General features: G+C 35.1%; 106 protein-coding genes (2 of these 106 only partly in view). 54 read left to right on the plus strand and 52 right to left on the minus strand.

All coding sequences use genetic code 11. The annotated features are described in order from the left end of the window. The 9 genes from ABEG63_RS01830 to ABEG63_RS01870 form a co-directional block, all read right to left on the minus strand. Positions 1-1192: the 5' portion of a DUF4403 family protein gene (locus ABEG63_RS01830; RefSeq protein WP_346582533.1), read on the minus strand. 173 nt of this gene lie to the left of the window's left edge; only the first 1192 of its 1365 coding nucleotides appear in the window; its start codon is at positions 1190-1192; its stop codon lies off the left edge, out of view. A gap of 36 nt (positions 1193-1228) precedes the next feature. After that, a complete protein-coding gene (gene folB / locus ABEG63_RS01835; RefSeq protein WP_346582535.1) occupies positions 1229-1597 on the minus strand; it encodes a dihydroneopterin aldolase in 369 nt (122 codons plus the stop codon). A gap of 7 nt (positions 1598-1604) precedes the next feature. After that, positions 1605-2909, minus strand: coding sequence for a threonine synthase (gene thrC, locus ABEG63_RS01840; protein WP_346582536.1), 1305 nt, complete (start codon positions 2907-2909; stop codon positions 1605-1607). A gap of 188 nt (positions 2910-3097) precedes the next feature. Next, positions 3098-4021: a homoserine kinase gene (locus tag ABEG63_RS01845; protein ID WP_346582538.1), complete on the minus strand. Its 924-nt coding sequence runs from the start codon at positions 4019-4021 to the stop codon at positions 3098-3100. A 10-nt stretch (positions 4022-4031) separates the two neighbouring features. Next, the gene (gene thrA, locus ABEG63_RS01850; protein ID WP_346582541.1) at positions 4032-6482 is read right to left on the minus strand and encodes a bifunctional aspartate kinase/homoserine dehydrogenase I; all 2451 of its coding nucleotides are present in this window, start codon (positions 6480-6482) and stop codon (positions 4032-4034) included. 484 nt (positions 6483-6966) lie between these two features. Further along, positions 6967-7128: a hypothetical protein gene (locus ABEG63_RS01855; protein WP_312388939.1), complete on the minus strand. Its 162-nt coding sequence runs from the start codon at positions 7126-7128 to the stop codon at positions 6967-6969. Positions 7129-7184: 56 nt separating this feature from the next. Beyond that, positions 7185-8204: a quinolinate synthase NadA gene (gene nadA / locus ABEG63_RS01860; protein ID WP_346582543.1), complete on the minus strand. Its 1020-nt coding sequence runs from the start codon at positions 8202-8204 to the stop codon at positions 7185-7187. 111 nt (positions 8205-8315) lie between these two features. Further along, positions 8316-8885: a guanylate kinase gene (gmk, locus tag ABEG63_RS01865; RefSeq protein WP_346582544.1), complete on the minus strand. Its 570-nt coding sequence runs from the start codon at positions 8883-8885 to the stop codon at positions 8316-8318. 96 nt (positions 8886-8981) lie between these two features. Beyond that, entirely contained in the window at positions 8982-9839 is an 858-nt protein-coding gene (locus ABEG63_RS01870) for a DUF1732 domain-containing protein (protein ID WP_312388934.1), read from the minus strand. Positions 9840-10118: 279 nt separating this feature from the next. On the opposite strand from ABEG63_RS01870, the gene miaA reads away from it, so the two are divergent. Continuing rightward, the gene (miaA, locus tag ABEG63_RS01875) at positions 10119-11039 is read left to right on the plus strand and encodes a tRNA (adenosine(37)-N6)-dimethylallyltransferase MiaA (protein WP_346582546.1); all 921 of its coding nucleotides are present in this window, start codon (positions 10119-10121) and stop codon (positions 11037-11039) included. Positions 11040-11358: 319 nt separating this feature from the next. Here miaA and ABEG63_RS01880 read toward each other — a convergent pair whose 3' ends face one another. The 4 genes from ABEG63_RS01880 to ABEG63_RS01895 form a co-directional block, all read right to left on the minus strand. Next, positions 11359-12771, minus strand: coding sequence for an efflux transporter outer membrane subunit (locus tag ABEG63_RS01880; RefSeq protein ID WP_346582548.1), 1413 nt, complete (start codon positions 12769-12771; stop codon positions 11359-11361). Between the two features lie 289 nt (positions 12772-13060). Continuing rightward, positions 13061-16243 (minus strand): efflux RND transporter permease subunit, encoded by a 3183-nt coding sequence (locus ABEG63_RS01885; RefSeq protein WP_312388930.1) that lies wholly within the window; start codon positions 16241-16243, stop codon positions 13061-13063. Between the two features lie 130 nt (positions 16244-16373). Next, positions 16374-17534 carry an efflux RND transporter periplasmic adaptor subunit gene (locus ABEG63_RS01890; RefSeq protein WP_346582550.1) on the minus strand — a complete coding sequence of 387 codons (1161 nt, stop codon included), beginning with the start codon at positions 17532-17534 and terminating at the stop codon, positions 16374-16376. Positions 17535-17887: 353 nt separating this feature from the next. Continuing rightward, positions 17888-18484, minus strand: a complete 597-nt coding sequence (locus tag ABEG63_RS01895) for a TetR/AcrR family transcriptional regulator (RefSeq protein WP_312388928.1) — start codon at positions 18482-18484, stop codon at positions 17888-17890. A 300-nt stretch (positions 18485-18784) separates the two neighbouring features. Here ABEG63_RS01895 and ABEG63_RS01900 point away from each other — a divergent pair, with 300 nt between their 5' ends. Then, positions 18785-19339 carry a thioredoxin family protein gene (locus ABEG63_RS01900; protein ID WP_346582552.1) on the plus strand — a complete coding sequence of 185 codons (555 nt, stop codon included), beginning with the start codon at positions 18785-18787 and terminating at the stop codon, positions 19337-19339. Positions 19340-19570: 231 nt separating this feature from the next. Here ABEG63_RS01900 and ABEG63_RS01905 read toward each other — a convergent pair whose 3' ends face one another. Next, the gene (locus ABEG63_RS01905; RefSeq protein ID WP_346582553.1) at positions 19571-20476 is read right to left on the minus strand and encodes an AraC family transcriptional regulator; all 906 of its coding nucleotides are present in this window, start codon (positions 20474-20476) and stop codon (positions 19571-19573) included. Between the two features lie 123 nt (positions 20477-20599). Here ABEG63_RS01905 and ABEG63_RS01910 point away from each other — a divergent pair, with 123 nt between their 5' ends. Genes ABEG63_RS01910 through ABEG63_RS01920 form a run of 3 tightly spaced genes read left to right on the plus strand, consistent with a single transcriptional unit; the run spans position 20600 to position 25802 of the window. Beyond that, entirely contained in the window at positions 20600-21829 is a 1230-nt protein-coding gene (locus tag ABEG63_RS01910; protein WP_346582554.1) for an MFS transporter, read from the plus strand. Between the two features lie 2 nt (positions 21830-21831). Then, positions 21832-23310: a trehalase family glycosidase gene (locus ABEG63_RS01915; protein ID WP_346582555.1), complete on the plus strand. Its 1479-nt coding sequence runs from the start codon at positions 21832-21834 to the stop codon at positions 23308-23310. Between the two features lie 47 nt (positions 23311-23357). Further along, positions 23358-25802: a TonB-dependent receptor gene (locus tag ABEG63_RS01920; RefSeq protein ID WP_346582557.1), complete on the plus strand. Its 2445-nt coding sequence runs from the start codon at positions 23358-23360 to the stop codon at positions 25800-25802. A 212-nt stretch (positions 25803-26014) separates the two neighbouring features. On the opposite strand, the gene ABEG63_RS01925 is transcribed toward ABEG63_RS01920, so the two are convergent. Beyond that, positions 26015-26653, minus strand: a complete 639-nt coding sequence (locus ABEG63_RS01925; RefSeq protein WP_346582559.1) for an MBL fold metallo-hydrolase — start codon at positions 26651-26653, stop codon at positions 26015-26017. A 290-nt stretch (positions 26654-26943) separates the two neighbouring features. Here ABEG63_RS01925 and ABEG63_RS01930 point away from each other — a divergent pair, with 290 nt between their 5' ends. Next, a complete protein-coding gene (locus ABEG63_RS01930; protein WP_346582561.1) occupies positions 26944-28155 on the plus strand; it encodes a type IX secretion system plug protein domain-containing protein in 1212 nt (403 codons plus the stop codon). Positions 28156-28267: 112 nt separating this feature from the next. Here the strand turns inward: ABEG63_RS01930 and ABEG63_RS01935 are convergent, their stop codons facing one another. The 5 genes from ABEG63_RS01935 to ABEG63_RS01955 form a co-directional block, all read right to left on the minus strand. Then, positions 28268-28522 (minus strand): hypothetical protein, encoded by a 255-nt coding sequence (locus ABEG63_RS01935; protein WP_267401952.1) that lies wholly within the window; start codon positions 28520-28522, stop codon positions 28268-28270. 3 nt (positions 28523-28525) lie between these two features. Further along, positions 28526-28753, minus strand: coding sequence for a hypothetical protein (locus ABEG63_RS01940; RefSeq protein WP_312388914.1), 228 nt, complete (start codon positions 28751-28753; stop codon positions 28526-28528). 1178 nt (positions 28754-29931) lie between these two features. Further along, positions 29932-30960, minus strand: a complete 1029-nt coding sequence (gene hemH, locus ABEG63_RS01945) for a ferrochelatase (protein WP_267401950.1) — start codon at positions 30958-30960, stop codon at positions 29932-29934. 11 nt (positions 30961-30971) lie between these two features. Continuing rightward, on the minus strand, positions 30972-31499 hold the full coding sequence (locus ABEG63_RS01950) for an NAD(P)H-dependent oxidoreductase (RefSeq protein WP_346582563.1): 528 nt from the start codon (positions 31497-31499) through the stop codon (positions 30972-30974). An 11-nt stretch (positions 31500-31510) separates the two neighbouring features. Further along, positions 31511-32389 (minus strand): NifU family protein, encoded by an 879-nt coding sequence (locus ABEG63_RS01955; protein WP_346582565.1) that lies wholly within the window; start codon positions 32387-32389, stop codon positions 31511-31513. Between the two features lie 153 nt (positions 32390-32542). Here ABEG63_RS01955 and ABEG63_RS01960 point away from each other — a divergent pair, with 153 nt between their 5' ends. Next, the gene (locus tag ABEG63_RS01960; protein WP_267401947.1) at positions 32543-33079 is read left to right on the plus strand and encodes a gamma carbonic anhydrase family protein; all 537 of its coding nucleotides are present in this window, start codon (positions 32543-32545) and stop codon (positions 33077-33079) included. Between the two features lie 161 nt (positions 33080-33240). Here the strand turns inward: ABEG63_RS01960 and ABEG63_RS01965 are convergent, their stop codons facing one another. Next, the gene (locus tag ABEG63_RS01965; protein WP_346582567.1) at positions 33241-33696 is read right to left on the minus strand and encodes a hypothetical protein; all 456 of its coding nucleotides are present in this window, start codon (positions 33694-33696) and stop codon (positions 33241-33243) included. Between the two features lie 83 nt (positions 33697-33779). Between ABEG63_RS01965 and ABEG63_RS01970 the strand changes: the two genes are divergently transcribed. Next, the gene (locus ABEG63_RS01970) at positions 33780-35906 is read left to right on the plus strand and encodes a helix-turn-helix domain-containing protein (protein WP_346582569.1); all 2127 of its coding nucleotides are present in this window, start codon (positions 33780-33782) and stop codon (positions 35904-35906) included. 40 nt (positions 35907-35946) lie between these two features. Here the strand turns inward: ABEG63_RS01970 and ABEG63_RS01975 are convergent, their stop codons facing one another. Then, entirely contained in the window at positions 35947-36393 is a 447-nt protein-coding gene (locus tag ABEG63_RS01975) for a mannose-1-phosphate guanylyltransferase (RefSeq protein ID WP_346582571.1), read from the minus strand. Positions 36394-36533: 140 nt separating this feature from the next. After that, positions 36534-36938, minus strand: a complete 405-nt coding sequence (locus ABEG63_RS01980) for a hypothetical protein (RefSeq protein WP_346582572.1) — start codon at positions 36936-36938, stop codon at positions 36534-36536. Between the two features lie 252 nt (positions 36939-37190). Here ABEG63_RS01980 and ABEG63_RS01985 point away from each other — a divergent pair, with 252 nt between their 5' ends. The 3 genes from ABEG63_RS01985 (at position 37191) to ABEG63_RS01995 (ending at position 40107) form a co-directional block, all read left to right on the plus strand. Further along, the gene (locus ABEG63_RS01985) at positions 37191-38195 is read left to right on the plus strand and encodes an LLM class flavin-dependent oxidoreductase (RefSeq protein WP_346582574.1); all 1005 of its coding nucleotides are present in this window, start codon (positions 37191-37193) and stop codon (positions 38193-38195) included. A 58-nt stretch (positions 38196-38253) separates the two neighbouring features. Beyond that, positions 38254-39375, plus strand: coding sequence for a 3,4-dihydroxy-2-butanone-4-phosphate synthase (ribB, locus tag ABEG63_RS01990; RefSeq protein WP_267401941.1), 1122 nt, complete (start codon positions 38254-38256; stop codon positions 39373-39375). 282 nt (positions 39376-39657) lie between these two features. Then, positions 39658-40107, plus strand: a complete 450-nt coding sequence (locus ABEG63_RS01995) for a hypothetical protein (protein ID WP_346582575.1) — start codon at positions 39658-39660, stop codon at positions 40105-40107. Positions 40108-40124: 17 nt separating this feature from the next. Here the strand turns inward: ABEG63_RS01995 and fmt are convergent, their stop codons facing one another. The 5 genes from fmt to folK form a co-directional block, all read right to left on the minus strand. Next, positions 40125-41072, minus strand: coding sequence for a methionyl-tRNA formyltransferase (fmt, locus tag ABEG63_RS02000; protein ID WP_346582576.1), 948 nt, complete (start codon positions 41070-41072; stop codon positions 40125-40127). Positions 41073-41151: 79 nt separating this feature from the next. After that, on the minus strand, positions 41152-43053 hold the full coding sequence (locus tag ABEG63_RS02005; protein WP_346582578.1) for a RecQ family ATP-dependent DNA helicase: 1902 nt from the start codon (positions 43051-43053) through the stop codon (positions 41152-41154). Positions 43054-43131: 78 nt separating this feature from the next. Continuing rightward, positions 43132-44589, minus strand: coding sequence for an OmpA family protein (locus ABEG63_RS02010; protein WP_346582580.1), 1458 nt, complete (start codon positions 44587-44589; stop codon positions 43132-43134). Between the two features lie 45 nt (positions 44590-44634). After that, positions 44635-45747 carry an OmpA family protein gene (locus ABEG63_RS02015; RefSeq protein WP_267401937.1) on the minus strand — a complete coding sequence of 371 codons (1113 nt, stop codon included), beginning with the start codon at positions 45745-45747 and terminating at the stop codon, positions 44635-44637. A gap of 17 nt (positions 45748-45764) precedes the next feature. Continuing rightward, positions 45765-46184: a 2-amino-4-hydroxy-6-hydroxymethyldihydropteridine diphosphokinase gene (folK, locus tag ABEG63_RS02020; protein WP_267401936.1), complete on the minus strand. Its 420-nt coding sequence runs from the start codon at positions 46182-46184 to the stop codon at positions 45765-45767. A 20-nt stretch (positions 46185-46204) separates the two neighbouring features. Here folK and sppA point away from each other — a divergent pair, with 20 nt between their 5' ends. Beyond that, a complete protein-coding gene (sppA, locus tag ABEG63_RS02025) occupies positions 46205-47959 on the plus strand; it encodes a signal peptide peptidase SppA (RefSeq protein ID WP_346582582.1) in 1755 nt (584 codons plus the stop codon). A gap of 75 nt (positions 47960-48034) precedes the next feature. On the opposite strand, the gene ABEG63_RS02030 is transcribed toward sppA, so the two are convergent. From ABEG63_RS02030 to rpmB, 5 genes are all read right to left on the minus strand, one after another. Further along, entirely contained in the window at positions 48035-48295 is a 261-nt protein-coding gene (locus ABEG63_RS02030; protein ID WP_346582584.1) for a GlsB/YeaQ/YmgE family stress response membrane protein, read from the minus strand. Positions 48296-48368: 73 nt separating this feature from the next. Continuing rightward, positions 48369-49322 (minus strand): signal recognition particle-docking protein FtsY, encoded by a 954-nt coding sequence (gene ftsY, locus ABEG63_RS02035; RefSeq protein ID WP_346582586.1) that lies wholly within the window; start codon positions 49320-49322, stop codon positions 48369-48371. Between the two features lie 194 nt (positions 49323-49516). Further along, positions 49517-49669, minus strand: coding sequence for a DUF4295 domain-containing protein (locus ABEG63_RS02040; RefSeq protein ID WP_065399141.1), 153 nt, complete (start codon positions 49667-49669; stop codon positions 49517-49519). 21 nt (positions 49670-49690) lie between these two features. Further along, positions 49691-49873: a 50S ribosomal protein L33 gene (rpmG, locus tag ABEG63_RS02045; RefSeq protein ID WP_027373683.1), complete on the minus strand. Its 183-nt coding sequence runs from the start codon at positions 49871-49873 to the stop codon at positions 49691-49693. 3 nt (positions 49874-49876) lie between these two features. Then, a complete protein-coding gene (gene rpmB / locus ABEG63_RS02050) occupies positions 49877-50119 on the minus strand; it encodes a 50S ribosomal protein L28 (protein WP_002976757.1) in 243 nt (80 codons plus the stop codon). A 241-nt stretch (positions 50120-50360) separates the two neighbouring features. Here rpmB and ABEG63_RS02055 point away from each other — a divergent pair, with 241 nt between their 5' ends. Next, positions 50361-52076: a T9SS type A sorting domain-containing protein gene (locus tag ABEG63_RS02055; RefSeq protein WP_346582589.1), complete on the plus strand. Its 1716-nt coding sequence runs from the start codon at positions 50361-50363 to the stop codon at positions 52074-52076. 274 nt (positions 52077-52350) lie between these two features. Here the strand turns inward: ABEG63_RS02055 and lnt are convergent, their stop codons facing one another. Next, positions 52351-53985 (minus strand): apolipoprotein N-acyltransferase, encoded by a 1635-nt coding sequence (gene lnt / locus ABEG63_RS02060; protein ID WP_346582592.1) that lies wholly within the window; start codon positions 53983-53985, stop codon positions 52351-52353. A 55-nt stretch (positions 53986-54040) separates the two neighbouring features. Here lnt and ABEG63_RS02065 point away from each other — a divergent pair, with 55 nt between their 5' ends. After that, the gene (locus ABEG63_RS02065; RefSeq protein ID WP_346582593.1) at positions 54041-54463 is read left to right on the plus strand and encodes a VanZ family protein; all 423 of its coding nucleotides are present in this window, start codon (positions 54041-54043) and stop codon (positions 54461-54463) included. A gap of 93 nt (positions 54464-54556) precedes the next feature. On the opposite strand, the gene ABEG63_RS02070 is transcribed toward ABEG63_RS02065, so the two are convergent. Next, positions 54557-55993 carry an alpha-amylase gene (locus ABEG63_RS02070; RefSeq protein WP_312388875.1) on the minus strand — a complete coding sequence of 479 codons (1437 nt, stop codon included), beginning with the start codon at positions 55991-55993 and terminating at the stop codon, positions 54557-54559. 189 nt (positions 55994-56182) lie between these two features. On the opposite strand from ABEG63_RS02070, the gene ABEG63_RS02075 reads away from it, so the two are divergent. Then, positions 56183-56857, plus strand: coding sequence for a DUF4290 domain-containing protein (locus ABEG63_RS02075; protein ID WP_267401913.1), 675 nt, complete (start codon positions 56183-56185; stop codon positions 56855-56857). After that, positions 56858-58165 carry a UDP-N-acetylglucosamine 1-carboxyvinyltransferase gene (gene murA, locus ABEG63_RS02080; protein WP_346582596.1) on the plus strand — a complete coding sequence of 436 codons (1308 nt, stop codon included), beginning with the start codon at positions 56858-56860 and terminating at the stop codon, positions 58163-58165. It abuts the gene before it with no gap. A 234-nt stretch (positions 58166-58399) separates the two neighbouring features. On the opposite strand, the gene ABEG63_RS02085 is transcribed toward murA, so the two are convergent. From ABEG63_RS02085 to ABEG63_RS02110, 6 genes are all read right to left on the minus strand, one after another. Further along, a complete protein-coding gene (locus ABEG63_RS02085) occupies positions 58400-60349 on the minus strand; it encodes a DUF2207 domain-containing protein (RefSeq protein ID WP_346582598.1) in 1950 nt (649 codons plus the stop codon). Positions 60350-60352: 3 nt separating this feature from the next. Then, positions 60353-60907 (minus strand): LemA family protein, encoded by a 555-nt coding sequence (locus ABEG63_RS02090; RefSeq protein ID WP_267401910.1) that lies wholly within the window; start codon positions 60905-60907, stop codon positions 60353-60355. A 110-nt stretch (positions 60908-61017) separates the two neighbouring features. After that, positions 61018-61329: an NIL domain-containing protein gene (locus tag ABEG63_RS02095; RefSeq protein WP_267401909.1), complete on the minus strand. Its 312-nt coding sequence runs from the start codon at positions 61327-61329 to the stop codon at positions 61018-61020. A 162-nt stretch (positions 61330-61491) separates the two neighbouring features. Next, a complete protein-coding gene (locus ABEG63_RS02100) occupies positions 61492-62139 on the minus strand; it encodes a YiiX/YebB-like N1pC/P60 family cysteine hydrolase (RefSeq protein WP_346582600.1) in 648 nt (215 codons plus the stop codon). Beyond that, positions 62117-62572, minus strand: a complete 456-nt coding sequence (locus tag ABEG63_RS02105) for a DUF1801 domain-containing protein (protein WP_346582601.1) — start codon at positions 62570-62572, stop codon at positions 62117-62119. Before ABEG63_RS02105 ends, ABEG63_RS02100 begins: the two co-directional genes overlap by 23 nt. Before the next feature lie 135 nt (positions 62573-62707). Next, positions 62708-64438 carry a T9SS type A sorting domain-containing protein gene (locus ABEG63_RS02110; protein ID WP_346582603.1) on the minus strand — a complete coding sequence of 577 codons (1731 nt, stop codon included), beginning with the start codon at positions 64436-64438 and terminating at the stop codon, positions 62708-62710. 271 nt (positions 64439-64709) lie between these two features. Between ABEG63_RS02110 and ABEG63_RS02115 the strand changes: the two genes are divergently transcribed. From ABEG63_RS02115 to proC, 9 genes are all read left to right on the plus strand, one after another. Beyond that, positions 64710-65915, plus strand: coding sequence for a pyridoxal phosphate-dependent aminotransferase (locus tag ABEG63_RS02115; protein WP_346582604.1), 1206 nt, complete (start codon positions 64710-64712; stop codon positions 65913-65915). A 12-nt stretch (positions 65916-65927) separates the two neighbouring features. Next, positions 65928-66410: a hypothetical protein gene (locus ABEG63_RS02120; RefSeq protein WP_346582606.1), complete on the plus strand. Its 483-nt coding sequence runs from the start codon at positions 65928-65930 to the stop codon at positions 66408-66410. Between the two features lie 5 nt (positions 66411-66415). Then, complete coding sequence (gene murB / locus ABEG63_RS02125) at positions 66416-67429, plus strand: UDP-N-acetylmuramate dehydrogenase (protein WP_346582608.1); 1014 nt, start codon at positions 66416-66418, stop codon at positions 67427-67429. Between the two features lie 117 nt (positions 67430-67546). Further along, positions 67547-70300 (plus strand): TonB-dependent receptor, encoded by a 2754-nt coding sequence (locus tag ABEG63_RS02130; protein ID WP_346582609.1) that lies wholly within the window; start codon positions 67547-67549, stop codon positions 70298-70300. 25 nt (positions 70301-70325) lie between these two features. Further along, positions 70326-71558, plus strand: coding sequence for a DUF4876 domain-containing protein (locus ABEG63_RS02135; protein ID WP_267401901.1), 1233 nt, complete (start codon positions 70326-70328; stop codon positions 71556-71558). A 30-nt stretch (positions 71559-71588) separates the two neighbouring features. Next, positions 71589-73115 (plus strand): DUF6850 family outer membrane beta-barrel protein, encoded by a 1527-nt coding sequence (locus ABEG63_RS02140; RefSeq protein ID WP_346582611.1) that lies wholly within the window; start codon positions 71589-71591, stop codon positions 73113-73115. 3 nt (positions 73116-73118) lie between these two features. Further along, the gene (locus ABEG63_RS02145; RefSeq protein WP_346582613.1) at positions 73119-74267 is read left to right on the plus strand and encodes a cytochrome c peroxidase; all 1149 of its coding nucleotides are present in this window, start codon (positions 73119-73121) and stop codon (positions 74265-74267) included. Between the two features lie 309 nt (positions 74268-74576). Then, the gene (locus tag ABEG63_RS02150; RefSeq protein WP_346582615.1) at positions 74577-74849 is read left to right on the plus strand and encodes a hypothetical protein; all 273 of its coding nucleotides are present in this window, start codon (positions 74577-74579) and stop codon (positions 74847-74849) included. Positions 74850-74970: 121 nt separating this feature from the next. Continuing rightward, positions 74971-75774 (plus strand): pyrroline-5-carboxylate reductase, encoded by an 804-nt coding sequence (gene proC / locus ABEG63_RS02155; RefSeq protein ID WP_346582618.1) that lies wholly within the window; start codon positions 74971-74973, stop codon positions 75772-75774. A 3-nt stretch (positions 75775-75777) separates the two neighbouring features. On the opposite strand, the gene ABEG63_RS02160 is transcribed toward proC, so the two are convergent. Both ABEG63_RS02160 and ABEG63_RS02165 read right to left on the minus strand, forming a co-directional pair. After that, on the minus strand, positions 75778-76191 hold the full coding sequence (locus ABEG63_RS02160) for a DUF393 domain-containing protein (RefSeq protein WP_346582620.1): 414 nt from the start codon (positions 76189-76191) through the stop codon (positions 75778-75780). A 12-nt stretch (positions 76192-76203) separates the two neighbouring features. Further along, positions 76204-76665, minus strand: a complete 462-nt coding sequence (locus tag ABEG63_RS02165) for a heme-binding domain-containing protein (RefSeq protein WP_346582621.1) — start codon at positions 76663-76665, stop codon at positions 76204-76206. Positions 76666-77006: 341 nt separating this feature from the next. On the opposite strand from ABEG63_RS02165, the gene katG reads away from it, so the two are divergent. Both katG and ABEG63_RS02175 read left to right on the plus strand, forming a co-directional pair. Further along, a complete protein-coding gene (gene katG / locus ABEG63_RS02170; protein ID WP_346582622.1) occupies positions 77007-79283 on the plus strand; it encodes a catalase/peroxidase HPI in 2277 nt (758 codons plus the stop codon). A 156-nt stretch (positions 79284-79439) separates the two neighbouring features. Next, positions 79440-80045: a hypothetical protein gene (locus ABEG63_RS02175; protein ID WP_346582624.1), complete on the plus strand. Its 606-nt coding sequence runs from the start codon at positions 79440-79442 to the stop codon at positions 80043-80045. Between the two features lie 619 nt (positions 80046-80664). Here ABEG63_RS02175 and ABEG63_RS02180 read toward each other — a convergent pair. Then, positions 80665-80949 (minus strand): integrase core domain-containing protein, encoded by a 285-nt coding sequence (locus ABEG63_RS02180; RefSeq protein ID WP_346582625.1) that lies wholly within the window; start codon positions 80947-80949, stop codon positions 80665-80667. Positions 80950-81105: 156 nt separating this feature from the next. On the opposite strand from ABEG63_RS02180, the gene ABEG63_RS02185 reads away from it, so the two are divergent. The 22 genes from ABEG63_RS02185 to ABEG63_RS02290 all read left to right on the plus strand — a co-directional run bounded on the left by ABEG63_RS02185 (position 81106) and on the right by ABEG63_RS02290 (position 101186). After that, positions 81106-81915 carry an SDR family oxidoreductase gene (locus ABEG63_RS02185; protein WP_346582627.1) on the plus strand — a complete coding sequence of 270 codons (810 nt, stop codon included), beginning with the start codon at positions 81106-81108 and terminating at the stop codon, positions 81913-81915. Beyond that, complete coding sequence (locus tag ABEG63_RS02190; protein WP_346582628.1) at positions 81915-82718, plus strand: SDR family oxidoreductase; 804 nt, start codon at positions 81915-81917, stop codon at positions 82716-82718. The genes ABEG63_RS02185 and ABEG63_RS02190 overlap by 1 nt, the downstream gene beginning before the upstream one ends. A 78-nt stretch (positions 82719-82796) precedes the next feature. Beyond that, positions 82797-83708, plus strand: a complete 912-nt coding sequence (locus tag ABEG63_RS02195) for a helix-turn-helix domain-containing protein (RefSeq protein WP_346582630.1) — start codon at positions 82797-82799, stop codon at positions 83706-83708. Positions 83709-83912: 204 nt separating this feature from the next. Next, on the plus strand, positions 83913-84554 hold the full coding sequence (locus tag ABEG63_RS02200; protein WP_346582632.1) for a DUF2652 domain-containing protein: 642 nt from the start codon (positions 83913-83915) through the stop codon (positions 84552-84554). A gap of 38 nt (positions 84555-84592) precedes the next feature. Continuing rightward, entirely contained in the window at positions 84593-85450 is an 858-nt protein-coding gene (locus ABEG63_RS02205; protein ID WP_346582634.1) for an alpha/beta hydrolase, read from the plus strand. A gap of 4 nt (positions 85451-85454) precedes the next feature. Further along, positions 85455-85916 (plus strand): peroxiredoxin, encoded by a 462-nt coding sequence (locus tag ABEG63_RS02210; protein WP_346582635.1) that lies wholly within the window; start codon positions 85455-85457, stop codon positions 85914-85916. 1 nt (position 85917) lies between these two features. Next, positions 85918-86520, plus strand: coding sequence for a Crp/Fnr family transcriptional regulator (locus ABEG63_RS02215; RefSeq protein WP_346582637.1), 603 nt, complete (start codon positions 85918-85920; stop codon positions 86518-86520). Between the two features lie 52 nt (positions 86521-86572). Beyond that, positions 86573-87151, plus strand: coding sequence for a TetR/AcrR family transcriptional regulator (locus tag ABEG63_RS02220; RefSeq protein ID WP_346582639.1), 579 nt, complete (start codon positions 86573-86575; stop codon positions 87149-87151). Between the two features lie 36 nt (positions 87152-87187). After that, on the plus strand, positions 87188-87805 hold the full coding sequence (locus ABEG63_RS02225) for a hypothetical protein (protein WP_346582641.1): 618 nt from the start codon (positions 87188-87190) through the stop codon (positions 87803-87805). Positions 87806-87864: 59 nt separating this feature from the next. Beyond that, complete coding sequence (locus ABEG63_RS02230) at positions 87865-88650, plus strand: SDR family oxidoreductase (protein ID WP_346582642.1); 786 nt, start codon at positions 87865-87867, stop codon at positions 88648-88650. A gap of 194 nt (positions 88651-88844) precedes the next feature. Next, on the plus strand, positions 88845-89651 hold the full coding sequence (locus ABEG63_RS02235; RefSeq protein ID WP_346582644.1) for a helix-turn-helix domain-containing protein: 807 nt from the start codon (positions 88845-88847) through the stop codon (positions 89649-89651). A gap of 107 nt (positions 89652-89758) precedes the next feature. Beyond that, positions 89759-90361: a TetR/AcrR family transcriptional regulator gene (locus tag ABEG63_RS02240; RefSeq protein WP_346582646.1), complete on the plus strand. Its 603-nt coding sequence runs from the start codon at positions 89759-89761 to the stop codon at positions 90359-90361. Between the two features lie 106 nt (positions 90362-90467). Next, positions 90468-91610, plus strand: a complete 1143-nt coding sequence (locus ABEG63_RS02245; protein WP_346582648.1) for an efflux RND transporter periplasmic adaptor subunit — start codon at positions 90468-90470, stop codon at positions 91608-91610. Positions 91611-91614: 4 nt separating this feature from the next. Next, positions 91615-94776, plus strand: coding sequence for an efflux RND transporter permease subunit (locus ABEG63_RS02250; RefSeq protein WP_346582650.1), 3162 nt, complete (start codon positions 91615-91617; stop codon positions 94774-94776). Between the two features lie 10 nt (positions 94777-94786). Next, the gene (locus ABEG63_RS02255) at positions 94787-96211 is read left to right on the plus strand and encodes a TolC family protein (protein ID WP_346582652.1); all 1425 of its coding nucleotides are present in this window, start codon (positions 94787-94789) and stop codon (positions 96209-96211) included. A 22-nt stretch (positions 96212-96233) separates the two neighbouring features. Further along, positions 96234-97025, plus strand: coding sequence for an SDR family oxidoreductase (locus tag ABEG63_RS02260; RefSeq protein WP_346582653.1), 792 nt, complete (start codon positions 96234-96236; stop codon positions 97023-97025). Positions 97026-97171: 146 nt separating this feature from the next. Next, the gene (locus ABEG63_RS02265) at positions 97172-97957 is read left to right on the plus strand and encodes an SDR family oxidoreductase (protein ID WP_346582655.1); all 786 of its coding nucleotides are present in this window, start codon (positions 97172-97174) and stop codon (positions 97955-97957) included. A gap of 130 nt (positions 97958-98087) precedes the next feature. Then, a complete protein-coding gene (locus ABEG63_RS02270; protein WP_346582656.1) occupies positions 98088-99089 on the plus strand; it encodes a saccharopine dehydrogenase NADP-binding domain-containing protein in 1002 nt (333 codons plus the stop codon). A gap of 28 nt (positions 99090-99117) precedes the next feature. Continuing rightward, positions 99118-99588, plus strand: coding sequence for a nuclear transport factor 2 family protein (locus tag ABEG63_RS02275; RefSeq protein ID WP_346582658.1), 471 nt, complete (start codon positions 99118-99120; stop codon positions 99586-99588). After that, complete coding sequence (locus ABEG63_RS02280) at positions 99578-100306, plus strand: SDR family NAD(P)-dependent oxidoreductase (RefSeq protein ID WP_346582660.1); 729 nt, start codon at positions 99578-99580, stop codon at positions 100304-100306. The genes ABEG63_RS02275 and ABEG63_RS02280 overlap by 11 nt, the downstream gene beginning before the upstream one ends. Before the next feature lie 212 nt (positions 100307-100518). After that, a complete protein-coding gene (locus ABEG63_RS02285; protein ID WP_346582662.1) occupies positions 100519-100854 on the plus strand; it encodes a nuclear transport factor 2 family protein in 336 nt (111 codons plus the stop codon). 11 nt (positions 100855-100865) lie between these two features. Beyond that, positions 100866-101186 carry a MazG-like protein gene (locus tag ABEG63_RS02290; RefSeq protein ID WP_346582663.1) on the plus strand — a complete coding sequence of 107 codons (321 nt, stop codon included), beginning with the start codon at positions 100866-100868 and terminating at the stop codon, positions 101184-101186. A 610-nt stretch (positions 101187-101796) separates the two neighbouring features. Here ABEG63_RS02290 and ABEG63_RS02295 read toward each other — a convergent pair. The 4 genes from ABEG63_RS02295 to ABEG63_RS02310 form a co-directional block, all read right to left on the minus strand. Further along, entirely contained in the window at positions 101797-101868 is a 72-nt protein-coding gene (locus tag ABEG63_RS02295; RefSeq protein WP_346582833.1) for a hypothetical protein, read from the minus strand. A gap of 29 nt (positions 101869-101897) precedes the next feature. Beyond that, positions 101898-102218: a hypothetical protein gene (locus ABEG63_RS02300; RefSeq protein ID WP_346582665.1), complete on the minus strand. Its 321-nt coding sequence runs from the start codon at positions 102216-102218 to the stop codon at positions 101898-101900. 14 nt (positions 102219-102232) lie between these two features. Then, positions 102233-102577 (minus strand): hypothetical protein, encoded by a 345-nt coding sequence (locus ABEG63_RS02305; protein ID WP_346582667.1) that lies wholly within the window; start codon positions 102575-102577, stop codon positions 102233-102235. A 122-nt stretch (positions 102578-102699) separates the two neighbouring features. After that, positions 102700-103734 (minus strand): SDR family NAD(P)-dependent oxidoreductase, encoded by a 1035-nt coding sequence (locus tag ABEG63_RS02310; RefSeq protein ID WP_346582668.1) that lies wholly within the window; start codon positions 103732-103734, stop codon positions 102700-102702. Between the two features lie 1347 nt (positions 103735-105081). On the opposite strand from ABEG63_RS02310, the gene ABEG63_RS02315 reads away from it, so the two are divergent. Continuing rightward, positions 105082-105303 carry a hypothetical protein gene (locus ABEG63_RS02315; RefSeq protein ID WP_346582669.1) on the plus strand — a complete coding sequence of 74 codons (222 nt, stop codon included), beginning with the start codon at positions 105082-105084 and terminating at the stop codon, positions 105301-105303. Between the two features lie 135 nt (positions 105304-105438). Here the strand turns inward: ABEG63_RS02315 and ABEG63_RS02320 are convergent, their stop codons facing one another. Beyond that, positions 105439-105750 carry a hypothetical protein gene (locus tag ABEG63_RS02320; RefSeq protein WP_346582670.1) on the minus strand — a complete coding sequence of 104 codons (312 nt, stop codon included), beginning with the start codon at positions 105748-105750 and terminating at the stop codon, positions 105439-105441. A gap of 40 nt (positions 105751-105790) precedes the next feature. After that, complete coding sequence (locus tag ABEG63_RS02325; protein ID WP_346582672.1) at positions 105791-106474, minus strand: nucleotidyl transferase AbiEii/AbiGii toxin family protein; 684 nt, start codon at positions 106472-106474, stop codon at positions 105791-105793. A 1173-nt stretch (positions 106475-107647) separates the two neighbouring features. On the opposite strand from ABEG63_RS02325, the gene ABEG63_RS02330 reads away from it, so the two are divergent. Genes ABEG63_RS02330 through ABEG63_RS02340 form a run of 3 tightly spaced genes read left to right on the plus strand, consistent with a single transcriptional unit; the run spans position 107648 to position 112891 of the window. Beyond that, entirely contained in the window at positions 107648-109939 is a 2292-nt protein-coding gene (locus tag ABEG63_RS02330; protein WP_346582674.1) for a DEAD/DEAH box helicase family protein, read from the plus strand. A 13-nt stretch (positions 109940-109952) separates the two neighbouring features. Then, positions 109953-111389, plus strand: a complete 1437-nt coding sequence (locus ABEG63_RS02335) for a class I SAM-dependent DNA methyltransferase (RefSeq protein WP_346582676.1) — start codon at positions 109953-109955, stop codon at positions 111387-111389. Then, complete coding sequence (locus ABEG63_RS02340) at positions 111389-112891, plus strand: restriction endonuclease subunit S (protein ID WP_346582679.1); 1503 nt, start codon at positions 111389-111391, stop codon at positions 112889-112891. Before ABEG63_RS02335 ends, ABEG63_RS02340 begins: the two co-directional genes overlap by 1 nt. A 29-nt stretch (positions 112892-112920) precedes the next feature. On the opposite strand, the gene ABEG63_RS02345 is transcribed toward ABEG63_RS02340, so the two are convergent. Beyond that, positions 112921-113724, minus strand: a complete 804-nt coding sequence (locus ABEG63_RS02345) for a tyrosine-type recombinase/integrase (RefSeq protein ID WP_346582683.1) — start codon at positions 113722-113724, stop codon at positions 112921-112923. A gap of 39 nt (positions 113725-113763) precedes the next feature. Between ABEG63_RS02345 and ABEG63_RS02350 the strand changes: the two genes are divergently transcribed. After that, the gene (locus ABEG63_RS02350) at positions 113764-114312 is read left to right on the plus strand and encodes a restriction endonuclease subunit S (protein ID WP_346582685.1); all 549 of its coding nucleotides are present in this window, start codon (positions 113764-113766) and stop codon (positions 114310-114312) included. Here the strand turns inward: ABEG63_RS02350 and ABEG63_RS02355 are convergent. Next, a protein-coding gene (locus ABEG63_RS02355; protein ID WP_346582686.1) for a restriction endonuclease subunit S crosses the window boundary here: on the minus strand, positions 114307-115343 show its 3' portion. The gene runs 262 nt beyond the window's last position; only the last 1037 of its 1299 coding nucleotides appear in the window; the start codon falls outside the window, past its right edge — the gene reads right to left on this strand; the stop codon is at positions 114307-114309. The genes ABEG63_RS02350 and ABEG63_RS02355 overlap by 6 nt on opposite strands.

Below are 115343 nucleotides of genomic sequence, written 5' to 3' on the forward strand. Positions count from 1 at the left end.
CTTCTAATTCCTGAGTCGGAATTCCGTATTCCTGCTCAATCATCTTTACAATTTTCCCCTGAAACAAAACCGAAGCCGTTTTATGTAAAATATTCATCGTTTTCAGCTTGAATTTTGTATTCGACAACACAATTTTCCTTTTCGTTTCATCATATATCGGAATTCCCGAAATAATCGCGGTTCCTTTAATATAACCTTCTGTTTGGGCTTCAATCATAATTTTATCATCAATTCCGTAGACGCGAATATCCGTTATTTTTACCTTTGAGTTCTGAATATCAAATTCTTTATTCAAAAAAGTTTGCCTTGCAATATTGCTAGCTTCGGTGAAAGGAATATTCGCTGTCGTCTGAAGTGAAAACTGATCTGCCAAATTCTGTGAAAAATTAAAATTCGCCGCAGAATTTATTGTTGGAGAAGCTGCTGGTTTCGCTCCTGTAAAGGTTTCAGAGTATACGTCAATTCCTAAGTTGGTATTGATCTGATTTCCATAAAATTTCAATGGTGTAATATTCACAGCAATCGGCGTCACTTTCAACCACGTATTATATTCTTCCGAAATATTGAAAGGTTGTGAAAAAACATTCCATGCCATCACCGCATATTTTTGAAAATTAAGCTGTGTCGCCATTTGCTGATCAATGGTCTGGCTAAATTTCACCTGCTGTTCCTTCAAACTTTTTTCCACCAAAGAAGTAATCGGAATCTGAATTCTCCCGAAATCAAGCACCGGCTTGGTCACCCATCTGAAACCGTTGGGTTGGGTTTTAGTGGCAATCGTCCAGTTATTTTTGAAATTTAAGGTCGTGTTGAAAGACATCACCGTTTCAAACGTTGTATTCTGATAGCTGTAAACGCCCAAGGTTCCAATACCTTTTTCAGCCCAAATCTTAAGCGGAACTTCGATTAATAAATTATTATTCGTTCCTCCCACAAGACGTATAGCTCGGGTTTTCCAGACTTTTACCTTAAACTGATCGTTATTATTATCAGTATAAGAATCATCCTGATAAATAAGGTCGCCCACCGAAGCATTGATCATATTGCTGATCTCCGAAAGGGGAATGGTCACAGGCATTGTAATATTGGATTTTATTTTCGGAAAATTATACGGATTCGGCTGCGTACTCACACTTGTTTGCCCGAAAACACAGGCAAAAGCAAATAGAAATAATATTTTGATGAATTTCAAGTCTTTATGTTTTAATAAGCGAAAGTAATAATAATTTTAATTTTCAGGTTTAAAACTTTGTTCAAGTTCAACGCTGGCTCCTTTCATTTCTCCTTTCATCGGAGGGGAGGTCTTGGTTATTTTTAATTTAATATAATCAATCTGCGAAAATTTTTCATGAATTTTAGAAATGATTCTTCCAGCAACATGTTCCAGTAATTTAGAGTTGATTTTCATTTCATCATGAATAATATCGTTGATATCTGCATAGCTGATGGTGTCATTCAAATCATCAGATTCTGCGGCTTTCCACAGATCGGTGTGAAGTTCCACATTCAGAATATAATAGGTTCCGATAATATTTTCTTCAGGCAGAACTCCGTGATAAGCATATATTTTTACGTCTTCAAGATAAATCTTGCTCATATTTTCTTTAATTTTTATTAAGCAAAAATCGTTTTAATTCTTCAAAATCGGGAGCTATTTCTATACTTTTTTTATCTTTTTTCATTAAATCTTGTAATGATTCAGGTAACTCAATTTTAATATTGGTCGCTTTTTCTACGGCATCAGGAAATTTTACAGGATGTGCGGTTTCCAAAATAAATCCTTTTTTATCTGGATTTTCCGTTAAATATTTTTCCAAGGCTGCATAAGCAACGGCCCCGTGAGGTTCCAATAAATAATTATCTTTTTCATAAACCTCACGAATTATGTGTAAAGTTTCCTCATTATTAATAGAATAACCAGAAATTGTATGTTGCAAATTTTGAAATTCATTTTCAAAAAGCTCCAGAATTCTTACAAAATTACTCGGATTACCAACATCCATCGCATTCGAAAGGGTAGCAATCGTTTCTTTAGGTTCTAATTTTTGAGTTTTTAAATACTGAGGAACTACATCATTTTCATTACAGGCAGCAATAAAATGTTCAGCAGGAAGTCCTCTGAAATGTGCTAAAATTCCTGCACAAATATTCCCGAAATTCCCACTTGGAACACAAATCACAGGATTTTCTTTTTCCAATTTCTGCCATTGTTTTAAAGCTAACAAATAATAAATCTGCTGAGGAAGCCATCTTGCCACATTAATAGAATTCGCCGAAGTCAAGAATAAAGTTGAATTGATTTCGTCATCTGCAAAAGCCTGTTTTACTAAATTTTGACAATCATCAAAACTGCCGCCAACTTCCAAAGCAAAAATATTTTCACCCAAAGCGGTCAATTGTTTTTCCTGAACTTCACTTACCCGATTTTTAGGGTAAAGTATCACAACATCAATATTTTCTGTTTTATAAAATCCATTGGCGACCGCACCTCCTGTGTCTCCGGAAGTGGCAACCAAGACGGTTACTTTTTTATTTTCATCTTTTAAAAAATAAGAAATACAGCGACTCATAAATCTTGCACCAACATCTTTAAAAGCCAAAGTCGATCCATGAAAAAGTTCTAAAGAATAGATATTTTCATTGATTTTTTTCAAAGGAATTTCAAAATTGATAGTTTCTGAAACGATTTCTTTTAAAATTTCTGATGGAATTTCGTCTCCCACAAAATCTTTCATACATCGAAAAGCAATTTCTTCATCGGAATATTGATCTAAATTTTCAATAAAATCTGTATCAAATTGTGGAATATATTCAGGAAAAAACAGCCCTTTTTCTTTTCCTTGACCTTTTATAGTTGCAGTTTTGAAATCAACAACTTCTTCTTTATCTTTTAAATTATAGTATTTCATTGGGTTATATTTTGTGAATAATTTTTTTAACATTAAGACTTTATAAGGATTTAAGATTAATTAAGGAAACATCTTTGATGTTTTTTAGCGGAATGCTTATTATTTGACGAAGTCAAATTCCTTAAAAAACTCTTTTTAAGTTTGTAAATTTCTAAACTTCTTAATGTTTAAATGAATTAAGTATAGAATTAATCTTCAATAACTTTGATTCCTGACGGATTTATTTTTGAAACATACACAAAGCTTTCAATGTTGATTTCATCATAAGCAGATTTCATCATTTTAGCAATATTCTGTGCAGTTTCTTCTTTTTCTGAAAGCATAAAAATCGATGGTCCCGAGCCCGAAATGCCGCCACCTAAAGCGCCTAATTCCAAGCTTTTTTCTTTGACTTCATTAAATTTCGGAATCAAAATACTTCGGACAGGCTCTACAATCACGTCATTTAAACTTCTGCCAATCAATCCAAAATCATTTTTCTGAATTCCGGCTACCAATCCGGCAATGTTTCCCCATTGTTCTATCGCATCCTTTAACAGTAGAGTTTTCTTCAAAATCTGCCTTGCATCAGAAGTTTTTACCTCAACCTGCGGATGAACTGCTGTCACCCATAAATCAGGAGAATTCAAAGGAATAATATCAACAGGATCAGAAGATTTAACTAAAGTTATTCCACCATAGATGCAGGGCGCAATATTATCCGCATGTTTCACTCCAGAAGCTAATTCTTCTCCAAACATTGCGAAATAAACCAATTCTTCTTTAGATAAAATGTTGCCTAATAATTCATTAGCCCCAACTGCTGTTCCGGCTGCACTTGCTGCACTCGAACCCAATCCGCTTCCTGGTTTTATTTTCTTATTGATAATGACTTCAAAGCCATTTTTTAATTGCAGATGTTCCTGAATTTTCAATAAAACAACTCCGGCAACATTTTGTGATGGCTCTTCGGGCAATCCGAAACCGTCTGTATGTTTTATAATAATTTCTGGGGTTTCTAATAGTCTCAACTCCATTTCATCAAACGGTTCATGAATGGCCATTCCCAAAATATCGAATCCACAAACCAAATTGGCGACGGTTGCTGGAACTTGTAATTTTATTTTTTTCATAATTAAAATTTTAAACTGAACGAACAATATCTGCGAAAACTCCACTTGCCGTAACTTCTGCACCGGCACCGGCTCCTTTTACTACTAATGGTTGTTCAGAATATCGCAAGGTTTTAAAAATAACAATATTGTCTTTTCCATACAGATGATAAAGATCGCTTTCAGGAGCAATATGCTGTAAACCGACTTTAGCTTTTCCTTCATTAAATTCAGCAACATATTTTAAAATTTTTCCATCCTTTTTGGCATTATCCAGTAAATTTTTAAAATGACTTTCATATTTCAAAAGAGCGTTGTAAAAATCTTCTACGCTGCCTTTCATACATTCTTCAGGAAGAAAACTTTCATTTTCAATTTCATTAAATTCCAATGAATAACCTGCTTCTCTCGCGAGAATTAAAATTTTTCTTGCAACATCTGTTCCGGCTAAGTCCAATCTTGGATCAGGTTCTGTATAGCCTTCTTTTTGTGCCTGAAGAACAACTTCCGAAAAGGTTTGTTTGCTATCGTAATTATTAAAAACAAAATTTAAAGTTCCACTCAAAACTGCTTGAATAGACGTAATTTTATCACCACTTCTCATCAGATCATTAATAGTTCCGATGATGGGAAGTCCGGCACCAACGTTTGTTTCAAAGAAAAATTTGCAGCTGTGATTTCGGGCAATATTTTTTAAATTTTTATAGTTTTCAAAATCTGATGAAGCTGCGATTTTGTTACAAGCGACAATATTTACACTCTTTTTTAGCAATTTTTTATAAATATTTGGAATATCTGAATTGGCGGTCACATCAACAAAAATTGAGTTTCTTAAGTTTCTTGAAATAATTTCCTGAGCAAACTTTTCCACAGAAGCATCTTCACCATTTTTATTAAAATTTTCCAATTCATTTTCTGAAATTCCTTTATCTGAGAAAATCATTTTCCGGCTGTTAGAAAGTCCTACAATTCTTAAATTAATCAAAAGATTTTCTTTAAGATATTCGTTCTGATCGTAGATTTGCTGAATTAATTTCATTCCCACATTTCCTGTTCCGCATATATAAAGATGAACTTGCTTTATTTCTGATTCAAAAAATTCTTCATGCAAAACATTCACTGCTTTTTTCGTGTCTTTTTCTGAAATCACAATGCTGATATTTTTCTCCGAAGAACCTTGCGCAATGGCTCTGATGTTAATTCCGTTATTTCCCAGACAGCCGAACATTTTTGCGCTCACGCCGCTTCTGCTTTTCATATTTTCTCCAACCAAGGCAACAATGGAAAGATTTTTTTCAATTTTTACAGGTTCGACTCTTTTTAGTTTTAAATCATCTTCAAAAACAAAATCAATAGCATTTTTTGCATTAAAAACATCTTTTTCATGAATAGCAACTGTGATAGAATGTTCTGATGAACTTTGAGTGATGAGAATAACATTCACCTTTTCATTGCTTAAACATTGAAATAATTTTGCCGAAAATCCGGGAATTCCAATCATTCCACTTCCTTCTAAAGTCAATAAAGCGATGTTACTCATATTCGAAATTCCAACAGCAATCTGTTGATTTTCAAAATTTTGCTTTTCTAATTGATGAGAAATTAATGTTCCGAATGCTTCTGGTTCAAAAGTATTTTTAATTTTTAAATCAATATTTTTAACCATTACTGGTTGAAGGGTAGGCGGGTACAAAACTTTTGCTCCGAAATGCGAAAGTTCCATGGCTTCGGAATATGAAATTTCGGCAATGGGTTTTGCATTGGAAACCAATCTTGGATCGGAGGTCATCATTCCGCTTACGTCTGTCCAAATCTGAAGTTCATCGGCATTGATGGCTGAGGCGATAATCGAAGCTGTAAAATCGGAACCACCTCGTCCTAAAGTTGTCGGATTTCCTTTTTCATCTTGAGCAATAAATCCGGGAGCAATGATAATCTGATGTTGATTTTCATTTAAATATTTTCTAAAATTTTGTTCAGTTCGTTCAAAATTTACTTTTGCGTTTGTGAAATTGCTATTAGTCAAAATCTGTTCTGAAGAATTCATCCAATGGATATCCAATCCTTCAAATTTTAGTTTAGCAGCAATAATACGAGATGAAAGAAATTCACCATAAGATGTGATTTTGTCTTTTATTCTATTGGTAAATTCACCTAAAACAAAAATTCCGTTGCAGATGTCTTCAATATCATTAAAATGTTTTTTTGCAAAACTCAGCCAAGAACTTTGTTCTAAAACTGGGATTAATTCTTTAACAACATTTAAATGTTTTTCTTCAAGATTTTTAATGATTTCAATATAGTTTTCATCTTTTTGAGAGGCACTTTCTGCCGCTTTTATCAGTTGATCTGTAACTCCGTGAAGTGCTGAAACTACAACGATTATTTTATTTTCAGAGGCTTCTTTTTTTATGATATTTTCAACAAGCAATATGTTTTGAGCGTTGGCGACCGAAGTTCCGCCAAATTTTAAAACTTTCATTATTTAAAATTTTAGTGATAGAAAATTGAAATTTTTACTCTTTAGAAAAAAGAGTACGCAAGCGTATAATGATATGTGAAAATAGACCCCGTTATGGGGTAATCGTAGTTGTTGTAGCAATAATAGAAACAAAATTTCCTTCCGAAATAGAGAAATTCGGAGTTGAAATTTTAGATATGTTTCTTAAAAAATTCATTGTTACAGAACAAATGTACAAATTATTTTGAAATGACAATTTTTTTAAGAAAGAAATATTTTTATCATTTTCGTGTGATTTATTTAAATATTGTATCTTTATAAAATAAACTAAATCAGGTCATTATGAAAAAAGTTCAAATAACTTAATAGAACTCACTAAAACATATTATTGGGGGATTTGCTCCTCCTATTTCATATTGTAGTATATTTTGGTGTGATGAGATTATTGCTACTCGTCGGGAGGTTAATTAAATAGGCTGCCAAAAAAATCTTGGCAGCCTTTATTTTAGCAATTTTCGGGAATATAATGACCTCGCGGAACACAAATTAGTTGTCCGTTACAACCTTGTCCGCAGGTCTCGTGAATTTCACAATTTAAATTGCAAATTCCACTTCCTCCATTTACTTGTTTAAGACTTTTTCTGTCTAATTTCTTTAAATTTTTCATGTTGAATATTTTAGTTTCATTCAAATATAAATAAATATTCAATACGCCGTGAAAAATTATTTTATACTTTTTGATAGATCAAGCATGGCCTCGATTGGCTTTAATGCTCTTAATCTCAATTCTTCGTCGATCAGAATTTCCGGAAGTTCGTATTTCATACATAAATACAATTTTTCCATCGTGTTACGTTTCATATAAAAACATTCTGAACAATTACAGCTTTCGTCGAAAACCAAAGCTGGAATCAGTTCTTTATGAGGCGCACGTTTTTTCATTTCGTGCAAAATTCCTTCTTCCGTTGCGATGATAAATCTTTGACAATCGTCTTGTTCCACATAATTCAACAAAGCTGATGTAGAACCGATAAAGTGTGCTAATTTCAACACCGCTTCTTCACTTTCCGGGTGAGCAATTAATTTAGCATCCGGATTATCAGCCAGCTGTTGTGCAATTCTTTCCATTGAAAATGCTTCGTGAACGATACAGCTTCCATCCCAAAGAATCATATCACGACCTGTTTTTTGAGATAAATATCTTCCCAAGTTTTTGTCCGGTGCAAAAATAATCGGTCGGTCAGTTGGAAGCGCTTCAATCACTGTTTCAGCATTTGAACTGGTTACAATAATGTCACTTTCAGCTTTTGTTTCAGCATTACAGTTGATGTAGGTTGCGATCAAAGCATTTGGATGCTGTTCGCGCATTTTTCTCAAACCTTCACCTGAACATCCGTCTGCCAAAGAGCATCCTGCCATTGTATCAGGTAGAACTACTTTTTTAGTTGGGTTCAGAATTTTCGCTGCTTCAGCCATGAAATGCACTCCACAGAATACGATCATATCAGCATTGGTATCTTTTGCCTCTCTTGCCAATTGAAGAGAATCTCCAAGGAAATCGGCAATATCCTGAATTTCTCCAGGCTGGTAATAATGCGCTAAAATAACCGCATTTTTTTCTTCTTTCAACTTGAGAATGGCTTTCACCAATTCTTCACCTTCCGGAATGATAAGGTTTTTTATATCCAAATATCCCCTAACCGGAATAGCCGATTTAGCCCTTTCTAATGTTTCGGTACTCATATCAACCTCAATGTTTTTGCTCACTAGAAATTAGAAGTCACAGAAATAAGAAATAAGAATTTTGACGTCATGTATTAAACCTCAAACTTCCAGCTCCCATCATCCATCCTCTTAACTCCCAATGAAATTTTTTATTAAACTTTCTATTTCTTCTTTTGCAATATTCAGATCGTTATTAATAACGATTCTGTCAAATTCTTTCGCGTAAGACAGTTCTTCTTCTGCCTTTTCTACGCGTGTTTTGATGGTTTCTGCATCATCTGTATTTCTTGAAATCAATCTTCGTTCCAACTCTTCAATGGAAGGTGGTTCTATGAAAATCGATAATGCTTTTTCACCAAAATATTTTTTCAGGGAAATTCCGCCTTTTACATCAACATCGAAAATCACTACTTTCCCTTGATTCCAAATTTTTTCAACTTCAGACTTTAAAGTACCGTAATATTTATCCGTATAAACCTCTTCAAATTCAACAAAAGCGTCTTCTGATATTTTTTGTCTGAATTCATCCGGACTTAAAAAATGATAATCCACTGCATGAACTTCACTTCCTCTCGGTTGTCTCGTGGTACATGAAATTGAGAACTGCAATTCATTAAATACCTCCAAAGAATGCTTCACTAATGTCGTTTTTCCGCTTCCAGACGGCGCTGAAAATATGATAACCTTTTTTTTGTTCAAAGTTTTACGTTTATGGTTTAAAGTTAAACTCATTATTCAAAAGTGGTATGTTTGTTCAAGGAATTAACCTTGAATTTTAAATATTAAACTTTGAATTTAAAGCACATTTAACGTCTGTTCTTTAATTTTTTCCAAATCATCTTTCATCATCACCACCAATTTCTGGATTTGTGCATGATTGGCTTTTGAACCTAAAGTATTGATCTCACGACCGATTTCCTGAGAAATAAATCCAAGTTTTTTCCCGTTGAAATCTTCATTGTCCATCACTTCTTTGTAATATTTCAAGTGTTGGGCAAGTCTTACTTTTTCCTCAGAAATATCCAATTTTTCTGTGAAATAAGCCATTTCCTGATAAAAACGAGTTTCATCAACATTTTCAAATTCTTTTAAAGATTTTTGATAACGTTCTTTTACGGCTGTAATTCTTTCTTCTTCAAAAGGAATGACTTCCGCTAAATTTTTATCAATATTCTGAATATTTCTTTCCAGTTCTTCGTGAAGAATTTTTCCTTCCGTTTTTCTGAATTCTTCGAAACGATCAACTGCATTGTGAACAATTTTTGCCAAGGATTCCCATTCACCTTCCGCCAATTCATCGGGTCTGGAAGTGATTGCATCCGGAAGTCTTACCGCCATTTTCAGATATTCGAAATCGGGTCCATCTCCAGCGATGTTTCGAAGTTCTTTCATGTAAGAATCAATTAATCCTTTATTGATTTTCACATCGTTCGTCTCCTCAAGATTCTCTATATTGATGTAGCAGTCTACTTTTCCACGGATGAGTCTATCATTAAGAATTTTTCTGATTTCAAATTCTTTCTCTTTATAACGTAAAGGAATTTTAATATTTAAATCAAAGCTTTTGCTGTTCAGTGATTTAATATCGATAGTAATTTTTTTTCCTTCAAAAACGTCTTCGGCTCTACCAAAGCCTGTCATTGATAAAATCATAGTTTTTTATTGTCGTACAAAGATAATGATTTAAGTCTATAGTGTGACTTTAACGTTATACTATCAAATTATTTTATTTAAACCATTAAGATTTTGATTAAGAAGTTAAGAATATTAAGATAAGCTTCACTTTTAGCATAATGTTTATAAAAATCTATTTGATTTTCTTCTTAATTAAACTTAACATCTTAAATGTTCTTAATGGTTTAAGATATATCGAAATTTTCATTAATAGATTTTGTAGTTAATAATAAAAGCTTGTTTTCGTAGATTTGTGCTGTGAAAAATAAAAATTTGATTTCCGTTGTAGGACCGACCGGAATTGGGAAAACAAGATTGGCAATTGATTTGGCGAAACATTTCAATACGGAAATTATTTCCTGTGACTCTCGACAGTTTTTTAAAGGAATGGAAATCGGGACGGCGTCACCTTCAGTAGAGGAATTAGCGGAAGCACCTCATCATTTTATCGGAAATCTTTCAGTTCAGGAATATTATTCAATCGGGCAGTATGAGGAAGATGCTTTGAAAAAACTCAACGAACTTTTTGAAAATCATGATACCGTTATTTTGGTTGGCGGAAGTATGATGTATGAAAAAGCTGTAATTGAAGGTTTGAACGATTTACCCGAAGCCGACGAAAATAATCAGAAAAAATTACATGAAATTCTCGAAAATGAAGGAATTGATAAACTTCAGGAAATTTTAAAAGAGCTCGATCCTGAATATTTCAATATTGTTGATTTTCATAATCACAGAAGACTTTTGCGAGCAATTGATGTCATTTGGCAAACGGATAAAAAATATTCTGAATTAATTGCTGTTTCACAAGATTCCAGAGATTTTAATTCTATCCGAATTGGAATTGAAGCGCCACGAGAAGAATTGTACGACCGAATCAATAGGAGAGTGGATATCATGATGGAGAAAGGTCTGTTGGAAGAAGCAAAAAGTCTGGAAGAATTTAAAGAACTTACGGCTTTGAAAACCGTTGGATATTCAGAATTATTCAAATATTTTGATGGTGAATGGGACTTAGATTTTGCCGTTTCTGAAATTAAGAAAAACAGCCGAAGATATGCAAAACGCCAACTGACTTGGTATCGAAAAGCGGATGATATTCATTATTTGCAATTGGGATATTCGCAGGAGGATTTTGATGGGTTGATTGAATATATTCATGAAAAGATTTCGAACTAATTTAGTTGTTGGAAAAGCACAAAGGCGCAAAGTTCTTTTTAATATTTTGTAATGTTTTAAGGCGCAAGGATTTTATCTTCGATAAAATTGTGTACCATTCATCTTTGCTGAAATTTTTAACCATTAAGATTTTAATTAAGAAGTTTAGAGTATTTAAGATGAGCTTTGCTTTTAGTTTAGTAATACTTATTAAAATCTATTGATTTTTCTTAATTAAACTTAACTCCTTAAATGTTCTTAATGGTTTATAAAGTTTTAGTTTAAACAAAAAAATGCGATCCCGAAAGACCGCATTCTATTAACAATATAATTAAATTTACTACTTCCAACCGCCTCCTAACGCTCGGTATAAGTCTACAATACTGCTCAATCGCTGTCTTTTTACGGAAGCCAAATTAAGTTCTGCCTGTAGAGAATTTCCCTGCGCTGTTATTACTTCTAAATAGTTTGCCATTCCGCCTTTGTAAAGCATTTCGGCACTTTTAATTCCGTCTTTTAAGGTTGCCACCTGTTCGGTTGCTTTTTGTTCCTGAACTTTTAAGCTTTCATTAGAAACCAAAGCATCAGAAACTTCACCCACCGCATTTAAAACAGATTGACGAAACGCCAATACATTTTTCTCTCTCTGGATTTTAGCAACATTTAAATCTGTTTTTAATTGTCTTTTCTGAAAAATAGGTTGAGTAATTCCACCTAAAACAGAACCGAACAATGATGCCGGAATTGAAAACCAATTGTCCACTTTAAATGAATTTACTCCTCCGTTTGCAGTAATTTTCAATGAAGGATACATATTTGCCTGAGCAATTCCCACTATTGAATTTGATTCCAACAACACCAATTCCTGTTGACGAACATCCGGACGACGGCTTACCATCGCTGCAGGAAGCCCCGCAGAGATATCCTGTGGCAAAGACGTATCAGCCATTTCAATGGTTCTTGTGATTTTGTTCGGATTTTCACCAATCAAAATACTTAAAGCATTTTCCTGAATCGCGATATTTTGCTCCAACTGCGTAATCAAGAGTTCTGTGGATTGTTTTTGAGAAGTTGCCTGCTGAACTCCTAAAGACGTTGTATCACCACTTTTCCATAATTTTTCTGTCAAAGAAAGGGTGTTGGTACTTAATTCTAAATTTGATTTTGCAATCTGCAATTGCTTGTCAAGCATCAATAAATTATAATATCCCTGAGCAATTGCCGCAACTACTTGGGTCTGAATCGCTTTTGTCGCTTCGTAAGTTTGCAGATATTGCATTTTAGAAACTTCCTGTTGATTTTTTATTTTACCCCAAATATCGGCTTCCCAAGATAGGTTGAATGCTGCATTGTAATCTTCAACATGACTCTGACCTAAAAATAAGTTTAAGCTTTGCCCGTTCATGCTGTTTTTTGAAGGTTTTGAAATCTGCGCAGAAACGCCAAAACCAACATCAGGATATTGAAGATATTTTGCCTGTTTTAATTTCTCTTGTGAAGAAGCCACCTGTTTTAAAGCAATCTGTAAATCGTAATTGTTTTTAATTCCTTTTTCGATTAAACTTTGCAACATTGGGTCGCTGAAAAATTCTTTCCATTGTAAGTTCGCAACGCTTGCTGTATCGGCCGTTGCGGTATATTGAAACGTTTCCGGAAGCTCAAGCTCAGGCTCCTTGTATGCCAGTTTCGACACGCAGGAGACCGAACCCAGAGCCAGTCCAAAAGCGAAGATGATATTTATTACTTTTTTCATAAGTCGATATTTATTTTTTAATTGATGACAAAAACTTTGAGAAGTTATAGTTGCAAAGAAGTCTTTAGTAGGAGAAAATGCTTTGCTTTTTATGATATTAGTTTGAATAGTTTCTTCTCTATTTTTAAATTTGAACCATTAAAAACATGTAAGAAGTTGAGTTTAATTAAGAAAAATCAAATTGATTTTTTAATAAACGAAGTATAGCTTAATATTCTAAACTTCTTAATTAAAATCTTAATGGTTCAAAATGTATTTAAAAATTCTCAAAGTTTTGTCAATCATTATATTAATGAGCCGGAGTTAAAAGATCTTCTTCCAATTTTTGTCTTTGAAGTCTTTTCTTTTTTCTGCTCGGCATTTTTTCATGTAAATATTGGAAGATCACAAACATCACAGGAATAATGAATACTCCGAATACAACGCCTGTAAACATTCCTCCAACGGTACTGATTCCGATTGAATGGTTTCCTTTTGCTGCCGCTCCCTGTGACCAAACCAATGGCAACATTCCGACGATGAAGGCAAATGAGGTCATCAAAATCGGTCTTAAACGTAATCTTGAAGCTTGAAGTGCTGCTTCAAGTAAACTTCTTCCTGCATTTCTTCGCTGAACGGCAAATTCCACAATAAGAATCGCATTCTTGGCTAATAATCCGACGAGCATGATCAATCCGACCTGAACGTAGATATTATTATCAATTCCTGCTAATCCTGTGAAAGCAAATACTCCGAAAATCCCTGTAGGAATCGTTAAAATAACTGCAAACGGAAGGATATAACTTTCATATTGAGCTGCCAATAAGAAGTAAACAAACAAAATACTCAATGCAAAGATGAAAGTCGTTTGTCCACTAGTTTTGATTTCCTCACGGGTAATTCCTGTCCATTCATATCCAAAACCTCTTGGAAGTGATTTTTGTGCAGTTTCTTCAACCGCTTTAATCGCGTCTCCGGTACTGTAGCCAGGTTTCGGTGTTCCGTTGATCGTAACTGCGTTGAAGAGGTTATTTCTTGTTACCGTTTCAGGTCCGAAAGTTCTTTTCAATGTTACCAATGTTTTTACAGGAACCATTTCGCCTGATTTATTTTTAACATAAATTCCTTCCAAAGAATTCGCATCCGTACGATAAGGAATATCCGCCTGAGCCATTACTCTGTAATATTTTCCGAATCTGTTGAAATCTGAAACGAAGCTACTTCCGTAATAAATCTGCATCGTTTGCATCAATTCAGTAATAGAAACGCCTAACTGATTCGCTTTATCTGAATCTACATCAATCGTAAACTGAGGGTTTCCAGCGGCATACGTTGTAAATGCAAATGCAATTTCCGGGCGTTTCATCAATTCTCCGATGAAGGCCTGAGTGGTTGTTCCCAATTGTTCAAAAGTACCGTTGGTTTTATCCTGAAGCATAAATTCAAACCCGGAAACGTTACCAAATCCCTGAACTGTAGGGAAGTTGAAGAAGAACGCGTTGGCATCTTTTACCTGCGCGACTTTTCCGGTTAATGAAGCTGCAATCTGATCGGGATCTTTCATCTCGCCGCGTTGGTCATAATCTTTCAGTTTAATAAAACCGGCAGCATAAGGAGAAGCATTGGAGTTGCTGATGAAGTTCATTCCATCGGCTACCCAAAGGTGATTTTTAGCTTTTTCGCCGTTAATGATCTTGTCGATTTGCTCTGTTGCTTTGTTTGTTCTGTCTAATGAACTTCCCGGAGGAGTATTCACGGCATATAAAACGAATCCTTGATCTTCAGTCGGAATAAACCCTGAAGGTGCTTTGTTGATTAAGAAAACACTTCCGGCAATCAGAAGAGCTAGACCTCCGATGGCTACCCATTTATTTTTAATTAAAAATTTAAGGCTGTAGATATATTTTCTTGTCATGTTATCAAAACTGGCGTTGAAAGCATTGAAAAATCTTGCTCCAAACCCTGTTTTTTTACCATGTTCACCGTGTTCTCCCTGAGGATCGTTCAGGAACATTGCACATAAAGCCGGACTTAATGTTAATGCGTTAACTGCAGAAATCATAATCGCAATCGCCAATGTAAAGGCAAACTGTCTGTAGAAAACTCCCGCAGGACCTTGCATAAAGCCAACCGGAATAAATACGGCACACATCACCAATGTAATGGAAATAATCGCTCCTGAGATTTCACTCATGGAACTCATTGTTGCATGTTCTACAGGCATTCCTGTTCTTTCCATTTTGGAGTGAACGGCTTCTACCACCACAATTGCATCATCTACCACAATACCGATGGCGAGTACCAATGCAAACAATGTCAGCATATTAATACTGAATCCAAACAGTTGAAGGAAGAAGAAAGTTCCCACAATAGCCACCGGAACCGCAATCGCTGGAATTAATGTAGATCTGAAATCCTGAAGGAAAATATATACTACAATAAATACAAGGATAAATGCAATCACTAATGTTTCAACAACCTGATGGATTGAAGCATCCAAGAAATCTTTAGAATTATACATAATGATCGGTTCAACTCCTTTTGGAAGGGTTGTTTTCATCTGATCCACCTGTTTTTCAATCTCTGTTAAGATCTCATTCGCGTTCGATCCTGCTGTTTGAAGGATGGCAAATCCGGCAACCGGTTTTCCATCAACTCTGTTAGCGGCAGTATAAGTATAAGAACCGAATTCTACTCTTGCAACATCTTTCAGTCTTAGGAAAGAACCGTCACTGTTCGCTTTGATGGCAATATTTTCGTAGTCTTCGTTTTTGTTTAATTTACCTTTATATTTTAAGATATATTCGTAAGTTTCCTTACTTCCTTGTCCCAAACGACCAGGTGCTGCTTCCAAGTTATGATCTTTTACGGCATTCAAAACTTCCTGTGGAGAAAGTCCGTTGGCTGCTAATCGGTCTGGTTTCAGCCAAAGTCTCATCGAATAATCTCTCGTTCCGAAAACCTGTGCCTGAGCAACCCCCGGAATACGCTGAATTTGTGGAATAACGTTGATTTTTAAATAATTCTGAAGGAAAAGCTCATCATATTGTTTCGGGTCATCACTTGATAATCCCATAAACATAATCATACTGTTCTGAACTTTCTGTGTTGAAATTCCCGCCTGCACAACCTCTTGCGGAAGCTGGCTCATGGCTTTGGATACACGGTTCTGAACGTTCACTGCCGCATTATCTGCATCGGCACCTTGTTTGAAGAAAACGCTTAGGGTCATGGTTCCGTCGTTGCTGGAATTGGAAGTCATGTACGTCATGTTTTCTACTCCATTCACGGCTTCCTCAATCGGGGTAGCTACCGAGCGGGCTACCACTTCCGCATTCGCTCCCGGATAGAATGCTGTTACCTGAACACTTGGCGGCGCAATATCCGGAAAGAGGGCGATGGGCAAATTAAAGAGGGACAGCGCCCCCAATAATAAAAGTATTATGGAGATGACCGTTGAAAGTACCGGTCTTTCTATAAATTGTTTTAACATAAGAAGTTTAATTTTAAGTTGCTTATAGCGATTAGCTTTTGGCCATTGGCTAAAAAGATGCTTCTGAATTCATGATTTTTAAATATTGCATTAAACGCAAAAAGCAAAAAGCCAGAAGCAAAAAGCTGTTTTACAACGGTTTTGCCTTCAGCAAGCTGTCAGAAGAAATAGCTTTCGGCTTGATAGAAACACCATCTTTTAAGCTGCCCAATCCCGTGTAAACGATTTTGTCACCTGCAGAAACCCCTTCAGAAATAAAGTAATAGTTTTCTGTTTTTCCTGAAATTTTTATCGGTTTGCTGACTACTTTCTGATCTTTTCCAACCACGTAAACGTATGTTTTATCCTGAATTTCAAACGTTGATTCCTGTGGAATAACCACTGCATTAGACATTAATTGAGGCATACGAACACGTCCTGTATTTCCTGTTCGCAGCGTTCCGTTGGCATTTGGAAATACGGCACGAACACTGATGGCTCCTGTTGTTTTATCAAACTGTCCGTCTACAATGCTCATTTTACCTTTTTCAGGATAAATGCTGTTGTCAGCGATCACCAAATCTACCATTGGCATATTTTTCAGCTTCTCATTTAGAGTTGCTCCGGGATATTTATTTTGAAAAGCAATAAAATCCAGTTCGCTTAAAGAGAAATAGGCATAAATCTCACTGATATCAGATAATAAAGTCAACGGATTTACATCTGTTCTTGAAATCAAACTTCCTTTTTTATAAGGAATTCTTCCGATATATCCGCTTACAGGTGCGGTAATCGTAGTAAATCCAACGTTGATTTTAGCGCTTCCAACTGATGCTTTTGCTTGTGAAGCGGCTGCCACTGCGGCTGCATAATTGGCTTTTGCTGTTCTCAATTGTACGTCAGAAACTACTTTTGCAGCAACAAGAGGTTCCAATCTGTCGACCTCAACTTTAGCTTTTTGAATGTTGGCATTGGCAACTTGTAAATTGGCACTTGCCATATTCATTTGTTCGCCGTATGTTCTCGAATCTATTTTAAATAAAGGCTGTCCTGCTCTTACATAAGCGCCTTCTTCCACATAGATTTTGTCTAGGTAACCGTCTACCTGCGATCTTATTTCCACATTGTTTTTTCCTTCCAAAGCAGTCGGAAATTCTTGATAGGTGGTTGCCGGAGACGTGATGATAGAATAAACAGGCAGTTCAGGAGCCGGAGGAGGAGTGTTAGATCCTTCAGCAGCCTTTGTGCAGTTTTGTAAAAGGATAATACTTGATATAAGTACGATGAACCTTATTTTTCCAGGTATTTTCATTTTTAGTTTAAATTTTTTAATGAAGTGTTAGATTAAATAATATTGTTTTTAATTAATATTCTGTTATTTTTCCTAACGGTGTTAATTTAAAGTTTAAAAAAATTACAGAATTATTAATCTTGATCAGGTAGATGTTTCCATAATGGAAATTGTTTTAATGTTGGTTTAAGTATATAAAGATGAGGTGTACGTGTGTTATTTTTCCTAACGCTGTTAATGATAAGGAAAGAAAATTACATAAAGTAATGCCATGAAATTAGTCTTCATTGTAAAGTTTATTTTTTTAAGTTGAATACTATTAATTATACTGTGATACTTTTCCTAACGGTGTTAATTTTTAGTTCAAAAAAAATTTACAAAGACTTAATGAAAGCAGAAACTGTTTCATCTAAAGTCGTTTTATTCATCGTAGAAGGAATGTCGTCATTACGCATCATCATAATGGAAATCAACCCATGCACCGCCGAAAACAGCGCGTGAGAGGAGTGACATGCATTATCAGGATTTGAACCTTTTTTCTTGATGATCTCGTAGGTGCAGTCATACAGCATATCCTGAAACGACGAAAATTCTTCTTTCATCAATCCTTTTCCGCTGCATTGCATTCCCAGCCCGAACATCAGCTGATAATACTCCTTATTCATAAAAGCAAATTTCCAGTATGCATCCACAATCGCTACCAATTGCTCTTCAGGAGTGTCATGTTTTTTCTGTGCTTTTAATAATTCGATGTGCAAACAATGGAAGCCATTTAATGATATTTCAAATAAAATAGCTTCTTTGTTTTCAAAATAATCATACACTACAGGCGCGCTGTACTCAATCGCATCAGCAATTTTTCTGATCGAAAGTGAAGCCCAGCCCTCTGTTTTAGCCAAAGAAAAAGCCGCGTCCAAAATATTGGCACGTATAGATTCTTTTTCTCTTTGACGACGTTCATGTAAGCCCATGATATTTTTTTTCTAACAGTGTTAGCAAAACTACAAACTTTGAACATAACTTCCAAACAAATTTTTGACTTTAATTTTTAAAGATACGTTTTGAAGGTCTCTTATAATTTGGCTGGATACTTGAAGAATGGGGGCTGGAAGCACGTTCTGAATAGTAATTTTTTAAATTATTGTAAAAATTAATATAGCTTATAGTCCAATTCAATGGATCATTATTTTTAAAATTCCATCTTCCTGTCTGTCGCTTCTTTACTAATATAATAAAGAAAATCTCTATCTTTGTGCACAAATAAAAAAGTTATGAATACTCCCTCAAATATGATTGAGTTGGGTTTAAAAGCACCATTTTTTGAGCTTCCGAACCCTTCAAAAACAAACGAAATTCAGTCATTGGATGATCTGAAAGGAGAAAAAGGAACGTTGGTGATCTTTATGTGTAACCACTGTCCGTTTGTTCTTCATGTGATTGATAAGTTGAATGAATTATATGAAGATTATAATGAAAGAGGGATTGAATTTATTGCAATCAACTCCAATAACGTAGAAAAATATCCTGCTGATGCTCCGGAAAAAATGATCGAATTTCAAATTGAAAGAAAGTTTGATTTTCCTTATTTATATGACGAAAGCCAAGCAATTGCCAAAGCGTATGATGCGGCTTGCACACCGGATTTCTTTTTCTTTGATGAAAAATTAGACCTTATCTACAGAGGGCAAATGGATGATTCAAGACCTGGAAATCACAAAGATGTAACGGGTGAAGATTTGATTATTGCTTTTGAAAACCTTTTGTTGGGCGAACCGCAAGAAGAAATCCAGAGACCGAGCATGGGTTGTAATATTAAGTGGAAATAATTTCTGGTTGATTGTTGCGGGTTGTCGGTTGATAGCTTTGCAATTCAAATATATGAAGCTGTTCTTTCGAGCAGCTTTTTTGTTTTTGTAATGTATTGAAAATATACTGTTTAATTTTAATTAAAAAAACTTATCCACAATTTTATCCACAGAGTTATCCACAATTGGTTTTTGAAAATATCAATTGAATAGCTGTTATGAACTTCCATCTTCCCACATCCCGCTTCTATCCTAAAAACCAACGTTAATCTTCACTTCATTTTCAAGACTCAGATCCACATTCACTTTTTTGTGTGAGAAATTCTTAATAAATTCTGAAGGCGTTTTTTCGGTATATTTTTTAAACATTCGATTAAAATAAGTCACATTATTAAAACCACAGCTGTAACTGCATTCGGAGATCGTTTTATCCTGAGCCATCAGCAAACACGCTTTATTGATGCGATATCTGTTCACAAATTCGGTAAACGTAATCTGCGTCGCCTTTTTGAAAAAATTACAGAAAGCAGGCAATGTAAGATTGGCAAGTTTTGCCACCTCGTCAATATTGATTTCTTTGTCATAATTGTTTTCCACATAGGTGAAAATATTTTCCAGCCGCGTTTTATTTTTTGAAATAATGGTGTAGGGCATAATTTCTTTATTTAAAAGCTCATAATCTTCACACTTTGAAAGTTCAAAGAGGATTTCCAATAAAAGCAAATATCTTTTGTATCCTTCCGATTCCAGCATGAGTTTTAATTTTGGCATCATCATTTTATGGATATTCTGGTGAAAATGAATCCCAAATTTTGAAAGTTCCAATAAATTTTTGATTGAGATTGCTTCCACTTCCTGCTGTGGAAATTGTAAGATTTCTTCTTTAAACTGAAGCACAATTTCTTCATGAGGATCAATAGAATTCAACCCAAATCCTGAATGCGGAATATTGGAACCGATCAATACTAAATCTCCGTTCGTATAATTGCTTTTGTGATAACCTACGTGGCGTGTTCCGCTCCCGGAAAGCACACATACCAATTCAATTTCGGGATGATAATGATATTCCCATTTGAATTCTGAAATAGGTGAATTGTTGTGGATAAGTCGAAAAGAGCTCTTTTCATTGGGGATGACTCTCTCAAAAGTAACTTTCATTTAGTTAATCATATTTTGTTGACTAAAATAATAATTATATTAATATAGTTCAAATATTGGTTTATGATGTTAAATTAACGTTAAGTGAAATGCTTTTATCTTAGTCACCAAGAAATTATATGAATGAAAAATTTCAATATTAAGGCCGTTTTATTTTTAAATTATTTCGTTTTTGCGATTCTTTTGAATTCTGTAGGAACGGTAATTTTACAGATGCAGCAAAACTTCGGAATCTCAAAGTCTTCAGCAAGTGTGTTGGAAGGTTTTAAAGATTTGCCGATTGCAATCTGTTCATTCATTCTGGCTTCATTTTTACCTAAGATCGGAATTAAGAAATCAATGTTGATTGGATTACTTTTCGTAAGCTGCATGTGTTTTGTCATGCCTTTTGCAAATGCTTTTTGGTTCTTTAAAATTTTGTTTACCGTTGTCGGAGTTTCTTTTGCTTTAATTAAAATTTCGGTTTTTACCTCTATCGGATTGGTAACGAATACAGATAAAGAACATTCAAGTTTTATGGGTTATCTGGAAGGTTTTTTTATGATCGGCGTATTAATGGGAAATGTTTTATTCAGCTTATTCATAGATGATCATAACCCAAGATCAACCCATTGGCTGAATGTATACTGGGTTTTAGGAGGAATTTCTACACTGTCTTTTTTGTTTTTATTCTTCACAAAATTGGACGAGCACGAAGCAAAAAGTGAGAAAACAGATCTGCTCGGAGATTTAAGAAACAGCATCAGTTTATTCAGTTATAAAAAAGTATTGTTCTTTTTATTATGTGCATTCCTTTTCGTTTTGGTTGAACAAAGTTTCCAAACATGGACGCCAACTTTTTATAAAGAAATTTTAAAAGTTCCGACTTCAATGAGTATTCAGGCGGGAGCAGTTTTGGCAGGTGCTTTTGCATTGGGAAGATTTTTATCGGGCTTTTTCTCGAAAAAATTCAGCTGGATTTACGTAGTTTCTTTTTGTGTGGTTGGTTTTGCGATAAGTATTTTATTAGTTCTTCCCTTAACTCACAACATTCATATTGACGCGGGAACAACTTGGCTGAACGCTCCGTTGGTTGTCTATTTATTTCCGTTGATGGGAGGTTTATTGGCGCCAATTTATCCAAGTATCAATTCGGTGATTTTAGCATCAATTCCAAAATATTTACACAGTGCCATGTCTGGTTTAATCGTGGTTTTCTCTGCAATCGGAGGAACAATTGGATCGATAATTACAGGTTTTGTGTTTCAGGAATTCAGTGGTCAACAGGCGTTTTACCTTTCATTAATTCCGCTTTCATTGTTGATTATTTCAGCAATTTTCATGAATAAATTAAAAATAAATCCTAAAAAATAAAAATGAATAAACAATTATACATCAACGAAATTCAGACTCTTTTTGATGACGTTCAAAGATCGAAAATTTTTGAAGATCAGAAGATGATGACCGATGCAGTTCCATTATTTCCGATTGCTGAAATTAATGCAAAATATGAGCAGGAAAAAAAGTCAGAAAATTTTGATTTGAAAGAATTTGTACTGTCAAATTTCGACTTTTTAGGGGCGAAAGTTTCGATTCACAGAGAAAAACAATTGCCGATTGACGAACATATTGAAAAACTTTGGGATGAATTAACCAGAACCGCTTATGAAGAAAAAGGAACATTGTTGAAACTTCCAAAACCTTACATAGTTCCGGGAGGGCGTTTTAATGAATTTTTCTATTGGGACAGTTATTATATTATGTTGGGTTTACAGGTTTCAGGAAGAGTTGAAATGATGGAAAATATTGTTGAAAACTGTTCTTATTTAATTCAAACCGTTGGATTTGTACCGAATGCGAGCCGAACGCATTTCTTAAGCCGTTCTCAGTCTCCGTATTTTTCGTTGATGTTGGATCTGCTTTTTGAAACCACGAAGGACGAAAATATTTATATCAAATATCACGATACTTTAGAAAAAGAACATGCTTTTTGGATGAAAGGCTTTGATAAGCTCGGAAATGAGGAAAGCTCAGAAAGGGTATTAAAAACTATTAATGGAGATCTGCTAAACAGATATTACGATGCGGAAAACGAACCGCGCCCTGAAAGTTATTTAATTGATATTGAAGATTCGGAAAATGCGGGTGATGAATTTTACAGAAACATCCGAAGCGGCTGCGAATCGGGTTGGGATTTTTCCAGCAGATGGTTTGCAGACGGTGAAAATATACAGAGCATTGAAACGTTGAACCTGGCTGAAATTGATCTTAACTGCCTTTTGTGGCACTTGGAAAAAACATTGGCGAAATCTTCATCGCTTCAAAATCTTACGGAGAAAGAAAATTATTATTCAGAAAGAGCAGCAGACCGAAGACAGATGATCGACAAATATTTCTGGGACGAAAATTCCGGAACCTACAAAGATTATCACATAAAAAAACACACAACAACCTCGTCTGAACATATTGCTGCTCTTTATCCTTTATTCCTTGAATTGGCGAGTGAAGAACAGGCGAAGTCTGTTGCTGAAATTATTTCAGAAAAATTTTTATATCAGGGCGGATTAGTAACGACAACCAAAAAAACGGGTCAACAATGGGATCTTCCGAATGCCTGGGCGCCTTATCAATGGCTGGGTTTTAAAGCAATGAAGAAGTATGGCTTTGATGATTTGGCGGAAAAAATTAAAATTAACTGGTGTGCAAATGTAGAAAGGGTTTACCAAAACACAGGAAAACTCATGGAAAAATACAATGCATTGGATATTGAAACGGTTGCAGGAGGCGGAGAATATCCAAATCAGGACGGTTTCGGCTGGACGAATGGAGTTTATCTTAAGTTAAAAGAAAACTAAATTTTAAACTAAAAAAATTAAAACTAACTGTAAAAAATTATATGGCTATGAATAAAAAATCAATCTTATTAATTGCCGGTGTTGCCACATTTTATTTCAATAATGCTTATGCTCAGGAAACTCCGCAGGATTCCACAAGATCTGCATCTATTGAGCAGGTTGTCATCACCGGGAATTCTAATCCAAAAAAGAAAATAGAATCCAGCACTGCAATTTCTACGTTTAGTGCGAAAGAAATTCAGAAGCAAAACCCGATCAGTGCCGCAGCTTTACTACAAAGAGTTCCGGGATTTGCAGTAGAGACTTCTGGTGGAGAGGTGGGAAATAACCTTTTTGCAAGAGGGATTCCTTCCGCAGGGGCATATGAATTCGTACAAGTACAGGAAGATGGGCTGCCGGTTTTTGAAGATGGAGCTCTGCAGTTTGCGAATGCTGATAATTTTTTCCGTGTGGATAATTCGGTGAGCCGACTGGAAGCTTTGAGAGGGGGATCAGGATCCATTTATGCTACTAATTCTCCCGGGGGCCTTATTAACTTTATTACTAAAGAAGGAAGTAATGATTTTAAAGGAACTGCGAAATTAGAAACCAGTACTTATGGTCTAATGCGTACCGATGTCAACTTGGGAGGAGCATTGGTTCAGGATAAATTATTCTTTAATGTTGGTGGCTTCTACAGAACAGATGACGGGATCAGAAAAACAGGTTTTAAAGCCAATAATGGGGGGCAGATCCGAATGAATCTGAAATATGTTTTCGATAAAGGATATGCCAAAATTTATTATAAAAAACTAGACGACAGAAATACTTTTTTCCTTCCGATTCCTTTGGTTCAAAACGGAAATAAACTGAAAGGTTTTCAGGGGTTTGATCCGAATTACGGAACATATAGCTACAGAGCAATTAGTCAGTTGAATATTCCTCAAGCGGGAGGTGGTTTTTTTAGCAGGAATTTAGAAGATGGAATTCATCCGAAAGTTGATGTTTTAGGAGCTGAGTTTAAGTACGATTTGGGGAATAATTTTTCTGTCATCAACAAAACGAGATACACCAATATCAATATGAATTATACCGGAATTTTCCCTTCCGGCGGACCACAGTTAGCGACAGATTTTGCTAATGACAATGGGATTGCAGGGAATAATTTTCAGTATTCGTCGGTAAGTTCAGGAGCTATTGTCAATCCTCAATATGTTCAGAAATTGGGCTTTTGGGCAATTGATAAGCAGATGAATAATTTTGTGAACGACTTACAACTTAATTATAAATTTGATAAAGGAAATGTGACGGCAGGTTTTTATAAGTCTAACTGGAAATCTCATCAATACTGGAACTGGAGTAATATTCTGACCACGGCAACCGACAGACCAGAATTGCTGAATTTGGTTGATTCTTCATTAAATCCTACTGATGTCGGTTATTCTAAAACCTATAACGGTGTAACTGATATGTCTTTCTTAATCAGAGATTCTCAGATTCAGGGAAGTCTGAATGATCTTTATCTGAATTTAGATTATAATATCACAGAAGCTTTAAGTTTCAACGGAGGAATTCGTTACAGCCGAGATTTTTATAAAGGATATGGGGTGAATACCACGACTTCAAATCTTAATAATTCTGGATTGACCGTAGATGGAACTCATGGTTTTGAGACTACAACGGCTGATGATAATATGTCTGTGTTAGGAAATAAATACACCTATTGGAATTATGATGTGAATAAGGTTTCGTTTACGACCGCTTTAAATTATAAAATCAACAGAGAAAATGCAGTGTATGCCCGTTTTTCCAATGGTTTCAGATCTCCGAATGAAGAAGCATATTATAATAATATGAATGATCTTTCGGCGATAAAACCTGTAACGACCAATCAGTTGGAGATTGGGTACAAATATTATTCAAGATCATTTGATATTGCGGTAATTCCGTTCTATTCAACCTTGAAAAATCTTTCATTTACAGATATTTTCTCAGACGGAACTTCAGAAAATAAATTTGCCAACACCACCAATATCGGGGTTGAATTGGAAGGATATGCAAGATTATTTAATAATGTGCTCGAGCTGACTTTCAATGGAACGATTCAAAATCCAAAATATAAAGATTTTACAGGACGAAATGCAGATGGAAGCTCTTTTAATTATGACGGAAATGCAGTGAGAAGAATGCCGAAATTCTATTTCAATATTTCTCCTGCGGTGAATATTACGAAACAGTGGAGAGCATATGTAAGTATGAATTATTACGGGAAACGTTTTCAAGATGAGGTTAATTCGGAAAACAACAGTTTGCCTTCATTCTCTGAATTCGGAGCGGGAATCTCTTATCAGTTAGGAAAAATCCGTTTTGCCATAGACGGAACGAATATCTTTAACACGATAGGAATTACAGAGGGTGATCCAAGATCTCCATTAACGGGAACCGGCGATATCAGAATGGCAAGACCAATTATGGGAGCGGCTGCAAGAGCGTCTGTTACTTTAGATTTCTAAACAACTAGTTTTTTATATTTAAATTGAAAAACCGTCGGAAATTTTCTGACGGTTTTTGTTTTTATTACTAAGTTGGGTTTTTACTGAGATGCTTCGACTTCGCTCAGCATGACATCGCTAAAAATAGATTGCTAATAAAGAAGTTAGTATTAGAAATGTCATGCTGAGCGGAGTCGAAGCATTCAAAAGTCATTGAGTTTAAATTCTAGTTTTTACTTAAAAAACGGATTATACTGCTTTTCAAACCCAATACTCGTTGGATTTCCGTGTCCTGATAAAACCTGTGTTTCATCATCAAGAATGAAAAGTTTAGTTTTAATTCCGTTGATAAGCTGTTCGTGATTTCCTTTGTAAAGATCGGTTCTTCCGATGCTTCCTTCAAACAGAACATCGCCGGAGATCATGAATTTTCTATGGTCATTATGATACACAATGCTTCCCGGAGAATGCCCCGGAACATGATAAATCTTAAATTCTTCACCATCAAGATCAATGGTTTCTCCCTCGTTGATGTATTCGATGTCTACATTTACAGGTTCCAGTGGGAAACCGAATCTCATTCCGCTTGCCTGGAGCATATCCAAAACTTCCTGATCGTATTCATGCATAGTGACAGGAACTTTAAATGTGTCATATGCCCATTGAAGTCCCAAAACGTGATCGATATGAGCATGGGTTAAAAGAATTTTCTGAATTTTCAATCCGTTTTCTGAAATAAAATTGTTGATAAGCTGAGTTTCCTGCTCATTCATATTTCCCGGATCGATAATCCATGCATTTTTATTTTCATTATAAAGTACATACGTATTTTCGCTTGCAAAATTGAATACGAAACGCTGAATCTGAAGCATAAGCTGAATGTTTTTTATTGAAACAAATGTAGCCACAAAAGTTTTGTTTTAAAAATCTTTTGATTTTATTTTCACCGCAAAAGAATCAAAAGATACTAATAACTGATAAAATGGAATAGTAAGAAATCAAAAGTTTTCAAAAGAAAGAAAGTCAAAGACTCTTTATGAACTTATGTATTCTTCATTAATGTTTTTAAAGATAAACTTAAAATAAAAATTCACGCAAGTTTAATTAATAAAGAGCTTTACCTTTTATGGTTTAAAAATCTTTTTTCGTTATCTTCGTCATAATGAAAACTTTGCAATTATTTTTACTTTCTATAGGTGGTTTAATGCTTGGGCAGAAAATCCAGAGTATACAATTATTCAATCCTCAAACGAATGATGAAACGCCGGTGATTAATTTCAATCAGCAGTTGGTGTTAAGTTTTGATGATCTTACGAATTCCAGCGAGATTTATCGATATACACTGAAACATTACGACAGAAACTGGCAGGATGATAATCTTTTCTTTACCGAATTTGCTAACGGAAGTCTTAACGGTTTGCTGGATCGCTTCGAATATTCATTTAATACACTGCAGCCCTATACTCATTACAAACTGAATTTTCCGAATGATAAAATGCAGCCGAAAGTTTCAGGGAATTTTGAGCTGATTGTTTATAAAGATTCTGCAGAAAAACCTTTGTTTAAAAGGAGATTTTATGTAGTTGAAGATAATGCCACGATGGCTTTAAATGTTACGCGATTTGCAGATGCTAAAAATCCGAATGCCAACCAAAGAGTAGAGATACAGGCGGTTGCAAAAGGTGGTGATCTTACTTCAAATGTAAATTCTGTTACGGTAAACGTGATGCAGAATAACAACCCAAATGTTACGGTAAATAATCTAAGGCCAAGTACAACATTAGGAAACAAATTGCTTTTTCAGCAAATGAATCTTGTTTTTCCTGGAAATAACGAATTTTACTATTTCGATAATAAAAATATGAATATGGCTGCCGATATGGTAAACTCGGTTGAGGTAAAAGAGGGGGTAAACTATACTTACCTTCATCCCGTTTGGGCATATCCGTTGAATTATCAATATCAGCCGGATGTAAACGGAGCGTGGTATTACCGTAGAAATGATTTGGGATTGGAAAGAAATGCGGAGAGAGAAGCAGATTATTCTTGGGTATATTTTTCACTGGATTCGGAACCTTTGAATAAAGAGATTTATGTCTTGGGCGGATTTAATGATTTTAAACCTAGCAAAGAATTCCAGATGCAGTATGATGAACAGAATAAAAAATATGTGGCGAAAATTTTCCTGAAACAAGGTTTTTACAACTATATTTTGGCGACAAAAGAAGCAAACGGTGCGCTGAATTTTGGAGAGATCAACGGGAATTTCTGGCAAACAGAAAACCTTTATCAGGCCTTTATGTATTACAAACCTTTCGGTAGAAACTATGACGGATTGATAAGCTATGGAGAATTCAGAACGCCTGTGAAATAATTTTTAATTAAAGATATTTTTAACGAAAATAAAAAAGCCTTACAATGTATTTATTGTAAGGCTTTAATATAATAATACTAGTCTTGAAATATAATTATGTAATCAAATAATTCTAATCTTCTTTAAAAATAGCGGTAATAAAAAGATTCTCCTCGTTTTCAAAAACATAATGAATATTCACTGGGAAATTCTGCATTTTGTTAACGGCAATATCACTTGATTTTGCGACAGAATTTTCCGAGATTTCATTGATAGATGTTTTCAGATCTTCCAAAAAATCGATTCCTTTATTTTCTTTTTCAGCATTAAAAACCCGCATAAGCAGCCTTATGTCATTCTTTGCAATCGAAGAGAGAAGAATTTTCATCACTTATGCACAGTTCTTTTTCAGTTCAGAAATGTTTTCAAAAAAATCTAGTTTTGTTTTCGGATTTTCCTGATGAAACTGAATTCTGTATAACACCTCATCGATCTGAAACTGCGGAACAGAAATTCTATTTGTAGTTTCTAAATTTTCTACCATTTTCGCTAAAGTTTCCAACAATTCTGGAGTGAAACTTTCAATCTTGTGCTGTAAAATTTGGGCAGTTGCATTCATCATTTTAATTTTTAAGGTTGATGATGTTGTTTTGATGGGGTAAAGGTATGAAAAATTATTAAATTTCAAATATTTTATTTAAAATAATAGGGGTGTATTTTATTTTTAATTGAAAATTTGAATTAATGGGTGTTTTTTTTAGGGGTATTGTGTTATTTTTTTTTTTTTTTTTTAACCTTGCGACACTTGAACTTTCTTAAAAATAAATTCTTTAGAAGTTAAAGTTATCCATAAAGTCAGTTTTTTATTTTCATCACATTCTTTATTTCTTAAAATCTTCTTTCCATTTGTCATTCTGAAAGGATCTAGAATTGAATCTTCTTCATTATTTTCTAATACTATGTTTAGATCCCTACGGGGATGACAAATGGAGTGGTTATAAATTGAGTAATGAAAAAAAAAGTTATCCACAAAGTCAGTTTTTTATTTTCATCACATTCTTTATTTCTTAAAATCTTCATTCTATTTGTCATTCTGAAAGGATCTAGAATTGAATCATTCCCAATTATTTTCTAATACTATGTTTAGATCCATATGAGATTGCAAATGGAATGGTTATAAATTGAGTAATGAAAAGAAATAATCCAGAAAGGTTTTATCCAAATAATTAATGAAAAAAGTTATCCACAATATCACCTTTTTGTAATGATACTGGATTGTGATTTTTATTATCAATTAATTTTGATGGAGCTTTTTAGATATAAATGTTTTGATTATTAGTTATTTAATAACAATTACTCTTATGAAAAGGGATTGTGAAAAGTGAATTCAAAAGATAGTTTTCCACAGACGGATTTTCAGAATAATTATTTCGATCGATTTTTTAGGTGAAATGACGTGGGAAAAAAAGTTATCCACAATGTCATGTTTTCGAATTGAACTTTCTTTTGTGAAAAAATAAATCTCGTCTGAGTCTCAGACGAGTCAAAATATTTTCCTGTCGTCTGAAGTTCAGACGGAGCAAACTAAATGTGGTTGAAGCTAGTTTTACTTTCAAACGATAAGAACCAATAGTGATTGATGTTTTCTGAGTCTCAGACGAACAAAACCAAAACAGGTTGAGGTTTTCTGATGTTCAGACGACGCAAACATATATTAATTGAGAGATTCTGAAACTCAGACGCGATAAACAAATATTTTGACAAAAAAATAACCTCCATTGCTGGAGGTTTTATCTTTTAAACTAAATAAAATTCATTTAGTTTTTCTTCGCATAATGTTTTTACAACGTCTATCCATCGGTCTTCATCATTAAGACATGGGATGTAATGGAAATTTTCTCCGCCGCCGTGAAGAAACTGTTCTTTGCCTTCCACAGAAATTTCTTCTAAAGTCTCCAGACAATCTGAAACGAAGGCCGGGCAAACAATAGCCAGATTTTTTATACCTTTTTTGCCAATGCTTTCTAGCGTTTCGTCGGTGTAAGGTTCCATCCATTTATCTTTTCCTAATCTCGACTGGAAGGTTACCATCACTTTTTCTTTTGGCAATCCTAATTTTTTAATCACAGAATTGGTAACATCAAAACACTGATGACGGTAACAAAACTGATGACTCGGATTGTTTTCTCGCGAACAGCAGTCGTTTAAATTACATGTCTTTGTAGGATCCGTCTTATAAATATGTCTTTCCGGAACACCGTGATAAGAAAACTGCAAAGCGTCGAAATTCTCAGGAAGTTTTTCCTTAATACTTTCAGCTAAACAATCAATATAAATATCTCTATTATAGAAGGGTTGAATATAGTTGATTTTGATGTTTGGGAATTTTGCTTTTCTTACTTCTTCCGCCTTATCAATCACGGTTTCTGTGGTGCTCATCGCATATTGTGGATAGAGCGGAAAAAGCACGATGTCGGAAACACCCTGGTCAACTAATTTCTGAATTCCTGCTTCAATACTCGGTTGTGCATAGCGCATCCCGATTTCTACAGGAACATCTACCAGTTTTTGAAGTTTTTTCTGAATTTTTTCTGTGATAACGATAAGTGGCGAACCCTCATCTGTCCAAACCGTTTTATAGGCTTCTGCAGATTTTGCAGGTCTGGTGTTCAGAATAATCCCTTTCACCAGCAATGCACGGAAGATCCAGCGATAATCGATCACTTTTTCATCCATCAGAAATTCGTCAAGATATTCTTTTACATCATTTACCGCTGTAGACTTTGGTGAACCAAGATTTACAAGTAAAATTCCTTTTTTAGCCAAAATTTTTAATTTTAATTATGAATAGACTTTTCAAAATTCTTCATCAACTTTGAAATTTCCGCAAAAGTATCATTTTTCAGTGAGCCATCTTTCTCGAATCTGCCCTTGATACCTTTAATCAGCAGTTGGTGATCATCAACTTTTGCGCCAAGAGTCTTCAGAATTAATAATAATTCTTCATGCCCTTTTTCTCCATTGGCGGAAGCGGTTACCACAGCTGTAGGTTTTTCATTAAAAATAGTCGTAGAAACGAACCATTCTAATAAATTTTTTAATCTGCTCGGAATACTGAAAATGTACTCCGGTGTAGAAAATACAACACCCGCTGAACTATTGATGTCCTCACGAATTTTCAATACTTCGGCAGGTGTGTTGATATCTGTATGTTCCGTATCAAAATGCGGAAGGATAGAAAGATCATCATATACTATAAAATCTGTCTCTTGATTTTGTTGAAAGGCATTTTCCATTAATTTAAAATTGCTGGAATTTTTGGTAGCACTTCCTATAATGATGACGATTTTCTTTCTTTCAGACATTTTAAAGGAAATTATCCGTTTACAGCTTCCACTCTTTCTACCAATTCAGGAACGAATTGTTTCAAAATATTTTCAATTCCACCTTTTAAAGTAGCTGTTGAACTTGGGCAACCTGAACAAGCACCCTGAAGAAGCATTTTGGCAGTTTTATTTTCTTTGTCATATTCCATCAAAGAAATTTTACCACCGTCATTTTCTACCGCAGGAGCTACGTATTCATTTAAGATGTCAGAAATTTTCTGCTCGTCGTCTGTATACTCTCTGTTGATGATTTTTTCTACAGGATTTTCGTGCTTTTGGGGCTCAAGGTTTGAAATTTCACCTCCGTTCTGAAGATGCTCGGCAATTAATGCACGAACTGTCATCATTACCTGATGCCACTCCACAGAATCATCTTTGGTCACCGCCACAAAATTGTCTGAAATAAAAACTTCTTTAGCAAATTCAAATTCCTTGAAAATAGCCTGAGCCATAGGAACTCCTTCTGCTTTATCTCTAGATTTTACTTCCACAAAGCCGTCCATAAGCATTTTGTTGGAAACAAATTTCATTACATTAGGGTTAGGAGTCATCTCAGCATAGATCTGATACATCTCTTTTTTCTTCTGAAGGTAAATTCTAGGATTTGCCAAAAGCTCGTCTTCCACCACATTTTTAAGGCTTTCTGCTACATGTTCCCATTCTACGGTATCCTGTTTTGCAACGGCCACAAAATTAGCCGTAATGAAAATTCTTTCCACAAACGGATAATTGAAAAGTTCCTGAGCCAATGGAATTTCTGAAACATCTGAATCTCTGTCCAACTCCAAAGATCCCGGAATCAAATTGTAATCTGCTACAAATTTCATCACTTTCGGGTTTTCGGTTGGTTCTATAAGTATAGTATGCATTTTTTCGTTAAATTTGAGATACAAAAATACGGATTTAGAAGTTAGAAGCTAGAAGTTGGAAGTTAGATTTTCGCTATCACTGTAATTTACAATTTGTGATTTGAAGATTTAATTTTCAAATGAACTCATTATCAAATTTTCAAATTAAAAAATATGGCACTTATAAAAGAACTTTTAGGCAAATCACCTCAGATTGGGGAAAATACTTTTTTGGCAGAAACGGCTACGATTATCGGAGATGTTACGATGGGAAGAGATTGCAGCGTTTGGTATAATGCGGTGATAAGAGGGGATGTTCATTATATTAAAATGGGCGATAAAGTGAATGTTCAGGATAACGCGATGCTACACTGTACGTATCAAAAATATCCTTTAAATATTGGAAATAATGTTTCCATTGGTCACAATGCGATTGTTCACGGATGTACGATTCAGGACAATGTTTTGATTGGGATGGGAGCGATTGTAATGGATGATTGTTTGGTTGAAGAAAATTCAATTGTAGGCGCGGGTTCTGTGGTAACGCAGGGAACTCATATCAAATCAGGAGAAGTTTGGGGCGGTGTTCCGGCGAGAAAAATTAAAGATATCAATTCGCAGCTATTGGAAGGTGAAGTCAATAGAATTGCTGATAATTATGTAAAATATTCTTCTTGGTACAAAGAAAACGTGAAAGATGTTGTGGAATAGTTAGAGGTGAATGATCAATTTGCTACGCAAGGCAATTTTTTGAGTGGTTAAAAATTCATAATTGACTCGTAGAAATTGACTATTGATATAAAAAAGCTTTATCAAAATATGATAAAGCTTTTTTTGAATCCCATAATGTTTAAACTCCTTTCTGAAATCTATTACTGAACGGGATATACAACCTCTGCTTTTCCGTTGATACATCTTACTCCCACAGGCTCTCCTATAAAAGAACAGTCGGACGAGATGTTATATTTTTGGTTAAACTCTTTTTCTTTGTTGTTGTAGTTTTCAATTTTTGGTAAAATTGAAGCTTCCATTTTTGTAGGATAAGCGATGTAATATTTTGGCCCACCGCAGGCTTTTGCTCCCATTGCAGCGGGTTTCCAATCGCTAACTGTTGCTTCTGTACACTTTTCTTTACCAATTTCGGCTTCTATTTCAGTTTTTAATTTATCAAGCTGTGCCTGATCGTATTTTTGACTGCTTTCATCCGCTGGCCTTTCAGAAATATCTTTAGGCAGGTTGGTATTTACATTTTTTGTTGTATTACATGAGACTACCGTTAACGTAGCAAATAATACTAAAGCTGGTATTTTTAGAAATAAATTTTTCATAATAATGTTTTTTCTCCGCAAGAATTTTCAAAACTTGTGCCAAGATAAAAAAATCAAATTCATTTTCCGTAATTTTGGCAACGATGAACAATCATTTTTTTGACTTACTAGAGCATACCAACCGAAGTGTATTTTTAACGGGAAAAGCAGGAACAGGAAAAACTACTTTTCTCAACGATTTTGTAAAACGTACCCGCAAAAAGCATATTGTGGTAGCGCCTACGGGCATTGCTGCGATTAACGCTGGCGGAGTTACCATTCACTCGATGTTTGGTTTGCCGTTGAGAACATTTTTACCGACAACCGATAGGATAGATACCAGCTTGGCGAATAATATTGCCGATCTGATGCCTCATTTCAAATATCGAAAAGATAAGCTTAAGCTTTTAAGAGAAGTGGAAATTCTTATCATTGATGAGGTTTCTATGCTGCGTTCTGATGTTTTGGATATGATGGATTTTTCCTTACGTTTTATCCGAAGAAATAATCAGCGTTTTGGTGGGGTTCAGATGTTGTTCATCGGAGATTTATATCAGCTTCCGCCGGTGGTGAGAGATGAGCATATCTTAAAAATGTATTACAATTCGCCGTTCTTTTTTGATAGTCTGGCGATTAAAGATATTCCGTTAATTACCATTGAATTAACCAAAGTTTACCGTCAGACCGATCAGGAATTCCTGGAAATTCTGAATGCCATTCGTGACGGTGATGTTGCCAATATCGATTTTAATCATTTGAATGAAAGATACGATCCCAATTTCGAAATGGGAACAGATTCTTACGTGTATCTGTGTTCGCACAATAAAATGGCGGATGAGATCAATCAGGAAAAATTAGCCGAAATAAAAGTGGATGCCCGAAGTTATGAAGCTAAACTTTTTGGTGAGTTTAAAGAAAATCAGTTTCCGAATGAGCAGTTTTTAGATTTGAAGATGGGCGCTCAGGTGATGTTCATCCGAAACGATATTTCGGGAGAAAAGAAATATTTTAACGGAAAATTAGGTGAAATTTCTGCGTTGGATGAGAATGAAATTAAAGTGATTCTCGATGGAAGCGACAGAGAAATTACCGTTAAACGTGAAGTCTGGGAACAGAAAAAATATTTTCTAGATACCGATAAAAATATCAAAGAAGAAGTTTTGGGAAGCTTTGAACAGTTTCCGATAAAGCTGGCTTGGGCGGTGACGATTCATAAAAGTCAGGGGTTAACGTTTGATAAAGTAATTATCGATGCCGGAAAAAGTTTTACGGCTGGTCAAGTTTATGTGGCGTTGTCGCGTTGCCGAACGCTGGAAGGAATTGTTTTGAAATCTAAAATTACACCTGAAGTTATTTTTAAAGACAACCGAATTCTGCATTTCCATACCGATACGGTGGCTAATGATAACGTTGAAAATATTTTAAACAAAGAAAAATATGATTACAGCATCAGAAAAGTGCTTCGTACCGTAGATTCTCAATGGTTGCTCAAAGAAGTGGAAGAGTGGAACAGATTGTCGATCGTTACAAAAAGTATTGATCATGTAAAAGCCAATCAATTATATCTTCAGCTAAAGCATGAAACGGTAAATCTTGGGAAGATTTTTGAAAAACTAGAAAGGGTAATTTCCCAAAAGGTTAATAATTTTATTGAAAATAAAGAAGAATGGTCGGATATTGAAAGCAAAACGAAAGGTGCCGTTAATTTCTTTTTTACTGAAATTAAAGATAAAATTTTCAGTCCGCTGAAAGAATTTTATGCTGAAATAAAAGGCGCAAAAGGTTTAAAACAATATAATGAAGAGCTTCGAAATTGGCTGGAAGATATCGAAGAATATTTAAACAGTTTAAAGGAAATTCATTTGTTGGAAACCAGGCTTCTTGATGAAAAAAATGACAAGGAAGTCAGCATGAAAATTGCAAAAGTTCCGTCTCAGGTTTTGACTTTCCAATTATTTGAGCAGGGGAAAACCATTGCTGAAATTGCTTTGGAAAGAGGTTTGGTAAAGGAAACTGTGATTGGTCACTTGGCGAAATTTGCCGAACAAGGCCTGCTGGATATTTCCAGAGTGATTACTTCTGATAAGATTAAAACTTTTGAAGAAGTTTTCCACAGAGATCCTAAAGAGACGTTAACAGAATGGAAAAATGTATTGCCTAGTGATTTTGAATTTAATGAAATCAGAATTTTGATTAATCATTTTAATTATCAAAAGGAGAAAGGGAAATAAAATATAAAAAGGATTCGGTAAAAACTGAATCCTTTTCTATTTAAATGCTGCTTAACTTTCTTTTGTTATTATCCCAATACATTGCAGATCGGCTATCATTCATGAATTCTACTTCTGTATTTTCAATATCATTGAATCTACTTTTATCAGTTTTAGAAAATTCAATTACTGTAAAATATTTTTCATCCAAATAATTAAAATCAACAAGTTTAAAATATTCATCAATAGAATTTCTGTCAATCATAACTTTTCCGCCTCCGCACCAATGTCTATCCTGTCCATTTTTCTTTACACCAGAAACCCAATATTCTTCACCAGTTTCGATATCGAAATGATTTCCATAAGTTCCGGGATTTTTAAGTTTTTTCAAAGCTTTTCCGTTAAAGTAAACAGTTTGCCCAGACTTTGAAAATTCTACAAAACCAATCCAAGCTGGTCCTGTGTGACCAAAGATTTTGTTTTCGAGATACATTATTTTTGATTTCATGGTTTTAAATTTAAGCTAGATTGAATTCTTCAGCAATCACAAACTGATTATTAATTATGATTAATTGATGTGGAATAATCTTTTTTATTCCAAAATAACTAATTTTTACATTATGCTTTTCACATATTCTTTCCATATTTTCAACAATTGAAAAAGGTGCTTTTTAAAATTATACCTGATCCTTTTTGAATATTTTGTAAGAAAATATCATAAGTAATTCCGATGTTTATTTCAATGTAATCTTTCCAATTTCTCCAACCTTTTGTGATTGCATCGATTGAATTTTTAATTTCCTCAACGAACAATTCAATATTTTCAGGTTTTGAGTTGATAAAAACTTCCAGATTACTTTCGTTGTGATTAATGAGAAAGGGATGATATTCATGAATAGTGAGAAGTCCTATTTCCTTCTGTTTTAAAAATGCTTCTTTTTTATTTTTAAAGTCAAAACGATGTAATTTATTTTCAATTTTTAAAATAATAAATGTTGATTGAAATGCTTCAATTTCTACTATTTTATTATTAAAGTTTTTAATTTTGATCATAATTTAATGTTATATAAATACGTCTATAATTATTGAAAATATCTTTATCTATAAAAATTTTGGTTCTAGCAATATAGTATTGCACTTTTCATTACTTCAAAAATATACATTGTATAAATAAATCATTCAATTTAAAATTTTATTCTCATAGTTTTTTCCTGAACTACCCAATTAATTCCATCAATTACAAAAAGTAACTAATGTGATTTATTAGCTTTACATTTGTTTGGTTTTAAACCTAAAATTTAAAATATGAAAAATTTTGAAATATCGGTGCTTGATCTTGCGCCTGTAAAACAGGATAAGACGATTCACGATACTTTTCAGGACAGTTTATCTTTGGCAAACCATACTGAAAATTTAGACTATAAAAGATTCTGGCTTGCCGAACATCACAATATGGAAAGCATTGCCAGCTCTGCAACTTCAGTTTTGATTGGTTTTATCGCCAACGGAACAAAAAAAATAAGAGTAGGATCTGGGGGAATTATGCTTCCGAATCATAGTTCACTGGTTATTGCCGAACAATTCGGAACACTAGAGTCTCTTTTTCCAGGAAGAATAGACCTAGGTTTGGGAAGAGCTCCCGGAACGGATGGATTAACGGCTCAGGCGTTGGGAAGAAATCCAGCGATTATCAATCAGCAATTTCCGAGACAGATTTTAGAATTACAAAAATATTTCTCCAAAGAAAATCGTGATGCGCTGGTTCGTGCCATTCCGGGAGAGGGATTGGATATTCCGTTGTATATTTTGGGTTCGAGTACAGACAGTGCTTTTTTAGCCGCTGAATTGGGACTTCCGTATGCTTTCGCGGGACATTTTGCACCTGAACAAATGGAAATGGCTTTCAATATTTATAGGCAGAATTTTGAACCTTCAAAATATTTAAGCGAACCTTACATCATTGCGTGCGTTAACGGAATTGCAGCAGAAACTTCGGAAGAAGCGCATAAAATGTCAACGACTTTGTTTCAAGCATTTATCAATATTGTAAGAAACGACAGAAAACCTTTTGCACCGCCGGTTGATGATATGGATGAAATCTGGTCTGCAATGGAAAAATCAATGGTTTTGCAGAAGTTAAAATATACATTAATTGGAGATCAAACAGAAATTGAAGAAAAGCTGAAAAGTTTTCAGGAGAAATTCAATGTTGATGAATTAATGATTAATTCTCATATCTACGATCATCAGAAAAGATTAGCATCTTATGATATTTTCAGAAATGCTAAAAACTCAATATTCAAAGCATAAGATTAATTGGAAGATGCCTTTTTTTATGAGTATCTTTACGCAAATTTAAAAAGTAAAAATGTCTGATATTAAATTAAATACTATTCCAGAGGCTATTGAAGACCTTAAAAATGGTAAAATAATCATAGTAGTGGATGATGAGGACAGAGAAAACGAAGGTGATTTTCTTTGTGCTGCAGAACTTACAACACCGGAAATCATCAATTTCATGGCGCTTCACGGGAGAGGGTTGATCTGTATGCCGCTTCCTGAAAAAAGATGTGATGAGTTGGGATTGGAAGTTATGGTAAGCAGAAGTAGCGATCCGAAAGAAACTGCTTTTACGGTATCGGTTGACCTTTTGGGGAATGGAACTTCTACAGGAATTTCTGCTGGTGACAGAGCGAAAACAATTTTGGCTTTGATGGATGAAAAATCTAAACCGACAGATTTCATGAGACCAGGTCATATTTTTCCGCTTCGTGCAAAAAAAGGTGGCGTTTTGAAAAGAGCCGGGCATACAGAGGCTGCCATTGATCTTACTTGCCTTGCAGGTTTGAAGGAAGGTGGAGTGATCTGCGAAATTATGAATGAAGACGGTTCTATGTCTCGTTTGCCGGATTTGCAGGTGCTTGCTCAAAAACATGATATGAAAATTGTTTCTATTGAAGATTTAATTCATTATCAGCTTAAAAAAGGAAATTTGATCGAAAGATTGGAGGAAAGAAAAGTAAAAACTGCGTATGGCGATTTCGATTTCTTTGCTTTCAGAGAAACTTCTAACGATCAGATTCACTTTGCTTTAACAAAAGGAACGTGGACGGTTGATGAGCCTGTTTTGGTGAGAGTTCAGTCTTCTGATTCTTATTTCGATGTGTTGACTAGATTAAATAATGGCGAAAAACCTTTATTGGAAAAAGTGACCAATATGGTAAATGAAGCAGGAAAAGGCGCGATAATTTTCATCAATAATGTTTCAAATTCTGAAAATACATTGAGAAAATTGCAACAGTTCATCAATTATCAGGATGGTCAGGAGCAACATCCTACGTTAGCTTTCAATTACAGAGATTACGGAATCGGAACACAGATTTTAAAGAATCTTGGAATTAATAAGTTTAAAGTAATCACTCAAAATCCTAACATTAAACCTCAGGTGGGAGGTTATGATGTTGAGGTGACGGAGTTGGTGCAACTATAGAAAAATTATTTTTTAAAGTAATTAATTTATATTAATTCTCTATAATAAGAAATAATATTCAATAAATAAGCTAAAAAGACTTGAAAAATCAAGTCTTTTTTTGTTTTAATATATCTATTTGCAAATTTTAATTTATTTGTTAATTATTAACTTTAGTAAAATAAAATTGAAAAATATGATAAAGGAAATTATTAATACCGTAAATGTAATTATAGGAAAACTATTCGATCAATCTATCAATAAAAAAATCAAGAGACCGATTTAAATATTAAAACTTTAAATATGGTTAAGGAAAATAGTCTGTCTCCTATTTTTGTTGATATAGTTGAAGAAAGACAAATTAAATTATTAACTGGGAAGAATGTAAATGTTAATTTTGCTAAGAAAATTCAAAATTTAAAAATTAAGTTAGGTGGGAATTTTACTGATGTACAATTGTATTCAATTGAAAAGTTTTACAAAGAAGATGAAAATGGAGAATTATATGTTAAACTAAGTAAGAGAGATATTTTTTTGACTCAATTTTATATAATATTTATTTTATGTGCGTTTTGTATAGAAGTGATATTGTTATTTAGTTTGGCTGATCAAGTTAAAAGTATTCAAAATTTAATACTTTACATTTCTACTATTATTCTTTCTGTAATTATATGTTTTATTCTTATAAGTTTAAAAAGTAACGATTTGACAGCAATATATGTTAAACAAAAGCATGAAGAATTATCTATATAAAAAAATGGCTTGATTTCTCAGGCCATTTTTATTTCGTCAAAATTTCTGAAACCATTCAGAAAATCTTTGATATTCATTCTTTTTTTTCCTTCCAATTGTAATTCTAAAGGAAAATAAACACCATCTTGAGTATAAATTTTAAAATCATTTTTAGAAATTTCTAAACTTCCGATTTCTTTTCCGTGGTTTAAAATTTCAAATTTTCCGCCAAATATCTTTAATCCTTTTTCTTCTTCGCCAATTTTTAAGGTTGTAAAAGCAGCAGGATAAGGTGACATTCCTAAAATAAACTGGTGAACTTCTTTTGAAGCTTTCGTCCAGTCGATTCTTGTGTCTTCTTTAAATATTTTATAAGCATTTTTTGGATGTTCAACTTCTGGCTGAGGTTTTTCAATGATTGAGTTTTCTGCCAATCCATCCAACGTTTTTACCACTAATTTTGAACCCATTTCCATTAATCTGTCATGAAGATGACCTGCATTTTCGTCCTCTAATACGGGGATTTCTTCTTGTAATAAGATATTTCCTTCGTCAATTTTTTCATTGATAAAGAAAGTGGTAGCTCCTGTTTTTTCTTCACCATTAATCACAGCATAGTTAATAGGGGCAGCACCTCTGTAATCCGGAAGTAAAGAAGCATGAAGATTAAAAGTTCCCATTTTTGGCATTTCAAACAATACTTTAGGCATCATTCTGAAAGCAACTACTACGAAAACATCAGCTTCCAATTTTCTCAACTCTTCCAAAAATTCAGAATTTCTTAATTTTTCAGGTTGAAAAACCGGAAGATTATTTTCTGCGGCAAAAACTTTTACAGGAGATTGATTGATTTTTTGTCCGCGCCCACTCGCTTTATCCGCAACGGTTACAACGCCAACAACTTCGTGATGTGACTGATGAATGGCTTCCAATGAAGTCTTTGCAAACTCTGGAGTTCCTAAAAAAACTACTTTCAATGATTTCATAGTGCAAAGATAAGGTCTTTATGAACGGTTTAAAAACTAAAAATATTTAAATGATAACTTATTACCAATTACTCATTACTTATGCTAGTGCGTATGTCTTGAAATTCAACATTTTTACTTTTCCGGAATCTAATAAATAAATTAAGTTTTCCAAAATATTATCTTTCGGGTGATAAGTAAGTTGAATTGATAGTTCTTCAATAGTGGCGGGCTTTTTTGATAATAAATTGATGATTTCCAACCCAATATTTTTACCGAAAATGGATTGTTTATTTTTTTCGCATATCGAACAGATTCCACAATTTTTAGTATTTTTTTCTCCAAAATAAGAGAGAATCAACTTCATTTTGCAAAACTGATTGTCTTCAATATAAAATTTCATTTCTTCCCATTTCTGGATTTTATTTTTTTGAATATGCTCAAAAAGTTTCCAGTAAGAAGAATTAATTAATCTTTCGTTCCTCGGTTTTAAAAATTTAATACTAGATAAAGCTCCGTCAATATATTCTAGATACCCTTTTTGCTGAAGCTCTTTTAATCTTTCTTTAATTAAATGAATATCGGCGGCAATTTTATTACTCAGCTGCTGCTCGCTAAACATTACCTTATGAGTGGTAATTCCGGAAATCGAGCGAAGCAAAAGCTCAATAAAATAAGCATCTTTTTGAGGTAATTGATCTAATTCATCACCTTTTACAGAAAGCTCAAGTGATGACAAACTTTTATTATCATTAAAGTAAATAATTTCCTGATTATGAAGAAAAGTCAGAACATTTGTAATTTTCGCTTTAGATAATTTCGTGAAATTCTGGATTCCTGTAAAATTGAGTTGAAAAACTTTTTCCGGCAATTCATGTTCTGCCACCTGAAAAATAGAGTAGAGGTAGGTGATGATCTTTAAAAATTCAGACTTATTAGGAATCTGATTTTTTAAAATTTGATCAAAATTCGATAATTCCTGCTGATTCCAAAGCAAAAAAGCAAAACTTTTTTTTCCATCACGACCTGTTCTCCCAATTTCCTGATAATAATTTTCAATAGATGGGGAAGGGGAGAAGTGGATGACAAAGCGCACATTGTCTTTATCGATTCCCATTCCAAAGGCATTGGTAGAAATTAAAACATGTTGGTCGCTTTTATTCCAGATATTTTGTCGGGTATTTTTTTCTTTTGTTGTTAACCCTGCGTGAAAATAATCAACATTTTTCAATTGATTTTTATGAAGAAATTCAGTGAGTTGTTCGGCGTCTTTTCGTGTTCGAACATATATAATTCCTGATTTGGTAGCATATTTTAAAATATCAAAAACGCGCTGATATTTATCAGAAACTTCTTCTGAAAAAATTTTAATATTATCTCTTTTAAAACTTTTTTGAAAAACGGTAGGGTTTTTAAACTCCAATTTTGTTTTAATTTCATCTAAAACTTTTGGGGTAGCCGTAGCCGTTAAAGCAAGACAGGCAATTTCAGGATTATTTTTCCTGAATTCTTTTATATTTTGATAGCTTGGTCTAAAATCTTGCCCCCATTCTGAAATACAATGCGCTTCGTCAACAGCAATAAATGATAATTGAATTTCTTCTATATTTTGTAAAAACTGAGTATTGGTTAACCTTTCGGGAGAAATGTATAAAAGTTTTGTTAAACCGTCTTTGCATCTATTATAGATAACTTCAGCATCAAACTCATCCAATTCTGATGATAAATATTCTGCTTCAATCTGTCTTGTTTTAAGCTGATTGACCTGATCTTTCATCAATGCCAATAACGGAGAAATGACCAGACAAACTCCTTCTTTTAGTAACGCAGGTAATTGATAGCAAAGAGATTTTCCAGCACCTGTCGGAAGCAGCGCCAGAGTATCTTTTCCATAGATTACCGAATCTATAATTTCTTCCTGAGAATCTCTGAATGCATCATAACCCCAAAAATGCTTTAGGGTTTCATATTTTAATTTTTGAAAATCTTGCGAAGAAATCATATCGTAAAAGTAAGAAATGTAAGATAATAAAAAAAGCCACGCAATGCATGGCTTTTATATAATTTACTAATAAGTTTATTATTTAGCTTCGAAGTAAACTCTTCTGTTTGCTCTGTTTTTCCATTCAGGACATTTAGTAGCAGGGTCACACTCAGGGTATTTAAGGTCTTTTTCACCTCTACCTACAGAATTTAATTTACCAGATTGTACACCGTTTTTAATTAAATAATTTTTAACGTTGTTTGCTCTTCTTTCAGATAACTTTTGGTTATAAGCCTCAGAAGCTCTAGTATCAGTTGCTCCGATTACGGTATAAGAACCATTTGAAGAGTTGATATAATTTACTGCATTGTTAAGAATTGGTGTATTTGATGGTAAAATTCTATCTGAATTTAAGTCAAATTCAATTCCTTCAAGTTTAGTTACTTCTTCGTTCACTGGTCCGCCAGCCGGAGGTGTTGTTGTAGGACATCCTTGGTTTTCTACAGGCCCAGGAACAGTTACACACTTATCGTAAAGGTCGATTACACCATCTAAATCTGTATCTAAAGCTACACCAGCACCGTCAACTCTTGCTCCTGCAGGAGTATCAAGTTGTCTGTCCCAATCGTCACAAACTCCGTCATTATCGGCATCTCCTTTTTTACAAACTTCAATATCCTGGTTTTTATTAGCCAAAACATCTAGCTTATAATAGATTTCCTGAAGCGGATCATGCCACATTAAGTGAGACTCGTGTTTTCCTAATTTTAAGGTAACCCCAATTGTTGCATTGAAGAAGTTATCAGAAACCTGCTCTTCACGTTGATTAATCGCACTGTATTTATTACCTCCACCATCGAATTCATCATCACCAGTAACGACATACATCAATCTACCTTCAATGTCAATTCTATTGTTCACATTATATTTAAGACCTGTACCTACTTGAGCAAACATTGATCCTAGTTGGAAAGGTTTAACTTCAGTCATCATTCTTTGACCAGCCAAATCTTTTTGGTATGTTCTAAATGCTATCGTACCCACACCTGCATAACCATGTAATGCCCATCTGTATGGAGAATGATTATCAACTCTTCTTAATAAGTTTGAGAAGTTAATATCTCCTAAAATTGAAATCGCATCATATTGAGTTCTTGCACCAACTTGTTGATAAGGTAGATTATTAGGAACTGGATCTTTTGTATTGAACCATCCTTGTCTTGTTTCACCTCTGTCATATTGTAATTTTAAACCAAAAGCATGAGTAATTGCTTTATCGATACTTACATATGCAGAATAACCGAATAGATTCTTACCGTTACCATTTTTTATAGATGTTAAATCGGCAGACTGCATCAAAGGTACACCTGCACCAGCAGAGATAGACCAGTCGTTAAATCTTTTAGATTTATTTGTAAATGGGGAAACATTGGCAGAGCCCGAAGAAAATGTATTTGGATATTCTCCATTTGAAGAAACTGCCGTTGAGTCTTGTGCAAAGGCTACTGTCGGAACAGCTAGGGCAAATGCAACAATTGCTAAACTTAATTTCATAGTGTATTTTTTATTTAGTTAATTAAATGATTTTATTTTTACTGATTACTTGTTCGTAGGGCAACCGTTATTTTCAACAGGTCCCGGAACAGTTACACATTTATCGTATAAATCGATAACACCGTCTAAATCCATGTCTAGCGCTACACCAGCACCGTCAACTCTAGCTCCGGCAGGAGTGTCAAGCTGTCTGTCCCAGTCATCACAAACTCCGTCATTATCAGCATCTCCTTTTTCGCAAACTACAAGATCTGTAGATGCATTTTCAAGAACGTTTGCTCTGTAATATGCCTCTTGCAAAGGATCATGCCATGCTAAGTGAGATTGTTGCTTTCCAATTTTGAATGATACTCCAAGATTAACTGTCCACATGTTATCCGAACGTCTTTTGTTAAGCATATTATACTTAGCCGTCGCTGTACTTGTGTCATAGTTATCTGGGCCAGCCCATCCACCGCCATCGAATTCATCATCACCACTTATGATATACATGGTTCTTGCTTCAACATCAATAAGTCTGGATACATTATATTTTAATCCAATACCGAATTGATAGAAAAGTGAATTGATGTCTATGTCTTGTTTAATAAACAGAGGTGCTCTTTTAGGAGTAGTACTGTATCTGTACTGATCGTTGTCATACAAAGACGTATCATATCCCATTACACCAATCCCTGCATAACCGTGGAAAGCCCATCTGTACGGAGAATGATTATCAACTCTTCTTAAAAAATTAGAAAAGTTAACATCTCCCATTAAAGCAATCTGGTTATACTTAGTTTTTGCGGTAGCTACACCTGCTGCCAATCCTGCTGCTCCTTCCAATTGCCCTTTTTGAGTTGTCTCACCTCTCTGATAGATAAGGCTCAACCCAAAAGAGTGGGTAATTTGCTTGTCAATACTCACGTAAGTGTTATATCCCCAGTTTACCTTTTTATCGTAAATCGATTTGAGGTCAGAGTGCACCATAAACGCTCCACCACCACCAACAGAGATCGACCAATCGTTGAATCGTCTTGCTTTGTTGTTGAAAGGTTGAACATTGGCAGAACCTGAGGAGAAAGTATTAGGATATTCGTTCGTGGAACTTACAGCAATACTGTCCTGAGCATAAGTAGCAATAGGCAAAGCGGCCAATAATAATAAACCTAATTTCATACAATATGTTTTATGTTTTATTCAGATAAATCTTTTAATAATATCTTGGAAAACTCCCTTTCATATAAATGTTTTTTATGAGGAATTTCAAGCCTTTCAGAGATAAAATTCAAGTCATTATATTTAACAATATCGATGTCTATAATGCGATCTGCATAACCTCCCGATACCTTTGAATCATTTACTCTTCCCATCTCATTTTCAATACTTTTAACTAAATCAAGCAGTTGAATGGGCGAAAGACGCGTATATATTATTGATGCAATATTACAAAAAATATTGGAACTGGCAAATTCTACAGGGTCGGATGTCAAAAATTCACTATTCTTTAATATTTCAATTCCTCTATCCTTAAGCATCTGTAGTGCAGTCTCTAAATTTTTTTTTTGATCTCCGAGGTTACTTCCCAGTAACAAAACTACTTTTTGCTGCGACATATTGAAAAATGATTGATTTTATGAAAAGTTTTTTTAAAAATGTTCTGGCAAATATAGTGGCAATTGTGATATTGTGCGCCGTATTTTTCATCTTTTTTATTATGCTTATTGTCTTTAGTTCGATGGGAAGCGACAAATCTGTAACGGTAAAAAAGAATTCAATTTTAACGATAAATCTTACAACAGATATTCTCGACAGCCCTACGGAAGAGAAATCAGATTTTTTCAGTTTAAGCAAAGAAAGCAAAAGTGTTTTGATTTATGATGTGCTTGAAGCCATTAACAAAGCAAAAACAGATGATAATATTAAAGGAATAAGCATTGAGGCAGATAATCTGAAGGCAGGTATCACCCAAATTGATGATATTAGAAGTGCGTTGGAAGATTTTAAGAAAAGTGGAAAGTTTGTTTATGCTTACGGAAACGGGGTTTCTCAATCTTCTTATTATTTAGGATCTGTGGCGGAAAAATATTTCCTTCATCCGGCAGGATTAATTGAATTGAAAGGTTTGGCTACAGAAGTTGTTTTCTTTAAAGATTTTGCTGAAAAATACGGAATCGGGATTGAAGTTATCCGTCACGGTAAATTCAAGTCTGCAGTGGAGCCATTTTTGAGAAACGACATTTCACCGGAAAATAAAGAACAATTAAGTACTTTATTAAATGATATCTGGAAAAATACATCTTCAAAAATTGCTGCTTCAAGAAAAATAGATACAGCACAGTTCAGAACAGCTGTTGATAGTTTGTATGGAATGATTCCTGAGCAAAGTTTGAAATATAAATTGGTTGATAAATTGGCTCAGAAAAGTGAGTATGATAATTTATTGAAGTCAAAATTGAGTGTTAAAGACAAAGAGAAATTAAACAAAATTTCTTTATCAAATTATATTAAATCTTATGCAGACGAGAGTAAGTCGGGAGACAAGATCGCTATTCTGTATGCATCGGGATCAATTAATAACGGAGACGGCTACAACGATATTTATTCTGAAAAATATGTGAAATACATTAAAGATCTTCAGGAAAATGATAAAGTGAAAGCGGTGGTGTTAAGAATTAACTCTCCGGGAGGAAGTGCGAATGCATCAGACGAAATTTTGTTTGAACTTCAACAGTTGAAGAAGAAAAAACCTTTGGTAGTTTCTTTTGGTGATTATGCTGCTTCAGGTGGTTATTATATTGCTATGGCTGCCGATAAAATTTATTCTGAACCAAATACACTTACAGGTTCCATCGGGGTTTTCGGTGTATTGCCTTATTATAAAGATTTGGCGAATAAAAACGGAGTACGTTCAGATATTGTTTCTACAAATGCCAATTCTCAATATTATTCAGCATTGCACGGTCTTACCCCGTATGGAGTGACGATGATGACGAGAAGCGTGGAAGGAACTTATAAGCGATTTGTTCATTTTGTTACTCAAAACAGAAAGCAGACTTTCGAGCAGATTGATAATGTTGGTGGCGGTAGAGTATGGAGTGGTGTAAGAGCCAAACAAATCGGATTGGTAGATGAATTGGGAACGCTGAATGATGCCGTGAAATTTGCCGCTCAAAAGGCAGGTTTAAAATCATACAACGTTGCTTCTTATCCGAAAAGAATGAATGCGTTTGAGCAGATATTCAATGATCTTAATGAAGATGAAATTTCAGCAAGAATTATTAAAAATAAAATTGGTAAAGCCAACTATGAAATTTTACAGCAGATTACAGATGAAAAACTAAAATCTGAGGTGAAAATGGAAATGCCTTATCAGATAAAAATAAACTAACTAAATTATTATTGTACCGAAACGCCGGATTTGAATTTCAATCCGGCGTTTTATTTTTATTAAAAAGCTTAAATTCTAACCTTTTTTGGTAGCCATTCCGTAAAGCCAAAGTACAATTAAAGCTCCTCCGATGGCCAAAATCCAGCTTCGCGGATTCCAGAACGTCGTCACATCTCCCCAATGAAGAATGTAGACTCCAATTGCTCCCCCAACGAAAGCTCCTATAATTCCTAAAATAATGGTGATGAGCCAGCCACCTCCTTGTTTACCAGGCATGATAGCTTTTGCGATTGCTCCGGCTAAAAGCCCAAAAATAATCCATGTTAAAACTCCCATAGTTGCAAATTTTTTAATTGTTAATATTTATAAAATGATTTGTTTACTAATAAAGGGAAAACATGATGTAAAATCATCTTTTCTTGAAAAATGAATCTACAAATTCTGTACCATTGAAAAGTTGAAGATCATGCATTTTTTCTCCAACACCAATGTATTTAACAGGAATTTGAAACTGGTCTGAAATACCGATTACCACACCGCCTTTTGCAGTTCCGTCTAATTTAGTTACAGCTAAAGCGTTCACTTCTGTAGCCGCTGTAAATTGTTTTGCCTGTTCAAAAGCATTCTGACCTGTAGAACCGTCCAAAACCAATAAAATCTCATGAGGAGCATCAGGAATTACCTTTTGCATTACTCTTTTAATTTTAGAAAGCTCATTCATCAAATTGATCTTATTATGAAGCCTTCCTGCAGTATCAATAATTACAACATCTGCATTTTGAGCAACGGCACTTTGTACGGTATCAAAAGCAACAGAAGCAGGGTCTGATCCCATTTCCTGTTTTACGATAGTTACACCCACTCTTTCACTCCAGATCACCAATTGGTCTACAGCGGCAGCTCTAAAGGTATCTGCAGCTCCAAGAACCACTTTTTTTCCTTCAGATTTGAATTGATGAGCCAGTTTACCAATTGTTGTGGTTTTTCCGACACCATTTACTCCAACTACCATAATGACGTATGGTTTTTTTGAAGTATCAATATTTCCAGTTCCGGCGTGAGGATTTTCAAGTAATAAACCTGAAATTTCATCACGAAGAATTTTATCAAGCTCGCTTACGCTTACATATTTGTCTCTTGCAACGCGTTCCTCAATTCTTTCTATGATTTTGATGGTTGTAGATGCCCCAACGTCTGAAGCAATAAGTACCTCTTCCAGATCATCCAGAACTTCCTCGTCTACTTTGCTTTTACCGACTACGGCCTTTGTCATTTTTTCAAAGAAACCCTGGCTAGATTTTTCCAACCCTTTATCTAAAGTTTCTTTTTCTTCTTTTTTAAAAATATTTTTAAACCAACTCATAGTATGAATTAAGTAATTTTAATTAAATGATGAAAGCTGGAGGATGGAGGCGTGAAGTTTGCAAACTTAGTTTTTTAAGTTTGTTATGAACTTCCAGTACCCAGCTTCCGACTTCCAGCTAGATTAAAAGCAAAGATAACAAAAAAACTACCCAAAAGATGAGTAGTTTTTTTATATTGTAAATAAAGTGAGGATTATTTTTTCAAAAATCCGTCAACTTCGTCTGCATTCATTACTTTTTCTTCGAAAACGTAAGCTCCTGATTTAGAAGACTTCACCATTTTCACAACTTTAGTCATTTTTTTTGACTGTCCGCTTTGTAGGGTTGCTACTACTTTCTTTGCCATGGTAAATTATAATTTAATAAATTACTTGATTTCTTTGTGAAGGGTAGATCTTTTAAGAACCGGATTGTATTTTTTCAATTCCAATCTTTCTGTAGTGTTCTTTTTATTTTTAGTAGAAATGTATCTAGACATTCCTGGCATACCACTCTCTTTGTGCTCTGTACATTCAAGGATTACTTGAACTCTATTTCCTTTTTTTGCCATGATTTAGTTCTTTTTAATCAATCCGTTTCTAGTAGCTCTTTCAATAGCTTCCTCGATTCCAATCTTGTTAATCACTCTCAATCCATGAGCTGATACTTTCAGTGTGACGTGCTTATCTTGCTCTGGAAGGTAAAATTTCTTCTCCAATAAGTTAATTTCAAAACGACGCTTCGTTTTGTTATTAGCGTGAGAAACGTTGTTACCAACCATTGCACGCTTTCCTGTTATTTGGCAAATTCTTGACATATCTCGATGTTCTTTATTTGTATAATATTTGAGGTTGCAAAATAACGAAGAATTTTTTAGATAGACAAATCTTTTAGAAAATATTTCCAAATAACTTCTTGATTAATAATCTTGATTTTTGATCATAAAATATATCCTATCGCCCCCAACCCTGATGAATGATAAATTTCATGTACCCTTTCTTTTAATTCGGAAAATTAATCCCATATCTTTGTTTTTAATTAATCTAAATAAAAATAACATGAAGAGGATTTTTATTCTATTAAATATGTTACCGGTAGGATTTATGGCGCAAACTTTCACAGAAGTTCCGACTGCGATGAAGGATATTTACTATGGTGCGGCCGATGTAGGAGATATGGATGGCGACGGTTTTACCGATGTTGTGATCAACGGAGCAATAGACGCTAACGGCGACGGTCAGGTAGATACTTCGTTTAATGAGATATATAAAAGCAATGGTACTACATTGGTGCCTTATGCAGATTTGGGAGTAGATGCAACGCATTTAGGCGACATTAAATTTGTCGATTTTAACAATGATGGTTTAATGGATATTATTTCTACAGGATTAAGCTACAATGATATTGTGAATTACGAACATTATCGATTCAGAAATACAGGAACGGGTTTTGTGAAAGAAGCCGATCTTCCCGGAAAAATATATGGTTCACTAGAAGTTTTCGATTTTAATCATGATGGAAAATTGGATTATGCACTGAACGGAACTCAATACATTGATGGGGTAGGGTTTGTGCACGATTTAGACTTATATCAGAATACCGGAAACGGCTTTCAGGTTACTAACGGTTGGATGCAGGGAACGCAGAATTCAAGCTTTAAAATGGTAGATCTTAATAATGATAACCTTTTAGATATGATTGTGATGGGGCTCGATACGAACTATGTGCCACTTTTTAAATCTTATTTAAATCAAAATGGTACGTTGGTAGAATCTCAAAGCTTCCCCGCAATGTCAAGCGGAAAATTAGATTTTGCTGATTTCAACGGCGATGGCTTTCAGGATATCGTGGTTTCTGCGCAGGACGAAAATTATTCAGGGTATTTGGGTGTTTTGATGAATGATGGAACGGGGCAATTAACGCTTCAACAAATTCCGACAGGCGAGATGTCTGAAACATCCGTGGTTACAGGAGATTTAAATAACGACGGCTATTACGATTTCATTGTTTCAGGAAACGATGAAGACACAGAAGGCGTTGTGAAAATATTTACATATAATACTACAGATAGCTCTTTTACAGAGATTACACCTACAGGTTTGAATTTTTTAGGAGGTCCGGGTTTTGTGAATTTACTTGACATAAACAATGACCATCAGCTCGATGTTTTACTTTCCGGATTTGATTGGGCAACTCCGGGATTACCTTCATTAACAAAATTATTTAAGGCTGGTTCTACAGGAATCAATCTTAAACCTTTGCCTCCTACAAACCTGAACTTTACTAGAACCGGAAACCGTGTAAATTTCTCATGGAGTGGTGCTTCGGATGATAAAACACCGCTGAATGCGTTGCGTTACGAAATAAAAGTAGGATCAACGCCGGGCGCTCAGGATATCGCTAAGTATGTCGTGACAACGCCATCATGGTTTTTAGATTTAGATCCTTCGATTCAGAATGTGTTTTGGAGTGTGAAATCTATTGATGCTTCAAAAACATATTCAGAAGCGTCTGTGGAGAATGTTTTAGCGGTTCAGAATATTGCTAATTTAGATAAAGAAATTTCAATTTATCCAAATCCGGCAACGGAAAAAGTATTCATCAAAGGAGAAAAAGTATCTGCTGTTGAAATGTATTCAATCGATGGAAGAAAATTGAATGTAACGTTAAATAATGATCAGTCAATCAATGTATCTCACTTGCCAAAAGGCGCGTATATCTTACAACTGAAAATAAAAGAACAAACAATCACCAAAAAACTTATCGTTAAATAATTGAGCATTCTTCCAATGAGAAAAGCCAGACGTCCAGCTGGCTTTTCCTTTTATATTTGGTTTTGTGGGTGGCTTTTAAGTCACCTTTTTTATTTGAAATTCCATTGTTGGTAATCGCAAAGACACGAAGTATAAAATGAAATATATTTTAAGGCGCAAAGATTTTATCTACGATAAAATTCTGCTGTTTATTCTGAAAATCTTTGATTTTCTTGAGCCTTAAAAACTGTATTTTTTTATAAAACTTTGTGACTTTGTGTTTTCCAACAGAAAATTATATAGCTTGTTTTCTGTTTTGAAATCTTTTAATTAAATAATAAAACAGTAAAAATCCTAAAGCAAACATAGAAAATCGAGATAATAAATCTCCGGCTCTTGCATAAAAAGTCATGCCTTCATACAGATTTACTTTTGCAAATAATGCCGTTTGATCGCCATAAAAAGTATCTTCCACAATTTCTCCTTTGGCATTAATATGCGCTGAAATTCCGCTGTTGGCAGCACGGGCAATTTCTCTTCGGGTTTCGATGGCTCTTAATTTTGCATACGATAAAAGCTGTTTGTGTCCTTCTGTAACGCCCCACCAAGAGTCGTTGGTCATAATTCCTAAGAAGTTGGCTCCTTTTTTTACATAATCTGTGGTAAATTCTCCATAAATACTTTCATAACAAATGATTGGTGCATATTTTCCTTTGTTGTACGGATTGGAAAAAGCTACTCGCTCTTTATCAGTTCCCAAAGAAGCTACCGTTCCGCCCAAATTAAGCATCGCATCTCCTAAAAGAGGCTTTAAAACATTCATGTAAGGGAAAATTTCAACGCCGGGAACTAGTTTTCCTTTGTGATAAACTTCCACATTATGATTAGGCATAACCTGAACTGCCGAGTTAAAACTTTCAACCCAAAGCCCTTGATTGAGTTGATATGCTTCTAAAGGTAAATTGTCTTTACTTAAATAAAATTTGTGTGAAGAAATTCCGGTTTCAAAAACAGCACCCGGATGTTTTGCAAGAAAACCTTTGATATTATTTAAAAGTAAACTCTTTTCAAAAGCCGTTTCAGAAATCGATCCTCTTCCCGGAATTGCTGTTTCCGGAGCAATAAAATAATCGATTTTTCCTTTAGCATTTTTATCGGCAAGCGTTAAAAGATCATTTAAAATTGATAAACTGTCTTTAGAATATTTTTCACCATAAGGATTAAGATCGGGTTGGAGCATCAATACATTGACTTGTCCGATTGGTTTTTCGTTAAAACTATTGTATTTAATAATCGAAATAATCATCGGAATGGCGATTAATCCAACTAAAATGGAAGAATTTTTAATTAAATCTTTTCTTTTTCTTCCCGCTTCCCAAGTTCTGATCGTATAAAATACCAAAACATTGATTAACAGGATCCAGAAACTTCCGCCTGTTGCTCCCAATGTATCATACCATTGCACAAATTTTGGATATTCTGAAAATACGTTTCCTAAATTAAGCCAAGGCCATGTAAGTTCCCAATTCAAGTGAAATTTCTCAAAACTCATCCAAATGGCAATGAAAAATCCTAATCCCCAATAGGTTCCCTGAGCATTTTTATACCAATGATAACATTGAAAAACCAAAGAATACAAGAAAGAATTTACCAAAACAGGAAATAAAACAGCCATTAAAGAATGACTTCCATCCGGATTTTTAGAACCGTACAACCAGCCTGTGGTAACCACATTCCAAATAACAAAACATAGATAGGAAAGTCCGAAAACTACCCAGCTCTTTCTGCTGTAATTTGAAAATTTTGAAACGCCATGTTCCATCATCAAAAGTGGAACGAGCGCAAAAAATATAAAAAACGGAACTCCGTAAGTGGGCCACGAAACGGATAATAACATCGCCGAAATAAGCGTAAGTAAAACGTACTTCATTAAATTAATTTAACACACAAATTTAATGTTTTTGAAATGAATAAATTTGCAATTGATGTTAAAGAAAATTTATAAAATTTTAATTCTCCCTTACACTTTGTTTTTGCTTTATCTTATGTTTTTAGGATTTGGCAGAACGCAGTTTGATGAAAATGTGATTAGGATAAAACCATTTTTCTCCACCTTGATGTTTATTGAGAACACCTTTCGCCTGCAAACCATTATTACGATTGTTCTAGGAAATATCCTGATGTTTATTCCTTTCGGATTTTTAGGCTGGGTTTTTCCAAAATTGAATCATTTGAAAATTTTACTCTTCAATTTTGTTTCCGCAATTACGATTGCAGAAACTCTTCAGTATTTTACAAGAATGGGAATTTTTGAATTAGACGATATTATTCTGAATAGTTTTGGGGTGTTTTTAGGTTTTTTGATAAAAAAGATATTAGAAAAAAGCTTTGATAAGTGGGTTGTTTAATTTTTTAGATAGACAAATTTGAAGCTTCACTTATAAAACCTAAAGACTGCTTCAAATTTGAAACAGTCTTTTTTATTTAAGTATATTTTAAAATTATTGATTCAAAGACCAAACTGTATAGGAATTCGGTGGACATTGAATTTTCACACGCTTATCTGCCGCGGTCGTTGGATACCACGTAGAATTTCCTGTAAAATCTTTAATCTGCTGATTACTCCAGTTGGTATCTACCCATCTTTCCTGCCAGCTTGATGAATTATTAATGTAAACCACCAATCCCGGATTTCCATTGTAGCCGTTTCTTCGGGCAATATATTCATCATTATCTGTATACAGAATTGATGTGTTTCCGGTGGCTTTATTGTTGTGAATCCAGATCAAATTATTCAATTTATCTTTATTCAGCCATTCTTCATAATCACGGTAAAAAATCGTTGGATAACCTTCATGTGTTAAAATATAAGCATAGGCAAGCTGTTTATTATAAATGATATCCGTATCGTGATTAGCTACAAAAGTTACCGCCTTGTACGGATTTCTTTTCCACATCATATCGTCATTCAACACATTTAAATTGCCATTATCAAACGCTTCATCCATCTTATAATAGGCTGCAAAATCGAAAACAGAACTGTTCGCATTATTTGCCCACCATTCTAACGTATTGACATTGGAATCCCAAAGTTCCCCCACAGAAAATCCTCCAACACTGGAGTTCCATGCATTGACTACCCAAGGTCCGAAACCTTTTACATAATCGAATCGCCAACCGTCGAATTTCATCACATTTTTATAATATTTCGCGACAGAATCATCTCTTCCCCAAAGCCAGTCCTGAACATAAGGGTTCGCATGACAAAGATCCGGGAAACCTCCAAAAGCCCCTTCATCATTATTTCCGTAAGCATTTTTGTAAAAATCATTATAATTTCTTGGAAATTTTCCTGAAGCCACACCAGAAAAGTTCGTCCAGGTATTTGTTCCAGTGTAAGGATTCGCTTCCGATTGCCCGCCGCTGTTATGATTAATCACAATATCGGCGTACACCTGCATATTTTCGGCGTGTGCCTGAGTAATTAATCCTTCTAATTCAGTTCGTGAACCAAAACGTGTTTCTACGCTTCCATTCTGATTATAATTTCCAAAATCATAGTAATCGGTAGGATCATATCCCATAGAATATGCTCCGTTTTGTGCTTTTGAAGCGGGAGGCAACCAAATCGCTCCAATTCCTGCATTAGACCAAGCGGTTACTTTTCCTTTTACAGTATTCCACCAATTTCCACCATCAGGAACATCCCAATAGAACCCTTGCATCAAAACACTTCCGCCGGGACCTGCTACAAATTTTCCGTTAATTGAAGAATTGGTTCCGGTGCTGAAAGGTCGACCATCATGTTTTGTGACATTCACAATTTTGTCATGCACCTCAGTATTTTGTGACGTTTCATTTGTTAATTCATCATTATTCTGACAAGAGGTTACCAAGCCTAAAGCCAGTAAGGAAAGTAGGAAATGTGTTTTTTTCATATAAAAAGTTTTAATTATTAACCTATTACCTAAATTACAATTTTATTGATATAAATTCTATATTTTGTGATTTAATTTTAAGTTTAATCAAAAAACACTGTGGAATCATAATTTAAATTTTCATTAAAAAAATATAAACTTTAAAGATTTTCGGTACAATTTTTCCATTATTGCATATATTTGCAGACTATGGAATACAATACCCAAAAAACCCAGCTTCATATACCGGAATACGGTAGAATTATACAACAGTTGGTTGAACGTTGCAAAGAAACTTCTGACAGAGATGAAAGAAACGAAATGGCAGCGGCAATCATTGATTTTATGGGTCAGAGAAACCCTCAGCTTCGTGATGAAGAAAATTATAAACATAAACTTTGGGATCATTTATTCATTTTAGCGGATTATGATTTGGATGTAGATTCGCCTTATCCTTTCCCTACCAGAGAGCAACTGGCAGAGAGACCAAAAACAATGGAATATCCTAAACTTCAGGGAGATTTTAAATTTTACGGAAAAAGTATTCTTCAACTCATAGAAAAAGCAATTGAACTAGAACAAGGTGACGAAAAAGAAGCCCTGATAGAGGTAATTGCCAACAATATGAAGAAATCTTACAACGTATATAATAAAGAACACGTAACGGATGATGTGATTTTCCGTCATTTGAAAGAGCTTTCGGAAAACAGGTTGGATCTTACCGGAATTGACACGCTTGAAAAGAGTAAAATTTACTACACAAGCAACAATAACAGGAATAATAATAACAACAACCGAAATAACAACAACCGAAACCAAAATAACAATAATAACAAGCAGAGAAGGCATAACAATAACAACAATAATCATAAAAACAGAAAGTAAATGAGTGGTACATTTCAGATAAGAGGAGGAAAAAGATTGCATGGTGAAATCACTCCACAAGGGGCCAAAAATGAAGCTCTTCAAATTCTTTGTGCGGTTTTATTAACTGACCAAGAAGTTAGAATTAAAAATATTCCGGATATTCATGATGTGAACAGACTGATTGAAATTTTGGGTGACTTCGGGGTAAAAGTGACTAAAAACGGACAAGGAGATTATACTTTCCAGGCTGATAAAGTTAATTTTGATTATATAAAATCCAGCGAGTTCAAAAAAGACGGAGCAAAGCTAAGAGGTTCAATTATGTTGATGGGACCTATGTTGGCAAGATATGGTGAAGCATACATGCCGACTCCGGGTGGTGACAAAATCGGAAGAAGAAGATTAGATACTCACTTTCAAGGACTTGTGGAACTTGGTGCAGAATTTCATTATGACGAGCAGGAATTCTTTTATTCATTAAAGGCTAAAGAACTTAACGGTAAATTTATCCTTTTGGAAGAAGCTTCTGTAACAGGAACTGCAAACATTGTAATGGCCGCAGTTTTAGCAAAAGGAAAAACAAGAATTTACAACGCCGCTTGCGAGCCTTACCTTCAGCAACTTTGTAAGATGTTGAACAGAATGGGAGCCAATATTTCAGGAATCGGTTCTAATTTATTAACGATTGAAGGAGTTGAATATCTTCACGGAACTGAACACACAATGCTTCCTGACATGGTAGAAATCGGGTCTTGGATTGGTCTTGCAGCCATGACAAAATCTGAAATTACCATTAAAAATGTAAACTGGAACCAACTTGGCGTAATTCCCAATACATTCAGAAAATTAGGAATTCAGCTTGAACAAAGCAATGATGATATTTTTATTCCGGCTCAGGAAAATTATACGATCCAGAAATTTATTGACGGTTCGATCTTAACAATCTCTGATGCGCCTTGGCCAGGATTCACTCCTGATTTATTATCAATCATTTTGGTGGTGGCAACTCAGGCGAAAGGAAGTCTTTTGATTCACCAGAAAATGTTTGAATCTAGATTATTCTTTGTGGATAAATTGATCGACATGGGAGCGCAAATCATCCTTTGTGATCCGCACAGAGCAACGGTAATCGGATTAAATCAGGAAACTCCTTTAAGAGGAACAACGATGGTTTCTCCGGATATCAGAGCAGGTAACGCACTTCTTATCGCGGCGCTTTCTGCAGAAGGAAAATCGATCATCCACAATATCGAACAAATCGACAGAGGATATGAGAATATTGATGGCAGACTGAAAGCTATTGGTGCTGATATTGAAAGAATTTAATAAAGAAATTAGATAGTAGAAGCTAGAAATTAGTTTTATCTAAATCTCAAAATAGAAAAAGCGTTCAATTAATTTTGAACGCTTTTTTACTTTTATTAATGCAAAGCTTAATTTAAATACCGATATTATTAAAAAGAGCAAAGAGGAGAGATCAACAAATTGGTTGATGGAGCTTGATTTGGACGCTATTTATCACTTGGCTCTTTTTCCTTTTCACTTTTTACATTCAAAGGCTTACCAGCCACCGCCTCCACCGCCTCCGCCACCTCCGCCGGAGAATCCGCCACCTCCTGAACCAGAGCTGCTGCTACTGGAATTTGAAGATGATGGTTGCGTAGAAGTAGACTGAATAGAGCTTGTAAGGCTTGAATTCAATGCACTGGCAAAAGCATATTGATTCAACGTAGAACCAGCATACCATGTATTATTGTAGTCTGTAGACATTCTGCTCATGATCTGTTCAAATTTTTTTCCCCAAATATCATCAACCCCCAAAATCATGGCGTAAGGCAATAAGGTTTCAAAAACCTGTGGTGTAATTTGAGGAGGATTGTGAAATTTCAACTGTTCATTTTCGGCAGCACCCATATACATTTTAAATCCGTCAATCAGAGATTTTTTTCTCAACTTTTCTTCGCTTGGCCTTTTAACCAAATATTGAAAAATAATTAAAGACATAAATGCAATCGCAAGAAAAACATAACAGAAAATAAAATTATTATTCTCGTAATTTCCATAGTTTACGGCAGAAAAACCTCCCAATCCGATGATGGTAAAAATTGGTAAAGGAGCAAATACCCACCAAAACATTTTTCTGACAATAAAGGTGAAGATGATAAATGCGATGAGTAAAACCACATAAAATACTCCTCCCGCTACCAGAAACATAGGATCAGAAGATATTGAGAGACTTACAAATAATCCTACAACGTAAATAATTGAGATCAGAAAAAATGGTAATAGTAATTTTTTTCTGTTGTTTCCGTCATTCAAAAGTTTATCGTGCTGGAAAGATAGAGACGAGCGAAAACTGTTCACCGCATTTTCTACTTTAGAATTATATTTTCCATCAAACTTTATAGAATTCTGAGCATTGATAAACAAACTGTTCATCAAACCAATTTCTTCCACCGGCAAACTTTGATCGGGTTCTTTTAACTTTTGAATCGTAAAAACTTTACTGCTGAAAATTCCTAAAATCCCCGAATTTTCGCTTTCGATAATTTTAATATATCCTTTTACGGCAAGATTTACCAAAGCCGCGGTTAAGAAATTATTTCTGAAACTTTCATGCTGAATATATCCCATGGAACCCGGAGAAAGATTATCCGGAGCATTAAACTGAGGATAAATCGTAGGTGTCGCTGGATCTACGCCATATTTTTGCCATGTTCTGAAAAAATAAGCAAAAAATCCAAATAATAAAATCACAAAAACCGATAAAAGCCCGTACTGTTCTAAAAATCCGGGTGGTGGCGGCGGAACCATTATTCCTTTTTTGAATCCGACAGCAATAGTCAGTCCTTCCGAAGGATATAACTTTGAAGCACCCCATTCTATGGAAGTATCCGATAAAACTTTCGCATTACAATTTTGAGAATTACTTCCCGAACTTCCTGTATAACAAGAATTTTGCAAAATATTGGCGCCCGCCGGAAGATTTACTTTTGCTGAAATAGTATCAACATCAAAATTCCAGGCATTTCCGTTAACATTCCAATAGAGTTCATCATAGTTATTAAAAAAGCCGATCTGGTTTTTCGTTTCATACTTTATTTCATAAACGTAGTTTCCAACCTCAAGAATCACATCTTTATTTCCAACATATATTTCAAGATTATCACCATTGGTTTCTGTATGATAATTTTCTGTTTCACCATTTTTTGTGATAGAAATAATATCGTAGGTAACTTTTTGCTTCTTATTATTCAGATTTCTGCTTAAAGGCAATGTGCGGAAAATACCTCTTTTAATTTCATTTCCGGTACTGTAAACATTAATTTTTTCAGTAATTGTAAGCCCTGAATTTTTATTAACATCAATATCAGAATGAAACGAAGTTATTCTTTCCTTTTCATAATCCACACTTACCGCTTCAGAAGAATTTAGATCATCTTCAATATGCTGCTGAGCAAAGGTAAATGCAAAAAATAAGAGGTAAAAAAGCAATAAAAATTTCTTCATTGCCTAAAATTTTACCGTTGGAACTTCTCTTTCAGCAACATTTTGAAGTTCGAAGAAAGGAGATTTTTCAAACTTATACATATTGGCGATAATATTGCTTGGGAAAGATTCAACCGCTGTATTGTTTTCACGAACGGTTCCGTTATAATATCTTCTTGATTTTTCAATATCGTTTTCGATGGAAGTAAGTTCGGCCTGTAATTGCTGGAAATTAGTATTTGCTTTCAAATCAGGATATTGCTCGGCAACCGCGAATAAATTCATCATCGCCTGATTCAGATTTTTTTCTGCCGCTTCTTTTGCTTCTACAGAATTTGCTCCTAACGCCAGATTTCTTGCTCTAGTCACATTTTCCAACGTTTCTTTTTCGTGAGTAGCATACCCTTTTACCGTTTCTACCAAGTTTGGAATAAGGTCATGACGTTTTTTCAACATCACATCAATACTGCTCCAGCCTTCCTGAACAAGGTTTCTGAGTCTTACCAATTTGTTGTACACCGAAACTCCGTAAAGAAGAAAAATGACAACCAAAGCGATTACAATAATTAAAATCATCATAGTTTTAAATTTTTTAATGTTACTTAAAAATAAGTCTTTTTTCTATAACACAAACAAAAGGATGCTCAAAATGAACATCCTTTTCGTAATTAAAACTATATGAATCTCGCTTAAGAGTATTTTCTACAGAGATATTCTACCGTAGTACTCAAAAGTTTATTGTTTTCCAGATAATATTCTAATTTTTGAAAATCATCTGAGTTTACATTAATATATAACTGTACCGAACCAAAACTATTTCCGTTTACATATTCCACATTAGCCGACAACACTCTGTGACATATCCCGAATTTATTGTAAATAGTATTCATCAAATGTTCGAATTTCATCTTCCCATTCAACTCTATTTCCAAGATCAATTCTTTTTTCGGCAGGTTTACTTTCGTTTGTAAATACTGCAGGTTTGGATTAGGTGTAATCATAACTAAACATTATTTTTTGGTTAAACATCGTTGATTTAAGTATTACTAAGTCTCTTAAATCTTTGACAAAAATATAAAAAATTATTAGTCCACCAAATTAGTAGACTAATAATTTTTAATTTTAACATAAAAAAAGAGAAGTTTATCAACCTCTCTTCGTTTTTATAACTCTTTTATTCTATTTAATTTATCCGAAGCTGCCAAACCATTTGGATTGCAACCTAACTCACCTTCAGGTACTTTAAGATTTTTATTGTGGTAAAATTCCTCCCAAAATTCGTTTGTTTTTCCGGTTTTTGGATCAACGAACGTCATTGGTTCCAATTTAAAAATATGATCTTGCCGAAAAGCCCTTTCAATATAATCTGAGCAGTAATAGGAATTTTCATCCAAAATGTAATTGAAATTGTAAGGTTTCCCCAACATTGTTTCCGCTTTTTGAATCGCTTGAGGAATTGTCTTTTGATATTCCGGTTTCAAACGATAAATAACTACTCGTTGTCCGTCATTGGCTTGATCTTTCAGAAAATCCAGCAAGTTTTGTTTTTGAGAACCTCCTTTTGGAGCCGCATGAAGAACGAAAATACCTTCTTTATTTTTTTCTAAAATTCCGACATGATCAAAGGAAACATTTTTCTGCTTTTGGGTTACATTATTAATTGCTCCTGAAAGTCCACTTTCTTTGGCGGTGACAAATAATAAATCTCCGTTTTTCAAATCTGAATATACATTTGCTTTACATCCGAAAAGAAAAAAGCAAGAGATAATTGATAAAATCAGAAATATTTTACTTTTTAATAGTACTTTCATAACATTTAATCCAATCTTCAATAGTCATTCTTTTACACACTTCCGCAATTAATTCAAAAGGAATATCATCCAATTTTTTAAATCGAATACAAGATTTCCCCATATCTAATTTTCTTTTGGAATATTTGGGGAATTCAGCAACAAACCAATCTAGCAGATCAGGTTTTGCATACATTCCCATGTGATAAAACGCAATAAAATTTTTCTGAGAAGCCAGCGCCATAAAAGGAAGCGGTGAACCCGGCGTACAATGATAACCTGCTGGGTAAACTTCTAAAGGAACCGCCCAGCCAATCATCCCATAGCTGATATTTTCCTGAAAACCTTTCGGTAAATTATCATTAATCGTGTTGAAAAATTTCCCAAAAACTTCCTGTCTTTCCTCAGGAATCTTGGAAATATAATCTTCTACTGATGTTGCCGGAATTTGCATTTTAAATGAATTTTAAACTTTTCAAAATAACAAAATTTATCATTAATAATGATTCAAAATATTCAATTTAAATAAAAAAAAACAGTTACAAATTGCATGTAACTGTTCTGATAGAAGTTTATATAAAACTAAAAATTATTGTTTAATTGCTTTTGTCGTCAATTGAGATCCGTCTTTGAATTTCAAGGTTACTAAATACAATCCTGAATTTAAGAATCTTAAATCAATTTCTTTTGAAGGATTATCAATTGTTCTTACCGTTCTTCCTGTTACATCATTAATGGTAACTGAAGTCACTTTATCAATTTCAGAAATGTACAACACATCTTTGAATGGATTCGGGTGAATTGCCAAATTTTTCTTATTCGCATTCACTTCAGACGTTGCCAGCTGAGAAGCTTCCCAATAAATATCATCCCAATAATAAGATTTACCATCGTTGGCACTTCTGATGGCCAATCTTGCACCAAAAGGAACAGATGAAGGAACTTGCACTGTATATTCTGAATTGGACGCATAAGATGTATTAGCAATAGATAAAGTTTGCAAGGCAACGAATGTACTAGCATCTGTAGCATTTGTTACATATCCTACAATAAGTGATCCCGGAGCTCCGCTGCTTACTCTTGCTTTAAACCTTAACTGATTTCCACCTGAGCTAATATTGCTAAATTCAGGAAGTACAGCATAGGTAGGAGTTGCACTTGCACTGGTGCTCTGAAATATATTTCTTGTCCCCGATGCAGGCGTTGAAGATGTAATTGTCTGAGATCCCGTTCCTGCTATTCTATTCCAACAAGTCGGTACTATTGAACCTGTACCATAAGAATCAAAATTTTCAAATAATGTAGCTATAGCTCCGCATGCAGTTTTAAAAGTTCCCGAGAAAGACCATGAACTTTGGCTTGTTCCCGGGCTGCAGTTACTTCTTACCCAATAATAGTAGTTTGTATTAGCATTTAAATTATCTAAAACTCTTGAAGTACCCACAACTCCTGAAATAGTAGCTGCTGCGCCCATTGCCGGAGCCGTATTGGTTGTACTGTAATAAATATCATAACTTACTGCTGTTGCTGAATTAGCCGTCCACGAAACCTGAGCAGAACTAGAGGTAATAGAAGCTACAGGTTGTAACGTAGGTGCTACGCAATCTGAATATACATCGGCTGAGAAAGCAAAAATGTTTGAAATTCCTGTTCCAGTCCCAACTTTAGTAATGGTAACATTTTGAATAGGTTTTGTTTGATTTGCAGCATCAATATTTAATACAGCCTGATATAACCTAGGCTCGGTTGTGCTGGATTCCAACACATCGTTCCCTCTATTAATTCTTCCAATTCCCTGAATCGCAAAGTTGGCACCATAATACCAATCAGATACTACTTGGTTAGAAAATGTTTGTGAAGTTCCATCTGTAAAATTAACCACAATATCCACATTTGATGCCCCACTACCGCTTGTGGAAAGCATATATAGCTTAAAAGCAGGCTTTGGCGTTGTAAAATTCAATGTTCCTGATTGTCCTATGGTAGATAATCTTAATGAATTATTCGCACTCAGATCTCCCATCTGAAAACTTAAACCCGGTGTACTTGCTACAACAGAATTAATGATACCGTCTGAAGGAATACCATACGTAATAGGCGTATTAGTTGCCGTAGCTTGAAAACCTCTCGCTACAAAAGCAAAAGAAACCCCGTCAACATCCGTAGATGTACTAATGGATGATGAGCCTAATCCGTTTGCAATTACATCCGCAGTATAACCAGATTGTACAGGCATGGTTTGAAAGTTTTGTGCCGAAAGAATTGATGCACAAAAAAGAGCCGCAATATTAGCAACTCCAAAAAATAGATTTAATTTCATATTACCTAATATTATTGATGTAAATTTAGTAAAAAAACAATACAAAAATTGTTTTAATAAAAATTCAATAAACAAAATTAAAAATGATTCAAATTTTACATTAAAAATTAAAAAATTAACGAATGGTAAAATGGTATCAATTAACGTTAATTAATAAAAATTAAAGCCAAAATAAATATTTCACCAATCATATCATCAATTTTACACATCTGGTCTAATATTTTCTTATTGAGAAATTAAATCTTATTTTTGTCATACAAATTTTTGAACAATGCCGAATATTTCAAACAGAGCACAACACATGCCGCCATCGCCGGTAAGAAAACTGGTTCCTTTCGCTATCAAAGCAAAGCAAAAAGGAATGAAAGTATATCACCTTAATATCGGGCAACCAGATATTGAAACTCCGGAAACGGCACTTAATGCTTTAAAAAATATTGATTTAAAAGTATTGGAATACGCTCTTTCAGAGGGAAATATAGAATACAGAAAAGCACTTACAGAATATTATCATTCATTAGATTTTACAGATCTTACACCTGATAATTTCATCGTAACCAATGGTGGTTCTGAAGCGTTGAACTTCGCCATTTCTACTTTATGTGATGATGGTGATGAAGTAATTATTCCTGAGCCTTATTACGCAAATTATAACGGATTTACAAGTACTTTCAATGTAAATGTAGTAGCAGTACCTTCTACTATTGAAACAGGTTTTGCACTTCCTCCGATTGAAGAATTTGAGAAAAAAATTACTGCAAAAACAAGAGCAATTGTAATTTGTAATCCAGGAAACCCAACAGGATATCTTTACACACGTGAAGAGCTTCAGAAATTAACAGGAATTGCTTTAAAATATGATATCGTAGTTATTTCTGATGAAGTGTACAGAGAATATGTATATGATGGGAAACAGCAGATCTCTATGCTTGCGTTTCCTGAACTAAGCGAAAATTGCATCATTATCGATTCAGAATCAAAACGTTACTCTATGTGTGGCGTAAGAATCGGATGTTTAATCACTCGTTCTAAAAAAATCCACGATGCGGCAATGCTTTTTGCTCAGGCAAGATTAAGTCCGGTACTTTTAGGACAAATTGCAGCAACGGCAGCTCACCAGAATGACGGAGCTTACATCAGAGCCGTAAGAGAAGAATATACACATAGAAGAAATGTTTTGGTGGATGAATTAAATGCCATTCCAGGCGTTATTTGCCCTAAACCAAAAGGCGCTTTCTATTGTGTTGCCGAACTTCCGGTAGATGATACTGAAAAATTTGCACAATGGTTGTTGGAAAGCTATACCAATAATAATGAAACCATTATGGTTGCCCCTGCAGGAGGATTTTACAGCGATCCTGAATTAGGTAAAAAACAAGTAAGAATTGCATATGTTCTTAAAGAAGAAGATTTAAGAAGAAGCGTTGCGATTTTGAAAGATGCTTTAAAGCAATATAAATTAGAATTCAACCTTTAATTTAAAATATACATGTCAGCAATAAAAAATCTCAGTTTGAAAAATCTTTTTCCGACATTTTTATTGCTGATATTTTTTTCCTGCGAGAAAAAGAAAGAGATCCCTGTAAAAGCAGGCGTTTCCAATGAAATTACTTTTATAGGTTTTTCAAAAGTTGGCGGAAAAGGCGGAAATTACAAAACCGTAAAAATTACAAAAGATTCAATTAAATTAGAACAAGGTAGCACAGCCACACAAAAACATCAACAATGGGCTTCAAATATCAACAATGAAGACTGGAAAAACTTAACCTCATCTTTTGACACCGCTACTTTAGACAAAATAAAAAGTTCTGAAAGTATACAGGCACAAGATGGAATGGATGAAACTTTCCAGATTAAAACTTCCAAAAAATCCCATGTGTATGTAAATTCTTATAATGACAGCATTCATTACAAGCAATTTGAAAAATTTAAATCTCAATTAGATAAAATTCTTCCAAAAGAATACAAATAACAACAATGCAAGAAAATTTTTCACTTCAGCCTTTCAACACTTTTGGTGTGGAAGCGTATGCAAAATATTTCATCGAAGTTCAAAATATAGATGAGTTGAAAGAAGCAATTAACTTCTCTAAAACTCAAAATCTTCCTCTTCTATTTTTAGGCGGCGGAAGTAATATTTTGTTAACTCAAAATTTTGACGGACTTGCCATTAAATTAAATTTAAAAGGCATTACAGAAGAATTTATCGGTGAAAATAAAGTTTGGCTGACTGCAAAAGCAGGTGAAAACTGGCATGAATTTGTTCTATTCTGTTTAAGTAAAAACTACGGCGGATTGGAAAACCTTTCTCTAATTCCCGGAAATGTAGGGACTTCGCCAATGCAAAATATTGGCGCTTACGGAACGGAAATTAAAGACGTTTTTGTTAGCTGCAAAGTCTTAGATCTGGAAAATTTTGAAGTTAAAAATTTTAATCTTGAAGAATGTAAATTCGGATATAGAGATTCTATTTTCAAACAAGAAGGAAAAGGGCGATATGTGATTTTGGAAGTTACTTTTAAATTAACCACCGAACATCATCATATCAAAACCGAATATGGTGCCATAAAATCTGAATTGGAAAATTTAGGAATTGAAAATCCGACGATTCAGGATGTTTCGAAAGCAGTGATTAATATCAGACAAAGCAAACTTCCGGATCCAAGAGAAATTGGAAATGCAGGAAGTTTCTTTAAAAATCCAACAATTCCTTTAAGTCAATTTGAAGAATTACGAGAAAAATTCCCAACCATTCAAGGTTATCCGAATGGAGATTTCGTAAAAGTTCCTGCTGGCTGGCTCATCGAGCAATCGGGTTGGAAAGGCAAGCAAATTAGAAACGTAGCTTCTCATAAATTACAGGCTTTGGTTATCATCAATGCCACCGGAAATGCCACCGGAAAAGAAATTTTCGATTTTTCAACTGAAATCATTGATTCGGTAAAAGAAAAGTACGGTATAGAGCTGGAAAGAGAGGTGAATATTATATAATTTTTAAGAGATATTATGTAAATTTTTCACACAGTATTTTCTGATTTTTATCAACTATTTTGATTTATTCTAAATAAAATTATACTTTTGCAGTGCTTTTATTTAGAACAAAGAAGAATGATCAAACACTTATCAGTTGCTGTTTTATTGTTGGGAGGAACTCAACTTGCTTACGCTCAGGAAGACAGATCGCAACTGAACATTACTGTTCAGGACGAAAACAATAAAGCGCTTCAAGGTGCTACTGTAACTATAGATAACTCTACTTTAACGACTGATAATAATGGTAATATTACCATTTCTCTGCCTTCGGGAAAACACCGTATCAAAATAATTCATACGAATTATCAGGAAAGAGAGATCAATTTTAACTCCACAAATCAGCAGGTTTTTACATTCCGTCTGCAGCCGATTGATAAATTGGAAGAAGTGGTAATTTTTTCAAAAGAAGGAAAAGGTTTAACCACAAAATCGGTGATCGACAGACAGGCCATGCAGCATTTGCAGCCTTCAAGTTTTTCAGACTTAATGGAACTTATTCCTGGAGGATTATCAAAAGCGCCTGTTTTAAATTCTACAAACAGAGTTTTTCTTCGTGAAAACCCGAATGATTTAGTGGCTAACGAATATAAAACTTCTTCACTCGGCGTACAGTTTATGGTTGATGACAATATCATTAATTCTAATGCTGATATGCAGATGTCGATAGATAATAGTCAATTTGGCTATTCTCCAAGATCTAGAGAAACTGCTTATTCCGGAGTTGATATGCGAACGATTTCTACAAATGATATTGAAAAGGTAGAGATTATTCGAGGTATCCCATCAGCTTCTTACGGAGATTTAACTTCAGGATTAATTAAGATCGAACGTAAAATTGGGCAGACACCTCTTCAGGCAAGATTCAAAGCGGATGGTTTCAGTAAACAATATTATGTTGGGAAAGGTTTTAAAATCAACAATAAATGGCAATTAAGTGCCAGTGTAGATTTTTTAGATTCAAAAGCAACACCAACCGATGATTTTGAAAATTATCAACGTATTACAGCTTCTCTTCGTTCTAAGAAGATTTCAACCCTTTTGGGAAAAACATTAGAATGGAGATCAAATATTGATTTTTCGACCAATATCGATAAAAAGAAGGAAGATCCAGACAACGGAACTGCCAATATTGACACCTACGAATCGAACAATAAAAAGATAAGTTTTGCAAATAACTTTATTTATCATTTAGACAAAACTTCATTTTTTAATAAAGTTACTCTAAACACGTCTATTCGTGCCGGATTTGAAAAAATTGAACAAAGAAAACTTGTTCAATTATCTGGCCCGCGTTCTTTTTCTTTAGCTTACGAACAAGGTGAAAATGTAGGTTTTTTTCCTCAGCTACGATACATTACAGATTTTTCTACGCAAGGAAAACCTTTAGATATTAATGCTCTTTTCCAGCTCAACGGAATTAAAAAAACAGGAGGAATTATCCACAATTATGAAGCCGGAATAGATTGGAGATATTCTAAAAATAACGGAGCGGGATTGGTGTATGATATGCTTACTCCGCCTTCTGCAAGTAATGTTTTAACACGACCTAGATCTTTTAACGATATTCCTGCTTCCAATTTATTAGCAGCTTTTGCAGGAGATCAAATGAGCTACGCGATTAACCAGCATAAGTTTACTTTATATGCAGGGGTAAGGCTTTCGCATAACTTGGGAATCGATAATTCTTACGCCATCAGCAAGAAGGTTTTTACCGAGCCAAGGTTGAATTTACAATATAGTTTGCCTCATTTAATGATTAATAATTTTCCTTTAAAAACGGATGTCACATTAGGATATGGTTTGTTTTACAAGCAGCCGACTTTATTGATGCTTTATCCCAACCAAGATTATTGGGATTACACCCAGCTGAATTATTATCATAATGATGCACAATATCGTTATGTAAACTTTATGACTTACGTTCAACCAAGAGAAAATAAAGATATTGAGGCCGCAAAAAGTGTTAAAAAAGAAATCCGATTAGATTTAAGTTACAGAAATCATGATTTCTTCATCACTTATTTTAAAGAAGATATGACGAATGGTTTTCGTGTAATGAAGAATTCTGTTGTACATACGTATAAGCAATATGATGCTACGCAGGTTGATATTAATGAATGGACAGCCAACGGGCCGGATTTAACGAATGTACCTTACACCATGAAAAATAATTTCGCAATTTATGAAACAACTGAAAATGGTAGCGCGACATTAAAACAAGGGATTGAATTTGGTTATACATCTCCGAGGATTAAAGCGATTAATACAAGATTTACGCTTACCGGAGCCTATTTTAAAACCCAATTAAGAAATACAATTCCTATAATCTATAAACCAACGGTTTCCATAGGAACAGATCCATATCCTTATTACGGAATATATCAAAACGATTATGGGTATGTGAATTCTAATATGAATTACAACTTTTTGATTGACACTTACATTCCTAGTCTTGATTTAATTGTTTCCGCCTCTGTGCAGGGAAGTTTGTTTGATCACCGAAAAAACGATCAGCGAATTGCCGAGCCTATTTCATATTACGGAATAGATGGTGTGGTTCATCCTTTCACCGATGCCGATAGAACCGATCTTTACAAGCAATGGTTGGTAAGAAACGTTTCTACGTCAGATAACCTTCCTACTTTGTATACTTTCACGTTGACAGGAAACATCAAAGTAACCAAAAGTATTTATAAAGCATTGAAAACCTCTTTGTTTGTCAACAGACTTTTCAATTATAGCGCTCCGTATACTTTCAATAATGTAAAGGTTTACAGAAGAAGAGCGAATACGCCATACTTCGGAATGGAATTAAACTACAATTTTTAATAATATATAACAATAAGGAAATAACATGAAAAAAAGAGTTTTATTATTAAGTTTAGCAGCAATGATGGCCACTACATTTACCGTGACCTCATGCTCGAGCGACGATTTTGGAGCAGAAACTGTTCAAAACGGAGTATTAACATTATCTTTTTCCGGAGAAAATATCAATTCATATCAAACTTTAGACATCCAGATTACAGAAATCAATACTGGAAAAATTATTACTAAACAAATTCAAAATACAAACTCCATTTCTATAGAAGTTCCTTACGGATCTTATAAAATCTATGTAAACGGGCAAGTAATCACGAATGTAACAGAAGTTGCTGGAGCAGGAGGTTCTGCCAATGCAGACATTACAACGTTGGCTACGAATGTAAATGTACCTTTATATTTCAAATCATATCATGATGATTTTATTATCGAAGAAGTATTTTTTACAGGAATTAAAACTGCTGATAACAAAAACTATAATTCAGGACGATATTTTAAACTGACGAATAATACAGATAAAGATTTGTATGCAGATGGTTTAATCATTGGTCAGTCAGAATTCCTTACCACAGATGATAAAAATCCGACTCCATACGATGTAACTCAGAAATTTCCTGTGAAAGGAGTAATGGTTTTACCAGGAACCGGAAATCAATATGTAGTAAAACCAGGAGATTTCATCGTAATTGCAGACAATGCGATTAACCATAAAGAAAACACAAGTACAGGATACGATTTACACAATGCGAATTTTGAATTCCCTTCTACAAATCCGGCTTTAGGGCAGGTGGATAACCCTTCGGTTCCGAATGCTAAAGTTATTTATACCCAAATGACTTACAATATGTTTTTCCTGCACAACAGAGGGTTTGAAAGTTATGTAATTGCGCGTTTCCCTGCAGGAGAAAACGAAACAACTTTTCTTCAAAATAATAAATATGATTATAGTTATATTAACAGTGCGGGAACTGTAACGTCAAAAAGTGCTTACGCTATCCCAAATTCTTGGATTGTGGATGGTGAAAATAACAGTATTCCAACAAAATTCATTCATACATTAACTTCTGCAAGCATTGATGCAGGATGGACTTCTGCCGGAACAGTAGATAATGATGCTACCCGTTACGGAAAATCGGTAAGACGTAAAGTAATTGGTAAACTGGCTAATGGCCTACCTGCTTATTCTGATACTAATAATTCTACAACAGATTTTATAAAAGATTCTCAACCAAGCTTGAAAGATGGTATTACGCATCCAAACTAAGCCTGTTTGATATTTCTATTACAATACATTATGCTACATAAAAAAACATCTCTCTATTTATTATTGCTAAGCTTAGGAACTTTCTCCGTTAAAGCTCAAGACAGTCTTACTTTATTTAAGACCATCAATAATCAATATAATGTAGAGCGAAATTTAAAAGCAAACTATTACTATAATCCGGCTTCTATGTCGGGTTATAGTTCTACTTCCTTCTCAGAATTCGGAGTGGGCTATCATAGTGAAAACAGAAAAATATTTCGCCAACAATTTGGAGATAGCGACAAAGGCCTTACTGTAGAAGCAAAATCTTTTCAAAAGTTAAAACCCAATCGTTTTGTTTGGGGAAATGCAAGCTATCAAAGTATAAAAACAGGAGCCATTAAATGGAACGAAACATTAGATTATGACCGTGTTGCTCCATATTCATCTGCAGATTCTCTTGGAGGAAAATTAAATATTGAACGTTACCAATTCGCGGGAGGATATTTACAAAAATTCAACCGTTGGTCTGTTGCAGGACAAATAAGTTATCTGGCTCAACAGGGCTATCGTTCCCGAGATCCGCGATTACAAAGTACAACTTCAGATTTAAGAATCAATGCAGGGATTAATTATAATGTATTTAGAGAATACGAGGTCGGAGTTTTTGGAGAATTCAGCAAATACACACAAAATGCTTCTATCATTTTTCAAAGTGACTTAGGAAGACCTTTTGTTTATCAGATGGTGGGATTAGGTTTTTCCAACAGTCTTTTCAATGGAGGTACCAATCCTAATTACACTTATGAAGAGTTAGGCGCGAAAGGTGGCATACAGATTTCCAATAAAGGCGGGAAAGATTTTTATCTTCAGGCAAGCGTAAGACGAGCCAATAATATTAAAAGTTACAAAGGTTCAGGAAATACTTTTTATGATCTTTCCGATTTGGTAGACGAAAATTTTCAGGTGGAAGGCGCCAAATTTTTTAATTTTAATGAAAAACACCGTATTGGTCTTTTAGGAAATTTTATTTCTTCTATTAAAACCGGATCAGAATACGGTTATTCACTGAACACGGCAAGTATAATGCAAATTTTCAAACGAAAGGCTTATCGTAAAGAAAATTACATTACAACCATAAAAGGTTTCTATCAATACAATCAAGATCATTTTTCTGTAACCGTAACTCCTTTTTACGGGTATGAAGAAATCAAAGAACAAAGATTATATCCCAATGCAGGACAAAAATTTGAATATTCTTATTTTGGATTAAATGCAGATTACAAACAACAGATCAAAGAAAATCAGGTGTTGACTTTCCAGCCTTATTTTTCTAAAAGAGTGGTGAATAAATCGATTAACGCTTTAGCATCAACAGGTACAGCTTCTGTAAATGAATGGATTCTTCAGGATTATCAATTCCAGGCAAGTGATATTTCTACATTTGGAGCTTCTTTAAGATATGATTTTAAGCTTGAAAAACTTCCGGCATTCTTTGTAAACGCGGAATATCAATCACAAAAAATTCAGAAAAAAAATAATAATTTTGTAGGCGCAAGTATCGGGATAACGTTTTAGGAAATGAAAAGAGGAATATATTGGGTTTCGGGAATTATCTTATTGAGTTTATTAAGTTTTACACCAAAAGTGAATCGGGATTTAATGGAAATTCAGGATCCTACAATTCAAGACATTATAAAAAGTTATAAAAAAGCAATCACAGATTGGCCAAAACCTAATATTGATTATGGTGTGGAATGGAAAGAATTTGCACCCATAAAAATAGATTCCGCTTATTTCAAAGAACAGGATAAACCGAATGTTATGTTGGGAAAAATGCTGTTTTTCGATCCTAAATTATCAAAATCCAATCAAATTTCATGCAGCTCATGCCACGATCCGGAAATGGGTTGGTCAGACAGTAGACGAGTTGCTTTAGGGAACGATCATCTTTTAGGAGCCCGAAATACGATGTCTTTATTTAATATTTCCGAAAGAACCTCTTTTTTCTGGGATGGAAGGGCAAAAACTCTTGAGGAGCAGGCAGCCGGACCTTTGGGAGCACATCACGAAATGGCGATGGATGTGAAAACATTATCTGCAAAAATTCAGGCGGTAAAAGGTTACAAACAACTTTTCAAAAATGCTTTTGGAGACGATAAAGTAACTTACGACCGAATTGTAAAATCGATTGCAGATTTTCAGAAAACAATTAAAAGTCAACCAAGTCGGTTTGATCGATTTTTGGAAGGAAAGTATAATGCATTAACCGATGAGGAAATTTACGGGATGCATATTTTCCGTACAAAAGCACGTTGCATGAACTGCCACAGCGGACAATACCTTACCGATGAGTCTTTCCACAATATCGGGATGACGTATTATAAGAGAAAATATGAAGATTTAGGACTCTATGCCATTACCAAGAAGCCAGAAGATGTCGGTAAATTCAAAACCCCTCAATTGCGAGATTTAATGCTTACCCAGCCTTGGATGCATAATGGTTTATTCGACAGTCTTGAAGGTTTGGTAAATATGTACAACAGCGGAATGCACATGATCGATCCAACAGCCGAACAAAAACAACAAGATCCTTTATATCCGGTTACAGATCCTTTATTAAAACCTTTAAAATTAACAAAAGAGGAAAAGACGGCATTGGTTTCATTTTTAGAAGCGCTTTCGGGAACTAAATATAAAATGAGAAGACCTGAATTTCCAGTGGAATAATCTAAATTTTATCATTAAAAAATAGTTGAACAAAATAAGGTGCAAAATTAATTTTAGATTGTAAAATCTCTTTAATACAAGCAATTTTATAAACTTTAACATAAAATTATTTCACTAAACATTGAAAGAAAATGAATGAGTTTTCATCATTTTTGAAAGCTTTTCAATATTTTCTTTAAAATTTTATTATTTATTTGTGCGTAAACATTTATTTTTTTAATTTTTACAACGTCCTTTTCTGTCCAAAATTTAACATCTTAAGCTAAGTACTTACATATGAATTAGTTATTTTTGCACAAACTAATTTACATGACTTTTAACGAAGCAATAAAACACAAAAAGCAATTCCTGAAAGACTCAAGCAACTACACGCAATCACTTTACCATTGCATCATTACTCCTTCAAAAAAAGAGGAACATGATCAATATGTTAGTGAATTCAAAAAATCGCCATCATCATTCATCGATGAAAGCTGTAAAATGTACAGCTCCGATTCTGATTTTAAAGTAATTGTAATGCCTAAAAATCAAATTCCACAGCTTCAAAACGAAGAAAAAGTTTCTATGAATATGATTGACTAATCTTTTCGACATTCAGAAAAATTCCATATATTTTTATTATTTGTTTATTGATTTAATGCCTTAAAGTCGATAATATTCTTTATTTTTAGACTATAATAATTATTTCAATACAAAGCACAATATGAAAATTGCTATTCTCGGAGCCGGAAATATGGGGTTATCTTTTTCAAAATCATTTTTGAAATACGAATTGATAAAACCTGAAAACCTACATTTAATTACAAGAAACGAATCCAGATTTTCCAAAATATCAGAAGATTTTCCAAAATCGAAAATCTCAACTTTTGATGATGTTGATGAATTGGATGCAGATTTAATTATCATTGCCGTAAAACCTCAGGATTTTCAATATGCTGCTGAAAATTTTAAGTTTCAGTTAAAGGAAAATCAGATGGTTTTATCGATAATGGCAGGAATAAAAATCGAGAAAATTCAAAAATTATTAAACCATCCTTTGGTTGTAAGAGCGATGCCCAATTCACCAACCCTTTTAGGAATGGGAATTACGGGTTACACTTCTGCAGAAGGCATTTCTTTCAGTCAATTAATCAATATCGAAAGATTATTAAACTCAACCGGAAGATCTGTTTATCTTGAAAACGAAGAACTTTTGGATGGCGTCACTGCGCTTTCCGGAAGTGGCCCTGCGTATTTCTATTACATCGTTGATGCCATGATAAAAGCCGGAGTTGAGATGGGAATTGATGAAAATTTGTCTAAACTTTTCGTTAAACAAACGATGTTAGGAGCTTATCATTTAATTAATAATTCGGATAAAAATTTAGAAGAATTAATTAAAGATGTCGCATCAAAAGGCGGAACAACAGAAGCTGCTCTGAAAACTTTTAACGAAAATAATTTTAAAGATATTTTAAAAGAGGGAATTCTGAATGCAGAAAAACGCGCCAAGGAATTGAATGGTTGATTTTTAAACCTCAATAAATTTCTTCTTTTGATGAGGTGTTGGCAAATAACATTTCTGATTTGCCAGCTTCATTCTGTTTCTAGAAACTAGATCATATATTTTATCACTAAAAAATTTAGGGAGTAATTTTCCAATGCCTGAAAGTTTATAAATTCCGCCTAATAAATTGGCAATCTGAAGAACGGCACTCGACTTTACAAGATAATATTTATTGGGATTCCACAAATACATAGTGCTGAAATCTGTGGTTTTTAACCCTCTTTCGGATAAAAAATTCTGTCCGAAATCAGATTGGAGAGAGGCAAACATGAATTGATCGTTTTTGTCTCTTTCCAAAATCCATTGTACCCAAAAATTACAGACGCCACATTCGCCGTCGAAAAATACAATATGTTTGTTTTGCCAGTTTTCCTGCATGATTTCTCAGTTTTAAAATACCATTGCTCTTTCCGTTTCCTCTTTCATTTTCTTGAAATATTGAACTAAAATTTTTCGCTGATCATCGGTCAGCTTTGCATCCTGGTGACCTATATAATAAGACTCCAGCGGCATTTCCTTTTTTTCAACCATTTCAATACATTCTTCCAGTTTATGAGCTTGTCTTTTAGGCTCATATACAGCAAAGGTAGAGAAATTTAAATGTTTTCTACCTTCATTAATATGATTTTTTACCAACCAAGAAGAAGGGGCAATATCGGCATACCAAGGGTATTTAGTTTCATTAGAATGACAGTCGTAACAGGATGTGTTGATGATTTTAGCTACATCAGTTGGAGTTTTCTTAATTTTCAAAAAATCCATCCCGGGAGTAGGAGTTGGATTAGTCTTGTCAATTGGGAAAAACTGAATGATAATAAAAGCGACAAGAACAACAATTAATATTTTTTTCATATCCAAAAATTCATGTTTGTAAACAGATAAAGTTAATTAAATTTTTCGTAATTAAAAACTTTAATAATTATGAAAATATTAACACTGTGTTGAATTATTCTAAATATGAATCTTTTATAATTGTTTTTATTTAATTTAAGATAAAATATTACTATCTTAAGTGCATTGTTAAACTATTTGTGAGTATAACATCACCAAATCAATATTTTAAAACTTATTATAGTTTTTTACTATTGTAAAAATATTTTTGATAGATTGTATTTATTTTAAAACTGTTGTAGGTTTGCCTTGTTATTAAACAGAAAATTTAATTGTAATCAACATAAAAAATTTAAACGACAATGGAAAAAGATTCAAATGATATCAGCAAGTGTCCGTTTCATAATGGGACAATGAAAAAAGAAAATGTTGCCGGCGGAGGTACTAAAAACCTAGACTGGTGGCCCGATCAATTAAGAGTTGACATTCTTCGTCAGCATTCCTCACTTTCAAATCCTATGGATGAAGATTTTAATTACGCAGAAGCATTTAAAAGCCTTGATCTGGAAGCTGTGAAACAAGATCTTCACGCATTAATGACAGATTCTCAGGATTGGTGGCCAGCTGATTTCGGACACTATGGTCCTTTGTTCATTCGTATGGCTTGGCATAGTGCAGGAACGTATAGAGTAGGCGATGGTAGAGGTGGAGCAGGCGCGGGACAACAGCGTTTTGCACCATTAAACAGCTGGCCGGATAATGTAAGTTTGGATAAAGCGAGAAGGCTTTTATGGCCTATCAAGCAAAAATATGGAAGAAATATTTCTTGGGCAGATTTATTGATTTTAACAGGAAATATTGCTTTGGAATCGATGGGATTCAAAACATTTGGTTTTGCCGGAGGTCGTGAAGACGTTTGGGAACCAGATCAGGATGTTTATTGGGGAATGGAAAAAACTTGGCTAGGCGGAGATATTCGTTATGCTCACGGTTCAGAAGGCGTTCCTGGACATGGCGTATTGCCGAGTGATGATGATGCCGACGGAGATATTCATTCTAGAAATTTAGAAAAACCTTTGGCTGCGGTACAAATGGGACTTATTTATGTAAATCCTGAAGGTCCGGACGGAAACCCTGATCCGATTGCGGCGGCAAAAGATATTCGTGATACCTTTGGAAGAATGGCGATGAACGATGAAGAAACGGTTGCTTTAATTGCCGGAGGACATACTTTCGGTAAAACTCATGGTGCTGGCCCAGCAGATCATGTTGGAAAAGAACCGGAAGCGGCAGGAATCGAAAATCAGGGATTAGGATGGAGCAGTTCCTATAAATCAGGAAAAGGAACCGATGCCATTTCCAGCGGATTGGAAGTAACTTGGACGGAAACCCCTACAGAATGGAGCAATTATTTCTTTAAAAACCTTTTCGAAAACGAATGGGAATTAACAAAAAGTCCTGCAGGCGCTCATCAATGGGTGGCAAAAAATGGAGCAGAAATTATTCCGGATGCCTTTGATCCTGCTAAAAAACACAGAGCAACCATGTTGACAACGGATTTATCATTGAGGTTTGATCCGATCTATGAAAAAATTTCAAGGAAGTTTTATGAAAATCCTGATGCGTTTGCTGATGCTTTTGCAAGAGCTTGGTTTAAACTGACTCACAGAGACATGGGGCCAAGAGCCCGTTATTTAGGTTCTGAAGTTCCGACGGAAGAATTGATCTGGCAGGATCCGATTCCTGAAGTAGATCATGAATTAATCAGCAATTCTGATGTAGAATCTCTTAAATCTAAAATCTTAAATTCAGGATTATCAGTTTCTGAATTGGTTTCAACAGCATGGGCTTCGGCTTCTACCTTCAGAGGAAGTGATAAACGTGGTGGTGCAAACGGAGCAAGAATTCGTTTGGCTCCACAAAGATATTGGGTGGTAAATAATCCGACTCAGCTTCAAAAAGTTTTAAATACTTTAGAAAATATTCAGAAAGAATTTAATGAAAATCAAACCGGAGGCAAAAAAGTTTCGTTGGCTGATTTGATCGTTCTTGCAGGAAGTGCGGGTATCGAAAAATCTGCTAAAGATGCCGGATATACTATTATTGTACCTTTCGCACCGGGAAGAACAGACGCTTCTCAGGAGCAGACTGATGTTGAATCGATGGGATATTTGGAACCTGCAGCAGACGGATTTAGAAATTATTTAAAGAAAAAATTTGCTGTTTCTACAGAATCTTTATTAATTGATAAAGCGCAATTGTTGAATCTTACAGCTCCGGAATTAACTGTTTTAGTTGGGGGTATGAGAGCTTTAAATGCAAATTTTGATGGTTCAAATCACGGAATTTTTACTCACCAACCGGGTGTTTTAACGAATGATTTCTTTGTGAATTTATTAGATATGAAAACTCAATGGAAAGCTGCATCTCCAGATAACGAATTGTATGAAGGAACCGACCGCTCAACCGGAGAGAAAAGATGGACGGCAAGCCGCGCAGATTTAGTTTTCGGTTCCAATTCAGAATTGAGAGCAATCGCTGAGGTGTATGCAAGTTCTGATGCTAAAGAAAAGTTTGTAAAAGATTTCGTTTCAGCTTGGGTAAAAGTGATGAATGCCGATCGTTTTGATTTAAAATAAATTTATTAAAATTACAATGTTTAGCATGATAATTAAAGGTAATCGATAAGATTGCCTTTTTTTTTATGTGAATATTTTGGTTTTTTGTTGTTGGTTTTAGCATTAATTAAAAATAAAAATTTACATTTGTTTTGAAAAAACAACAAAATTCAAGACATGACGAAAAAATTATTTCCTGCCTTACTATTGGTAGGCTCTTTCACTTTTGCTCAGGTAGGTTTTAATACCGAGCTTCCTAATGCAACTTTAGATGTAGTTGGAAATCCGGCAGATAACAGCAAATTAGACGGAATTATCGCTCCTCGAATTTCAGGAGATCAGTTGAGATCAAAAACTTATACTTCTTCTCAAACCGGAGCTTTGGTGTACGTAACCACACCCGACACCTCACCATCAGGGCAAACACAGGAAGTTAATGCATCGGGGTATTATTTTTTTAACGGAGATCCAGCCGTAAATCGTTGGGCTAAATTGATTTCATCTGAAGATAAAAAAATCAGAACAATGAATACAGGGATGGCGACCAATGACGATTATACACTTCTTCTTACCGGGAATATTGCTCTTCCGGCGGCAAATAGTTCCAATCAAGGAAAAATTTATAATTTGATTAATGATACCAGCGGAAGTATTACAATTAACGGTACTTTCAGAATCAACGGCAGCAATTTTTCCAATTATGGATTGAATACTAATGATTGGGGAAAAGGAATTGTTGTTCAGAGTACGGGTTCTGCCTGGGCGGTAATTTCTAGGTATTAATTAAAGGGATACCTGATATGAGTCAGGTAGTCATTAAAAATTGAAAGACTGTTCTTTTTAAGAATGGTCTTTTTTATTGATTCTTTTGATGAATGGAAGAATTTAGACAACATATTGAAAAATTATTACCTCTTACAGACGAAAAGTTTAACTATATCTTTCCTTTTTTCAAATCAAAGATAATTAAAAAACATCGATTTTTAATGCTATTATTTATCGTAAGGAAGAAATAAAGAATATGTTGATAAAAAATATTGCGTAAGCTTTAACTAAAAACAAAAAAACCATCCTTAAAAAAGATGGTTTTCGTAGGCCTACAGGAACAAATCTCAAACCGATTCGTTGGTGATTTGCAAATTTTATCAACTTTACAGTTATAGGAATTTAGTTTGAATAGTGGAATATATAATTATCATTAGTTAATAGAAACACGGTAGTATTATGAGATTTTATAAGTGATCCCAGTCGATCACTTTATTTTTTCTTTTTATTTTCTCAAAATCTCATATCATTAAACAAAGTTTTATAAATTTACGAAGCATGAGTTTAATATAACAAAATGTACGTCTTTAAACCAACTTAGACATTTTAGTTTAAATCCTTAAGGAGGATTTTCGATTTATAAACTTACTAATTTTTGTTGATTATATATTTGTCTTCTTTTTCGGATGGATTCCGCTTTTGTTTGCTTTCTTTTTTCCAAAATCTGTTCTGATCTTCCGAAGTACACATCTGCTGGAGTGAGGTTATTTATCGACTCGTGATAGCGCTTGTTATTGTAGTTTGCTACAAACTTCTCCAGTGCCTGGATGAGTTCCTCGGGATGATAAAAATGATTTAGTTTCACTACATTTTTCATCGTTCTGTGATAACGCTCGATCTTGCCCTGGGTCTGCGGATGCATTGGTTTTCCGTGAACCTAATATTCAGCCATGCGAATCGATGATCTACTATTCAGATAAATAGAAATTCGTCATTTTGGCTTATTAAAATACATTTTAGATTAATAGCGGACTTCTTCGAATGTTCAACTTTGCATAGTAAATAAATACTTAATATTATGTCAAAGACAATTTTTATTACCGGAGCTTCCTCTGGTCTAGGTAAAGAAACCGCTAAATTATTTCAGCAAAAAGGTTGGCAGGTAATTGCTACAATGCGAAATCCTGAAAAGGAGAAAGAGCTCAACCAACTTCCAAATGTGCAGTTATTCCCTTTAGACGTTACCAATCAGGAACAGGTGAAAAATACGATAGGGCATGTTTTAAGCAAATTTGATGTTGACGTGGTTTTCAATAATGCAGGGTACGGAATGGTTGGTGGCTTTGAAGCTTACTCGGAAACCGATATCAGTCGACAGATCGAAACAAACCTTGTTGGTGTACTTAGGGTAGCTCAACCTTTTATAACCTATTTTAGAGAAAGTAAGAAAAATGGAATTCTTTTGACAACTACTTCTGCCGCCGGCATAGCAGCTAATCCTTTAGCTTCAGTTTACAGCGCTACCAAGTTTGCGCTTGAAGGTTGGAGTGAAGCTGTAAACTATGAGGTCAATCAATTTGGTATTCGATTAAAGACCATTGCCCCGGGAGGTATGTCAACCGATTATGCCGGACGTTCATTATCTTATGTTGAAAATGAAATATATACTCCTTTGTGGAATAAAATGCTGGCTGGTTTCGAAGATGGCAGTACTGATGTTCATTTTTCTTCAGCAGATGATGTTGCTAAGGTTATATATGAAGCAGCAACAGACAATAAACCACAATTGAGGTACGTTGTGGGTCCGGACGCAGAAAAAATAGCAAACGACCGCCAAGAGTTGGGCCAGCAGAAACAATTTGAACATATCAGCAAACTTTATTCATAATGAAAACCATTTTTATTACCGGAGCATCATCCGGATTAGGCAAAGCTGCCGCAAAATTATTTCAGGCGAAAGGCTGGCATGTAATTGCGACCATGCGAAAACCTGAAAATGAAATGGAATTAAGAAAACTTTCAAACGTTTCATTAATTGAACTGGATGTTACAGACACCGACCGCACGAATAAAACAATATCGAATATTTTGAAATCTCATTCTGTGGATGTCGTTTTAAATAATGCAGGATACGGCCTAATTGGTCCACTGGAAGCATTGACAGATGAGCAGATACAGATGCAAGTACAGACTAATCTATTTGGTGTCATCAATGTGACGAGAGCTTTTATTCCCTTTTTTAGAGAAAGAAAAAGCGGCACGTTTATTAATATCACCAGTACCTTCGGTTTATTGGGATATCCGACTTGCTCCATCTATAATGCGTCCAAATTTGCTGTTGATGGATTTTCGGAAGGTTTAGCTTACGAACTGGCAAATTTTGGTGTTAAGGTGAAAATTGTAGCACCTGGTGGGATGCAGACTGACTTTGCGGGGAGATCTATGCAGGGAGGTTTTCATCCGAAGTATACTCAATTGGTGGAGAAAGTGAGTGAGGGTTATAGTGACGAGCAAATCGCCAATTATACAAAAGCAGACGATGTAGCAAACGTCATCTATGAAGCAGCTACAGATGATAAAAACCAACTGAGATATATTGCAGGTAATGATGCTATAGGATTGTACGAAGAAAGAATAGGATTAACAGCCGAAGGGCAGTTTGCAAAAATGCGCGCTCAATTTATATTTTAGTTTTAATAGTTATTTTTGCCTGATGAAGTTATTGATTCGGTAGAAATAAAATTTTTACAAATTACCTAAATTTATACTATGAAAAAACAACCGGTCATATTCAATTCCTTATCTCAGCTGCATAAAGCGATGGGGCAGGAGGCTCCATCTCACCCGCTTATCAGTATTATGAACTATGGTGAGGCGCAGTTTGAGCCCAAGGACTTTGAAAATGGGATCATTCTTAATTTTTATAAAATATCTTTCAAAACAAGTTTTTCCGGAAAGTTAAAATATGGTCAGGGATACTACGATTTTGAAGAAGGCGGAATGTCATTTGTAGCGCCAGGACAACTTTTGAAAATGCAGGATGAAGAAGCCAATTATGATGGTATGACACTACATATACATCCTGATTTCCTTAGAACATATACCCTGGATTCGAATATAAAGCAGTATGGGTTCTTTGGCTATTCAGCAGCAGAAGCGTTATACCTCTCTGAGAAGGAGAAAACAACGATACTTAGTATTTACCAATTTATTCAGGAAGAGTTAAACGAGCGTATTGATAAATTTAGTCAAGACGTGATCATATCTCAAATTGAACTTTTACTCAACTACGCCAATCGATTTTATGATCGGCAATTTTTGACAAGAAAAGCGGTTAATAATGACATTTTGGCTCAGTTGGAAAAGCAGATCGAAACCTACTTTGCAGAAGATCAACCATTAGTAAAAGGGCTTCCTGCTGTTAATGCTATTGCAGAGAGTCTCGGCGTAACCCCCCGTTATCTTAGTGATCTCCTTAGAAATCTTATAGGATTGAATACACAACAATTTATCCATGAAAAAGTCATAGAAAAAGCCAAGGAATATTTGGCAAAGGATGAATTAACCGTCGCCGAAATAGCTTATCATCTAGGTTTTGAACATCCCCAGTCGTTCAATAAACTTTTCAAAAGTAAAACTTCAATTTCTCCTTCTGATTATAAAAGAAGTTTTCTTAATTAGACTTTTATAGAATTCTCTAAGGACAGTCAAAGACAGCTCTGGTATTGTAGTGTGATTGGTTTTAGTGCATATTTTTCATAATGATTTTTAGAGAATTATGCACTACCATTTATTAGAATTTTGGCAAATCGACTAATGATCACACCGATTTGACTACAGTTAAAACAGATCGTTTACCCACCTTTGTATTATTAAATTAACATTATGCTTCTAGATAAAAAAGGCACAGTCTTCATTGTGGACATAAGCGGTTATTCGCAAATGGTTAAAGAAATGGAGCCGACGGACGGAATATCGATCGTCAGACAATTATTAAATGGTATTATTGAGTGTAACCATTTATCATTTAAAATTTCAGAAATTGAAGGCGATGCTATCTTATTTTATCGGTTAGGAGTTCCGCCATCAGTTGAAGATATTTTGAAGCAGTTTGCAAAAATGCGTAGTGCTTTTACAAATATTCTTAACTATTATCGCCAGCAATTTCCCCATTTGGATAAATTGGACTTAAAAGCGATTTCACACTATGGCTACATGGAGGAATTTTCAGTAGACCGTTTTACCAAACTTTATGGTAATACATTGATAGATGCACACCGATTGCTTAAAAATAGTGTTCCATCGCATGGATATGTATTAATGACCACTAATTTTTTGCAAGTAATGAATGATTTCCCATTGAACTATGATACGGATTGCGGTAAATATCTATGCGACATATACGATACTGGTTCCATCTGTTATAAATATTTTCTTTTTGACCAGAAAGATGATATTGAAGATCTCAAGTGTAATAAACAAAAAAATAATTATGAAATTAACTTAAGTGAAAAAGCTTCAGTTTAATTCTGTAGATCTTTGTACTGTAATAAAATTATAAAACAATGAATACAGTAAAAAACAAAACAAAAAATGTAATCAGGATTTTTTCAACGATCGCTCTTTTGATTGTTGGAGGACTAGCAATAGCGTCTTGTTCTGATGATGATGAAAACACTGAAGCCACAAGAAAGCCCCCTGTAGTCCTGGTTCATGGTGCTTGGCAAGCGTCTTATGCGTGGGAACAAGTAAGGATGAAGTTGGTTGCTGAAGGGTATGAGGTAAGCTCAGTTAACTTAAAAGGCCATGGAGATGATAATACTGCAGTCTCAGATCTTAGCTTCGCAGGATATGTGGATCAAGTAAAAGATGCGGTGAGTCTTTACCACGAACCAGTGGTTTTGATCGGCCACAGTTTAGGAGGTGCTGTTATTACACAGGCTGCATCTGAAATTCCCACAAAAATACAAAAGCTTGTCTATGTTGCGGGCTTCATCCCTCAGTCCGGGAAGAGCGTATTTGATTATGCTGGTTTGGATACAGCTTCGTTATTGGGCCCCGTATTGGAATTCAATGCAGATCATACCTTAGCAGGTCTGACCAATCCGCAAGTAAATCTACCAAAGGTTTTCGTACAGGACGGAACAGATGAACAAAAACAGATTGTACTTAATCATTACAAAGCGGAACCTGTTATTCCATTGGCAACGCCATTAAACTATACTGCAGAGACCTATGCAGCCGCTGGGAAAAAGTATTACGTATTTACAACAGGTGACAATGCGATCAGCTTCCCCTTCCAGCAGAAAATGGCAACGGAAGCAGGTATTGAGAAAACCTATAAGATTGCATCGGGACATAGTCCTTTTATTTCAAAACCAGATGATTTGACGATTATTATTAAAAATATTGTAAAAGATTAATCAGATGCAAGCTAAGAAAAAAGTAACCGTAGACGTGGGGGACCAAGTACCTGCCTTTACACTTAGAGATCAGAACGGTAATGAGTTCAATATTGAGGATTATCGTGGTAAAAAATTAATTGTATATTTTTACCCTAAGAATGAAAGCGGGGTTTGCACAAAGGAAGCATGTGCGTTTCGCGATAATTACAAGGTTTTTGAAGATAAAGGTGCGATGGTCATTGGCATTAATTCAGGGACTGTAGAAAGCCACAAAAAATTTGCAGAGCATCATCGACTGAATTTTACTCTGCTGAGTGATTCAGGCAACAGGGTTTTAAAATCCTTCGGTATCAGAAATATATTGTTTCTCACCGGGCGTGAAACTTTTGTAGTCAATGAACAAGGCAGGGTGGTCTTTAGATATCGAGGCTTCTTAAACGGGGATGCCCATGTGGCCAATACTTTAGAATATTTAAATAATTAAAATGGATAAGGATTTAGTAAACTTTTTGCAAGATATTGTAATGCCGTTTGCAGGGCTGACAGAGGCTGATGTCACTATCAGCCTTCCATTCTGGCGAAGGCGCACTATTGCGGCAGGAAATTTTTATAACAAGCAAAACGTAGTCTGTAAAGACTTGGGTATTGTAATTAAAGGGATTTTCAGAGTATACTATTATGATCCTCAGACAGCTGAAGAAAAGAATATATTCTTTTTTTCAGAAGGGCAATTTATCGTTTCTTTCCGCAGCTTTATTTATCAGTATCCATGTAATTACTATATAGAAGCATTAGAAGATGCTGAGATTTTGTATATCCCGTATCAAGAACTGCAGAATCTTTATCAAAACCATCAATCCTGGGAGCATTTTGGAAGGATTCTCGCAGAACATTTTTTCAACCACTCGCAAGGAAGAACGGAAGAGCTTTTGTTTCTTTCACATGAAGAGCGGTACCGGAATCTGCTTGCTGAGCATCCTAATATATTGCAAAGAATAGCATCATTTCACATTGCATCATTTCTAGGAATAAAAAATCCCTCTTTAAGTAGAATTAAAAAAAGAATTCAGGATAATAATGAAAATTAATTCAATTCTGTAATAGGTGTTTCAGAAAAATGTTTATCTTTGCAGTATAATTATGGCAAGAAATGTAGAATTTGATGAGCAACTGGCAATCTCCAAAGCAATGGATGTTTTTTGGAAGACAGGATATAATGGTACCACGATGAGGGATCTGACTGAAGCGATGGGTATCAATAGCAGTAGCCTTTATAATACGATTGGAGATAAACATGAATTATTTATCAGGAGTTTGAAGCATTATACTGAATCGCGAATGAAAGATGCTATAAAACAACTTGAGCCTATAAAATCTCCGCTTAAAGCTATTGAAAAATATATCCAGTCAGCGGTATACACGATTACACATGAACCGAACAGTTGTATGGCGATAAAGACAACCTTTGAAGTTGCTACGACTGATGCGGAGGTTCAAAAGATTATAAAGTCAGACAACGATTTCACATATAATCTCGTATTTGGCTTAGTGGAACGAGCAATAAAGAAAGGTGAAATTAAGGCCACCACTGATGCGGCGATGTTGGCAGATTATATCATCAACCATTTTAGTGGATGGCATGAGTCTTTTATCATACATAAGGACAAAACAAGAATCAAAAAGATGTGTGATTTTCTGATTGAGCAGATTTGTCAATAATTTTTTTATCTAAATCTGAAACAAATGTTTTACATTATGAATATATTACAAGAAAACAAAAGCTATTTTACAGCTAAAGATCAGCCAGAAGTGGTAGAAATTGGAAAAGCGAGCTACCTATCAATTTTAGGAAAGGGTAGCCCAGGAACAGCTATTTTTTACAAGAAAAAGTCGGCTATTAAAGAATTTGTTGCTGCCTTATCAAGTGTCTTTCATCAAACTGAAAACAATTTTGAGAGCAATATAGTGGAAATATTCTACTGGTTCAATGAAGAAAAAGTTGGATATGTTGATATTGGCAACTTCTACACTACTGTGGATTTGAATCTGCTTCAATATCGCATTGTGATTCGCATTCCCGATTTTATCACAGATGAGACGATAAAAAAAGTTGCTCAGGAAAATCAGGATTTACCTTTCCATGATGAGTTTGAACTTTTCACTTACACTGCCGGCGAATGTGTGCAGATTTTACATACAGGACCTTTTGCTGATGAATTGGAGACACTTCCGGTATTGCAGCAGTTTGCAACCGAAAATAATTTTAAGAAGTCGGGCATGCATCATGAAATTCACCTCACGAATTTTGAAATAGGGCAAAGTCAAGAAAATTTGCAAACGATCCTTCGCGATCCTGTGCAGAAAGAAATATAATTTTTTTAAACTTAACTGAAACAAATGTTTCAATAATAACAATCAATAACAATAAAAAAATGGAAAAATCATTAAAAGAATTAGCCGGAAAAGTAGCCCTAGTAACCGGAGGAACAAAGGGTATTGGAAAAGCAATTGCAGATGAGCTTGCTGGTCTGGGCGCTAAAGTTATCGTTTCGGCAAGAAGCAAACCAGAGGGAGCTCTGGAGCATACTTTTATAGCAGCAGATCTAACCAAGCCTGAAGACAATGATCATTTAGCAAAAGAAATCATCGAGGCTCACGGCCAGCTTGATATCCTGATTAACAACGTAGGTGGTACATCAGCACCCGCGGGAGGTTTCAGTGTTCTCTCCGATTCAGATTGGGAAAATGACCTACAGTTGAATTTACTATCAGCTATTAAACTAGACAGAGCACTCGTTCCGATGATGATCGAACGTAATAGTGGAGTTGTTATACACATTTCCTCGCTCAATGGGAAGCTTCCCCTTTATGCATCAAATTTGTCGTACGGAGTTTCCAAGGCAGCTTTGAACAATTATAGTAAGGCATTGGCCAACGAAGTTGCACAGAAAGGTGTAAGGGTTATTACCGTTTCACCAGGGATGGTGAAAACTACTGCGATGGAGAGTTTTCTTCAAAGCTATGGATCTTCGATTGGTAAAACTGCAGATGAGACCGCACAGTTGGTAATGGATAGTATGGGAGGTGTACCTCTAAACAGGCTTGCAAAACCTGAAGAGATCGCTCATCTAATTGGATTTTTAGTATCTCCAAAGGCTACATACATCACTGGAGCTAACTACGTGATAGATGGGGGTACAATCCCGACCACTTTTTAATACATACTTCTGTGATCAATTCTGAAGTAGAATATTAGCATCTGCATTAGTTTAACAGTAAAGTATATTTAAATTTTATAGCAATTAGATTAAAAAATATAATGAGCTCTTCATCATTACACTATGAAATAAGTCATAAAAATCTCTCGCTTGGTAACAATCGCAAGATTTTAAATGAGTTTAACGTTGTTCGAATGGCTAAATCTGACCACCCTTTCGACTGTAATAGCTACAATCAAAAAGGCTTGTATAAGATAAGTATTCATCACGGTCATAATAAAGTGTTCTACGAGGATCAGGTTTTTGAGTTTAAGGATTATGCAATTCTTTTTTCCAGACCCAATGTGGTTGCGCGATTTGAGCCGCTTGGAGTTCAGTATTCGACTCAATTATGTGTATTTCCCGTCCAATTTTTTGAACAGTTTGTTGACCTTAATAATTATCCTTTATTTAATTCAGATGCATCTCCGTTGATAGAGCTGACTAAAGAGCAAATGAATTCTTTTGCACAAATCTTTATGCAGATGGAGGATGAAGTTGCTCATGACTTCAGTTATAAGAATGATTACTTAAGGAACCAGACATTAAAAATGATTCTGGATGCATTGAAGATCCGACCTATTGCAAAAACAGTTCACACAGATTCGAATAGTTCCAATAGGTTAGCAAAAAATTTCACAGAATTATTGGAAAAACAATTTCCGATTAAGAGCCCAGATGAACGGATGAACTTAAGGCATGTCAATGATTTTGCCGCACGATTATCTGTTCATGTCAATCATCTCAACAGATCATTAAAAATCGTCTGTAACAAGACCACAAGTCAACTTATTGCTGAAAGAATAATCAAAGAAGCGAAGGTGCTCCTTCTGGAAACAGACTTTTATATTATTGAAATTGCGTGGTGTCTTGGGTTTGAAGATAAGGCTCACTTTATAAAATTTTTTAAGAAAAATGTAAATACCACTCCCAGTGGTTTTAGAAAATCACTGGGAGTTTGATTTTGCAACTTTATTGTTTGATTAAGCAAATAAGTTGAGTTTTTGGGTTTTTATCTTTACACTGTTAAAATTGCTAACGCTATTAAATTTATTATTAAACTTTTGCGATGGGTAGAACAGATAGAATTAGCAGGCATAAAGATAACATGCGCAAATGCATTTTGGAAGCGACATTACAACTAGGTAAGCAATATGGATGGACAGCAGTCAGCATGCGCAAAATTGCCGACAGAATAGAATACTCGACGCCGGTACTTTACGAATATTTCAATAACAAAGAGCACATACTGCACGAAGTCAGTAAAAAGGGTTTTCTAGTACTGTGCTTAAAAATAAAAGAAGCGTGTGCAACGGAAAATAAGCCAGAGAAAAAACTGTTCGCTATGTCGACAGCATATTGGGAGTTTGCATTATTTGAACATGAACTGTATACCCTAATGTTTGGTAGTGGCAGCAAGTGTTACAATTTTTGTAAAGATATGCCTGAGGTACTTTCCATGGGGTCGTCAGTTCAGACTATCATCGCAGAACTCATCGGTAGCGGTGAAAAATCAGAGCTATTTATTCCTCAGTACTGTCTCATGTTATGGTCACTCTTACATGGTTTGGTTTATATCAATCTCATTTGTGAAGAGATACCCAAAGAAATTAATATGGGGATAGTGGAACAGGCAATTAAAAGTATAAAGCTATCCTCTAATATTCGCTAAGTGATATACATGAGAACTTTATTGATAAAGATCAAATCATTTATTTAAAATACTAATAATCAAATAATTAAATACAAGATGGCAACTAGAAGTTCCATTAAAGCGTATGAAAATAATATCATTTATAATAATGGCGGCCATCTGGGTGAGTTGTAGCGATGAGCCAAAAACTCAGCAAACGTTTTTGAAAAATATTCCTGTGATAACAGTAAGGACAGATACCGCTACCACCTACAGCGAATATCCTTCTTCAATAGAAGGAACAGCAAATGTAGAAATACGTCCCGAGATCAGCGGGAAATTAGGAGCAATTTATATTGACGAAGGACAATATGTCCAAAAAGGGCAGCTCATGTTTAAGATTGATGATTATTCTTATAGAGAGCGACTTCATAATGCGAAAGCTAGTTTACATGCCGCACAAGCTCAATACAGAAGTGCTTCCATTGAGGTAGAAAAATTGGCTCCTTTGGTTAAAAATAATGTAGTGTCCTCTTACCAGCTAAAGACTGCGCAAGCTGCACAAGAAATGGCTAAAGGAAATATGCAACAGATGGAAGCAACTGTTAGATCTGCGGAAATAGAATTGGGGTACACTTCAATAAAAGCTCCTGCCAGTGGCTACTTAGGAAGATTAAGTAAAAAGAAGGGGAGTATAATATCGCCATTGGACTCAGAGCCAATCACAAGTTTATCAGACATACAAAAAGTTCACGTCTATTTTTCGATGAGTGAAAAGGATTTTATAATCTTCAGAAATCAATATGCTGGAGAATCAATCGAAGCTAAATTAAAGAATATGCCTGCGGTAGATTTAATTCTAAGTGATGACAGTACATACCCTGTAGCTGGGCGAATCGATATGGTTGATGGCCAATTCAATAAAAATACCGGGTCTGTGACATTGCGGGCTGTTTTTCAAAATCCGGATAGAATTTTAAGATCTGGAAATACAGGTACTATACGGGTTAGTCATCTTCATCAAAACATTGCTGTCATTCCGCAAGCTGCGACAATGGAGATACAGGATAAAACTTTTGTTTTTGTTGTGGATAAAAGTAATCAGGTTTCTAAGCAACTTATAAAGATCTCAGGAAAGGATGATGATAGCTTTTATGTAAAGGAAGGAATTGGTTCTGGGACAAGAATCATTACTGCAGGCATAGGCAACATTCAGGAAGGAGAAAAAATTATCCCTCAGCAAGTAATGTCAAGTATAAAGAACGGTCTAAAAACAAAAATGAATTGATATCATGATAAAAAAATTTGTAGAAAGACCTGTTTTGGCCGCAGTTATATCGATACTTCTTGTAATTATGGGAGTCCTCGGTTTGAGCCAACTTTCATTGCAAATGTTTCCAGATATCGCACCGCCTGCTGTGCAGGTAACTGCGGTCTATCCAGGTGCTAACGCTGAAACATTGCTTAGATCGGTAGCGCCTTCTTTGGAAGAGGCCGTCAATGGAGTAGAGGATATGGTGTATATGAATTCCACTGCAAGTAATGATGGCAGCCTTGTGCTGACCGTTTTCTTTAAATTAGGGACTGATCCTGATCAAGCAGCTGTAAATGTTCAAAACCGTGTTTCACAGGCTCAAAGCCAGCTTCCTCCCGAAGTTTTGCAGCAAGGTATTACCACTGTCAAGCAGCAAAACAGCAATATTATGTCCATTGACCTGTATTCTGAAGATGCAGAAAAATATGATGAAACTTTTTTAGTTAACTATGCTCAGATCAATATTATACCTGAAATCAAGCGTATTCCTGGAGTAGGTTCAGCGATCGTCACAGGGGGCAATAAGGATTATTCAATGAGGATTTGGCTAAATCCACAGAAAATGGCTAATTATAATTTGACTACTAATGAATTAATGGCTGTTATCCAAGATAAAAATTTGGAGGCTGCGCCAGGAAGACTTGGTGAGAGCAGTACTGAATCTTTTGAATATATTATAAAATACAAAGGGAAATTAAATAGACCGGAAGATTATGAAAATATGATCATCCGTTCAGATGCTGGCGGTTCAGTACTGCGTCTTAAGGATGTTGCAAGGGTCGAGTTTGGCGCATCTACTTATGGCAGCCACACATCAATTAATGGGAAGCCTGGCTTTATGATTGGAATTTTCCAGCAGGCAGGATCAAATGCCAATGATATTCAAGTTGAAATCAAGAAAATTATGGACAGGAAGGCAAAAAGCTTTCCGAAAGAGGTGAAGTATCTCGTTTTGTACAGTACAAAAGAAACCTTAGATGAGTCAATTACTCAAGTAATTCATACATTGATCGAGGCGTTTTTATTGGTATTTATCGTAGTATATTTATTTCTGCAGAATTTTCGTTCAACATTGATTCCGGCAATTGCAGTACCGGTCGCTATTATCGGGACATTCTTCTTTATGTATATTTTTGGATTCAGCATCAACTTACTCACGTTATTTGCATTGGTACTTGCGATTGGTATTGTTGTAGATGATGCAATCGTGGTTGTGGAAGCAGTGCATGGTAAAATGGAAAAAGACCATCTGGATGCAAAAAGTGCAACGATGAAAGCGATGAGTGAAATCAGTGGGGCTATAGTTTCTATTACACTGATCATGGCTGCGGTATTTTTACCTGTAGGTTTTTTAAAAGGGTCAACGGGTGTCTTTTACCAGCAATTTGCCTTTACAATGGCCATAGCAATTGTCATATCTGCTGTTAATGCGCTGACTCTGACTCCAGCCCTTGCAGCTCTATTTCTAAAAAATGTTCACGTTGAAGAGGCCGACAATAACAAGAAAGGTTTTGCAGGAAGATTTTTTAGAGGTTTTAATGGGTCATTCGATAGGATGACACGAAGATACACAAGAGGTCTTTCTTTTCTGATCAAGAATAAATGGTGGAGTATCGCAGGCTTATGTGTAATAATAACCTTGACTGTTGTTCTCATGGATAAAAGTAAGAAAGGATTTATCCCTTCTGAGGATCAAGGATTTATTGCAGTAGCAGTTTCTCTTCCGCCTGGTGCGTCTTTAGAAAGAAATGTTGAAGTTTCGAAAGAAACGGAAAAAGCTTTACTCAACGAACCTTATCTACGGGTCTTAAGTATTACCAGTGGCTTAAATCTTCTTACGCAAACTAACAGCCCGTCACATAATATTACATTCGTCTTACTCAAACCTAAAAAAGACAGGGGTGATGTTCAAGATATCAATGAAATTGTCACGATTATTCAAAATAAGTTATCTGTGATTAAAAATGCTGAATTCTTTGTGTTTACATTTCCCACGGTTCCCGGTTTCGGCAATGTTGAAGGACTGGATTTGGTGTTGCAGGACAAATCAGGTTCGGGAGATTTGAATAAGCTCGGAACGGTAGGGCAGGAATTTATCAGTGAATTGATGAAGCGTCCAGAAATTGCAGTGGCCTTCAGTACATTTCAGGCAAACTACCCTCAATATGAATTAAAAATTGATGATGAAAAAGCTGAGCTACTGCAGGTGAGTACAAGCGATATACTGAAAACGATGCAAGCAACATTTGGCGGCATGCAGGCATCAGACTTCAACAGATTCGGTAAATATTATCGCGTTATGCTTCAGGCGGACATTCACTATAGAAATGATTTGTCATCTCTAGATGGCGTGTTTGTGAAAAATAAGGCAGGTGAGTCTGTTCCCATAAATACTTTAGTAAGTATGAAAAGATCCTTTGGACCTGAGACCGCCTCAAGATACAATCTTTTTAATTCGATGCAAATCAATGCCATACCTAAGCCAGGATTTAGTACTGGTGATGCGATTAGAGCCATTACTGAAGTTGCTGACAAAAAGCTTCCAGCAGGTTACGGATATGAATTTTCCGGTATTACAAAGGAAGAAATCTCTTCAGGAGGTCAATCTCTGATTATTTTTCTGCTTTGTGTGGTGTTTGTTTATTTTCTTCTTGCAGCTCAATATGAAAGTTTTGTACTACCGTTAGCAGTTATCTTATCCATACCGACTGGAATACTTGGGGTTTTCGTGACCATTGGCGTAGCGGGAATTGATAATAACATCTACGTACAGATTGCTCTTATCATGCTGATAGGATTGCTGGCGAAAAATGCAATCCTGATTGTCGAATTTGCTTCACAAAGAAGGAGTGCAGGAATGTCTATAACCTCATCTGCTATTGAGGCTGCAAGATCTCGAATCAGACCGATTATCATGACATCACTGGCATTTATTATTGGTCTTATTCCCATGGTATTTGCCACTGGACCATCTGCGCAGGGAAACCAATCTATTAGTATTGGTGCAATAGGCGGTATGCTTACAGGCGTTTTATTGGGTGTCCTGATTATCCCAGTTCTTTATGTGATTTTCCAAAATTTACAGGAACGTATTAGTGGAAAGAAAGTAGATGATTTGAGAAATAACCTCACAAAATAACTTTTGAGATATGATACTTATATATAAACGAGTCTTAGCAAGCTTTATACTTGCTTGCTCTCTGCTCATAGTCAACTCTTGTAAAGTGTCAGTAGATCCTTTGCAGCCGGATATCACATTTCCGGAAAAATATCGGAGTAGTGGTGAAACGGATTCTACAGAGGTAAATGTTATGCCGTGGAGAGAAAACTTTAAAGAAATACACCTCAAGGCTCTTTTAGATTCTGCGGTGTACAATAATCTTGACCTGAAGGTGGCAATAAAAAATATGGATGCTGCCAATCAAATGCTTAAACAGTCAAAGCTTGGTTATTTACCAAGTATCAGCCTTGGAATAACAGGTTCTTCAAACCGTCCGTCCGACAACAGTCTTGATGGTCTCACACTCAGTCAGTTCCTAGGAAAAAGACACGTAGAAGACTACACAGCTTCGGTAGGCATTTCGTGGGAAATTGATATATGGGGTAAGGTGAGAAATCAGAAAGAAGAATCATTAGCTGCATTTTTGCAAACTGAGGAAGTAAAAAAAGCCATACAGACACAGTTGATCTCAGAAGTGGCACAGGGATATTATAATTTACTTCTGCTTGATGAAAAACTGCGAATTGCAAAAAAAAATGAAGAACTGAACAGCCATACTTTGAAGATGATCAAACTTCAATTTGAAGCCGGCCATGTGAATTCTTTAGCGGTACAGCAAGCTGATGCACAAAAATCTACTGCTGCCTCGCTTGTGCCTAAATTTGAACAAGAGATTTTAATACAGGAAAATGCCATCAATCTATTACTTGGTAAAATGCCCGGGTCAGTTAAGCGTGCTAGCTCAATAGAGAACATGTTCCCACTTGAAGCTATTAGGTCAGGCATTCCTTCGTCTTTGTTGGGCATGCGTCCGGATGTTAAGCAGGCAGAATTAGAAATTCTGAGAGCCAATGCGCTCTTAGGTATAAAGAAAGCAAATATGTATCCGGCACTGACCATTACCGCTCAAGGAGGTACCAACTCGTTTCAAACGTCCAACTGGTTTAACATACCTTCCGCCCTTTTCGGAAATCTTTTAGGTGGCGTAACGCAGCCTATTTTTCAGAAACGCAAGCTTAAGACACAATACGAATTAGCAAAAATAGAACAGGAGAAGGCTGTTATTGTTTTCCGTCGTAAAATATTAGTTGCCGTAGGCGAAGTATCTGGAGCATTAATAAAAATTGACAAGTTAAATGAAGAACAGTTTGAAGTTGATAAAAGGTCTAAGATCTTACAAAATGCCGTAGGCAATGCTGATATGCTGTTTAAGAACGGCATGGCTAATTATCTTGAAGTGATTACTGCACAAGCGAATGTCCTTCAAAGCCAACTGCAATCTGCGGAAATAAAACGCGCACAACTGGATGCATCTGTTGAACTCTACCGCGCAATTGGTGGAGGCTGGAAATAACTACATACTAACGAATAAAATTATGAGTACATTAAATGAAAAAGCAATCCTGATTACAGGTGCAGCAATGGGTCTAGGCCTTGCGGCGGCAATTGAAGCTGCTTCGCAAGGAGCAAACTTGGTCATGGTCGATGTAAATGCAGTTGCGCTGGATAAAGCCAAAGCTGAAGTGATTGAATCGTTTCCAAACGTGAAGGTCATCTCTATCATTGCTGATGTTTCAGATGAAACAGCGGTGGAAAATTACGTCAATGAAGCATTAACTGCTTTTGGAAGAATTGACGGGTTTTATAACAATGCAGGAATAGAAGGGGGGCAGACGAAATTAATAGATTACGATTCTGAGCTATTTGAGAAGGTGGTAGGAATCAATCTGATGGGAATTCAATATGGACTGCGATACGTCATACCTGTCATGAAAAAACAAGGATATGGCAGGATTGTGAATGTGTCATCTGTCGCTGGAATACATGGGGTTGTTGATAGGGCAGCTTATGTCGCAACAAAACATGCAGTAGCCGGCCTCACCAAAGTTGCGGCTATCGAATATGCTAAAGATGGAATTATTACTAATGCCATTGCACCCGGTTTTATTTACACACCTATGGTTGCTGAGGCTTTCCGAATAATGAATCCCGAAAACCCGAAAATTGCAGAAATAGAAGCTTCTAAAAGAAACCCTACCAGACGTTTGGGAATGCCAGGTGAGGTAGCGAAGCTCGTGACGTTTCTTCTCAGTGATGATTGCTCCTATGTTAACGGGCAGGTTATCGCAGTGGATGGAGGGCAGGGTAGCGCATTTGGTCCTGTTTAAAGCAGATCAACTGCGTATGGAGCAGAGTTCCAATCATAGGTCATTCTTCAATGAATTTGAAGAACAGACCCTGTTTATCTTATTTTATGAATAATATATTTTTTAATCAAATTTGAAACTTTTGTTTCAATATAATTTAATTTTTTATGGAGAATTTACAAAAAGAGCTATCCGGTAAGATAGCGTTAGTAACCGGAGGAACTAAAGGGATTGGTAAAGCAATCGCTGACAGATTGTTTGATGCAGGAGCTTTTGTTATCGTAACTGCCCGTACTCATCCGGGAGAGAAAAACCTGAAGCATCATTTCATTGCAGCAGATTTAACAATTCCCGATGATACACTGAAAGTGGTCAGTGAAATCAATCAGAAATTTGGGACGATTGATATCCTGGTGAATAACATGGGTGGCTCCACGAGTCCTTCAGGCGGATTTGGAGCTCTTACAGACCTGCATTGGGAGAATGATCTTCAATTAAATCTTCAGTCTTCTGTACGAATCGATAGAGAAGTATTGCCCCAAATGGTAGAGAAAAAAGAAGGGGTCATTATTCATATTTCATCTTTAACCGGAGCAATTCCTGTATATGAATCATTAGGAGCATATGCAGTGGCAAAAGCTGCCATCAACAACTATAGCAAAAGCTTGTCAAAGGAGTATACACCACAAGGTATTCGTGTCGCTACGGTATCGCCAGGGATGGTAAAAACAGATACGATGGATGCTTATCTGCAATCTTTATCTGATACCTCTGGTTTAAGTGTGGATGAAGTTACACAGAATTTAATGAGGGATCTTGGGGGAATTCCAATGGGCAGAATGGCTCTTCCGGAGGAAATTGCTGAGCTGGTAGGATTTCTGGTATCTCCGAGGGCTTCCTACATTACCGGTGTCAATTATATTATCGATGGTGGTACTAATCCGTCGCTGTAAAAAGATTGTTATATAAAAAACAATGGGTAGTGGGATTTACTAACTACCTATTGTAATTTTTTAACAAAACTAGTGGTATTGAATTGATGAATTATACTGATCAATACTGTAAAATTTTAATAAGTAAAAAATGGGAAAAAATAAAAAAATGCTCCTGTATGGTGCAGCCGGATACACCGGAAAAATTATTGCAGCCAGGGCGAAACAATTAAATATTGATTTTGAGATCGCAGGGCGTGATCTGGATACAATAAAAGAATTGGCACAAGAACTATCGGTTCCGTATTATGTTTTCAGCGTAGATGACGAAAAAGGTTGGCAGGAAGCGTTGACGGATAAAAAAGTTCTCGTAAACGCTGCCGGGCCATTCAAGTTTACGGCCGAGCAGGCGATGAGCGCATGTCTCAAAAATGGAGTACATTATCTGGACATAAGCGCAGAGCTGGACACCTACCTTTTGGCGGAATCGCTGGATGACGAAGCTCAGGCAGCAGGCCTACAGCTGATGTCCGGCGCAGGTCTTTTTGTAAGCTATGATGCACTCGTGGTTCATTTATCAAAGTTGGTCGAGCAACCCGAATTTTTAAAAGTTGGATTTCGGCATTATGGAGGATTCTCAAGAGGTTCGGTTTTAAGCAGCAAAAATATCGCAGATCTGGGATCACTAATCCGCAAGAATGGAGCTGTTGAAGAAAACCCGAATCCAAACCCGAAGATTTTTTCATTTGGAAACGAAAATATTGAGTGCATGCCAACGCCTTTAGGCGGAATCATCCTAAGTTATAAATCTACAAAAATACCTAATATTGAGGAGTTTTTCTCGTTGAAGCTTCCAGCCACAGAGCTCCCGAATCTTCTTCCGGAAAATCTTCCCGACGGACCGACGATGGAGGAACGTTCATCAGGGAGGAATGGTATTTCAGCTGAGGTAACTGGCAAAGACGGCAAAGTTGTCAGAGCTTATGTTGATGCCCCGTCCGGATATGACCTAACGCCACTTTCCGTTGTAGCAGTCGCAAACCGCATTTTGAATGATGATTTTAAGATAGGTTACCAATCACCTGGATCATCCTATGGAGAGGACATCATTTATGATATTCCGGATACATACCTAATAGATATTAATTCCTAAGATAAAACAAAATCTAAAATATTATACAATGAGCAGCGAACAACAAATCCTAAACCTGATTGCGCAGTATACGCATTATTTGGATCAGGCCAAATTTGATCAGGTTGGAGAATTATTTGCCAACGGCAAAATTATTTCTCCTGGAACTGTAATGGAAGGCAAAGATGGTGTGGCGAGTCAGTTGAGCAAGAATTTACAGGTCTATGCAGACGGAACGCTTAGAACGGCCCACATAACGACCAACACGGTTTTGGATATTCAAGAGGAAAAGAATAAGGCTTCTGCAGTATCATATCTCACGATTATGCAAGTTGATCCAGAAAGAGGATTTCCGTTACAAGCAATTGCTGGAGGACGTTACCATGATTTATTTAAATATGTGGAAGGAAAATGGGAGTTTTCGGTTAGGGAGCTTATTATTACATTGGTCGGAGATCTTTCCCACCACGCCACACCAAATTCCATTGACCTGCAAACAATTGAAAAGAGTGGAAAATAAAAAAACTGCATTAGTCACCGGTGCCAACAAAGGAATCGGTCTTGCAACCAGCCGATTATTGGCTGAAAAAGGATATCAGGTTTGGATGGGTGTGCGAAGCTTGGAAAGGGGGCAGCATGCCTACCAAGAATTGAAAGCAAATAATTTTGATGCTCATCTTATACAAATGGACATAGCTGATGATGCCAGTGTAACAAAAGCCGCCGCTGTCCTGGATAGGGAGGCTGGTAAATTGGATGTCCTTATCAATAATGCGGGGTTTGCAGCAAATCTGTCCTTATCACCAAGCGCTGAATCCATAAACGCTATAAGAGAACAATATGAAACCAATACTTTTGGTCCTATCCGCGTTACCCAACAATTACTGCCATTGCTAAAGAGGTCAGAACGCGCAAGCATTATTATGGTCAGCAGTATTGTAGGATCACTGACGCTTTCACGAGATGAAAATACAATTTACGGACAGGTCAACTATGCGGGATACTCCAGTTCAAAGACTGCACTTAACGCTTTGATGTTGGCATATTCGAAAGAGCTAAAACCTTTCGGAATACCTGTAATTGCCATTGAACCTGGGCACATTAAAACTGATTTGAATAGTAATACAGGAACTGCTACTCCCGAAAGCGCTGCCGAGCTGATTGTAAAATATGCCTTGTATGCAGATATCACTTCAAGTGGCCTTTTTTTTGGGCCGGACGGTGAGCTGCCATGGTAAAATATTGCATCGGAGAGAGTGATAACAAAATAGTAGAGAAAGAATATTTTTGTGTACATGTACGTACCTGATTTAGAACTGTAAAAATATTACCAATGGTCAAAATGGCAACAGAATGTTCCATTTTGGCGAGTTTTAATTGTTAAAGTTATTAGACCTTTGTCATGAAATAGATTCAAAATTAAAAAGAGCATTAAAATATTATACAAAAAATGGATATACAAAAGTTTATTACAGAATGGTTATCTGCAAGCAATGCCTTCGACACGACCAAGTACCTTAGTTTTTACTCGGAGGAGGTCATCTTGGACGATCCTTCGGTAGGTAGAAAATTCGAGGGACGTACTGGTGTTAAGGAATATTTCACTAATTATTTTATCGGTTATCACACGCAGACAAGACAAGTTCAACTTATTACCGGGGATGCTGAGAATATACATCTGGAGGTGGAATTTACCGGCGAGTTCCCTGAAGGAAGAGTAGGTGGAACTTTTGACTTTAAACTTAAGGACGGTAAAATTATCTATGTTAAAGCAGATCTAATTTAATATTATATAAAATGAATATAGAAAAAATTGATGATCTCATCGATCAATCTTTAAAAATAAGAGAAAAGTACCATCAGCTGGAAAGAATACATCATGGTAGCGAATGGACGGTTGAAGAAGATGCATTGGCATATCTTACTGATGCAGGATTGATAGGAAGAAATATTATGTCTGAACAAAAACGCTGGCCAAAGCAAGGGGCGCAGCAGGAACTGGAGCATAAACTAGGTGAGAATATTTGGTGGCTGGTTATATTGGCTGAAAGATCCGGGATTAATATTAAGGATGCGGTGAATAACTTTATGAAAAAGACCAACTCTATACTTGAGTAATATGGAACAAAGTAAATGTATTTAATATCCGATGCCATACCTTATTTAATGTTGGAAGCTGTAACTGATATTTTATAACTTGAGAGTTTGCGTTACTAATGTCTAAACTAATGAACACTGCATTCCTTTTTCAAAGCTGCCTGGTTTCATTTTTGAAAATATCTATGTGGCTTCCTTTTTAAACTAGACATTTAGCTATAGTTTAATGTCGTGTAAGCTGCGATATAACGAGCTAGAAGCTTGAAAAGGATGTTCGCACTCTATTGTGAAATTGGGAACAATCGAATGTACGATGCTGACATTATATATGTAAGGAATATGCTTTCTTTATAATTATTTATAAAGAAAGCAATTTTAGGCATTTTACTTTTTGTTATGGCTATGGAGAAGATTTCGCAAGCGGATCTTATTTTTTGCAAAAGTTCATCGTCGTATTTTATCTGCTGAGATTTTTCCGGCAGTAAACTTTGAAGGATAATGATAAAGAACAGACTTGTTGTTTGTATTTTTTTCATATACAAATATGAGCTGAAATTATCTTTTATAGCTTGTAATATTAAAGCTTTGTCTTGTATAATTGCAGTATTTTAATTGAAATCAAGATCAATTGTTATTTCCGGTTGATGACATCCGTCGGCGAATGTCCAAAATATTTTTTAAAGGCAAACGAAAAGTGCGACATGTTTTCGAATCCTGTTTCATAATACACATCTACAGGCTTTCTTTTTTCTCGCTCAACTCATAATATGCCAGCTCCAAACGTTTCTGCGTCAGCCATTTTTGTGACGTGGTTTTAATAGCGATCCTAAAGTCCTTTTTAAAGGTCGTAAGACTTCTGCCTGTGAGGTACGCAAATTTTTCAATCGCCATATTGAATATAAAATTCTTTTCCATAAAATCTGCAATACTAATTTTCCTGGGTTCTGACAAATCAAACAGAATACCGTCTATATTTTGATTGATGCTCCGAAGAATGATCAGTATTTCTTCTATTTTTAAGGCGGTGATTTTTTCCGAGAGTTCACTTTCCAATTCAAACTACGGTATTAGTGAGGAAAGAAACTGTGCAGCAAAGGATTTTTTTGAAAAGTGAGGATCTTCTGCTGATGCTGTTCTGCTGATCTGATGGGATTTTTTGTGAAAAAAGTCTTCAGCCGCTCGGTAGTCAGCGTCATCACCACAGATCTGTAGTTTCTGCCGTCCTTAGGATATTTGATCAGCGTACATAATTGATTTCTGGGAAACAGCAGCATATCTCCGGCTCCAAAAGTGTGTGTTTGGTCTGCGAGAATGATCTTCATCTCATCTGAGATGATCTTTACAAAAGAATGGTGTTCCAGAACAATTTCGTCCTTGAAATATTTTTCCTCTATGCAGGCAAGAACCAGCATTTTTGTTTTGTTTTTTTTCTGCCATAAAACTTACATCTATCAAATTTACGAAAAACATACCAGAGCATTTTCTGCCCTGATATGATTTTATTTCAACTTTTGTGGTACCTCTCTAGAATCTGTTACATTGTGAATCTGACGCCTGTTAAATTCTCGCTCAGTATCCACAGCTTCTTTGCCGATGCTTCATCCAGGGCATAATCTACGACACCTGATAATTTTTTGATATCCGTCATTCTATCTGCAAAATTTTCTGGGCTCTCATCAATAGTGTGGTCTACGTCAGCGATATTATTATTTTCGCAGTACACACCGCCTATTTCATTTAGATCGGGGCTGGTTGCTGCCCAAACGGTTGTAGAAGCACCTTGAGCAATTGTTTTTAATCCTTTCAATGCATCTCTCACGACATTTCCATTCTCATCATAAACCCCTAATGCGGAAAGTTGTTCATCTGTAAGATGTCTTTTCAGATCTGTTTCTACAATGGCTCCGGGATGTAATGAATAAGCTCTTACACCGAAATCCTTACCTCTGTTATCCAGTTCTACCGAGAAAAGGATATTGGCGGTCTTGGACTGACCATAGCCCATCAAGCTTTCGTACTCACGGTTTTCAAAGTTTGGATCTTCAAAATTGAACTTCGAATAATGGTGTCCCCAGGAAGAAACATTGATCACTCTTGCGCCCTCGGCTTTAACCAGAGCTTTCCATAGTTTGGATGTCAATTGGAAATGACCGAGATGATTGGTCGATAATTGGGATTCATAACCACGACTGTCCCTTTGCAGCGGTACCCACATAATTCCGGCATTGTTGATAAGAAGATTCAATGGTCTTTCGGATGCGATAAATTTCTCTGCGAATGAATCTATGGAAGCGGGATCCATCAGATCCATTGTTTCCAACTCCACATTAGCAATCCCTGCCAGATTATTTTTGGCTTTTTCTGTATCTCTTGCCGGGACGATCACTGTTGCTCCTACTGATACCAATGCTTTGACGGTTTCTAATCCAATTCCTGCGTAGCCACCAGTGACGATAGCGATTTTCCCGGTCAGATCAATTCCTTTGATCACTTCCGTTGAAGTTGAAGAACCATCAAATCCTGAGTTGATAGGTTGCTGTAATACCCCTTGATAATTGTTATTTGACATATTAAATCTTTTTTTGTTAAGACAAATTTAGCTCGGTATGCAAAGGTCAACTTTGTTTATAAGGCGTGTTTTACTTTGTTTATAGGTTGCAATAATTAGCAGCACGACGAGATGATAAGTTTTTGACTACTGTATTACCCACCGTTTCCAATGATCATCTCAATAATGCGATAAAGATGTGGTTAATGGGATCTGGAAGTGGGATCTAGTAGACATTACGTCGATGAAAATTTTCTTAGTAATTTCTTTTGGATAAATAGAAAATTCTGATAAATCTATGAGAGCATTTGACCACTACTTTAATTTTGTTTTCATTTTCTGTCTAGGCAATCCAATCTCAGATTCTTGTGGATAGGGCTTTCGGAAAGTTAGACTAATATCTTCCCGAAGACCATTTTCAATCTCCTTAGCTTTATCCTCATCCATAGAATAAACCCTGAAATTAGGCTTATAGGTATTATGAGCTATTACAAAAGTTTTGATGCAATAGCGAAAAATATTCTTTCGAAATTCCTTTTACGAGACAGGAATTAGCTGCATTCACAGGGTTACGCGTCGAAACAGTCATTCGAACCTTTAAAAAGATGGAGCTTGAGAAAATTGTTAAGATCGAGAATAGAAAAATTTATTATTAAAATTATCCAGGATAATAATCAAAAGAGATAAGCTAACTATTTGTAAAAAAAGAAGCTCCATATTTCGCTATAATATTGGTAATTATTCAAGCTTTTTTTCTAAATATGAAAAACTAGAAATTGGGGACAATTAATCGATAAACTGGAAATTTATTTTAGCACTAAAGATATTAATTCATAAAAACGATTCCTATATGCTTGCAATAAGAAATTACTTTGTTAAATGTTTGGAGTCATAGATCAATTAGTAGTTCATCATTTTCAGCTATATGTCTTATATTTAAGCAATCTTTTAAAACATATTATGGTTATTTGTGAAGATTTATTGCTTTCACATGGTGCTGTAATAAATTCTTGCAACGCCTTAGAATATATTTTTCGGCAGGAGACAACTGCTAGATTTTATTTTCAGATCAAAAATGGAACTGTAAAAATTAATAATTTTACTGAAAGTGGAAATGAGTTTATTCACGGTTTTCCCTTTTGATGGACACTGCTTAGGAGAAAGCTACTTATGTACTGATGTTTTTTCTAGAATAGATAACTTATTACTAATGCTCATAATAAGGCATAAATTAATCAAAAAAATTAATAAATAAAAAATACCATGAGGCCGAATTACAAGAAAATTTATTATGACATGCTCACAGAGTAACAGCCTGAGAAGTTAGATGATCCTAAAGTTTTGCATCTTCTTAATAATTTAAATACGATGGGAGATGTCCTTAAGATAAATGCACTAGTCGCTGAATCTTCAACAAAGAGTTTAAAAAATAACCAGCGATTAAAAAATTACGATAAAGAAACAGTGTTAAGACTATTGAAATATCAAAAAACACATAATCTATCAGCAAATTTTATGTCAAAAACACATAATATTAGCAGAACAACCATTGCAAAATGGTGGAAACTGTTTGGTCACCAAGTTGAATAATTTATTTATATAAAATAATTTGAATTAGTCATACTTAATCTGACAGTTACAATAAAATTGAATAGCTTTAAAAACAGATTAAGTAATTACTAGTTCATGTTATTGGTTTTGCATATCGAAAGAAGTTTGCAAAAACTATATCCAGTGATAAGACTTATCCTTTCTGTTTAAATAGCAATGCATTTCTTCTTTTTTAAGTTCCGGAAAAAAGTCTATTGCTCGGTCAATTGCATAATTGGCGAGAAAATGGATTTCGTTTCGAATTGTGTTTACAACTTTTTGACGACCATAGTATTTTATAATTTCATCTATCTCATTTTGACCTCCTCTCTCAATGATTCGAGAAATGATAGGAACACAAGCTGTCTCCCAATTTAATAATCTAAAATCGGTGTCCCAAAAGAATTTAGGATGAATATCAGGTAATATTTTATCTTCTGTTCTCATACTATAAATATAAGGTTTTTATCTCTTTTTCGCAACATTATTACCTTCTAAATCCTTTACCTTTATTGATGGGAATGGCTTTTTTTGAAATTGAACCTCCAAATTTAAGATTTGGATTTGAAACAGCTTTTTTGAGTCTTTCCTGCATTGTCTTCCAATTATTCTCTTTCCCTTGAATCATTGAAACATCATATTGTTTTCTGATACCATCAAAGTAGATTAATGAACGTGCTACTAAATTTGAATTTCCGTTATATTTTTGTTGATAGCTATCGAGGTATGACTTTAAAGGATTTTGTTCAAGAAGAAAATACATATCTACGAAATCCTTTAACCTTGCTCCGCTTTGAAATATTGCGTGAAGTTTCATTGCGCCAATATCATCATTTGAAATCATTCTAACATTTTCTGAAATTTTATCCATTGCTATCACAGGATATTTGTGAGATAAAAGGTCAACTTTTATATCTTCAATATAGGTCATAACAGTATTTTCAAAAACTATCTCATTTGTTGCATTGTATTCTTTTTGTAGGTATCTAATTAAATCTTTTGAGTTAAAGTTTTTCGTAGTAAACAGATCAATGTCAATGGATAATCTATGCCCTAATTTTAAGGCTAAAGCAGTACCACCTACCAGAGTGAAATCTTTTAGCATTTCATCCTTCATTAGTCGTTGTAAGAGTTCCCACATTTCCTTACTGACAGTTTCTTTATGTAGCATATTTCATTTTTCAGAAAAGTAAATCTGAAAATGATGTATGCCTGTACAATGGCAGTGGAAGGAAATAGTTGACTTCGATTGTCGATGAAAGTCTAAAGTAGAAGCCTTTTATTGATGGAGATATTACCTATTGGAATTGCAAATTTTCCTGTAATAGTTCTTTAGTATGTACTAATTTTAAGAAGCACATCTTTTAGTAGGAAACCTTAAATAAAATCTAAAATATGCAGAAGGCTTCATTTTGCACATTTAAAACATTAATGAAAATCAAGCCTGCTTTGTTAAAAGTAATGTTCCAAAAATATTGTTTTAAGAATGTATTTATTACTTATTGAAATGCGTGCGATTTTACAACTACGCGGAGAAGTTAGGAGCTCATTCGCAACTTTGAAAGTCGTTCCTCCCAACAAAGTTGCTGCTTCGCTCTGCGAGGCATTGTAATGGAAAAAACCACTTACATTTCGTAATGATAAAAATATTAGTATTATTGGAATTAGTTAAAGAAACATTAGTTGGGAAAGAAATCACTAGTTACCATTCTAAAAATACATATTCCAGATAAAGGTGTTTTTTTAATACATTTAATAAGAGAGTTACAAGTATGATAGCAAATCATTCGTCTAATTTGTAATTAAATATTTCAAAAAAACTTTAAATTAAATTTATTTAGCAATTATCTTTCATAACAAAAATGAATAGTTAGGATTTCCTTTGAAATTAACTATTTTTGTTCATAACTTCCGATAATATAAATTACATAGAAGTAAATAAATGACACCAGAACAAAAAGCTAGAGAAATCATCAATCGAATGCTTAATGAATCTGGGTGGGAAATTGTCAATAGAGACCATTACTCACCCAATATTTCTGCTGTGGCTATTGAAGAAGGGATTTTAAAAGGAAGCCTTGAAGCTGATTATCTTCTGTTTATTAATGGCAAGGCGATAGGTATTCTTGAAGCAAAAAAGGAAGAATATCGGCTATCCAATGTTGTAATGGAGCAAGCTGAAAGATATGTTCGACGATTACCAAATTGGTGTTCTTACTGGTATGAACCGTTGCCCATCATTTATTTATCAAACGGTAAGGAAATATTATTTAGAAATATTAATAATCTTGATGAAGATTATTTGACAATCCCTCGTATACATTCACCAAGAGAGATTGTGAAAATGCTTGGAATAGAAGACGAGTATGCCGGTTTACCTTCACTGCAAAAGAAGGGACTAAGAGATTGCCAATATGAAGCAATTACTGAATTGGAATCTAGTTTCAGATTAGGCCAATCCCGTGCGTTAATGGTACTTGCAACAGGGGCAGGAAAAACTTTTACGGCTTGTATGGCCGCTTACAGATTGCTTTCTTATACGCCTATTAAGAGGATTTTGTTTCTTGTTGACAGAAACAATTTGGGGCGACAGGCAGAAGGAGAATTTGGCACATTCCGATTGACAGAAACAGGAGAACCATTCAATACCATTTTCACCACAGAAAGGCTGAAATCTGCTAATATTCCCAAAGATGCCAACGTCGTTATTTCAACAATTCAAAGACTTTTTGCACTACTTACAGGGCAGGAATTAAATGATAACGATAATGATGAATCAAATATTGAAGATGGGAAAGAAATACCATTGGGTGGAAAACTAAATCTTGCTCCTGATTTCTTCGATTTAATTATTATTGATGAATGCCACCGTTCAATTTATGGAAATTGGCGACAAGTTTTGGAATATTTTAAATCAGCAAAGATGGTTGGTCTTACCGCTACACCAGCTCCCGAAACAAAAGCGTTTTTCAATAGTAATATCATTGTAAATTATACCCTTGAAAAATCTATTGCTGATGGAATCAATGTTGATTATCGTGTGTTCCGTATTAAAACTCAGGCTACGGAAAATGGAGGAGCTGTAAAAGAAGGGGAAAATATAACACAGATAACCAAATATTCAGGTAAGATAGAAGATGTAAAAACTTCAGAAGAAAAAACATATACTTCTACAGAGCTCAATCGTAGTATTGTTAATCCTTCGCAAATCAAACTTATTTTAGAAACTTATCGTGATTCTATATATGATGAGCTGTATCCTGATAGAGAGCCTCAATTAGAGTATATTCCTAAAACTCTGATTTTTGCTTTGAATGATGCTCACGCAACCAATATAGTCCGAATTGCGAAAGATATATTTCCTAACCAATCTGAAAATTTTATTCAAAAAATCACCTATTCTGCAGGAGATAGCAATCAGTTGATAAGAAGTTTTAGAAATGACAAAGATTTCCGAATTGCTGTTACCGTGACATTGGTAGCGACAGGCACGGATGTGAAACCGTTGGAAGTTGTTATGTTTATGCGGGATGTAGAATCGGATGCACTTTATACACAGATGAAAGGTCGTGGTGTAAGAACCATAGGAGACGAACAACTTCGCAATGTAACTCCCAACGCGGTCAGTAAAGACCTTTTCTTTTTGGTCGATGCAGTCGGAGTAACAGAACACGAAATGCAGGTTACTCGTCCTGGTGCAGATATACCGCCGCCCAATATGTCTTTAAGAATATTATTAGAGCGTATTACGCACGGAGATTTGTCGGATGATAATTTAAGACTCTTGGCAAGTCGTTTATCACGAATCAATATTAAATCAGATGATAAACAACGCCAAAAATTCTCAGATTTAGCAAGAATCGAGATGAAAGATTTGGCAGTACAAATATTTAATGCTTTAGAAGAAGGAATATTAGAACCTTTTATTGAGGTTAATAATCCTAATCTTGCTCGAAAAGGTCTTGTTCGTCCTCTTACGCATAATCCGAAAGCAAGACAATATCTGTTAGAATTGAATGCAGGATTTATATCCATTTTGCAACCAGGAGAAGATAATTTAATTGAAAAAGGATTTTCAATTGAAGAAGCTCAGAACAACACCCAAGCATTTGAAGATTATGTTAATTCTCATAAAGACGAGATTGAAGCATTACGTATAATTTACAATAATACCAATGAGCCGATTACTTACACAATGTTGAAGGAGCTACGAGAAAAACTAATTCACACTAGCAACAAATTCAATCCTATTCTACTATGGAATACCTATTCCGTCTTAGACCCAGCTCATGTTGTCTCATTTCGTTCGAAAGATGAAAAAGATGCGCTAACGAATATTATTCAATTGGTGCGTTTTGCTTTTAAACAAAGCCCGGATTTACGTTCTTTATCATCTATGGCTGCAAGTCGCTTTGAGCTTTGGTGCGGGCAAAACCAACGACCATTGACGGACACTCAAAAAGAGATTATCCGCAGTGTTGTCAATTATATTGTAGCCAATGGAAGTTGCAATATGAACGATATTAAAGAGGAAGATAAACCTCTAGTTGCTCAAATGGTAAGAGATTTTGGTACCGCAGATTCTGTAAATACTGCCATCATCTCACTTTCACAATTTATACTAAAAGCTGCTTAAAATAAAATTATTAATGGCAAAAAAAACAGTTGCGACCGAACAGTCGCTTACAAAAAAAGTCTGGAACTTAGCTACCATTCTTTCTTCACAAGGTGTTGGCTTCACAGATTATATTACACAGTTAACCTATCTTTTATTTTTGAAAATGGACAACGAAAATGTTGAAATTTTCGGAGAGGAATCCGCTATTCCAGACGGTTACCGCTGGAATGATCTAACTGAACTGGATGGACTTGATTTAATCGACCATTACGAGAAAATCTTAAAATTATTGAGTCAGGAAGACAACCTGATAGGAACAATATATACAAAAGCCCAAAATAAAATTGATAAACCAGTATATCTCAAAAAAGTCATAACACTTATTGATGAAGAAAATTGGTTATCGATGGATGGAGATGTTAAAGGTGCTATTTATGAAAGTATTCTTGAGAAAAACGGACAAGACAAGAAAAGTGGTGCTGGACAATACTTTACTCCCCGACCACTAATTAATACAATGGTTGAAGTTACCCGTCCGCAAATTGGAGAAACAGTCTGCGACCCTGCTTGTGGTACAGGTGGTTTTCTTCTTACTGCTTACGATTATATGAAAGAGCAGTCGCAAGATAAAGAAAAACGAGCATTCCTGAGGGATAAAGCATTGCACGGCAATGATAATACACCTCTCGTTGTTACCCTCGCTTCAATGAATTTGTATCTGCACGGAATCGGTACGGAACGCAGCCCGATAGAATGCTGTGATTCATTAGAAAGAGAACCTGATACATTGGTAGATGTAGTGCTTGCTAATCCTCCGTTCGGGAATAGACCTGCTGGTTCTACAGATATTGCTGCTATGCGTACCGATTTGTATGTTTCCACAAGCAATAACCAGCTGAATTTTATGCAACAAATTATGCTAATGCTCAAAAATGGCGGAAGGGCAGCTGTGGTATTGCCGGATAACGTATTGTTTGAAGGTGGTGCTGGGGAAACGATTCGTAAAAAATTACTTACAGAATTTAATCTTCATACTATTCTTCGCTTACCTACAGGTATTTTTTATGCCAATGGTGTCAAAGCAAACGTATTGTTTTTTTCAAAAGGGAATAAAACAAATGAAACGTGGTATTATGATTACCGCACCAATGTAAAACATACTTTGGCAACCAATCCAATGCGCCGTCAGCATTTAGATGATTTTATAAATTGCTACAGTGCTGAAAATATTAACATTAGGATAGAAACTTATTCCAAAGAAAATCCGTCCGGTCGCTGGCGGAAATATACTTCAGCAGAATTATTGGGAAGAGACAAAACCAGCCTGGATATAACCTGGATTAAAACAGGAGAAGAGACCGTAGATATGTCGCTTGCCGAATTGTTGTCACAAATTGAAGAGAAAAGTTCCAATATATCAAGAGCTGTAACTTCATTAAAAAAAATAATCGGCAAAATAGAGGAATAATGGATACCAAGAAATTAAGACAAAAAATCCTCGATTTAGCAATACGTGGGAAATTAGTTCCGCAAGACCCAAATGATGAGCCAGCTTCTGTACTTATTGAAAAAATACGTGCAGAAAAAGAACAATTAATTAAAGAAAAAAAAATTAAACGAGATAAGAACGAATCACACATTTACCGTTCCGATAAATCATATTACGAGAAGTTCGCTGACGGAACTGTGAAATGTGTTGATGAGGAGATTCCTTTTGAGATACCGGAGAGCTGGGAGTGGTGTAGATGGAGAAACCTTTTCCAAATGAATCCCAAAAACACAATAGAAGAAGATGTTGAAGTTTCTTTTGTACCTATGGCCTATATAAAGGATGGATATGCAAATGAAGCTAAATTTGACAGACGACAATGGAGAGACATAAAATTAGGATTTACACATTTTCAAAACAATGATCTGGGTATAGCTAAAATTACCCCTTGTTTTGAAAATAGAAAATCTGTAATATTTAAAAACTTGTATAATAGTTATGGTGCAGGAACTACAGAATTACACATATTTCGTCCCATTGTTTTTCCTATTATTGCAGAATATGCTTTATACATATCAAAGACGGAAAATTTTATTTCAAATGGGATAGCAAATTTTTCTGGAGCCGTAGGACAGCAACGTGTCGGAAAAGATATTATCGGAGATTATCTTATTGCACTTCCACCTCTAGAAGAAATATGTAAAATTCTATCAAGTATATCAAAATTATTTTTGATTGTTGATGGCATTGGGAATGATAAGGATCAATTATATTCTTATATTCAAAAAACAAAAAGTAAAATACTGGACCTCGCCATCCGAGGCAAACTCGTACCGCAAGACCCAAACGATGAGCCAGCTTCCGTACTGCTGGAACGCATAAAAGCAGAACACCCGGAAAGCAAAAAAAAGACTAAAAATGCAGGGGATAACTCACATTATCCCTTTGAAATTCCAAAATCTTGGGAATGGTGTTATTTTGAAGATATTGCAACTAATGATTTGGGCAAAACATTGGATAAAATTAAAAATCAAGGAAAGTATTATCCTTATCTCCGTAGCGTAAATGTTAGGTGGGGAGAAGTTATCTTAGATGACTTGAAAGAAATGAAATTTGAAGATATTGAAATCTATCGTTACTCAATAGAGAAGGGAGATTTACTTGTTTGCGAAGGAGGGGAAGTTGGGCGATGTGCGGTATGGGATAGAGAGAACAGCATACTATATCAAAATGCGATACATCGAGTACGTTTCCATTGTAAAATTGATTCTTATTTGTATATGTATTTTTTGTGGCATTATAATGATATACATTTCCTCGACAATTACAGTAAGGGAGTTACTATTAAACATCTCACAAAATCATCTTTAAATACTATTCCTTTCCCTTTACCCCCACTATCAGAACAAAAACAAATTGTCCAAAAAATTGAAGAAATTTTTGCATCACTTGATAAAATAATAAATTCAATTATAGCGTAAGCATCTGCCTACGCTATAATTTTCAATCTTTACCAATTCACGATTTTGTCAACAATGGCTTGCTGTTCACTTGCGGTACGGCGAAGATAAATTCGGGTCGTTTCTATGCTTTCGTGTCCCATAAGGTCAGCAAGCAGTGCTATGTCATTAAATCTATCTAAAAAGTTCTTGGCAAATCGATGGCGAAAAGAATGTGGATATACTACATTCACATTTAAGCCATATTTTGAAGCAAAATGTTTCAACTGTTGAGATATTCCACGGGTTGTAATTCTTTCTCCAAAACGATTGAGAAATATATATCCGGATTTGATATTCTTTGTTTCTAACCATTTGATAGCCTCTGCACGAAGATTTTTAGGAATATATAAACGTCGGATTTTCCCTCCTTTTGTGTACATATCGAGATGCCCTATTTGAACGTGCTCTGCTTTTATCTGCAACAATTCACTGACCCGAGCTCCAGTTGCAGTTAGAAACCAAACAACAAAATACCACTCAATATTTCCATCAGCTTTTAACTTTGTTTTGAAAAACTTGTAATCTGCATCACTAATGACGTTTTCGAGAAAATTTTTCTGTTGAACCTTAACAAATTTGAGCTTCAACCTATCTTTTTTGATAAATTCTAAATACTTGTTCATTGCTTGCAAACGCAGATTCACTGTTTGTGGTTTAAAATGTTCAATTAGAAATCCTTTGTAAGCCAAAAGGTTTTCTTTGTTTACTGCCCCATATTGGGTAAGAAAGTGATTTACCGTCCATACATACGATGTAATTGTGTTTTCTGCCAAGTCGTTTTTACTTAATGATTTTTTAAAATCTGTTACCATTATTCTACTAATTTTTTAAAATAAGACAACAAATTTATCTTGGCTATCTCACATTATCAGAACTTACCTCAAGGATGGACAGAATGCACCTTAGAAAGTATCGGCTCTTGGTCTTCTGGAGCAACTCCAAACCGTTCAAATAAAATGTATTATGAAAACGGAACGGTTAGTTGGCTAAAAACTGGCGACCTAAACGATAGCTATATTGACTATATACCCGAAAAGATAACCGACTTAGCCCTTAAAGAATGTTCAGTTAGATTAAATCCAAAAGATAGTGTATTGATTGCAATGTATGGCGCAACTATTGGAAAAATTGGTATTCTAAATATACCAGCTGCTACAAATCAAGCTTGTTGTACCTGCATTACATATTTAGGTATTTTTAATAAATTTCTTTTTTATCTTTTGATGGGTAAAAAGAAAATTTTGCAAATGAAGGCAGAAGGTGGGGCACAACCCAATATTTCAAAAGAGAAAATTACTAATTTTTCTATTCTATTACCTCCAAGTCAAGAACAAATTAGAATAGTCCAAGCCATCGAAAACTTATTTCAACAATTAGATAACATAACAGCAGAATTATAATTCTGCTGTTATGTTATCTAGAATAGTATATAATGAATTAATTGTTTTTGTTATTCTAATTTGTTCTTCAAAAGGAGGAATCGGATATAGCCAATTAAGAATGTTTTCATTATTTATTGACGGAGAATTATCTCCTTTCATAAAGCTGTTTAATCCATCTATCACATATTTGGAAGTCATTAAATTAAAGCAAAATATAGGGAACAATAAAGCATTAGGTTTGCAAACATAAAAACCAGTAGAAGCAATGCAATTATTCAGGGAACAATCTATGAAAGCAATATTCTCTAAGTATGGTCTCACCATAGAAAAAAGAGTATCTCCTGTTGATAATTTCCTTGTAGCACGACTTGGAGCATCTTGTTTTTTAATGGTTTTTGGGTTAATAACTTTATGAGTTTTATTATCTATTGCATCAATATCAATGTATATAAAACTATCTTCCGTAGGCCTAGTACTTTCCATTTGATTGAAACAAGAATAGCCTCGAACCCACATCCAATTCTCGGGTATCTCAAAGGGTAAGTTCTGATAATGTGAGTTATCCCCTGTGTATTTAGCCTTTTTTTTACTTTCAGGATGCTCTGCTTTTATGCGTTCAAGCAATACGGAAGCTGGCTCATCGTTTGGGTCTTGCGGTACGAGTTTGCCTCGGATGGCGAGGTCTAGGATTTTGGATTTGAACAGTTTTATATCCTGCTCTAACTGGTGTTTATTAAGGTTAATTGCATCTGTAAAGCAAAGATTCGAATGTGATTTTTTAGCAATTTGCCGTTGTTCTTCTTGCGGGGGAATTGGAATCAAAATTGTTCTAATTGTAGCCATTGATAAACTTGGTTGCGCCGTCGATTTTCGAATGTCCTCGATTCCTCTTTGTCCAAAACTCGACATTAAGTAGATGAGGATATATTCTAAAGATATATCTGAGTAAAACTCTATTTTGGCTACATTAGGAGCTAAGTGTGACCTTTTATTATTCGGAAATATACAAACATCTCCGATTCCCGCTCCAATAAAAGTCATTAATAAGC

This window comes from Chryseobacterium sp. C39-AII1 (assembly GCF_039672645.1).
Taxonomy (GTDB): Bacteria; Bacteroidota; Bacteroidia; order Flavobacteriales; family Weeksellaceae; genus Chryseobacterium.

Bases quoted from the DNA above. Each gene is read 5' to 3' on its own strand.
- folB (WP_346582535.1), bottom strand. From the start codon at position 1,597: ATGAGCAAGATTTATCTTGAAGACGTAAAAATATATGCTTATCACGGA.
- thrC (WP_346582536.1), bottom strand. From the start codon at position 2,909: ATGAAATACTATAATTTAAAAGATAAAGAAGAAGTTGTTGATTTCAAA.
- ABEG63_RS01845 (WP_346582538.1), bottom strand. From the start codon at position 4,021: ATGAAAAAAATAAAATTACAAGTTCCAGCAACCGTCGCCAATTTGGTT.
- thrA (WP_346582541.1), bottom strand. From the start codon at position 6,482: ATGAAAGTTTTAAAATTTGGCGGAACTTCGGTCGCCAACGCTCAAAAC.
- ABEG63_RS01855 (WP_312388939.1), bottom strand. From the start codon at position 7,128: ATGAAAAATTTAAAGAAATTAGACAGAAAAAGTCTTAAACAAGTAAAT.
- nadA (WP_346582543.1), bottom strand. From the start codon at position 8,204: ATGAGTACCGAAACATTAGAAAGGGCTAAATCGGCTATTCCGGTTAGG.
- ABEG63_RS01870 (WP_312388934.1), bottom strand. From the start codon at position 9,839: ATGATTTTATCAATGACAGGCTTTGGTAGAGCCGAAGACGTTTTTGAA.
- ABEG63_RS01880 (WP_346582548.1), bottom strand. From the start codon at position 12,771: ATGAAAAAAGTAATAAATATCATCTTCGCTTTTGGACTGGCTCTGGGT.
- ABEG63_RS01885 (WP_312388930.1), bottom strand. From the start codon at position 16,243: ATGTTAAAACAATTTATAGAAAGACCGGTACTTTCAACGGTCATCTCC.
- ABEG63_RS01890 (WP_346582550.1), bottom strand. From the start codon at position 17,534: ATGAAAATACCTGGAAAAATAAGGTTCATCGTACTTATATCAAGTATT.
- ABEG63_RS01895 (WP_312388928.1), bottom strand. From the start codon at position 18,484: ATGGGCTTACATGAACGTCGTCAAAGAGAAAAAGAATCTATACGTGCC.
- ABEG63_RS01900 (WP_346582552.1), top strand. From the start codon at position 18,785: ATGAATACTCCCTCAAATATGATTGAGTTGGGTTTAAAAGCACCATTT.
- ABEG63_RS01905 (WP_346582553.1), bottom strand. From the start codon at position 20,476: ATGAAAGTTACTTTTGAGAGAGTCATCCCCAATGAAAAGAGCTCTTTT.
- ABEG63_RS01910 (WP_346582554.1), top strand. From the start codon at position 20,600: ATGAAAAATTTCAATATTAAGGCCGTTTTATTTTTAAATTATTTCGTT.
- ABEG63_RS01915 (WP_346582555.1), top strand. From the start codon at position 21,832: ATGAATAAACAATTATACATCAACGAAATTCAGACTCTTTTTGATGAC.
- ABEG63_RS01920 (WP_346582557.1), top strand. From the start codon at position 23,358: ATGAATAAAAAATCAATCTTATTAATTGCCGGTGTTGCCACATTTTAT.
- ABEG63_RS01925 (WP_346582559.1), bottom strand. From the start codon at position 26,653: ATGCTTCAGATTCAGCGTTTCGTATTCAATTTTGCAAGCGAAAATACG.
- ABEG63_RS01930 (WP_346582561.1), top strand. From the start codon at position 26,944: ATGAAAACTTTGCAATTATTTTTACTTTCTATAGGTGGTTTAATGCTT.
- ABEG63_RS01935 (WP_267401952.1), bottom strand. From the start codon at position 28,522: ATGAAAATTCTTCTCTCTTCGATTGCAAAGAATGACATAAGGCTGCTT.
- ABEG63_RS01940 (WP_312388914.1), bottom strand. From the start codon at position 28,753: ATGAATGCAACTGCCCAAATTTTACAGCACAAGATTGAAAGTTTCACT.
- ABEG63_RS01950 (WP_346582563.1), bottom strand. From the start codon at position 31,499: ATGTCTGAAAGAAAGAAAATCGTCATCATTATAGGAAGTGCTACCAAA.
- ABEG63_RS01955 (WP_346582565.1), bottom strand. From the start codon at position 32,389: ATGCATACTATACTTATAGAACCAACCGAAAACCCGAAAGTGATGAAA.
- ABEG63_RS01960 (WP_267401947.1), top strand. From the start codon at position 32,543: ATGGCACTTATAAAAGAACTTTTAGGCAAATCACCTCAGATTGGGGAA.
- ABEG63_RS01965 (WP_346582567.1), bottom strand. From the start codon at position 33,696: ATGAAAAATTTATTTCTAAAAATACCAGCTTTAGTATTATTTGCTACG.
- ABEG63_RS01970 (WP_346582569.1), top strand. From the start codon at position 33,780: ATGAACAATCATTTTTTTGACTTACTAGAGCATACCAACCGAAGTGTA.
- ABEG63_RS01975 (WP_346582571.1), bottom strand. From the start codon at position 36,393: ATGAAATCAAAAATAATGTATCTCGAAAACAAAATCTTTGGTCACACA.
- ABEG63_RS01980 (WP_346582572.1), bottom strand. From the start codon at position 36,938: ATGATCAAAATTAAAAACTTTAATAATAAAATAGTAGAAATTGAAGCA.
- ABEG63_RS01985 (WP_346582574.1), top strand. From the start codon at position 37,191: ATGAAAAATTTTGAAATATCGGTGCTTGATCTTGCGCCTGTAAAACAG.
- ribB (WP_267401941.1), top strand. From the start codon at position 38,254: ATGTCTGATATTAAATTAAATACTATTCCAGAGGCTATTGAAGACCTT.
- ABEG63_RS01995 (WP_346582575.1), top strand. From the start codon at position 39,658: ATGGTTAAGGAAAATAGTCTGTCTCCTATTTTTGTTGATATAGTTGAA.
- fmt (WP_346582576.1), bottom strand. From the start codon at position 41,072: ATGAAATCATTGAAAGTAGTTTTTTTAGGAACTCCAGAGTTTGCAAAG.
- ABEG63_RS02005 (WP_346582578.1), bottom strand. From the start codon at position 43,053: ATGATTTCTTCGCAAGATTTTCAAAAATTAAAATATGAAACCCTAAAG.
- ABEG63_RS02010 (WP_346582580.1), bottom strand. From the start codon at position 44,589: ATGAAATTAAGTTTAGCAATTGTTGCATTTGCCCTAGCTGTTCCGACA.
- ABEG63_RS02015 (WP_267401937.1), bottom strand. From the start codon at position 45,747: ATGAAATTAGGTTTATTATTATTGGCCGCTTTGCCTATTGCTACTTAT.
- folK (WP_267401936.1), bottom strand. From the start codon at position 46,184: ATGTCGCAGCAAAAAGTAGTTTTGTTACTGGGAAGTAACCTCGGAGAT.
- sppA (WP_346582582.1), top strand. From the start codon at position 46,205: ATGAAAAGTTTTTTTAAAAATGTTCTGGCAAATATAGTGGCAATTGTG.
- ABEG63_RS02030 (WP_346582584.1), bottom strand. From the start codon at position 48,295: ATGGGAGTTTTAACATGGATTATTTTTGGGCTTTTAGCCGGAGCAATC.
- ftsY (WP_346582586.1), bottom strand. From the start codon at position 49,322: ATGAGTTGGTTTAAAAATATTTTTAAAAAAGAAGAAAAAGAAACTTTA.
- ABEG63_RS02040 (WP_065399141.1), bottom strand. From the start codon at position 49,669: ATGGCAAAGAAAGTAGTAGCAACCCTACAAAGCGGACAGTCAAAAAAA.
- rpmG (WP_027373683.1), bottom strand. From the start codon at position 49,873: ATGGCAAAAAAAGGAAATAGAGTTCAAGTAATCCTTGAATGTACAGAG.
- rpmB (WP_002976757.1), bottom strand. From the start codon at position 50,119: ATGTCAAGAATTTGCCAAATAACAGGAAAGCGTGCAATGGTTGGTAAC.
- ABEG63_RS02055 (WP_346582589.1), top strand. From the start codon at position 50,361: ATGAAGAGGATTTTTATTCTATTAAATATGTTACCGGTAGGATTTATG.
- lnt (WP_346582592.1), bottom strand. From the start codon at position 53,985: ATGAAGTACGTTTTACTTACGCTTATTTCGGCGATGTTATTATCCGTT.
- ABEG63_RS02065 (WP_346582593.1), top strand. From the start codon at position 54,041: ATGTTAAAGAAAATTTATAAAATTTTAATTCTCCCTTACACTTTGTTT.
- ABEG63_RS02070 (WP_312388875.1), bottom strand. From the start codon at position 55,993: ATGAAAAAAACACATTTCCTACTTTCCTTACTGGCTTTAGGCTTGGTA.
- ABEG63_RS02075 (WP_267401913.1), top strand. From the start codon at position 56,183: ATGGAATACAATACCCAAAAAACCCAGCTTCATATACCGGAATACGGT.
- murA (WP_346582596.1), top strand. From the start codon at position 56,858: ATGAGTGGTACATTTCAGATAAGAGGAGGAAAAAGATTGCATGGTGAA.
- ABEG63_RS02085 (WP_346582598.1), bottom strand. From the start codon at position 60,349: ATGAAGAAATTTTTATTGCTTTTTTACCTCTTATTTTTTGCATTTACC.
- ABEG63_RS02090 (WP_267401910.1), bottom strand. From the start codon at position 60,907: ATGATGATTTTAATTATTGTAATCGCTTTGGTTGTCATTTTTCTTCTT.
- ABEG63_RS02095 (WP_267401909.1), bottom strand. From the start codon at position 61,329: ATGATTACACCTAATCCAAACCTGCAGTATTTACAAACGAAAGTAAAC.
- ABEG63_RS02100 (WP_346582600.1), bottom strand. From the start codon at position 62,139: ATGAAAGTACTATTAAAAAGTAAAATATTTCTGATTTTATCAATTATC.
- ABEG63_RS02105 (WP_346582601.1), bottom strand. From the start codon at position 62,572: ATGCAAATTCCGGCAACATCAGTAGAAGATTATATTTCCAAGATTCCT.
- ABEG63_RS02110 (WP_346582603.1), bottom strand. From the start codon at position 64,438: ATGAAATTAAATCTATTTTTTGGAGTTGCTAATATTGCGGCTCTTTTT.
- ABEG63_RS02115 (WP_346582604.1), top strand. From the start codon at position 64,710: ATGCCGAATATTTCAAACAGAGCACAACACATGCCGCCATCGCCGGTA.
- ABEG63_RS02120 (WP_346582606.1), top strand. From the start codon at position 65,928: ATGTCAGCAATAAAAAATCTCAGTTTGAAAAATCTTTTTCCGACATTT.
- murB (WP_346582608.1), top strand. From the start codon at position 66,416: ATGCAAGAAAATTTTTCACTTCAGCCTTTCAACACTTTTGGTGTGGAA.
- ABEG63_RS02130 (WP_346582609.1), top strand. From the start codon at position 67,547: ATGATCAAACACTTATCAGTTGCTGTTTTATTGTTGGGAGGAACTCAA.
- ABEG63_RS02135 (WP_267401901.1), top strand. From the start codon at position 70,326: ATGAAAAAAAGAGTTTTATTATTAAGTTTAGCAGCAATGATGGCCACT.
- ABEG63_RS02140 (WP_346582611.1), top strand. From the start codon at position 71,589: ATGCTACATAAAAAAACATCTCTCTATTTATTATTGCTAAGCTTAGGA.
- ABEG63_RS02145 (WP_346582613.1), top strand. From the start codon at position 73,119: ATGAAAAGAGGAATATATTGGGTTTCGGGAATTATCTTATTGAGTTTA.
- ABEG63_RS02150 (WP_346582615.1), top strand. From the start codon at position 74,577: ATGACTTTTAACGAAGCAATAAAACACAAAAAGCAATTCCTGAAAGAC.
- proC (WP_346582618.1), top strand. From the start codon at position 74,971: ATGAAAATTGCTATTCTCGGAGCCGGAAATATGGGGTTATCTTTTTCA.
- ABEG63_RS02160 (WP_346582620.1), bottom strand. From the start codon at position 76,191: ATGCAGGAAAACTGGCAAAACAAACATATTGTATTTTTCGACGGCGAA.
- ABEG63_RS02165 (WP_346582621.1), bottom strand. From the start codon at position 76,665: ATGAAAAAAATATTAATTGTTGTTCTTGTCGCTTTTATTATCATTCAG.
- katG (WP_346582622.1), top strand. From the start codon at position 77,007: ATGGAAAAAGATTCAAATGATATCAGCAAGTGTCCGTTTCATAATGGG.
- ABEG63_RS02175 (WP_346582624.1), top strand. From the start codon at position 79,440: ATGACGAAAAAATTATTTCCTGCCTTACTATTGGTAGGCTCTTTCACT.
- ABEG63_RS02180 (WP_346582625.1), bottom strand. From the start codon at position 80,949: ATGCATCCGCAGACCCAGGGCAAGATCGAGCGTTATCACAGAACGATG.
- ABEG63_RS02185 (WP_346582627.1), top strand. From the start codon at position 81,106: ATGTCAAAGACAATTTTTATTACCGGAGCTTCCTCTGGTCTAGGTAAA.
- ABEG63_RS02190 (WP_346582628.1), top strand. From the start codon at position 81,915: ATGAAAACCATTTTTATTACCGGAGCATCATCCGGATTAGGCAAAGCT.
- ABEG63_RS02195 (WP_346582630.1), top strand. From the start codon at position 82,797: ATGAAAAAACAACCGGTCATATTCAATTCCTTATCTCAGCTGCATAAA.
- ABEG63_RS02200 (WP_346582632.1), top strand. From the start codon at position 83,913: ATGCTTCTAGATAAAAAAGGCACAGTCTTCATTGTGGACATAAGCGGT.
- ABEG63_RS02205 (WP_346582634.1), top strand. From the start codon at position 84,593: ATGAATACAGTAAAAAACAAAACAAAAAATGTAATCAGGATTTTTTCA.
- ABEG63_RS02210 (WP_346582635.1), top strand. From the start codon at position 85,455: ATGCAAGCTAAGAAAAAAGTAACCGTAGACGTGGGGGACCAAGTACCT.
- ABEG63_RS02215 (WP_346582637.1), top strand. From the start codon at position 85,918: ATGGATAAGGATTTAGTAAACTTTTTGCAAGATATTGTAATGCCGTTT.
- ABEG63_RS02220 (WP_346582639.1), top strand. From the start codon at position 86,573: ATGGCAAGAAATGTAGAATTTGATGAGCAACTGGCAATCTCCAAAGCA.
- ABEG63_RS02225 (WP_346582641.1), top strand. From the start codon at position 87,188: ATGAATATATTACAAGAAAACAAAAGCTATTTTACAGCTAAAGATCAG.
- ABEG63_RS02230 (WP_346582642.1), top strand. From the start codon at position 87,865: ATGGAAAAATCATTAAAAGAATTAGCCGGAAAAGTAGCCCTAGTAACC.
- ABEG63_RS02235 (WP_346582644.1), top strand. From the start codon at position 88,845: ATGGCTAAATCTGACCACCCTTTCGACTGTAATAGCTACAATCAAAAA.
- ABEG63_RS02240 (WP_346582646.1), top strand. From the start codon at position 89,759: ATGGGTAGAACAGATAGAATTAGCAGGCATAAAGATAACATGCGCAAA.
- ABEG63_RS02245 (WP_346582648.1), top strand. From the start codon at position 90,468: ATGAAAATAATATCATTTATAATAATGGCGGCCATCTGGGTGAGTTGT.
- ABEG63_RS02250 (WP_346582650.1), top strand. From the start codon at position 91,615: ATGATAAAAAAATTTGTAGAAAGACCTGTTTTGGCCGCAGTTATATCG.
- ABEG63_RS02255 (WP_346582652.1), top strand. From the start codon at position 94,787: ATGATACTTATATATAAACGAGTCTTAGCAAGCTTTATACTTGCTTGC.
- ABEG63_RS02260 (WP_346582653.1), top strand. From the start codon at position 96,234: ATGAGTACATTAAATGAAAAAGCAATCCTGATTACAGGTGCAGCAATG.
- ABEG63_RS02265 (WP_346582655.1), top strand. From the start codon at position 97,172: ATGGAGAATTTACAAAAAGAGCTATCCGGTAAGATAGCGTTAGTAACC.
- ABEG63_RS02270 (WP_346582656.1), top strand. From the start codon at position 98,088: ATGGGAAAAAATAAAAAAATGCTCCTGTATGGTGCAGCCGGATACACC.
- ABEG63_RS02275 (WP_346582658.1), top strand. From the start codon at position 99,118: ATGAGCAGCGAACAACAAATCCTAAACCTGATTGCGCAGTATACGCAT.
- ABEG63_RS02285 (WP_346582662.1), top strand. From the start codon at position 100,519: ATGGATATACAAAAGTTTATTACAGAATGGTTATCTGCAAGCAATGCC.
- ABEG63_RS02290 (WP_346582663.1), top strand. From the start codon at position 100,866: ATGAATATAGAAAAAATTGATGATCTCATCGATCAATCTTTAAAAATA.
- ABEG63_RS02305 (WP_346582667.1), bottom strand. From the start codon at position 102,577: ATGCTGGTTCTTGCCTGCATAGAGGAAAAATATTTCAAGGACGAAATT.
- ABEG63_RS02310 (WP_346582668.1), bottom strand. From the start codon at position 103,734: ATGTCAAATAACAATTATCAAGGGGTATTACAGCAACCTATCAACTCA.
- ABEG63_RS02315 (WP_346582669.1), top strand. From the start codon at position 105,082: ATGGGAGATGTCCTTAAGATAAATGCACTAGTCGCTGAATCTTCAACA.
- ABEG63_RS02320 (WP_346582670.1), bottom strand. From the start codon at position 105,750: ATGAGAACAGAAGATAAAATATTACCTGATATTCATCCTAAATTCTTT.
- ABEG63_RS02325 (WP_346582672.1), bottom strand. From the start codon at position 106,474: ATGCTACATAAAGAAACTGTCAGTAAGGAAATGTGGGAACTCTTACAA.
- ABEG63_RS02330 (WP_346582674.1), top strand. From the start codon at position 107,648: ATGCTTGGAATAGAAGACGAGTATGCCGGTTTACCTTCACTGCAAAAG.
- ABEG63_RS02335 (WP_346582676.1), top strand. From the start codon at position 109,953: ATGGCAAAAAAAACAGTTGCGACCGAACAGTCGCTTACAAAAAAAGTC.
- ABEG63_RS02340 (WP_346582679.1), top strand. From the start codon at position 111,389: ATGGATACCAAGAAATTAAGACAAAAAATCCTCGATTTAGCAATACGT.
- ABEG63_RS02345 (WP_346582683.1), bottom strand. From the start codon at position 113,724: ATGGTAACAGATTTTAAAAAATCATTAAGTAAAAACGACTTGGCAGAA.